The organism is Vibrio sp. M260121 (genome assembly GCF_036533715.1).
Taxonomy (GTDB): Bacteria; Pseudomonadota; Gammaproteobacteria; order Enterobacterales; family Vibrionaceae; genus Vibrio.
The window spans coordinates 1-115343 of the sequence record NZ_JATABF010000009.1 but is presented as its reverse complement, the minus strand read 5'-3'; the positions used below and the strand labels follow the sequence as shown (position 1 = coordinate 115343).

Annotated in this window: 94 protein-coding genes and 2 other annotated features (1 of these 96 running past the window's edge); of the genes, 56 read left to right on the top strand and 38 right to left on the bottom strand. The window is 45.7% G+C overall.

The features are described 5' to 3' along the window. The 3 genes from ftsA to lpxC all read left to right on the top strand — a co-directional run. Positions 1-257: the 3' portion of a cell division protein FtsA gene (gene ftsA, locus QTO06_RS07810; protein ID WP_005528700.1), read on the top strand. It extends 1006 nt beyond the left edge of the window; 257 of the gene's 1263 nt are visible here — the last part of the coding sequence; its start codon lies off the left edge, out of view; the stop codon is at positions 255-257. A gap of 30 nt (positions 258-287) precedes the next feature. Further along, on the top strand, positions 288-1535 hold the full coding sequence (ftsZ, locus tag QTO06_RS07805; protein WP_005528698.1) for a cell division protein FtsZ: 1248 nt from the start codon (positions 288-290) through the stop codon (positions 1533-1535). 101 nt (positions 1536-1636) lie between these two features. Beyond that, entirely contained in the window at positions 1637-2554 is a 918-nt protein-coding gene (gene lpxC, locus QTO06_RS07800; protein ID WP_005436150.1) for a UDP-3-O-acyl-N-acetylglucosamine deacetylase, read from the top strand. A gap of 69 nt (positions 2555-2623) precedes the next feature. Here lpxC and QTO06_RS07795 read toward each other — a convergent pair whose 3' ends face one another. After that, complete coding sequence (locus QTO06_RS07795; protein WP_038888956.1) at positions 2624-3082, bottom strand: DUF721 domain-containing protein; 459 nt, start codon at positions 3080-3082, stop codon at positions 2624-2626. Positions 3083-3502: 420 nt separating this feature from the next. Here QTO06_RS07795 and secA point away from each other — a divergent pair, with 420 nt between their 5' ends. The 5 genes from secA (at position 3503) to carB (ending at position 12498) form a co-directional block, all read left to right on the top strand. After that, entirely contained in the window at positions 3503-6232 is a 2730-nt protein-coding gene (gene secA / locus QTO06_RS07790) for a preprotein translocase subunit SecA (protein WP_010646536.1), read from the top strand. 73 nt (positions 6233-6305) lie between these two features. Next, positions 6306-6704: an 8-oxo-dGTP diphosphatase MutT gene (gene mutT, locus QTO06_RS07785; RefSeq protein WP_331407355.1), complete on the top strand. Its 399-nt coding sequence runs from the start codon at positions 6306-6308 to the stop codon at positions 6702-6704. 113 nt (positions 6705-6817) lie between these two features. Beyond that, positions 6818-7627 carry a 4-hydroxy-tetrahydrodipicolinate reductase gene (gene dapB, locus QTO06_RS07780; protein WP_331407354.1) on the top strand — a complete coding sequence of 270 codons (810 nt, stop codon included), beginning with the start codon at positions 6818-6820 and terminating at the stop codon, positions 7625-7627. Positions 7628-8108: 481 nt separating this feature from the next. Further along, positions 8109-9248 carry a glutamine-hydrolyzing carbamoyl-phosphate synthase small subunit gene (gene carA / locus QTO06_RS07775; protein WP_010445883.1) on the top strand — a complete coding sequence of 380 codons (1140 nt, stop codon included), beginning with the start codon at positions 8109-8111 and terminating at the stop codon, positions 9246-9248. Between the two features lie 16 nt (positions 9249-9264). Next, positions 9265-12498, top strand: coding sequence for a carbamoyl-phosphate synthase large subunit (gene carB / locus QTO06_RS07770; RefSeq protein WP_331407353.1), 3234 nt, complete (start codon positions 9265-9267; stop codon positions 12496-12498). Between the two features lie 81 nt (positions 12499-12579). Here carB and QTO06_RS07765 read toward each other — a convergent pair whose 3' ends face one another. The 3 genes from QTO06_RS07765 to QTO06_RS07755 form a co-directional block, all read right to left on the bottom strand. Beyond that, complete coding sequence (locus QTO06_RS07765) at positions 12580-12972, bottom strand: hypothetical protein (protein ID WP_331407352.1); 393 nt, start codon at positions 12970-12972, stop codon at positions 12580-12582. A gap of 644 nt (positions 12973-13616) precedes the next feature. Then, complete coding sequence (locus QTO06_RS07760) at positions 13617-14045, bottom strand: DUF1240 domain-containing protein (protein WP_331407351.1); 429 nt, start codon at positions 14043-14045, stop codon at positions 13617-13619. After that, positions 14038-14838: a hypothetical protein gene (locus tag QTO06_RS07755; protein ID WP_331407350.1), complete on the bottom strand. Its 801-nt coding sequence runs from the start codon at positions 14836-14838 to the stop codon at positions 14038-14040. Before QTO06_RS07755 ends, QTO06_RS07760 begins: the two co-directional genes overlap by 8 nt. A gap of 250 nt (positions 14839-15088) precedes the next feature. Between QTO06_RS07755 and QTO06_RS07750 the strand changes: the two genes are divergently transcribed. Continuing rightward, the gene (locus QTO06_RS07750; protein ID WP_331407349.1) at positions 15089-15868 is read left to right on the top strand and encodes a TSUP family transporter; all 780 of its coding nucleotides are present in this window, start codon (positions 15089-15091) and stop codon (positions 15866-15868) included. Here QTO06_RS07750 and QTO06_RS07745 read toward each other — a convergent pair. From QTO06_RS07745 to gltB (QTO06_RS07700), 10 genes are all read right to left on the bottom strand, one after another. Next, complete coding sequence (locus tag QTO06_RS07745) at positions 15804-16664, bottom strand: LysR family transcriptional regulator (protein ID WP_331407348.1); 861 nt, start codon at positions 16662-16664, stop codon at positions 15804-15806. The two genes, QTO06_RS07750 and QTO06_RS07745, sit on opposite strands and share 65 nt — an antisense overlap. A 130-nt stretch (positions 16665-16794) precedes the next feature. Next, entirely contained in the window at positions 16795-17415 is a 621-nt protein-coding gene (locus tag QTO06_RS07740; RefSeq protein WP_005436171.1) for a TRIC cation channel family protein, read from the bottom strand. Between the two features lie 77 nt (positions 17416-17492). Continuing rightward, complete coding sequence (gene btuF / locus QTO06_RS07735) at positions 17493-18317, bottom strand: vitamin B12 ABC transporter substrate-binding protein BtuF (protein ID WP_038888964.1); 825 nt, start codon at positions 18315-18317, stop codon at positions 17493-17495. Then, positions 18317-19270, bottom strand: coding sequence for a cobalamin biosynthesis family protein (locus QTO06_RS07730; protein ID WP_331407347.1), 954 nt, complete (start codon positions 19268-19270; stop codon positions 18317-18319). Before QTO06_RS07730 ends, btuF begins: the two co-directional genes overlap by 1 nt. A gap of 14 nt (positions 19271-19284) precedes the next feature. Next, a complete protein-coding gene (gene mtnN / locus QTO06_RS07725; protein WP_005436177.1) occupies positions 19285-19980 on the bottom strand; it encodes a 5'-methylthioadenosine/S-adenosylhomocysteine nucleosidase in 696 nt (231 codons plus the stop codon). A 65-nt stretch (positions 19981-20045) separates the two neighbouring features. Continuing rightward, positions 20046-20474, bottom strand: coding sequence for a DUF1499 domain-containing protein (locus QTO06_RS07720; protein ID WP_038878196.1), 429 nt, complete (start codon positions 20472-20474; stop codon positions 20046-20048). A gap of 91 nt (positions 20475-20565) precedes the next feature. Then, complete coding sequence (locus QTO06_RS07715; protein WP_005436181.1) at positions 20566-21978, bottom strand: FAD-dependent oxidoreductase; 1413 nt, start codon at positions 21976-21978, stop codon at positions 20566-20568. A 20-nt stretch (positions 21979-21998) separates the two neighbouring features. Beyond that, positions 21999-26462: a glutamate synthase large subunit gene (gene gltB / locus QTO06_RS07710; RefSeq protein WP_331407346.1), complete on the bottom strand. Its 4464-nt coding sequence runs from the start codon at positions 26460-26462 to the stop codon at positions 21999-22001. Between the two features lie 452 nt (positions 26463-26914). After that, entirely contained in the window at positions 26915-28384 is a 1470-nt protein-coding gene (locus QTO06_RS07705; RefSeq protein ID WP_331407345.1) for a glutamate synthase subunit beta, read from the bottom strand. After that, the gene (gene gltB / locus QTO06_RS07700) at positions 28384-32922 is read right to left on the bottom strand and encodes a glutamate synthase large subunit (RefSeq protein WP_331407344.1); all 4539 of its coding nucleotides are present in this window, start codon (positions 32920-32922) and stop codon (positions 28384-28386) included. The genes QTO06_RS07705 and gltB (QTO06_RS07700) overlap by 1 nt, the downstream gene beginning before the upstream one ends. Before the next feature lie 554 nt (positions 32923-33476). Here gltB (QTO06_RS07700) and QTO06_RS07695 point away from each other — a divergent pair. The 4 genes from QTO06_RS07695 (at position 33477) to QTO06_RS07680 (ending at position 39252) form a co-directional block, all read left to right on the top strand. Next, positions 33477-34421 (top strand): TIGR01212 family radical SAM protein, encoded by a 945-nt coding sequence (locus tag QTO06_RS07695; protein ID WP_005436190.1) that lies wholly within the window; start codon positions 33477-33479, stop codon positions 34419-34421. A 50-nt stretch (positions 34422-34471) separates the two neighbouring features. Continuing rightward, complete coding sequence (locus tag QTO06_RS07690; protein WP_258492663.1) at positions 34472-36217, top strand: sensor domain-containing diguanylate cyclase; 1746 nt, start codon at positions 34472-34474, stop codon at positions 36215-36217. A gap of 223 nt (positions 36218-36440) precedes the next feature. Beyond that, the gene (gene arcB, locus QTO06_RS07685) at positions 36441-38801 is read left to right on the top strand and encodes an aerobic respiration two-component sensor histidine kinase ArcB (protein ID WP_331407343.1); all 2361 of its coding nucleotides are present in this window, start codon (positions 36441-36443) and stop codon (positions 38799-38801) included. A gap of 1 nt (position 38802) precedes the next feature. Beyond that, positions 38803-39252, top strand: a complete 450-nt coding sequence (locus QTO06_RS07680) for a hypothetical protein (RefSeq protein ID WP_331407342.1) — start codon at positions 38803-38805, stop codon at positions 39250-39252. 105 nt (positions 39253-39357) lie between these two features. Here QTO06_RS07680 and arcA read toward each other — a convergent pair whose 3' ends face one another. Further along, entirely contained in the window at positions 39358-40074 is a 717-nt protein-coding gene (gene arcA, locus QTO06_RS07675) for a two-component system response regulator ArcA (protein WP_005436194.1), read from the bottom strand. A gap of 360 nt (positions 40075-40434) precedes the next feature. Between arcA and QTO06_RS07670 the strand changes: the two genes are divergently transcribed. Both QTO06_RS07670 and QTO06_RS07665 read left to right on the top strand, forming a co-directional pair. Then, positions 40435-40842, top strand: a complete 408-nt coding sequence (locus QTO06_RS07670; protein WP_331407341.1) for a DUF3293 domain-containing protein — start codon at positions 40435-40437, stop codon at positions 40840-40842. A gap of 54 nt (positions 40843-40896) precedes the next feature. Then, on the top strand, positions 40897-41379 hold the full coding sequence (locus tag QTO06_RS07665) for a putative 4-hydroxy-4-methyl-2-oxoglutarate aldolase (RefSeq protein WP_005426466.1): 483 nt from the start codon (positions 40897-40899) through the stop codon (positions 41377-41379). Here QTO06_RS07665 and QTO06_RS07660 read toward each other — a convergent pair. Further along, positions 41376-41846, bottom strand: coding sequence for a hypothetical protein (locus tag QTO06_RS07660; RefSeq protein WP_005426464.1), 471 nt, complete (start codon positions 41844-41846; stop codon positions 41376-41378). The two genes, QTO06_RS07665 and QTO06_RS07660, sit on opposite strands and share 4 nt — an antisense overlap. 442 nt (positions 41847-42288) lie before the next feature. Then, positions 42289-42405, top strand: a sequence feature (Thr leader region). Between the two features lie 53 nt (positions 42406-42458). Here QTO06_RS07660 and thrA point away from each other — a divergent pair. The 4 genes from thrA (at position 42459) to QTO06_RS07640 (ending at position 47971) form a co-directional block, all read left to right on the top strand. Continuing rightward, positions 42459-44918 carry a bifunctional aspartate kinase/homoserine dehydrogenase I gene (gene thrA, locus QTO06_RS07655; protein WP_331407340.1) on the top strand — a complete coding sequence of 820 codons (2460 nt, stop codon included), beginning with the start codon at positions 42459-42461 and terminating at the stop codon, positions 44916-44918. A gap of 20 nt (positions 44919-44938) precedes the next feature. Further along, the gene (gene thrB, locus QTO06_RS07650; RefSeq protein ID WP_005447861.1) at positions 44939-45895 is read left to right on the top strand and encodes a homoserine kinase; all 957 of its coding nucleotides are present in this window, start codon (positions 44939-44941) and stop codon (positions 45893-45895) included. Continuing rightward, positions 45892-47172, top strand: a complete 1281-nt coding sequence (gene thrC, locus QTO06_RS07645) for a threonine synthase (RefSeq protein ID WP_009702444.1) — start codon at positions 45892-45894, stop codon at positions 47170-47172. Before thrB ends, thrC begins: the two co-directional genes overlap by 4 nt. A 139-nt stretch (positions 47173-47311) precedes the next feature. Then, the gene (locus QTO06_RS07640) at positions 47312-47971 is read left to right on the top strand and encodes an NADPH-dependent FMN reductase (RefSeq protein ID WP_331407339.1); all 660 of its coding nucleotides are present in this window, start codon (positions 47312-47314) and stop codon (positions 47969-47971) included. Positions 47972-48082: 111 nt separating this feature from the next. Here QTO06_RS07640 and grcA read toward each other — a convergent pair whose 3' ends face one another. Continuing rightward, entirely contained in the window at positions 48083-48460 is a 378-nt protein-coding gene (gene grcA / locus QTO06_RS07635; RefSeq protein WP_005426458.1) for an autonomous glycyl radical cofactor GrcA, read from the bottom strand. Positions 48461-48786: 326 nt separating this feature from the next. On the opposite strand from grcA, the gene nfo reads away from it, so the two are divergent. The 3 genes from nfo to QTO06_RS07620 all read left to right on the top strand — a co-directional run bounded on the left by nfo (position 48787) and on the right by QTO06_RS07620 (position 51449). Next, complete coding sequence (gene nfo, locus QTO06_RS07630) at positions 48787-49674, top strand: deoxyribonuclease IV (RefSeq protein WP_331407338.1); 888 nt, start codon at positions 48787-48789, stop codon at positions 49672-49674. A gap of 398 nt (positions 49675-50072) precedes the next feature. Further along, a complete protein-coding gene (gene ung, locus QTO06_RS07625) occupies positions 50073-50753 on the top strand; it encodes a uracil-DNA glycosylase (RefSeq protein WP_012127020.1) in 681 nt (226 codons plus the stop codon). Between the two features lie 144 nt (positions 50754-50897). Beyond that, positions 50898-51449, top strand: coding sequence for a hemerythrin domain-containing protein (locus QTO06_RS07620; RefSeq protein WP_043882983.1), 552 nt, complete (start codon positions 50898-50900; stop codon positions 51447-51449). Between the two features lie 230 nt (positions 51450-51679). Here QTO06_RS07620 and QTO06_RS07615 read toward each other — a convergent pair whose 3' ends face one another. Then, positions 51680-51865 (bottom strand): DUF3545 family protein, encoded by a 186-nt coding sequence (locus tag QTO06_RS07615; protein WP_005426455.1) that lies wholly within the window; start codon positions 51863-51865, stop codon positions 51680-51682. 722 nt (positions 51866-52587) lie between these two features. Here QTO06_RS07615 and QTO06_RS07610 point away from each other — a divergent pair. Both QTO06_RS07610 and yaaA read left to right on the top strand, forming a co-directional pair. After that, positions 52588-54024 carry an alanine/glycine:cation symporter family protein gene (locus QTO06_RS07610; RefSeq protein ID WP_038889001.1) on the top strand — a complete coding sequence of 479 codons (1437 nt, stop codon included), beginning with the start codon at positions 52588-52590 and terminating at the stop codon, positions 54022-54024. Between the two features lie 110 nt (positions 54025-54134). Then, complete coding sequence (yaaA, locus tag QTO06_RS07605) at positions 54135-54911, top strand: peroxide stress protein YaaA (RefSeq protein ID WP_331407337.1); 777 nt, start codon at positions 54135-54137, stop codon at positions 54909-54911. A 100-nt stretch (positions 54912-55011) separates the two neighbouring features. On the opposite strand, the gene srmB is transcribed toward yaaA, so the two are convergent. Continuing rightward, positions 55012-56235 carry an ATP-dependent RNA helicase SrmB gene (gene srmB, locus QTO06_RS07600; RefSeq protein WP_331407336.1) on the bottom strand — a complete coding sequence of 408 codons (1224 nt, stop codon included), beginning with the start codon at positions 56233-56235 and terminating at the stop codon, positions 55012-55014. 107 nt (positions 56236-56342) lie between these two features. Further along, positions 56343-57062, bottom strand: coding sequence for a tRNA1(Val) (adenine(37)-N6)-methyltransferase (locus QTO06_RS07595; RefSeq protein ID WP_331407335.1), 720 nt, complete (start codon positions 57060-57062; stop codon positions 56343-56345). 329 nt (positions 57063-57391) lie between these two features. Between QTO06_RS07595 and brnQ the strand changes: the two genes are divergently transcribed. Continuing rightward, positions 57392-58705, top strand: coding sequence for a branched-chain amino acid transport system II carrier protein (gene brnQ / locus QTO06_RS07590; RefSeq protein WP_331407334.1), 1314 nt, complete (start codon positions 57392-57394; stop codon positions 58703-58705). A gap of 81 nt (positions 58706-58786) precedes the next feature. Here brnQ and fldB read toward each other — a convergent pair whose 3' ends face one another. Further along, on the bottom strand, positions 58787-59305 hold the full coding sequence (gene fldB, locus QTO06_RS07585; RefSeq protein ID WP_331407333.1) for a flavodoxin FldB: 519 nt from the start codon (positions 59303-59305) through the stop codon (positions 58787-58789). Between the two features lie 158 nt (positions 59306-59463). On the opposite strand from fldB, the gene xerD reads away from it, so the two are divergent. The 7 genes from xerD (at position 59464) to QTO06_RS07550 (ending at position 68196) form a co-directional block, all read left to right on the top strand. After that, positions 59464-60381: a site-specific tyrosine recombinase XerD gene (gene xerD, locus QTO06_RS07580; protein WP_078607831.1), complete on the top strand. Its 918-nt coding sequence runs from the start codon at positions 59464-59466 to the stop codon at positions 60379-60381. A gap of 61 nt (positions 60382-60442) precedes the next feature. Next, positions 60443-61231, top strand: coding sequence for a bifunctional protein-disulfide isomerase/oxidoreductase DsbC (gene dsbC / locus QTO06_RS07575; RefSeq protein WP_038888982.1), 789 nt, complete (start codon positions 60443-60445; stop codon positions 61229-61231). 46 nt (positions 61232-61277) lie between these two features. Further along, the gene (gene recJ / locus QTO06_RS07570; protein WP_331407332.1) at positions 61278-63017 is read left to right on the top strand and encodes a single-stranded-DNA-specific exonuclease RecJ; all 1740 of its coding nucleotides are present in this window, start codon (positions 61278-61280) and stop codon (positions 63015-63017) included. A 173-nt stretch (positions 63018-63190) separates the two neighbouring features. After that, a protein-coding gene (gene prfB / locus QTO06_RS07565; RefSeq protein ID WP_100208484.1) for a peptide chain release factor 2 occupies positions 63191-64289 on the top strand; the annotation gives its coding sequence in 2 pieces (ribosomal slippage) (positions 63191-63265 and positions 63267-64289; 1098 coding nt in all). Between the two features lie 35 nt (positions 64290-64324). Then, complete coding sequence (lysS, locus tag QTO06_RS07560) at positions 64325-65857, top strand: lysine--tRNA ligase (protein WP_005434906.1); 1533 nt, start codon at positions 64325-64327, stop codon at positions 65855-65857. A 245-nt stretch (positions 65858-66102) separates the two neighbouring features. Beyond that, positions 66103-67437, top strand: coding sequence for a cyclic-di-GMP-binding transcriptional regulator VpsR (gene vpsR, locus QTO06_RS07555; RefSeq protein ID WP_012127033.1), 1335 nt, complete (start codon positions 66103-66105; stop codon positions 67435-67437). 507 nt (positions 67438-67944) lie between these two features. After that, a complete protein-coding gene (locus QTO06_RS07550; protein ID WP_331407331.1) occupies positions 67945-68196 on the top strand; it encodes a DUF1127 domain-containing protein in 252 nt (83 codons plus the stop codon). Positions 68197-68320: 124 nt separating this feature from the next. Here QTO06_RS07550 and QTO06_RS07545 read toward each other — a convergent pair whose 3' ends face one another. Next, the gene (locus tag QTO06_RS07545) at positions 68321-69355 is read right to left on the bottom strand and encodes an NADP(H)-dependent aldo-keto reductase (RefSeq protein WP_331407330.1); all 1035 of its coding nucleotides are present in this window, start codon (positions 69353-69355) and stop codon (positions 68321-68323) included. Between the two features lie 154 nt (positions 69356-69509). Here QTO06_RS07545 and QTO06_RS07540 point away from each other — a divergent pair, with 154 nt between their 5' ends. Continuing rightward, entirely contained in the window at positions 69510-69821 is a 312-nt protein-coding gene (locus QTO06_RS07540) for a DUF6482 family protein (protein WP_005434899.1), read from the top strand. Here the strand turns inward: QTO06_RS07540 and mutH are convergent, their stop codons facing one another. Further along, a complete protein-coding gene (gene mutH, locus QTO06_RS07535) occupies positions 69822-70502 on the bottom strand; it encodes a DNA mismatch repair endonuclease MutH (RefSeq protein WP_331407329.1) in 681 nt (226 codons plus the stop codon). A 618-nt stretch (positions 70503-71120) separates the two neighbouring features. Here mutH and rppH point away from each other — a divergent pair. From rppH to QTO06_RS07510, 5 genes are read left to right on the top strand one after another with little or no spacing between them, the layout of a single operon-like run. Further along, positions 71121-71639, top strand: a complete 519-nt coding sequence (rppH, locus tag QTO06_RS07530; RefSeq protein WP_005434895.1) for an RNA pyrophosphohydrolase — start codon at positions 71121-71123, stop codon at positions 71637-71639. Between the two features lie 9 nt (positions 71640-71648). Next, a complete protein-coding gene (gene ptsP, locus QTO06_RS07525) occupies positions 71649-73895 on the top strand; it encodes a phosphoenolpyruvate--protein phosphotransferase (RefSeq protein WP_331407328.1) in 2247 nt (748 codons plus the stop codon). Between the two features lie 6 nt (positions 73896-73901). Beyond that, complete coding sequence (locus QTO06_RS07520) at positions 73902-74693, top strand: sulfite exporter TauE/SafE family protein (protein ID WP_038888989.1); 792 nt, start codon at positions 73902-73904, stop codon at positions 74691-74693. 39 nt (positions 74694-74732) lie between these two features. Further along, the gene (gene lgt / locus QTO06_RS07515) at positions 74733-75554 is read left to right on the top strand and encodes a prolipoprotein diacylglyceryl transferase (protein WP_005434890.1); all 822 of its coding nucleotides are present in this window, start codon (positions 74733-74735) and stop codon (positions 75552-75554) included. Positions 75555-75563: 9 nt separating this feature from the next. After that, entirely contained in the window at positions 75564-76415 is an 852-nt protein-coding gene (locus QTO06_RS07510; RefSeq protein WP_331407327.1) for a thymidylate synthase, read from the top strand. Positions 76416-76909: 494 nt separating this feature from the next. On the opposite strand, the gene QTO06_RS07505 is transcribed toward QTO06_RS07510, so the two are convergent. Beyond that, positions 76910-78055, bottom strand: a complete 1146-nt coding sequence (locus QTO06_RS07505; RefSeq protein WP_029388715.1) for a Na/Pi symporter — start codon at positions 78053-78055, stop codon at positions 76910-76912. A gap of 386 nt (positions 78056-78441) precedes the next feature. Between QTO06_RS07505 and nhaR the strand changes: the two genes are divergently transcribed. Together nhaR and QTO06_RS07495 are read left to right on the top strand one after the other, a co-directional pair. Then, on the top strand, positions 78442-79332 hold the full coding sequence (gene nhaR / locus QTO06_RS07500; protein ID WP_009707695.1) for a transcriptional activator NhaR: 891 nt from the start codon (positions 78442-78444) through the stop codon (positions 79330-79332). A 126-nt stretch (positions 79333-79458) separates the two neighbouring features. Beyond that, complete coding sequence (locus QTO06_RS07495; RefSeq protein ID WP_038888991.1) at positions 79459-79764, top strand: ArsR/SmtB family transcription factor; 306 nt, start codon at positions 79459-79461, stop codon at positions 79762-79764. Positions 79765-79896: 132 nt separating this feature from the next. Here the strand turns inward: QTO06_RS07495 and rpsT are convergent, their stop codons facing one another. Further along, positions 79897-80157: a 30S ribosomal protein S20 gene (gene rpsT / locus QTO06_RS07490; RefSeq protein ID WP_005447926.1), complete on the bottom strand. Its 261-nt coding sequence runs from the start codon at positions 80155-80157 to the stop codon at positions 79897-79899. Positions 80158-80451: 294 nt separating this feature from the next. On the opposite strand from rpsT, the gene murJ reads away from it, so the two are divergent. The 6 genes from murJ to ispH all read left to right on the top strand — a co-directional run bounded on the left by murJ (position 80452) and on the right by ispH (position 88075). Beyond that, positions 80452-82014 carry a murein biosynthesis integral membrane protein MurJ gene (gene murJ / locus QTO06_RS07485; RefSeq protein ID WP_331407326.1) on the top strand — a complete coding sequence of 521 codons (1563 nt, stop codon included), beginning with the start codon at positions 80452-80454 and terminating at the stop codon, positions 82012-82014. Positions 82015-82084: 70 nt separating this feature from the next. Then, positions 82085-83020, top strand: a complete 936-nt coding sequence (gene ribF, locus QTO06_RS07480) for a bifunctional riboflavin kinase/FAD synthetase (RefSeq protein ID WP_033006234.1) — start codon at positions 82085-82087, stop codon at positions 83018-83020. A 64-nt stretch (positions 83021-83084) separates the two neighbouring features. After that, a complete protein-coding gene (ileS, locus tag QTO06_RS07475; protein WP_009707692.1) occupies positions 83085-85913 on the top strand; it encodes an isoleucine--tRNA ligase in 2829 nt (942 codons plus the stop codon). A 73-nt stretch (positions 85914-85986) separates the two neighbouring features. After that, positions 85987-86493: a signal peptidase II gene (gene lspA, locus QTO06_RS07470; protein WP_005440576.1), complete on the top strand. Its 507-nt coding sequence runs from the start codon at positions 85987-85989 to the stop codon at positions 86491-86493. 160 nt (positions 86494-86653) lie between these two features. Then, the gene (gene fkpB / locus QTO06_RS07465; RefSeq protein ID WP_009707691.1) at positions 86654-87085 is read left to right on the top strand and encodes an FKBP-type peptidyl-prolyl cis-trans isomerase; all 432 of its coding nucleotides are present in this window, start codon (positions 86654-86656) and stop codon (positions 87083-87085) included. 24 nt (positions 87086-87109) lie between these two features. Beyond that, positions 87110-88075, top strand: coding sequence for a 4-hydroxy-3-methylbut-2-enyl diphosphate reductase (gene ispH, locus QTO06_RS07460; protein ID WP_005440578.1), 966 nt, complete (start codon positions 87110-87112; stop codon positions 88073-88075). Positions 88076-88156: 81 nt separating this feature from the next. Here the strand turns inward: ispH and btsR are convergent, their stop codons facing one another. The 3 genes from btsR to QTO06_RS07445 form a co-directional block, all read right to left on the bottom strand. Further along, a complete protein-coding gene (gene btsR, locus QTO06_RS07455) occupies positions 88157-88885 on the bottom strand; it encodes a two-component system response regulator BtsR (protein ID WP_331407325.1) in 729 nt (242 codons plus the stop codon). Between the two features lie 22 nt (positions 88886-88907). Beyond that, complete coding sequence (locus tag QTO06_RS07450) at positions 88908-90587, bottom strand: sensor histidine kinase (protein ID WP_331407324.1); 1680 nt, start codon at positions 90585-90587, stop codon at positions 88908-88910. A gap of 139 nt (positions 90588-90726) precedes the next feature. Beyond that, positions 90727-92211: a carbon starvation CstA family protein gene (locus QTO06_RS07445; RefSeq protein WP_331407323.1), complete on the bottom strand. Its 1485-nt coding sequence runs from the start codon at positions 92209-92211 to the stop codon at positions 90727-90729. A gap of 316 nt (positions 92212-92527) precedes the next feature. Here QTO06_RS07445 and QTO06_RS07440 point away from each other — a divergent pair, with 316 nt between their 5' ends. Continuing rightward, complete coding sequence (locus tag QTO06_RS07440; RefSeq protein ID WP_331407322.1) at positions 92528-92869, top strand: DUF2799 domain-containing protein; 342 nt, start codon at positions 92528-92530, stop codon at positions 92867-92869. Between the two features lie 110 nt (positions 92870-92979). Beyond that, positions 92980-93309 carry a hypothetical protein gene (locus tag QTO06_RS07435; protein WP_012127049.1) on the top strand — a complete coding sequence of 110 codons (330 nt, stop codon included), beginning with the start codon at positions 92980-92982 and terminating at the stop codon, positions 93307-93309. A gap of 69 nt (positions 93310-93378) precedes the next feature. On the opposite strand, the gene murQ is transcribed toward QTO06_RS07435, so the two are convergent. Both murQ and QTO06_RS07425 read right to left on the bottom strand, forming a co-directional pair. After that, positions 93379-94305 carry an N-acetylmuramic acid 6-phosphate etherase gene (murQ, locus tag QTO06_RS07430; protein ID WP_331407321.1) on the bottom strand — a complete coding sequence of 309 codons (927 nt, stop codon included), beginning with the start codon at positions 94303-94305 and terminating at the stop codon, positions 93379-93381. A gap of 61 nt (positions 94306-94366) precedes the next feature. Then, entirely contained in the window at positions 94367-95479 is a 1113-nt protein-coding gene (locus QTO06_RS07425; RefSeq protein WP_331407320.1) for an anhydro-N-acetylmuramic acid kinase, read from the bottom strand. Positions 95480-95579: 100 nt separating this feature from the next. Here QTO06_RS07425 and nagZ point away from each other — a divergent pair, with 100 nt between their 5' ends. The 3 genes from nagZ (at position 95580) to tyrA (ending at position 99029) form a co-directional block, all read left to right on the top strand. After that, on the top strand, positions 95580-96563 hold the full coding sequence (gene nagZ / locus QTO06_RS07420) for a beta-N-acetylhexosaminidase (protein WP_045369924.1): 984 nt from the start codon (positions 95580-95582) through the stop codon (positions 96561-96563). A gap of 239 nt (positions 96564-96802) precedes the next feature. Beyond that, positions 96803-97876, top strand: coding sequence for a 3-deoxy-7-phosphoheptulonate synthase (locus tag QTO06_RS07415; RefSeq protein WP_331407319.1), 1074 nt, complete (start codon positions 96803-96805; stop codon positions 97874-97876). A gap of 25 nt (positions 97877-97901) precedes the next feature. Further along, entirely contained in the window at positions 97902-99029 is a 1128-nt protein-coding gene (gene tyrA / locus QTO06_RS07410) for a bifunctional chorismate mutase/prephenate dehydrogenase (protein ID WP_077261881.1), read from the top strand. A 68-nt stretch (positions 99030-99097) separates the two neighbouring features. Here the strand turns inward: tyrA and QTO06_RS07405 are convergent, their stop codons facing one another. The 3 genes from QTO06_RS07405 to ettA all read right to left on the bottom strand — a co-directional run bounded on the left by QTO06_RS07405 (position 99098) and on the right by ettA (position 102424). After that, the gene (locus QTO06_RS07405; RefSeq protein WP_045379655.1) at positions 99098-100099 is read right to left on the bottom strand and encodes a M23 family metallopeptidase; all 1002 of its coding nucleotides are present in this window, start codon (positions 100097-100099) and stop codon (positions 99098-99100) included. 29 nt (positions 100100-100128) lie between these two features. Next, positions 100129-100497: a PilZ domain-containing protein gene (locus QTO06_RS07400; protein ID WP_331407318.1), complete on the bottom strand. Its 369-nt coding sequence runs from the start codon at positions 100495-100497 to the stop codon at positions 100129-100131. A gap of 259 nt (positions 100498-100756) precedes the next feature. Next, positions 100757-102424: an energy-dependent translational throttle protein EttA gene (gene ettA / locus QTO06_RS07395; protein WP_038888999.1), complete on the bottom strand. Its 1668-nt coding sequence runs from the start codon at positions 102422-102424 to the stop codon at positions 100757-100759. Between the two features lie 374 nt (positions 102425-102798). Between ettA and QTO06_RS07390 the strand changes: the two genes are divergently transcribed. Both QTO06_RS07390 and trpR read left to right on the top strand, forming a co-directional pair. Further along, complete coding sequence (locus QTO06_RS07390) at positions 102799-104745, top strand: transglycosylase SLT domain-containing protein (protein WP_331407317.1); 1947 nt, start codon at positions 102799-102801, stop codon at positions 104743-104745. 13 nt (positions 104746-104758) lie between these two features. Next, entirely contained in the window at positions 104759-105061 is a 303-nt protein-coding gene (trpR, locus tag QTO06_RS07385; RefSeq protein WP_005425333.1) for a trp operon repressor, read from the top strand. A gap of 111 nt (positions 105062-105172) precedes the next feature. On the opposite strand, the gene yjjX is transcribed toward trpR, so the two are convergent. The 5 genes from yjjX to QTO06_RS07360 form a co-directional block, all read right to left on the bottom strand. Next, the gene (gene yjjX, locus QTO06_RS07380) at positions 105173-105706 is read right to left on the bottom strand and encodes an inosine/xanthosine triphosphatase (RefSeq protein ID WP_033000294.1); all 534 of its coding nucleotides are present in this window, start codon (positions 105704-105706) and stop codon (positions 105173-105175) included. A 42-nt stretch (positions 105707-105748) separates the two neighbouring features. Further along, complete coding sequence (pheA, locus tag QTO06_RS07375) at positions 105749-106927, bottom strand: prephenate dehydratase (protein WP_331407316.1); 1179 nt, start codon at positions 106925-106927, stop codon at positions 105749-105751. A gap of 13 nt (positions 106928-106940) precedes the next feature. Then, positions 106941-107062: a sequence feature (Phe leader region), on the bottom strand. A 108-nt stretch (positions 107063-107170) separates the two neighbouring features. Beyond that, on the bottom strand, positions 107171-107497 hold the full coding sequence (gene hpf, locus QTO06_RS07370; protein WP_005447957.1) for a ribosome hibernation-promoting factor, HPF/YfiA family: 327 nt from the start codon (positions 107495-107497) through the stop codon (positions 107171-107173). Between the two features lie 377 nt (positions 107498-107874). After that, a complete protein-coding gene (locus QTO06_RS07365) occupies positions 107875-109344 on the bottom strand; it encodes a lytic transglycosylase F (RefSeq protein ID WP_331407315.1) in 1470 nt (489 codons plus the stop codon). A 142-nt stretch (positions 109345-109486) separates the two neighbouring features. Continuing rightward, on the bottom strand, positions 109487-110215 hold the full coding sequence (locus QTO06_RS07360) for an outer membrane protein assembly factor BamD (protein ID WP_005425318.1): 729 nt from the start codon (positions 110213-110215) through the stop codon (positions 109487-109489). A 136-nt stretch (positions 110216-110351) separates the two neighbouring features. Between QTO06_RS07360 and rluD the strand changes: the two genes are divergently transcribed. The 3 genes from rluD to clpB all read left to right on the top strand — a co-directional run bounded on the left by rluD (position 110352) and on the right by clpB (position 114779). Beyond that, positions 110352-111329 (top strand): 23S rRNA pseudouridine(1911/1915/1917) synthase RluD, encoded by a 978-nt coding sequence (gene rluD / locus QTO06_RS07355; RefSeq protein ID WP_005440614.1) that lies wholly within the window; start codon positions 110352-110354, stop codon positions 111327-111329. 1 nt (position 111330) lies between these two features. Beyond that, positions 111331-112059, top strand: coding sequence for a peptidoglycan editing factor PgeF (gene pgeF / locus QTO06_RS07350; protein WP_078607822.1), 729 nt, complete (start codon positions 111331-111333; stop codon positions 112057-112059). 146 nt (positions 112060-112205) lie between these two features. Then, positions 112206-114779 carry an ATP-dependent chaperone ClpB gene (gene clpB, locus QTO06_RS07345; protein WP_050910935.1) on the top strand — a complete coding sequence of 858 codons (2574 nt, stop codon included), beginning with the start codon at positions 112206-112208 and terminating at the stop codon, positions 114777-114779. The last annotated feature ends 564 nt before the right edge of the window (positions 114780-115343 follow it).

Sequence of the window (115343 nt, the reverse complement as noted above, 5' to 3'; positions counted from 1 at the left end):
GCGGTGCAGCGCAAATCGAGGGAGTGGTAGAATGTGCGGAACGCGTATTCCGCAACCAAGTAAGGGTCGGCAAACCGCTCGAAGTCAGCGGATTAACTGACTATGTAAAAGAGCCGTACCATTCTACGGCAGTTGGATTACTTCATTACGCAAGAGACATGCAGTCTAGCGACGATAGCGATTATAATGAACCTAAGCGCTCATCTGTTACTGGCTTTTTCGGTAAATTGCGTAATTGGATACAAAAAGAGTTTTAACCTGAGTTGCAGGATAAACGGAGACAACACATGTTTGAACCGATGATGGAAATGTCTGACGATGCAGTAATCAAGGTCGTTGGGGTTGGTGGCGGCGGTGGTAACGCTGTTGAACACATGGTGCGTGAATCCATCGAAGGTGTGGAATTCATCAGCGTCAACACTGATGCGCAAGCACTTCGTAAGACAAGCGTTGGCAATGTCATTCAGATTGGTGGTGATATCACTAAAGGTCTGGGTGCAGGTGCGAATCCACAGGTTGGCCGTGAGGCAGCTCTCGAAGACAGAGATAGACTTAAAGATTCCCTAACTGGTGCCGATATGGTGTTTATCGCAGCTGGTATGGGCGGTGGTACTGGTACTGGTGCAGCACCTGTTATCGCTGAAGTAGCAAAAGAGCTGGGTATTCTTACCGTTGCGGTAGTAACAAAACCGTTCAGCTTTGAAGGCAAAAAGCGTTTGGCATTTGCAGAGCAAGGTATCGATGAGCTTTCTAAGCACGTTGACTCTTTGATCACGATTCCAAACGAAAAGCTACTTAAAGTACTTGGCCGTGGTGTAACGCTGCTAGAAGCGTTTGCAAGCGCGAACGACGTTCTTAAGAACGCAGTTCAAGGTATTGCAGAGCTAATCACTCGTCCTGGCATGATCAACGTCGACTTTGCAGACGTACGCACTGTGATGTCTGAAATGGGTCACGCAATGATGGGTAGCGGCATCGCGAAAGGCGAAGATCGTGCAGAAGAAGCAGCAGAGATGGCTATCTCTAGCCCACTTCTAGAAGACATCGATCTAGCGGGTGCTCGTGGTGTTCTTGTTAACATCACTGCTGGTCTGGACATGCGTCTTGATGAGTTTGAGACAGTAGGTAACACAGTGAAAGCATTTGCTTCGGACAATGCGACAGTGGTTATCGGTACTTCTCTAGACCCAGATATGACGGACGAAATCCGCGTAACAGTTGTTGCGACAGGTATCGGCAACGAGAAAAAACCAGACATTACGCTAGTTGCTGGTGGCAAAGCGAAAGTAGCTCCGACGGCTGCACCACAAGCTCAACCACAACAGCAAGCTGTAGCGCCACAAGCTGAAGAGAAACCGGCACAAACTTTGCAGACTACTCCAGTGCAAGAGAAGCCACAGGTAACTCCTCAGCCGACAAACACAGTTTCTTCTTCTCCAGCTTCATCTGCGGGCCAAAGCTCAGCAGCACCAAAGCAAGAGAAAGAAAGCGGTTATTTAGATATTCCGGCATTTTTGCGTCGTCAGGCTGATTAATCTTTAACCCGTAAATTTGACATAGCTCAAAATTATGGTAGCATTCACGGTCGACGTTACAGACGGCCGTGTTTTGTAGCATATTTTAGAGAGGCAAGCAGATGATCAGACAACGTACTCTGAAAGAAATAGTGAAAACAACTGGTGTGGGTCTCCACTCTGGTCGTAAAGTCACACTTACTCTGCGCCCAGCTGCTGCTAATACAGGTATCATTTACCGTCGTACAGATGTAAACCCACCTGTAGATTTTCCAGCTGATCCAGCGTCTGTTCGTGACACTATGCTATGTACAGCACTAGTGAACGATGAAGGCGTGCGTATTTCAACTGTTGAACACTTGAACGCGGCACTTGCTGGTATGGGCATCGACAACATTATTGTTGAAGTTGACGCACCTGAAATTCCAATCATGGATGGTAGCGCTAGCCCATTCGTATACTTGCTACAACAAGCAGGTATCGAAACGCAAAATGCTCCTAAGCGTTTTATCCGTATTAAGAAACCAGTTCGTTTTGAAGATGGCGATAAGTGGGCAGAGTTTGTTCCATTTAACGGCTTCCGTATGGACTTCGAAATTGAATTCAACCACCCTGCGATCGAATCAGACGAGCAACGTCTTCTGTTTGATTTCTCATCTCAAGGCTTCGTTCGCGAGATTTCTCGTGCACGTACATTTGGTTTCATGCGTGATATCGAATATCTACAATCTCAGAACCTAGTTCTTGGTGGTAGCTTTGATAACGCAATCGTACTGGATGATTACCGCATTCTTAACGAAGAAGGCCTACGCTTTGATAACGAGTTTGTTACTCACAAAGTATTGGACGCGATTGGTGACCTTTACATGTGTGGTCACGCAATTATCGGTGAATTCCGTGCGTTCAAATCAGGTCATGGTCTAAACAACCAACTTCTACGTGCTGTTCTTGCTGATCAAGAAGCATGGGAATGGACAACATTCGAAGAAGAAGAAGGTTCACCAGTTGCATTTGCACAACCAAATATGGTTCTAGCGTAAAATACGCAAACGCAAACAAATTAAAAAAGCCAGGCAATGCCTGGCTTTTTAGTATCTGAAGTTTCGTTGCTATTTTTCGCTTTTCTTCTCTGCCATATCGGCAAGGCGCTTCAAGCGTTCTTGGATCTTCGGTGGTGCCATATCAGCAATGATCAACAGCGAGTTTGCCGCGGATTCGGTTAATGGTGGACGCTTTGGTTTGTTCTCTTGTTCGAACCGATTACGGTAAAGGGAAGGGTTGATTCTTACCTCCACACTCATTAATTTTGCGTAGCCCTGAGTTCTCAGTTTATTGAGGATCATCAGGCGATCGTAATCGATCTTCATTTTGATCGCAGCACTCGATACATCAATTAATAAATGACCGTTGCGAACGTTCGCAACACGGCAATGATCGGCCGTTCCTTTTGGCAAGATCTCCTGCAATGCCTGATTCAGCTGCAAGATTTCCCCTGCATGCTCTTGAATCTGCTTAAACTGAGATTCAGCAATAAGGTCGTCTGTTGAGGTAGGGCGATGATCACGCATAGGTAAAATCTAATTTTGTTGAGATATGGGTATTCTAGAGCAGCTTTCTGCTTAGGTATAGTTTACATTATGGCCTTTATCTTCAACTTCACCAGACGATTTGGGTTTAGCAAGTAAAAGCGGATTGTTTTGAAAATGCTGACTTTACGCCGTGAGGCTTGTGTAATACTGGCTAATCCGCCATCAGTTTGTCTAAAAACTTACGAGTGCTTCAAACAAATACGTCTATTTATGGTTGTATCGATGAAAAATCCTTACACTAAGCCACATTGATTCAAAATTTAGCCTTGAAATATGGATGTTTGAACTCAATATCTTTGATAAATGATTTATCTCAGTATTCTTAGTTCCAAACTGGCAGAGACTGAAGGCATTACGAGTAGATCGGGAACGGTCTGATTAAAGAGAGATCCACGAAAAATGATAACTAAGCTACTGACAAAAGTAATTGGCAGTCGCAACGACCGAACACTGCGCCGCCTTAGAAAAATTGTAAAAGAGATTAATAACTACGAACCAACGTTCGAAGCACTTTCTGATGAAGAGCTAAAAGCGAAGACAGTTGAGTTCCGTGAGCGCCTAGAGCAAGGTGAAACGCTTGATAAGCTACTTCCAGAAGCTTTTGCTACGGTTCGTGAAGCATCTAAACGTGTTTACGGCATGCGTCACTTCGACGTTCAGCTTATCGGTGGTATGGTACTGAACGGCGGTCAAATTGCGGAAATGCGTACTGGTGAAGGTAAAACTTTAACTGCAACCCTTCCTGCTTACCTAAACGCACTTCCAGGTAAAGGTGTACACGTAGTCACAGTGAACGACTACCTAGCGACACGTGATGCTGAGACTAACCGTCCACTATTTGAATTCTTAGGTATGACTGTTGGCGTAAACGTGCCAAACATGCCTCCTCAAGCGAAGAAAGAAGCTTACCAAGCTGACATCCTATACGGTACAAACAACGAATTTGGTTTTGACTACCTACGTGACAACATGGCTTTCCGCAATGAAGACCGTGTTCAACGTGAGCGTTTCTTCGCTGTAGTCGATGAGGTGGACTCAATCCTTATCGATGAAGCTCGTACTCCTTTGATCATCTCTGGTCCTGCAGAAGACAGCTCTGATCTATACACTCGTATCAACCTGCTTATTCCACAGCTTCAAAAGCAAGATAAAGAAGATTCTGAAGAATACCGCGGTGACGGTCATTACACAGTAGATGAGAAATCTAAACAGGTTCACCTAACAGAAACGGGCCAAGAATTCGTTGAAGAATTGATGGTGAAAAACGGTCTGATGGAAGAGGGTGACACACTTTACTCTCCAACGAACATCAGCCTACTGCACCACGTAAACGCAGCGCTTCGCGCACACGTGTTGTTCGAACGCAACGTAGATTACATCGTTAACGAAGACGGTGAAGTTGTAATCGTTGATGAGCACACGGGTCGTACAATGCCGGGGCGTCGTTGGTCTGAAGGTCTTCACCAAGCGGTTGAAGCAAAAGAAGGCGTTAAGATTCAAAACGAAAACCAAACGCTGGCTTCGATTACTTTCCAAAACTACTTCCGTCTATACGAAAAACTGTCAGGCATGACAGGTACAGCGGATACAGAAGCATTCGAATTCCAATCGATTTACGGTCTTGAAACGGTTGTTATCCCAACTAACAAGCCAATGATCCGTAACGATATGCCAGACGTGGTTTACCGTACTGAAGCAGAGAAGTTTGCTGCAATCATCGAAGACATCAAAGAGCGTGTAGAGAAAGGTCAACCATCTCTAGTAGGTACGGTTTCTATCGAGAAATCAGAACTGCTATCTAACGCACTTAAGAAAGCGAAGATTAAGCACAACGTACTGAACGCGAAATTCCACGAACGTGAAGCTGAGATTGTTGCAGAAGCAGGTACACCTGGTGCAGTAACAATCGCAACGAACATGGCAGGTCGTGGTACCGATATCGTGTTGGGTGGTAGTTGGCAAGCGAAAGTGGAAGCACTGCAAGATCCGACTAAAGAACAGATCGACGCGATTAAAGCTGAGTGGAAACAAGTTCACGATCAAGTACTAGAGTCTGGTGGTCTACACATCATCGGTACTGAGCGTCACGAATCTCGTCGTATCGATAACCAGCTACGTGGTCGTTCTGGTCGTCAAGGTGATGCGGGTTCATCTCGTTTCTACCTATCGATGGAAGATTCACTGCTGCGTATCTTCACTTCAGACCGTATGGCTAGCCTTATCCAAAGTGGTATGGAAGAAGGTGAAGCGATCGAGTCTAAGATGCTGTCTCGTTCAATTGAAAAAGCACAGCGTAAAGTGGAAGGCCGTAACTTCGATATCCGTAAACAGCTTCTTGAATACGATGACGTGGCGAACGATCAACGTAAAGTGGTTTACGAATTGCGTGATGAGCTAATGAGCGTTGACGACATTAGCGACATGATCGAGCAAAACCGTGAAGATGTAATCACTGCGATCATCGACGAATACATTCCACCACAATCTCTAGAAGACATGTGGGATGTGGAAGGTCTACAAGAGCGCTTGAAGGCAGACTTCGATCTAGACGCGCCAATCAAGCAATGGCTTGAAGAAGACGACAAGCTATACGAAGAAGCGCTACGTGAGAAGATCACTAACCTAGCGGTTGAAGTTTACAAGGCGAAAGAAGAAGTGGTTGGCGCACAAGTGCTACGTAACTTCGAAAAATCAGTAATGCTTCAAACGCTAGATACGCTATGGAAAGAGCACCTAGCGGCGATGGATCACCTACGTCAAGGTATTCACCTACGTGGTTACGCGCAGAAGAACCCGAAACAAGAGTACAAGCGTGAGTCGTTTGAACTGTTTGAAGGTCTACTAGAAGCGCTGAAAACAGACGTAATTACTGTTCTATCTCGTGTTCGTGTTCAACAGCAAGAAGAAGTTGAACGTATGGAAGAGCAACGTCGCGCGCAAGCTGAAGAAGCGGCACGTCGTGCACAAGCTCAACACGCGGCAGCACAAAACCCATTGTCTGAAGGCGAAGAGTCTGAAGAAGGCGCTCACCAACCAATGGTTCGTGAAGAACGCAAAGTGGGCCGTAATGAGCCTTGTCCATGTGGCAGCGGCAAAAAGTACAAACAATGCCACGGTAAAATTGACTAATACAGTCTGAAAACATAAATAAAGAGTCGCTTAGGCGGCTCTTTTTGTATTGATAGATCTAGGAACGAATCTAATGAAAAGAATTCACATTGTTGCGGCGATCATCTTTAACCAAGACAAGTCGCAAATCTTCATCACCAAACGCCCAAGCGACAAACACAAAGGTGGTTTTTGGGAGTTCCCTGGCGGCAAAGTCGAGCAAGGTGAAAGTGTTGAGCAAGCGATGGTTCGTGAGCTTGAGGAAGAGATTGGTATAACCGTCACTGAACAAGCTTTGTTTGAGCACTTGGAATACGACTATCCAGACAAGTCTTTGAAGTTTGATTTTATGACAGTATCTCAATTCGATAACCAACCTTATGGTCGCGAAGGTCAAGAGGGTTGTTGGGTGGATATTGCAGCATTGCCTGATTACACCTTCCCTGAAGCAAATGTGCCGATCCTTGAACGAGTGGTAAAAGAGTTTTCCTAACTCACCGCGAACTGTCTTGTGGTTAACACGGGATATTGTTAGTTTAAAAAGATACAGCGAAACGAGAGAAGGCGAGGTAAGCCTCGTTTATCCAGAGAAGGAGAGAAAGCGCAATGGTTCGTATTGCAATCGCAGGAGCTGCCGGCCGTATGGGTCGTAACCTAGTTAAAGCATCACATATCAATCCAGAAGCATCCGTTACTGCTGGTTCTGAACGTCCAGAATCGTCTCTAGTTGGTGTTGATGTAGGTGAACTGTGTGGTGAAGGTAAGTTTGATGTCTTTCTGACGGATGATTTAGCCAAGGAAGTCGACAACTTTGACGTTGTAATCGATTTTACTGCTCCAGTGAGCACGTTAGCGAATCTAGAGCTGTGCAAACAACATGGTAAGAGCATTGTCATCGGTACTACGGGCTTTAGTGAAGAAGAACGTGACCTGATTGATGAAGCAGCAAAGCAAATTCCTGTTGTTATGGCTCCGAACTACTCTGTAGGTGTGAACCTAGTCTTTAAGCTTCTTGAAAAAGCAGCCAAAGTGATGGGCGATTACTGTGATGTTGAAATCGTCGAAGCGCATCACCGTCATAAAGTTGATGCTCCGTCTGGTACCGCTATTGGTATGGGTGAAGCCATTGCTGGCGCGATGGGTAACAAATTGAGTGACGTTGCGGTATATGCACGTGAAGGTATCACGGGCGAACGTACGAAAGATGAGATCGGTTTTGCGACTATTCGCGCTGGTGATATCGTCGGTGAGCATACTGCAATGTTTGCTGATATCGGTGAGCGTGTCGAAATTACCCACAAAGCAACGGATCGTATGACCTTTGCTAATGGTGCAGTAAAGGCCGCAGTTTGGTTACATTCTAAACCAACTGGCTTCTACACCATGACCGATGTCCTCGGGCTAAATGAGCTTTAAATACATAATTATTCGCCGGCGTAAGCCGGCTTTTTTGTATTTGAAGGAAATTATGTAAATAAAATGAGCATGTCATAGGGAGTTAATATCGACACTTTGCTTGTTGTTTTGGGTGTTTGGTGTGTTTATTTTTTTGTAATGCTCAAAAGTTATGGTTGAATTTGCCGGATGAACGTTTGCGCAAAAATATCGCAAAATTTTGTGATCTGCAATAAGTTCAAATTTGTAAAATTCATAAAAAAGTCATGGTAAGTGGCATGTAGATAGGTAAAACTTACTTTTTTAGGGCTTTTTCTGTTGAAACGCCCTTACTCGCTAGAAAGTAATAATTTATTTTTCAATGTGTGTTGACAGTTTCCAAGTCCGTCTTTAGAATACCGCCAATTTGTCAAAAATACCTGTTTATGTAAATAATCAAGGTAAAGGAAGGCAAATTTGCAGCTTAATTTATTTTTTATGCATTTTTATTCTGGAGGTTGTCTTGGGTAAATTAGCACTGTTAGTCCTAGAAGATGGGACAGTGTTCCGCGGTGTTTCCATTGGAGCAGATGGTATTTCCGTTGGTGAAGTTGTTTTTAATACCTCGATGACGGGGTACCAAGAAATTCTCACTGATCCTTCCTATTCTCAACAAATCGTTACTCTTACTTATCCTCACATTGGCAATACCGGAACCAATTCCGAAGACGAAGAATCTTCTTCAATCCACGCACAAGGCCTTGTGATTCGCGATCTCCCTCTTATCGCTTCTAACTTCCGTAATGAACAATCCCTTTCTGATTACCTCAAGTCGCAAAACATCGTCGGCATTGCAGACATCGACACGCGTAAGCTAACTCGTATCCTGCGTGAAAAAGGTGCTCAAAACGGTTGTATCGTAGCTGGTAACAATCTAGACGAAGCTTTGGCACTAGCGAAAGCAAAAGAATTCCCTGGCTTGAAAGGAATGGATCTTGCGAAAGAGGTTACAACAAAAGAAGCGTATCAATGGAAACAAGGTTCGTGGACGCTTGAGGGTGGACTTCCAGAAGCGAAAGACGACAGCGAATTGCCATATCACGTTGTTGCCTACGACTTCGGCGCAAAACGCAACATCCTGCGCATGTTGGTTGACCGAGGCTGCCGCCTAACGGTTGTTCCTGCTGAAACTTCAGCAGAAGAAGTTCTGGCTCTAAACCCAGATGGTGTTTTCCTATCAAACGGCCCTGGTGACCCAGAACCATGTACTTACGCGATTGAAGCGACAAAAGTATTCCTAGAAAAAGGCCTGCCAATCTTTGGTATCTGTCTAGGCCACCAAATCCTTGCGCTAGCATCGGGTGCACAAACAGTGAAAATGAAGTTTGGTCACCACGGCGCAAACCACCCAGTAAAAGATTTGGAGCGTAATGTTGTGATGATTACGTCGCAGAACCACGGTTTTGCAGCAGACGAAGCAACACTACCTGAAAATCTACGTGCTACTCACGTATCGCTATTTGATGGCTCTCTACAAGGTATTCACCGCACAGACAAGCCAGCATTTAGCTTCCAAGGTCACCCTGAAGCGAGCCCAGGTCCACATGACGCGGCACCGCTATTTGACCACTTTATCGAACTAATCAAAAAACACAGCGCTTAATTCGGAGTAGTAGATAATGCCAAAACGTACTGACATTCAAAGTATTCTTATTCTTGGTGCTGGTCCGATTGTTATCGGTCAGGCATGTGAGTTTGACTACTCTGGCGCACAAGCGTGTAAAGCACTGCGTGAAGAGGGTTACCGAGTTATCCTAGTAAACTCTAACCCTGCAACCATCATGACTGACCCAGACATGGCGGATGCAACTTACATCGAGCCAATCCAATGGGAAGTGGTTCGCAACATCATCGCGAAAGAAAAGCCGGATGCAGTACTACCAACAATGGGTGGTCAAACTGCATTGAACTGTGCACTAGACCTAGAGAAGCACGGTGTTCTTGAAGAGTTCGGCGTTGAGATGATTGGTGCGACTGCTGACGCAATCGACAAAGCGGAAGACCGTTCTCGTTTCGATAAAGCGATGAAGTCTATCGGCCTTGAGTGTCCACGTGCAGATACTGCAAAAACCATGGAAGAAGCTTACGCTGTACTCGATATGGTTGGCTTCCCTTGTATCATCCGTCCATCATTTACTATGGGTGGTACTGGTGGCGGTATCGCATACAACAAAGAAGAGTTCGAAGAAATCTGTCGTCGTGGTTTGGACCTATCTCCAACCAACGAACTTCTTATCGATGAATCTCTTATCGGTTGGAAAGAGTACGAGATGGAAGTGGTTCGTGACAAAGCGGACAACTGTATCATCGTATGTGCGATTGAAAACTTTGACCCAATGGGCATCCACACGGGTGACTCAATCACGGTTGCACCAGCGCAAACCCTAACAGACAAAGAATACCAGCTAATGCGTAACGCATCTCTAGCAGTACTGCGTGAGATTGGCGTTGAAACTGGTGGTTCTAACGTACAGTTTGGTATCAACCCGAAAGATGGCCGTATGGTTATCATCGAGATGAACCCACGTGTATCTCGCTCTTCTGCTCTAGCTTCAAAAGCAACAGGTTTCCCAATCGCTAAGATTGCAGCGAAACTAGCAGTTGGCTTTACGCTAGACGAGCTAATGAACGACATCACTGGCGGCGCTACGCCAGCATCATTCGAACCAACCATCGACTACGTAGTAACAAAGATTCCTCGCTTTAATTTCGAGAAATTTGCTGGTGCTAACGACCGTCTAACGACGCAAATGAAGTCAGTTGGTGAGGTAATGGCAATTGGTCGTAACCAACAAGAGTCACTACAAAAAGCACTTCGCGGTCTAGAAGTAGGCGCTACTGGTTTTGACGAGATGGTTGACCTAGATGCGCCAGACGCACTGACGAAAATCCGTCATGAGCTGAAAGAAGCAGGCGCAGAGCGTATTTGGTACATCGCGGATGCATTCCGTGCAGGTATGTCAGTAGATGGCGTATTCAACCTAACGCAAATCGACCGTTGGTTCCTAGTTCAAATCGAAGACATCGTGAAGCTTGAGCAAGAGCTAAAAGCAAAAGGCTTCGCTGGTCTAAACAAAGAAGAACTTAACAAGCTGAAGCGCAAAGGTTTTGCTGATGCACGTCTATCTAAGATTCTAGGTGTTGCGGAAAGCGAAATCCGTCGTCTACGTGACCAGTACGACATCCACCCAGTGTACAAGCGCGTTGATACGTGTGCGGCTGAGTTCTCTTCTGATACAGCTTACATGTACTCATCTTACGATGACGAGTGTGAAGCGAACCCAACAGACAAAGACAAGATCATGATTCTAGGCGGCGGTCCAAACCGTATCGGCCAAGGTATCGAATTTGACTACTGTTGTGTACACGCATCGCTAGCACTGCGAGAAGATGGCTACGAAACTATCATGGTTAACTGTAACCCTGAGACTGTTTCTACGGACTACGACACGTCTGACCGTCTGTACTTCGAACCAGTAACACTGGAAGACGTACTAGCAATCGCTCGTGTTGAGAAGCCAAAAGGCGTTATCGTTCAGTACGGTGGTCAAACACCACTTAAACTGGCTCGTGCACTTGAAGCGGCTGGCGTGCCTATCATCGGTACTAGCCCAGATGCAATCGACCGTGCAGAAGACCGTGAGCGTTTCCAAGTTGCTGTTGACCGTCTAGGTCTTCTACAGCCAGAAAACGCGACAGTAACGACGATGGAGCAAGCGGTAGAGAAATCTCGTGAAATCGGTTACCCACTAGTTGTACGTCCTTCTTACGTACTTGGTGGTCGTGCGATGGAAATCGTATACGATGAGCAAGACCTACGTCGCTACTTCAACGAAGCAGTAAGCGTATCAAACGAATCTCCAGTTCTACTAGATAGCTTCCTAGACGATGCAGTTGAAGTCGATATCGATGCTATCTGTGACGGTGAGCGTGTGGTTATCGGCGGTATCATGGAGCACATCGAACAAGCGGGTGTTCACTCAGGTGACTCAGCATGTTCTCTTCCTGCATACACGCTAAGCCAAGAAATCCAAGACGTAATGCGTGAGCAAGTTGAAAAGCTAGCGTTCGAGTTGGGTGTTCGTGGTCTGATGAACACGCAGTTCGCGGTTAAGAACAACCAAGTATACCTAATCGAGGTGAACCCTCGTGCAGCGCGTACAGTACCGTTCGTATCTAAAGCAACGGGTGCACCAATCGCTAAGATTGCTGCGCGTGTAATGGCGGGTCAATCGCTTGAAGCTCAAGGCTTTACGAAAGAAATCATCCCACCTTACTACTCAGTGAAAGAAGTTGTACTTCCATTCAACAAGTTCCCTGGTGTTGACCCACTGTTAGGCCCAGAAATGCGCTCTACTGGTGAGGTTATGGGTGTTGGTGCTACGTTTGCAGAAGCTTACGCGAAAGCAGAATTGGGTTGTGGCAACATTTACCCAGAAGGTGGTCGTGCACTACTGTCTGTTCGTTCAGGTGACAAAGAGCGCGTTGTGGACCTAGCGTCTAAGTTGACAAAACTTGGTTACCAGCTAGATGCAACGCACGGTACAGCTGTCATTCTTGGCGAAGCGGGTATTAACCCACGTCTAGTAAACAAAGTACACGAAGGTCGTCCTCACATTCTTGACCGTATCAAGAACAACGAGTACACCTACATCGTGAATACTGCCGCTGGCCGTCAAGCGATTGAAGATTCTAAAGTTCTGCGTCGCGGCGCACTAGCTGAGAAAGTGAACTACACAACAACACTAAACGCTGCATTCGCAACTTGTATGGCACACACTGCAGACGCGAAGAGCACGGTAACTTCGGTTCAAGAGTTACACGCAAAAGTGAAAGCTAGCCTAGAAGCGTAATAGATAAAAATCAGTAAGCCTGAAAAATAGGGCTTATATGACAACCTCATTGCCCGCTCATTTGAACGGGCTTTTTTGTCTTTAAGGTTTCTTAAAATGGAGAGAATTGAAGTGCGCTAAGAAAGCTTGGTAGAGCGGACTTTTGTATAGCATCAAACTGATAACTGAAAGCAACGTCCCTAAAGATGAAGAAATAGTACTGCCATTTGTAATAACAAAATTAGCGCTGCAAGTAACAAGAATAAATGCAATGGTGAGCAAGTTTACTTTCGCTGCGATACTCAAGCCTTTGCTTATAGTCAGAATGTTTGGCACACATATTACTGTTGCAGTTATGGTACCGGAGAGAATGAAATAAGTATCGAGTTCTATTTGTTGAGTGATAGAAAACCACTCATTCCAGATGCTTAGGCTTATTGCTAGACCAATGGTCAAGCATAGATATAAAGCTATAGGGAGAACTATTTTAGTCATGCGACGCTCTTTAATTTTTAAACTGAAATTTGGTATGTGCCCGACATTACAATGTAATTCATAATTAGATCAGTACTCCACATGCTGAGCTCTATAAGTGTGGTAGTTATAAAATAAACTCTACTTACTTATTTATTTATTTTGTATACTCTCTTTTCCAGTAAAATATTGTAAGTCGATTCGTCTTTGCTAAATGTATAGTTATTAGACTTAGCAAATACATCAGCTAAGATAGTTGCAGGGTATAATGATAAAAAAGTAGTTATGGAGAGTGCTAAAAAAATCTTACTTGACTTTTTGAATTGGCTCTTAGTTACAAAGTTATTTGATATAATTGAGATGACAAGTATTCTCAAGCATTCAAAAAGAATGAAACTCGCTCCAAACATATATACATAGACTTGATCAAAAGTTGTTACTTCACTTTTAGTGGTTATATTGTCATAGAAGCCAGTTATGCCTTTTAGTGAGTATATAAATAGAGAGGTTGATGATATGAGTAAGAATATCAAGTAGAATAATGCTTGTTTTCTATCGTAGTTACCATGCGTCATCATCACAGCCCTTTACTCATTTATTAATTTTCTATTTCTATCGAATGTAGAGGGTAATTAATCCAAATAATATTGGATTTCTAAGTTTTATCACTTTATATAAACGTAGTTCTTATCATATAACCAGGACTGGCTTAATTTTTCTGAGTGTTTATATCCATTTTCTAGTGCAATTTTCTCTAAATAGTAGCTAACAGGGTATGGTGATATTATAGATATGAAAGATATTGTAAAAAATATTTTTAACATTACATCATTTGTCTTTTTGGAGAATTTTTTATTTCTAATTAATGCAACTAAAGAGTAGCAGGAGAAAAATACAAATAACATTGACCCAGAAGTTAAGGCTATGGATGAACGTGAAAAATTAACACTACTTTCTTCGCTCTCTATGTTTTTGATAAAATCAATTATTTCAACTATTGATATGTTGATCATCAATACCCCAATTATGGAGAAGATGAACGAAGATAGAAGAATATATTTTTTATTTTCTAATTTTCTTTCGTTATTATTCATCTTTAAATACGCCTCGGTATCCAGAATTTCTCAGGTTTTTAACAATAGTTGACTTTATACTATTAATATCTTCATTGAGGGTTGACTTACTTTTTATCATGTCGTGAATTGCTTTTTGAAGATTGGCCGTGATCTTGTAGTGTTCATCTATCTTATTCAATGCGTAGCCTGATAGTATTCCAACAGATATAGCCAGAATTAAAGGGCCGGCTGTCATTGCTGTGCTTGCGTAAGCTAAACCGGTTGAAGCTTTTACTGCAAGGATCGATAGAGCAGCTGAGATACCTACTTTCAATACATCTGTTGAAACGGAACCAAGAAACTTAGATAAAGTATGTTTGTTTTTTGCAGAGAAAAATAAATCTAATACCCTGAATGAACTAACGAGTATAACGGTAATTAGCCCGCCTTTAAGAACTGAACTTATAGTGTCCTTAGTTCCAATTGCAATGTGGGTTACTATAGGTGGAGAGCTCAGTTTAGTAAAACCAGATAGCCTGGACTTTAATACCGGACTACCTTGCATAGTTAGATGAGGCTGTCCATTTAAATAATCAATACTAATTATGGTGTTTGTGCCATGTATGTAGCTTGTTAGCTTAGCCAACAATACTAAATCATCAGCAGATGCGTAGTAGTTTGAAGAGTTTTCGAATGCCTTTTTGAGATTCTCCCAACGAGTAAGATCTACTTTGTTTTTTAAGTATGCTTTTAGTGTAGTGTCAAAATTTTCGATTGAAAAAATATAGATTTCTTTTTTAGGTGAGTTATCTCGAGAAGTTACTGGATACATGGATTTTAAATTTTATTTATCTGGATTAATAATTATTTTGCATCAATTCATTGATGGGGTAAGCCATAGTTGTTATTTATTGGGCGGAGTTAAAAGTCTTTGTGTAATAATCTATTTTGTTATTTATTGTTTTTTAAGTTAAATGATGAAAACCTGGAATAGGTTGGTGTCTTGAGTTTCCTTTTGTGCGTTTGCGTGGCAGTGCTATCGTTGTTCCATCTTGGTTACAAATATTTACAAGGGCTCACAAGTGGAAGTTACGTTCGAAATCTTAATTGCATTGTTTTTTGTCGCATCCGCTGCGGGATTTATTGATGCGATGGCTGGTGGCGGTGGTCTCTTGACTCTACCTGCTTTGTTGGCAGCGGGGCTAAGTCCGACTCAAGCATTGGCGACCAACAAACTCCAAAGCTCTTTCGGAAGCTTTTCTGCCAGTTGGTACTTTGTGCGTAATGGCATTGTTAGCCTTAAAGAAATGCGCCTAGCGATTCTATGTACCTTTATTGGTTCTGCCATTGGTGCTGAGGCCGTACAGTTTATCGATGCCGGTGTACTCACCAGTCTTATCCCTGTATTGCTTATCGCGATTTCACTCTATTTTTTGCTCTCTTCAACTAATAAAACAGCTGAAGGAGAACCAAAGCTCTCTGAAGCGATGTTTGCTTTATGTGTTGGTGGTGGCGTGGGCTTTTACGATGGCTTTTTTGGTCCAGGTACTGGCTCTATCTTTGCGCTTTGCTTTGTCGCACTTGGTCACTTCTCTTTGGTTGATGCGACCGCTCGTACTAAGATTCTCAACTTCACCTCAAATATCGCGGCTCTGCTGTTCTTTATTCTTGCTGGTTTGCCTGTGTGGGAAATCGGTCTGACCATGGCTGTGGGGGGCTTTATTGGTGCTCAGCTTGGTGCCAAAGTAGTGGTGACCAAAGGCCAAAAGTGGATTCGACCTTTGGTGATTACTATGTCTATGCTGATGGCCGCGAAACTTCTCTGGCAACAACATCACCAATGGTTTCTATCACTGTTTTAACTCTTGGTGACTGGTACACGTTTTGCCTAACGCAGATATGAATCGGTCGAATTAAAGATGTCAGTTGTTCGAACATAAAGCAGTTATGGTCAGGGATCTTTAACGCTCTCACTATCGATAATGGGATTAATGCTGGCGCTGCCCCTCCAAGTGCAAGTTGGGCTGCAGCAGTGTAGGCATCCATTTCCATCAATGGTTTGATGCCGATTTTCTCTAATGCAGGCAGTTGGTAGCTATTGGACGGGTTAGCTAAATCATTTGTGATGACTTTTTTCGGAAGTTCATTCAGTTGTTGATCACTAACGAGGAAAAAAGGTTCATCGCACAGATGAAAAGCCATCAAGCCGTGATGTGGTGGAAGCAAACCAGCGCAAAGCCCAATGGTCGCTTTACCGGATTGAACTCGCTCAACGATTCTAGGGCTGTGGTTGGTGGTTATAGTTAAGTACTGATCTTGCTTGAGGTAATCACCAATGGTTTTTCCAAGATAACCTGCAATAAGAGACTTTGAGCTATCGAGGGTGATTAATGATGTGTCCTCTAGCTCTTGCTGTTCATAAATAAGGCCACGTAACTCGTTAAAAGACGGACCAATATTCTCGATCAAAGCCATGCCATCAGGTGTGAGTTTAATGGTTCTCCCCGAGGGTTCTACTAGCTTCTTTCCCAGTTTTTTCTCTAGGTTCGCGATACGTTTACTCACTGCAGATTGGCTGATATACAGCAAACTCCCAGTGCGACTCATCGTTTTCGCTTTGCTTAAAACTAATAGTGTTTCGATGCCTTCCAGTAACATGTCTATCCATGAATGTTGGGAATAATAGGCCTAATATAGCCAAGCTTGAGACGAGAAGCGACAGGTGATTTTACAAACAAAAAGAGCCGATGTTTCAGTCGGCTCTTTTGTATAAATTGACTGGTATCGATCAGCGATTGATAGCAAAGGTTGGCAGTGACAAGTGCCAGCGAATCGCACCAAGGCGAATAATCAAGGTTGAGATGACACCTGCGAGTAGGGCGACTGAATGGTCGTGCCCCATACTCAATGCCGTGGTATGGAAAATTCCGCCGATGATACATGCGGTCGCATAGACTTCACTTCGCAGTACCATGGGTACCTCGCGAGCCAGCACATCACGGATAATGCCGCCACCGCAGCCAGTGATAACGCCCATGATCACCGCAACCATGCCAGAAGCATTGTAGGCGAGAGCTTTCTCGACACCGATACCGACGAATACCGCCAAACCAATTGCGTCACAGACAGGTAGAACCCACCAAGGCAAGCGCTTAGGGCGACGAATGACAATCATCGTGAGCAAACAAGTGATGAAAATTACCCAAAGATAAGTGGTGTCAGTGATCCAGAAGACCGGGGTTGCCCCGAGCGCCATATCACGAATAGTGCCGCCGCCAATAGCTGTCACACTACCGAGTACGATCACACCGAAAGGATCCATCTTTAATCGGCCTGCGAGTAAAACGCCAGAAACCGCAAAGACAGCAGTACCGAATAAATCGATCATATAAAGCAGCATGGAGTCCATGTTACTTGGTACCTTTTAAACAAATTGTGGGGGAACAGAAATGGGACGGAAATTGTACGGGATTTCCAACGAAAACGTTAGCGTTTTTGCCGAACGGTTTCAAAGTGTTCACACACCTCTGTGATCGCGTTTAAGGTTCTTGGGGTTGGGCGGTTGATCCAATCGGAATTGAGTGACCAAACGTGGTTGTTCTTTAACGCAGGGATGTCGTTTTTCCATTCTGCCCACATGCCATCATTACTCATGGCATGGCGAGAGGTAAACAGGACTTCGGGTTGGCGAGTAATCACTTGCTCGATGCTGACTTGTGGGTAAGGGGCACTGCCTTTAGCAAAGATATTCTCGCCACCACAGAAGGTGAAGACTTCACTTGGCCAGTTCTTGCCCGCAACGGTGATGATCGGTTTCTCACTCAATTGATAGAAGTAACTGACTTTATCCTCGGTATTGTATTTTTCTTTTAATGCTTCTAACTGCGCGCGGAATTCTGCGGCGGCTTTTTGCCCAACTTCTGGCTTCTCACTGTACTGGCTAAGTTGCTCAATGTTCGTAGCGATGTCTTCTAACGTGCCAGTCGTTGAGTAGTAGATAGGAATGCCAAACTGCTTGAGCTTTTCAAGTTCTTTGGCTGGATTACCTGCTGGCCAAGCGATAACCAAATCGGGTTGAAGGGCAATGATGCGCTCTAACTTGATGCCTTGATAGTTTGATACTTTCTCTAAGTCTTTAGCTTGCTCGGGGTAGTCACTCATCTCGCTGACGGCAATCAGTTTGTCACCAAGACCTGCAGCATAGGCGATTTCTGTTGAGTGTGGTGCCAAGCTGATGACGCGTTGAGCTGGTTCATTGGCAAAAGAAGCAGCAGAGAAGATAAGAGGAAGAGCAAAGCAAAGTTTGTTCATCATAGTCCTTGATAAATGAGTCCGAGAATCAGGCTTTGGATAACGATCCAAGCAAAAATACGCCACACAATGAGGGTTTGGATTTGTGCTAGATGAATAGCAGATGGTGCTATACGACCACCAATTTTCGCTCGTTCAGCTCGTTGACCTTGGTACAGCGCTGGACCGCCAAGTGACAATTGAAGCTTGTTACCAATTGAGCACAACAACCAAGCTGGCCCCGGAAGTGGCCAAGACTTCGCTTGTTGAAGCATAGCAGTCGAAACACTCGATAGGTTTTTACCCATGCTAATGAACACGGCAAACAAGCGTAAAGGAACAATCTCCAATGCAGCCGTTAGCTGAATAGCAGGCTTACCAAAAGGTGAATACTGGCGGCGACTTGGGGACCAAGCACGAGCTAGCTCTGCCGTTAGGCGATACATCAACGCGCCAATTCCACCAGTCAATCCATACCAAAACAACACAGACACAACGTTACGTCCGTAGCCCATGATGATGGTCTCTGCGCCTGCTTTACCAATCCCAAGCAGTGATAAGCTCTCGGTATCTCGATTAAGGTAAGGTTTTAGTAGTGCTCGGCACTGTGCTTTGTTCTCATTAGACATCGCAGTAACGAGTTGTTTCGCAAGTGATTCGTTGTTTCGCCAGTCGAGAGCAATAAGCAGTAATGCCAGCTCAAATAAGGGCGCTTGCCAAACTAAAGGTTTCATCGCGAGCAGCAATATCAAGCAGGGTACAAGCATAAGAAGCAGTGCGAGTCCGCCAGAGAGAATGCTTTGTGAGTAGTTGTGGTTGTTATTAACTTTGTTCGCCAGTTGTTCTGCGAATTTATGCCACAAAGTCACAGGATGAGCAGCGTGAGGAATAGGGATTAATAAGTGGAATAGTAATGCGCCCCACATGACGAGGAGCGCACCATTGGCATAGAGCTGTTGAAATATTTCTTCCATGAAATTCTGGGGACTTACTTAGTCAGTTCCAACATTTTGCATACCATTTCTGAAGAGCTTTTCGCTGCTAGCGGTAGGAACTCTTCGAAGCTCATTGGTGATTCTTTGTCTGCTACGTCAGAGATAGCACGAACAACAACAAACGGTGTGTTGAATTGGTGACAAGTTTGGGCGATAGCAGATGCTTCCATCTCTACAGCGATAACTGAAGGGAAGTGTTTACGGATAAACTCTTGACGTTCTGCCGTGCAAACAAACGCATCACCTGTACAGATCAGTCCGCGAACAGCGTGCGTGTTTTCCATTTGAGCCAGTGCTTTTTCAGCAAGGTCCATTAACTTCTCATCCGCTTTGAATGCTGCTGGTTGGCCTGCCATTTGACCCATTTCGTAGCCAAACGCAGTTACGTCTGCATCGTGGTGACGAACTTCTGTTGAGATTACAACGTCGCCTAGGTTTAGGCTTGAATCGAAGCCGCCTGCAGAGCCCGTGTTGATAACAACATCTGGTTGGTACTCGTCTAGCAGAATAGTTGTGCCTACTGCCGCCGCTACTTTACCGATGCCAGATTGAAGCAGTACCACATCAACGTCGTTAATCTGACCAGAGAAAAACGTACAACCTGCTTTGCTTACTGTTTGGCAGTTTGTCATTGCTTCTTTCAGGATGGTGACTTCTTGTTCCATCGCACCGATGATACCAACTTTCATAACACTCTCTTTCGATAAAAATTTAAGTTGGCGAGAGTATACCACTCTGCACCAATATGTGGTCGTTATTTGATTAACTCAGCATTCGCCAACAGTGAACGTAATTGTTCGGCACGCTTACGGTTCACTCCAAAGTCTGAATAGCCAACGCGAGATTCAGAACGAACAATAAGCTGGTCGCCTTCGATCTTAAGCTCTAAATCGTCCACAAAGCGCATGATTTTAGATGTGCATTCGATACGTAGATAATTGCCTTCTTTAACGGCTGTCTTCGCGCCTGGCAGTTCAAGCGCCACTTGCTCAATTGCATCGATGTTCGTGGATTCGGTTAGGGTGAATGGTGTTAGGTTGTATTCTTCACGCGTGTCTTGGGTGGAGACGCAGTTGGGTTTGTCACCACAAGGTGATTGAGAACGATCCGTCATGGTTGTGACTCCTTGGCTACAAGCGGTTAAGCCGAGCAAAGTAATGGAAAGGAGAGCGGCTTTTTTCATTAGTTCTATCCCTTATCTTAGGAATTTAATTATATGTAATAAAAGAAAAAAGGATCCAATAGTAGGATCCTTTTTGAGACGTTAACAGTGATTAAACTTCAAGGTAATCGAGAATACCTTCTGCGGCTTTTCGACCTTCATCAATCGCGGTCACGACCAGATCTGAGCCTCGTACCGCATCGCCACCAGCGAAGATCTTTTTGTTGCTGGTCTGGAATTGGAACTCTTGTTTCGCAGGAGCTTTGATGCGGCCCCATTGGTCCAACTCGACATCAAACGGAGCTAGCCAGTCCATTTTGTGTGGCTGGAAACCAAACGCCATGATAACGACGTCTGCTGGTAGAACGTGCTCGCTGCCTTCTACTGGTTCTGGGCGTCGGCGGCCTGCTTCATCAGGCTCACCAAGGGCAGTTTTCACCACTTTGACCCCTGAAACCTTACCTGACGCATCGACTTCAATTCCTAAAGGCTGAAGGTTGAACATGAACTTCACGCCTTCTTCCTTGGCGTTTTTCACCTCGCGGCGAGAGCCTGGCATATTGGCTTCATCACGACGGTAAGCACATACCACGTTTGACGCGCCTTGGCGGATAGAGGTACGAACACAGTCCATTGCGGTATCACCACCACCGAGTACCACTACGCGTTGCTTTGCCATGTCGATAAATGGTTTATCGTGCTCCAAGCCCATGACCTTGTACGTATTTGAAATCAAGAATGGCAGAGCATCGTAAACGCCCGGCGCACCTTCATTTTCTAGTCCTGCACGCATGTACTTGTAAGTACCAACACCCAAAAAGACGGCATCGTACTCATCAAGTAGCTCTTGCATCTGTACATCTTTACCTACTTCGATGTTCATCTTGAACTCTACGCCCATCTCGGTGAAGACGCGGCGGCGGTTTTCCATCACGCCTTTTTCAAGCTTGAACGAAGGGATACCGAAGGTCAGTAGGCCTCCAATTTCAGGATAGCGGTCAAATACGACAGGTTTCACGCCATTGCGGACTAGAATGTCGGCAGCTGCCAAGCCTGCTGGGCCTGCACCAATGATGGCAACCTTTTTATCGGTCCACTCGACCTTGGACATATCAGGCTTCCAGCCCATTTCGAAGGCTTTGTCGGTAATGTATTTTTCAACGTTACCTATAGTGACGGCGCCAAAGTCCTCATTGAGAGTACAAGATCCCTCACATAGGCGATCTTGTGGACAAACTCGGCCACAAACTTCAGGTAAGCTATTAGTTTGGTGTGACAATTCAACAGCTTCAAGGATACGACCTTCATTGGCTAACTTTAGCCATTGCGGGATGTAGTTGTGGACTGGGCACTTCCATTCACAATATGGGTTACCACAATCCAAGCAGCGATCCGCCTGCGCAGTCGCTTGTTGCTTGGTAAATGGTTCATAGATTTCAACGAATTCGATCTTACGCACTTTGATAGGTTTCTTCGCAGGATCTACGCGTTGAACATCGATAAATTGATAAACGTTCTGACTCATGATTCAAACATCCTCCATGATTACTGGGCTTGAACGCGCAGTTCTGCGGCACTGCGACTCTGGTGGCCAAGTAGCGTGCGTAAGTCTGCCGCTTGTGGTTTCACCAAGTAGAACTTTGGAATCCATTCATCAAAGTTCGCCAAGATATCTTCTGCGTGGCTAGAGCCGGTTTCTTCAAGATGCTCGGCAATTAGACCACGTAAGTGCTCTTGATGGATGTAGAGATCCGACAGAGAAATCGCTTCAACAGACTCGTTGTTCACGCGACCTTGGAAGTCTTGGTTCTCATCCAATACGTAAGCAAAACCGCCAGTCATGCCTGCGCCAAAGTTCACGCCTGTTGCGCCAAGAATGGCAACAATACCGCCGGTCATGTACTCACAAGCGTTATCGCCAGCGCCTTCAATAACGGCAATCGTACCTGAGTTACGTACGCCGAAACGCTCACCGGCTTTACCTGCCGCAAACAGCTTACCGCCGGTCGCGCCGTACAGACAGGTGTTACCAATGATGGTTGCTTCATTACACTTAAATGCAGTGCCAAGGTGAGGTTTGATAACCACCTTACCGCCAGCCATGCCTTTACCTACGTAGTCGTTGGCATCCCCAGTGAGGTAAAGCTCTACGCCACCCGCGTTCCAAACGCCAAATGACTGGCCTGCAGTGCCATCCAAGTGCAGTTTGATTGGCGTCGCCGCCATGCCTTGGTTGCCGTAACGCTGAGCGATTTCACCAGATAGGCGAGCACCCACAGAACGGTCGGTGTTGATCACGTTGTAGAAGAAGCTAGCAGATTGACGTTTTTCAACCGCTTGTAGTGCGTCTTCGATGATCTTGTTGTTTAGCTCTGCTTTATCAAATGGTGTATTTGGTTGTGTCCAGTAAAGAGGGTGTCCTTCTGGAGAGACTGGTGCCTCAAGGATATTCGACAAATCCAGCTTGGTTTGTTTTGCTGTCAGACCTTCAACGGTTTCCAACAAATCGGTACGACCAATCAAGTCAGTAAGTTTTTCAACACCAAGTTCAGCAAGTAATCCACGTACTTCGTCCGCCAGACCAATGAAGTAGTTCATCACCATTTCCGGTAGACCTTTGAAGTACTCTTTGCGTAGAGTCTCGTCTTGAGTCGCAACTCCTGTGGCACAGTTGTTGAGGTGACAAATACGTAGGAACTTACAACCCATTGCCACCATTGGCGCAGTACCAAAACCGAAGCTTTCCGCACCGAGAATCGCTGCTTTCACCACGTCTAGGCCCGTTTTTAGACCACCATCTACTTGCAGACGGATCTTATGGCGTAGACCATTGGCAACCAATGCTTGTTGGGTTTCTGCCAGTCCCAATTCCCATGGGCTACCAGCGTATTTCACTGAAGTTAATGGGCTTGCTGCGGTACCACCGTCGTAACCCGAAATGGTAATGAGATCAGCGTAAGCTTTCGCGACACCTGTTGCGATGGTGCCGACACCAGGCTCAGATACTAATTTCACCGAAACCAGCGCATTTGGATTGACTTGTTTTAGGTCGAAGATCAGCTGGGCTAAATCTTCAATTGAATAAATATCGTGGTGCGGAGGAGGGGAGATCAGAGTCACCCCCTGTACCGAATAACGCAGTTTTGCGATTTCTGCTGTGACTTTATGTCCCGGTAACTGACCACCTTCGCCCGGCTTCGCACCCTGTGCGACCTTGATCTGCAGTACGTCTGCATTGGTGAGGTAGTGAGGCGTAACACCAAACCGACCTGAAGCGATCTGCTTGATGCGCGAGTTACGCTCTGTACCGAAGCGACGTGGATCTTCACCGCCTTCACCGGAGTTGGAGTAACCACCAAGACGGTTCATCGCTGTTGCAAGTGCTTCGTGCGCTTCTGGGCTAAGTGCGCCAATAGACATCGCCGCAGAATCAAAGCGCTTGAAGAGCTCAGTGCTAGGCTCAATTTGCTCTAAAGGTAGCGGTGAGTCTGATTTTTTCAGCGACATTAAGTCTCGTAGCATGGCTACAGGGCGTTGGTTCACCTGCTTAGCAAAGCTCTGATAATCATTACTTTCGCCTGATTTCACCGCAGTTTGCAGTGTACCAACCACGTCTGGGTTGTAGGCGTGATATTCACCACCGTGGACGTATTTCAATAAGCCGCCATGCTCAATGGCTTTGCGTTTCGCCCAAGCTTTACGAGAAAGGTTGTACAAATCTTGTTGGAAGTCGTCGAAGTTCGCGCCTTCAATACGAGTTGTAACACCTTTAAAGCACAAATCGACCACTTCTTGGCTCAAGCCAACCGCTTCAAACAGTTGCGAGCAGCGGTAAGAGGCGATGGTAGAAATCCCCATTTTCGACATGATCTTGTACAGACCTTTGTTGATGCCGTATTGGTAGTTTTGCATCACATCGCGATAGTCTTTTTCTAGCGCTTTATCATCAATCAGCTTACCTAGTGCTTCATAAGCTAGGTATGGGTAAACTGCAGTGGCGCCAAAGCCAAGCAAGACAGCAAATTGGTGTGGGTCACGAGCTGTTGCGGTCTCAACAACAATGTTGGCATCACAACGTAAGTTGGCATCGATCAAGCGAGTTTGAACCGCACCGACTGCCATTGCTGCAGGAATTGGCAGTTTGCCTTTGACTAAAGCGCGATCTGAAAGCACGACTAGAACCGTGCCTTCACGTACGACCTGTTCCGCTTGTTCACACAGATCATCAATGGCTTGTTTGAGATCTTTCTGTTGTGGATCGTAGTTGATATCGAGAATGGTATTACGGTAATGATCGTCACCAAGCTCGAGTAATTGCTGCATGTCTGAGTAAAGTAATACTGGCGAATCGAAGGTCACTCGGTAGGCGTGGCCATCGGTTTCACAGAAGACGTTCATCTCCTGACCAATACTGGTCGCCAGTGACATCACGTGTTTTTCACGCAGTGGATCGATCGGCGGGTTGGTTACCTGCGCGAACTTCTGACGGAAATAGTCAGTCACCAAGCGCTCTTTAGAGGATAAGACGGCCATCGGGGTGTCATCACCCATAGAGCCGACCGCTTCTTGTCCCATATCACCGAGAACGCGCAACACTTGATCGACTTCTTCATTGCTCATGGCGAATTGCTTTTGATAAGTCTTAAGCAAGTCTTCATCAAAGCTGCGTTCGCCAACTTGATCTTCAGGTAACTGAGCAAAAGGTGTGAGTTTGCGAACGTTGTTTTCCATCCACTCGCGGTAAGGGTGACGAGATTTCAGATCGTTATCGATCTCGCTAGACTGCCAAAGCTTACCTTTTCGAGTGTCGATAACCAGTAGTTCACCCGGACCAACACGGCCTTTTTCTGCGACCTCATCCGGAGCGTAATCCCAAATCCCCACCTCAGAAGCTAGAGTGATCAACTTGTCCTTGGTAATCACATAACGTGCAGGACGCAGACCATTTCGATCTAGGTTACAGGCAGCGTAACGACCATCGGACAGTACGATACCAGCCGGGCCATCCCATGGTTCCATGTGTTTGGAGTTGAAGTCGTAAAACGCTCGAAGATCCGGATCCATATCTGGGTGGTTTTGCCATGCTGGTGGCACAAGCATGCGCATGGCGCGGAAGATATCCATACCGCCTGCTAAAAAGAGATCCAACATATTATCTAAGCTGGAAGAATCTGAGCCAGTCTCGTTCACAAATGGTGCCGCAGTTTGTAGGTCTGGCAGCAGTGGTGATGAGAACTTGTAAGCACGAGCACGTGCCCATTGGCGGTTACCTTCAATGGTATTGATCTCACCATTATGAGCAAGGTAACGGAACGGTTGAGCCAGAGGCCACCGAGGCTGAGTATTCGTTGAAAAACGCTGGTGGAACAGGCAGATAGCAGATTCCATGCGTAGATCAGCAAGGTCAAGATAGAAGCGCGGTAAGTCCGCAGGCATGCACAAGCCTTTGTACACCAGAACTTGTGTCGACAAGCTACAGATGTAGAAGTCAGGATCTTCAGTGATTTGTTTTTCGATGCGACGGCGTGCGATGTAGAGGCGACGCTCAATGTCACGCTCGCGCCAACCTGCCGGGGCAGAGATAAAGACTTGTTGAATGTCTGGAAGTGAATCAGCAGCGATTGGGCCGAGTACTTCTGAATTGGTTGGCACTTCACGCCAACCCGCAACAGTTAACGTCTCTTGTGCGAGTTCTTTGTTGACGATGTCCTTGGCGAGTTGAGCTTTCACCGGGTCTTGGTTGAAGAAAATCATCCCAACGGCGTATTGCTTGCCAAGGTTGAAGCCATTTTCTTCGGCGATAAGGCGTAAATAGGAATCGGGCTTTTGTAGAAGAAGACCGCAACCATCACCAGTTTTACCATCGGCGGCGATGCCACCACGGTGGGTCATGCGATCAAGTGCGGAAATTGCTGTACGTACCAGCTTGTGACTTTGCTCGCCTTCCATGTGCGCGATTAAGCCAAATCCACAGTTGTCTTTCTCAAGACTTGGATCATAAAGAGCCATTGCAATTCTCCCTTTGCTTATCTGTCATCCCGACAGATATATCAACACTGCTCAAGTTGATAATGATGACTAACTATGCGTCACTTTCTATGTTTTATGTATATCTATTCAATAAAATTCGTCAAATATCTTAACAAAAATTGTGTGTTTTATTTTCACCAACTTCACAAGCTATAGCTTATTGTAAAAAAGGTCAAGTTATTAGTGAATCATCGCGTGAATATGCGATTTACCATTTAATTGGCTGAAATAATTCAATAAAAACAGTGAGATAGAAAAGTTGTTGTTACAAAAAAGTAACATTTGATTCTGGCGGGCATAAAAAAGACCAGCACAAAATGCTGGTCAAAATAAAAAGGTTGGAAGGAACTGTTTTCTTTCTTCGCTACCAGCCATCGATACTACTGATGGCTGGATTTAATACTTAGAAAGAGGAAGTGAGAACACTCCCTTTACGCAGAAAGCATCAGTGAATCTGCTTTTGCTTCTAGGTTTGTGCCACCCATTAAATAGCCATCGATAGCACGGGCACATTCACGACCTTCGTTGATACAACGAACCACCAGAGATTGTCCTGTTCGCATATCACCAGCAGCAAATACACCTTCTTGGTTGGTAGCAAAACCTTGGGTTGCTACGTTACCGCGATCATCCAGCGCGATATCCAGTTGAGCAAGCACGCCAGTTGGTTCTGGGTGCAGGAAGCCCATCGCTAGGAATGCCATATCACATGGGATCACACGCTCGCTGCCTTCTACTTCTTTGAAGCTTGGGCGCTCGCCTGGTTTCGCATCTTGCCAAACGATATCAGCTAAACGAAGGCCTGTAACTTCACCTTTGTCATTGCCGATGAACTCTTTGGTTAGGATGTTCCAGTGACGATCAACGCCTTCTTCATGAGAGGTCGAAGTACGTAGGATCATCGGGTACTGTGGCCATGGCATATTAGCAGGGCGCTTCTCTGGTGGAATCGGCATGATTTCAACCTGAGTGATGCTTGCTGCACCGTGGCGGTTTGATGTACCTACACAGTCAGAACCCGTATCACCACCACCGATAACGACAACATGTTTACCCGCGGCGTGAAGTTCTTCACCCTTAAGATCCATGTTGTTGGCACGGCGGTTGTTTTGACCTAGGAATTCCATTGCGAAGTGAACGCCTTTTAGCTCACGCCCCGGAACTGGCAAATCACGAGGAACGGTTGAACCACCCGTTAGTAGAACCACATCGAATTCTTGACGAAGTTGCTGGGCATTCACATCAACACCAACGTGTTGGTTAACTTTGAATTCAATACCTGCTTCTGCCATCAAGTTGATCTTACGATCAATCACGTCCATACCCAGTTTGAAATCTGGGATACCAAAACGTAGCAGACCGCCTACTTTCTCGTCTCGCTCGAATACTGTCACAGTATGGCCAGCGCTGTTTAGTTGCTCAGCAGCCGCAAGGCCAGCAGGGCCCGAACCGATGATCGCAACGGTTTTGCCTGTGCGAGAGCGTGGTGTTTTTGGTTTGGCGTATCCTTCACGATACGCCGTTTCCACGATGGTTTTCTCGATATTACAGATGGTGATTGGATCTTGGTTGATGCCAAGTACACAAGCACTTTCACATGGAGCAGGGCAAACTCGACCAGTAAACTCAGGGAAGTTATTCGTCGAGCTTAGAATGTTCCATGCTTCTTCCCAGCTATCACGATAAACCGCGTCGTTAAACTCTGGGATGATGTTACCGATAGGGCAGCCGTTATGACAAAACGGCACACCACAATCCATACAACGAGAAGCTTGAGTATTGATTTTGCTACCAAACTCCTCGTTCAGAACGAACTCTTTGTTGTTCTTGATACGTTCAGCTGGGTCGATCTTCTGTGGAAGTTCACGACCATGCTCTAAAAATCCAGTAGGCTTACCCATTACACTGCCTCCGCTTCAGTTTGTTGCGCTTCAGCTTTACGCTTTTGAAGAACCGCTTTGTAGTCACGCGGCATTACCTTAACCATAGAGGCTAGGCTTGCTTCAAAGTTGTCTAGGAAAGACTGAGCGACTTCACTTCCTGTGAATTGAACATGCTTGGTTAGCATGTCGAGTAATAGATCTTTGTCTTCTTGCTCGATTGGGTCTAGGTCAACCAGTTCTGGGTTCAGTTTCGACTCAAAGTCGCCTGATTTATCCCATACGTAAGCAACACCGCCACTCATACCTGCGGCAAAGTTACGACCTGTTGAACCAAGGATGATGGCAGCACCGCCAGTCATGTATTCACAACCGTGGTCACCGACGCCTTCTACTACTACTTTCGCACCTGAGTTACGAACACAGAAACGTTCGCCAGCCATACCGCGAATGAAAGACTCACCCGAGGTTGCACCGTAGAAACATACGTTACCAACCACGATGTTATCTTCAGCGACAATGCTTGATTTCGCATCAGGGTACAGCACCAAGGTACCGCCAGATAAGCCTTTGCCCCAGTAGTCGTTTGCATCACCTTCCACTTCGAACTTCACGCCCTTAGCTAGGAATGCACCGAATGACTGACCTGCAGAGCCGTTGAACTTCACGTTCATTGGTTGAGGAAGGCCGGCATCTTTGTACACTTTCGAGATTTCGTTCGACAGCATGGTTCCTGCAGAACGGTCCGTGTTAACGATAGGGAATTCGGCTGTCACCGCTTCACCTTTCTCGAGAGCAGGAATGGCAGCTTGAATCAGCTTACGGTCTAGTACTTCTTCTAAGTTGTGGTTCTGCTCTGCTTGGTTGAATACGCCGTCCGCTTCGCGTGGCTGTTCAACGTGTAGAACAGGAGATAGGTCTAGGTTCTTGTATTTCCAGTGAGAAACATCTTGGCGAATTTTCATTTTCTGACCTTGGCCTACCATCTCATCGATAGTGCGGAAGCCAAGTTCAGCCATGATTTCACGTAGACCTTGTGCCATGTATTGGAAGAAGGTTACGACGTCTTCTACGCGACCATCAAAGCGCTCGCGAAGGGTCTTGTTCTGAGTCGCGATACCAACAGGACAGGTGTTCTTATGACACTTACGCATCATGATACAACCTTCAACCACCAATGCTGCGGTTGCCACGCCCCATTCTTCTGCACCAAGTAGTGTTGCAACTGCAAGGTCACGAGGTGTCTTCATCTGACCATCTGCTTGAACCACGATACGGTTACGTAGGCCGTTCTTCAGTAGCGTTTGGTGCGTTTCTGCCAAGCCAAGTTCCCAAGGAAGACCGGTATGACGGATTGAAGACATTGGGGATGCACCAGTACCGCCGTCGAAACCTGCGATAAGTACAACGTCCGCTTTCGCTTTAGCAACACCAGAAGCGATCGTACCTACGCCAGCTTCCGATACCAGTTTCACGTTTACGCGACCCGCGCGGTTCGCGTTCTTCAAGTCGTAGATAAGCTGAGCCAAATCCTCGATTGAGTAGATATCGTGGTGTGGAGGTGGCGAGATAAGACCGACGCCCGGAGTTGAGTGACGTGTAGCACCGATCCAGTCATCCACTTTATCGCCTGGTAGCTGACCACCTTCACCTGGTTTCGCACCTTGAGCCATCTTGATTTGTAGCTCATCAGCGTTGGTTAGGTAGTAAGAGGTTACGCCGAAACGACCTGAAGCCACCTGCTTGATCGCAGAGCGTTCCCAATCGCCGTTGTCTTTGCGTTCGAAACGCATTGGGTCTTCACCACCTTCACCAGAGTTCGATTTCGCGCCAAGGCGGTTCATCGCAACAGCCAGTGTGGAGTGTGCTTCGTAAGAAATAGAACCGAATGACATTGCACCGGTCGCGAAGCGTTTCACGATGCTTTCAATTGGCTCGACTTCGTCGATAGAGATAGAACCTGCTGGGTTCTTAATGAACTCAAGTTGGCTACGCAGGGTTACCGCGTTGTCACCTTGCTTATCTACAGCAGTCGCGTATTGCTTGAACTGATCGTAGTTCTTGTTACGCGTAGACTCTTGCAGTAGAGAAATGGTTTCTGGGTTGAAGAGGTGTTTCTCACCACGCTGTTTCCACTGGTAAACACCGCCAACATCCAACATTTGAATTGGGATTTCGCGTTGTGGGTAACCGATACGGTGACGGATCAGCACTTCTTTGGCGATATCATCAAGGGTTAGACCTTGGATACGAGAAACCGTACCTGTGAAGTACTTGTCGACCACTGATTTGTGGATACCTAAAGCTTCGAAGATTTGCGCGCCGTGGTACGACTGTAGCGTTGAAATACCCATCTTCGAGAAGATCTTCAGAAGACCGCCATTGATCGCTTTACGGTAGTTGTCGAACAGGTCGCGAGGGTTCGCTTCTGGATCCAACTTCTTCGTACGTTGAAGTTCAATGATGGTTTCAATCACTAGGTAAGGGTTAACCGCATTCGCACCGTAACCAAGTAGCGTTGCAAAGTGGTGCGTTTCACGCGCGTCACCAGTTTCAACCACGATGTCACACTTCGCACGTAGACCTTTACGGATCAAGTGGTGGTGTACTGCGCCAACTGCCAGCATTGCTGGGATCGCCGCGTGGTTTGAGTTCACTGCACGGTCAGTGAGTAGGATGATTGAGTAACCATCGATAACCGCGTCTTCTGCGTATTGGCAAATACGTTTTAGTGCGCGCTCAAGCTTGCCTTGATCTTCATTGGCTTGGAATACGATATCCAAAGTCTTCGCTTGTAGGTGTTCGTTATCGATCGCACGCAGTTTTTCAAGCTCAGAGTTCGCCAGAACTGGCGATTCCAATTCGACTTTCTGGCAGTGAAGTGGTGTTTCAGTCAGAAGGTTTTGGTCTTTACCCAAGTAAGTGTTCAGCGACATAACCATACGCTCACGGATCGGGTCGATCGGCGGGTTAGTTACCTGTGCAAACAGCTGCTTGAAGTAGTTTGAAAGATGCTGAGACTGATGAGATAGAACCGCAAGAGGCCAGTCGGCACCCATGGCTGATAATGGCTCTTTCGCATCATTCGCCATTGGAACGATGATTTCGTTCACTTCTTCAGTGCTCACACCGAAAGCTTGTTGACGGTGTAGCAAACGTTCTGGAGAAGGTTGGCTAAACTGGTTGCTCGCATCTGGCAGCTTCTTCAAGCTCAGTAGGTTTTCTTCTACCCACTTCTCGTAAGGCTGCGCTGTTGCAATGGTGTCTTTCACTTCTTCATCAGAGATGATGCGACCTTGCTCTAGGTCTGCAACGAAGATACGACCTGGTTGTAGACGGCCGCGGAACTCTACGTTCTCTGGCTCAATATCCACAACACCAGATTCAGATGCCATCACTAGGAAGTTGTCTTTGGTCACTGTGTAGCGAGAAGGGCGCAGACCGTTACGGTCGAGTGTCGCACCAACTTGAACACCGTCAGTAAAACATACTGAAGCAGGACCATCCCATGGTTCCATGATGTTCGCGTGGTATTGGTAGAACGCGCGACGCTTAGGATCCATGTTTTTGTTTTCTTGCCATGCTTCTGGGATCATCATCATCAATGCGTGTGGCAGGCTGCGACCAGAAAGAACTAGGAGCTCAAGTGCCATGTCAAAGTTAGATGAATCCGAGCTGCCTTCCTGACAGATAGGAAGAAGCATGTCGATTTCAGCCTGAGTAAACAGGTCTGACTCTAGAATTGCTTCACGGGCTTTCATCCAGTTCAAGTTACCGCGAACTGTATTGATTTCACCGTTGTGGGCAATGTAACGGAAAGGCTGTGCAAGACGCCATTTCGGGAAGGTGTTGGTAGAGAAACGAGAGTGTACCAGTGCCAGTGCGGTCACCATGGTCGGATTTTGCAGATCAAGGAAGTACTGAGGTACTTGCTCTGTCGTTAACTGACCTTTGTACACCAATGTCTTGTATGACATTGAGTTAATGTAGAAGTCGTCACCAATGTTTGAAACGCTTTCTAGGCAAACTCGCACTGTGTAGTTACGAAGCACGTACAGTTTGCGCTCGAGCTCTTCAGGTGTGATGCCAGGGCCACCAGAGATAAACACATGCTCAAACTGAGGCTCTGTGCTTAGTGGGTCTGCACCGATCATTGAGTTGTCGGTTGGCAAAACGCGGTAGCCGATAACTTCAAGGTCTAGACGCTGTGCGTTGCGTTCTAGAATGTCACGGCATTGTTCGCGTTTGTATTCGTCTTTCGGGAAAAGAACGACACCAACACCATACTTTTCAAACGAAGGCAGTTTAATGCCTAGCTTAACGGCTTCTTCTAATAGGAATTCATGAGGTTTTTGTAGCAAGATACCCGCGCCATCACCGCTGCATGGATCACAGCCTTGGCCACCACGGTGTTCCATGCGAGCCAGCATATCCAATGCTTGAGTCACTACTTCATGAGATTTACGGTTTTTAAGGTGAGCAACAAAACCGATACCACAAGCGTCATGCTCCAGCTCCGGAGTGTACAGACCCTGTGAATTTTGCTCTCTATCTACCATAGATACATCCTTCCAGTTCAATGTCGACGCAAGAATCTCGGACAGATCTCGACTGCCTTAGGTGCGCTCTTTGCGTCTTGTCCTTTATATTTATGATTCGCCACTGGCCGAGGTTGACCAGTCTTGATTCCTTTCCGTATCTCGCAGGAAAAATTTTGCGAGAAAAACAATCCTTGGTGATATCCCTTTATTTATTGCCACAATTTAGTGACTTATATAGGTGGGAGCGGGGTATCGCCGACAATTCCCGCAGTTGATGTTGTAATAAAAGTCACAAAAACGACGGGGTTGTGTAAGTATCCTACAATTTTGTGACTTGAGAATGCAACGAAAAGTCGCTTTTGTGACCCAATTTTTTCGTTTAAATATTCACTTTTTGTTTAACATTTGCGCAACATTGCAGGTTTTAAGTTGGTTTTATGCAGTTTTATTGATTTCACACCGCTACCTGTTTGTTTGAATTGACTAGAATTATTTGTTTTTTCTTGCAGGGATGTAATTTAGTTACATTAATCGTAGTGAGATTTATTACGGTTTACTATTGGTGAGAATCTATGCAGTTACATGAGTTGGTCAACACATTAGGCCAAGACCTTCAGCGTCGTTACGGCGAAAAAGTCCATAAGCTGACTTTACATGGTGGCTTTAGTTGCCCAAACCGCGACGGCACGATTGGCCGAGGTGGTTGTACATTCTGTAATGTGGCTTCGTTTGCTGACGAAGAAGTACAGATCAAAAGCATCCACGATCAACTGAAAGATCGCGCGGGAGAGATCCATCGAGCGAAGAAGTATCTGGCATATTTTCAGGCGTACACTAGTACCTATGCAGAAGTACAAGTCCTCAAAAACATGTACGAAGAAGCCCTCAAGGCTGCTGATATCGTCGGCCTTTGTGTGGGCACTCGTCCAGATTGCGTTCCTGATGCAGTATTGGATTTACTGTCTGACTATGTAAATCAAGGCTATGAGATTTGGCTAGAGCTTGGTCTTCAAACTGCCAACAATGACACCCTCAAGCGTATCAACCGTGGTCATGATTTTGAGTGCTATGCAGAAATCACCAAACGCGCTCGTGCTTTGGGTATTAAAGTTTGTACCCATCTGATCGTTGGTTTGCCGAAAGAAACTCGCGACGACAACATTGAAACGATGCGTAAAGTACTCGAAGTTGGCACTGATGGCATTAAGCTGCACGGCTTGCACATTGTCGAAGGTAGCACCATGGCAAAAGCATGGCGTGCCGGAAGGTTAGAAGCGCCAGAGTTAGAAACTTACGTCGCAACTGCCAGTGAATTGATCCGCATGACACCAAAAGAGGTGATCTACCACCGTGTTTCTTCTGCTGCGCGTCGTCCAACCTTATTATCGCCATTATGGTGTGAGAACCGCTGGTTGGCGATGACTGAAATTGGTCGTGCATTAGATAAAGATGGCGCACAAGGTAGCTTAACCGGCGATGCTTTCATCTATAGCAAACCAGAATTAAAAGCGGAATGATCGATTAAGAACTGTTATATTTCTTCCGATTTGCTTTAAAGGTCGGAAAAATGGATCAGTTACTCAATTGGCTCTGGGATGGGCAGGGCGACTACGGATTTGTGGTCCTGCTCTCTGTGGTATGCGTAATCGCCGTCACGCTGATCTATATACGCTTCCAGTCCGGCTTGAAACAGCTGGTTACTGACTCTCCTTATCCCGTACTAGTGATCGATGCTAGTCACGGACAGTTATTGCTTTCTAATGACTCAGCCATGCAATTACTTGGCATTCGTTCATTAGGTTCTGGCTTTCTTTATCCTGCTTCCTTTCATACTGAAGAACTGGTAACACTACTTGATAGCTTTTCTAGTCGACACTTCCGTCAACAGTTGTTCGGCTGGCGATTGTCCGAGACAGAGAGCATCAAAGTTGAGTTGTCGGGTCGAAAGAGTTTGCTTCGCGGTCACCGAGTTTGGATTGTGTATGCTCAGCCACATCAAGTCACTCATACTGAACAACAACAAGAGCTTGAGCAGCTTAGTATCGCTCGTTCTGCTATCGACTCTCTGTCTGAATTGATCTGTTTGCAAGATCAACAAGGTAAAGTATTAACGACTAACCGCGCATTTGATCTGTTTTGGGAAGGGCGCAGAGAAGAGGCGTGTACGTCAAAAGCTCGCCCAATCGCGACTCGTAAAAGTGAACGCCGTTGGACAACCGATCCTCAAGGTCGAAGTTGCTTGCTTGAAGTGAACCAAAGCTCGCTGGTTTCGCAAGCCGGTGAGATGATCGGCACGCTATCCATCAGTCATGACGTGACGGAATGGCACAAGATGCAACAAAACCTTCGTGATGAAATGGAGCGTCGTAAAGACACCGAAGTAGCGTTGGCTCAGCGTGATACGATCTTACAAACGATTCTAGACGCGAGTCCTGATTCCATTGGTATCTTCAACGAAAACATGGTTTATCAAGCTTGTAATAAACCATTCGTTAATGCTCTCGGGATTCCTGATGTGAGTGACCTTATTGGTAAGCGCCTACAAGACGTTATCCCTGAAGATATCTACATCCGCTTAGAAGCAAGTGATTTGCAAGCTTTGAAGCAAACTCAGCCTATACGCTACATCGATAAAGTGAGCAGCAGCGATGGCTATTACACGTGGTTTGATGTGGTGAAATCGCCGTTCAAAGATAAAGCGTCCGGCACTAATGGCGTGTTGATCATGGCTCGTGATATCTCTGAGCGTTATCTTGCTGAGCAGAAGCTCGAAGAGGCGAACCTTGAGCTAGAGAAACTGAGCTTCTCTGACAGTCTTACCAAAGTGGCTAACCGTCGTCGTTTTGATGAGCAGCTTCATACCCTTTGGTATCACCACATTCGTGAGAAGTTACCACTGACAATCATGTTGTGTGATATCGATTTCTTCAAAGATTACAACGACTGTTATGGTCACCAACAAGGTGATGAAGCCCTCGTCAAAGTGGCTGCGGTATTCCAACAAGTGGTGAGTCGATCTTCCGATTGTGTGGCTCGATACGGCGGAGAAGAGTTTGCATTTATCCTGCCAAATACAACAACTGAGGGGGCGCATAAAGTCGCCCAGCGTATTCACGAGCAAATCCACGAGTTGGCAATTGAGCATGGTTGTTCGAATGTTTCAAATCGACTGACGGTCAGTATTGGCTTCGTTTCTTATGTCCCTCATCACGGTGATGAACCTGAAATGGGTGTCGCCATGGCTGACAGCGCGCTTTACCAAGCGAAGGCAGATGGTCGAGATCGAACCCATCTTCACCCAAGTTCTTACTAACGCTTTGTGACCGCTTGCTCTAAGTTGAGAGCAGGCGGTTTAAATCACCGTATTAAACACGCTAAACTGCAACTACATAGTATGAGGCGTTGAAGAGCCCTGAAGCATCGCTATTTCATCTGTGTGTATTTCAAACATTTAAACCGTAGAGACACCGTTTCTTTGCGGTTTTACTTTTCCAATCATCAGGGCTCGGTATCTAGCTTGTTCCATGGAGTAGTGAATGAAGCCCATGAAAAATCTCGCCCAGTATTACGTTGACCTTTTGGTTAAGCTGGGGATTGTCCGTTTCTCGATATTACTGGCGCTTGCGCTGGTCGCTTTAGCTGTCGTGGTGCAAGTGGGTATTACCCTCGCGCTCAAAGGCAATGTCGATGACATCGATATCGTTCGTTCGGTGTTCTTTGGTCTTCTCATCACGCCGTGGGCCGTTTACTTCTTATCAGTGGTTGTCGATCAACTAGAAGAATCACGTCAAAGGTTGACGAAACTTGTCTCCAAACTGAAAGACATGCGCTCGCGTGACCAAGAGCTGAACTTTCAACTGCAGCAGAACATTGAAAAGCTCAACCAAGAGATTGAAGAGCGTATTAAAGCGGAAGAGGCTCGCGAAGAAGCGATGCAAGACCTCGAGAATGAAGTTTTTCAACGTGAACGCACTCAGCTTGAGCTTGCCGAGCGTACCGCACTATTACGTTCTTTCATTGATGCCTCTCCAGACTTGATTTACTACCGTAACGCTGATGGTGTTTTCTCTGGCTGTAACCGTGCAATGGAAGAGCTAACTGGCAAGAAAGAGCACCAGTTAGTCGGCTTGAGCCCATGGGATGTCTACAGTAAAGAAGTGGCTGAACATATCGTCGATACCGACCAAAAAGTCTTTGCCGACAATCAAGCGATTACTTACGAGCAATGGCTGGAATACCCAGATGGACGTAAGCATTACTTTGAACTGCGCAAGGTACCGTTTTACAGCAAAGATGGCCGCCACCTTGGTCTAGTGGGCTTTGGTCGTGATATCACTGAGCGTAAACGCCATGAAGAGTCCCTAGAAAAAGCCAGCCGAGATAAAACTACGTTTATTTCTACAATCAGTCATGAGCTTCGTACGCCATTAAACGGCATCGTTGGTCTGAGCCGTATGTTGCTTGATAGCCAACTGACGGACGAGCAGCGCAAGCACATGCAAACCATCAACGTCAGTGCCATTACTTTGGGCAACATCTTCAACGACATCATCGACATGGACAAATTCGACCGTCGTAAATTGGAGCTGTTGCCTGCGCCGTTGAACTTTGAAGACTTCGTCGCTGAAATCGAAAGCATCTCAGCACTGATGGCAGAGCAAAAAGGGCTGCGCTTTGACCTGGAGCGTTTAAGTTCATTGCCTAAAGCGATTGAAGTGGATGCCACACGTCTGCGTCAGGTCATTTGGAACCTCGTTAGTAACGCCATGAAGTTCACTAAAGAAGGTGGCGTAGTGATGACGGTGAGCGCAGATGTAGAAGACGACTACGCGACCATCATTATGGAAGTGGAAGATACTGGCATCGGTATTCCAGATGAAGAGTTGGATAAGATCTTCGCTATGTACTATCAAGTGAAATCTGGCAAAGATAACCTGCATGCGGTAGGTACTGGTATTGGTTTGGCAGTTTCTAAGCAGCTGATCAACATGATGGACGGTGACATTACCGTAGCGAGTGAAGAAGGCTTTGGCAGTACCTTCACCGTGTCCATTCACGTCCCAATTGTTGAGCTCGCAGAGCCCGTTGTTGATGCAAAACGCGATAACGTGCGCCTGAATATCTTTATGGTGGAAGACATTGAGTTGAATGTCACCGTTGCTAAGTCACTACTTGAGAGTTTGGGGCATACCGTGACCGTTGCAATGACAGGCCAAGAGGCGCTAGTGAACTTTGTGCCGGATGAGTATGATTTAGCACTGCTTGATATTCAATTGCCTGACATGACGGGTTTTGATGTCGCCAAGTACTATCGTGAGCACTACGACAATCTGCCGCCGCTGGTGGCACTCACTGCTAATGTGATGAAAGATCGTCGCGAGTATCTAGATAATGGTATGGACGATGCCATCAGCAAACCGCTTGCGGTTCAGGCAATGCAGGCAGTGATTGATAAGTTCTTCGTTAATCGTATTGAAAGCCAAGAAGAAGTCGTTATCGAGCCTGAAGTGGTTGAGGATGTTACACCGACCCCATCACCAGTGCTCAATACGCATTTGCTCGATTTAGATATGCTCGAATCTTACGTGGATATCGTTGGTGTGAAGCCTGTTTACGATAGCATCAAAATGTTTGAAGACATGATGCCAGATTACATTGAAGTGCTTGATTCAAATATGACGGCCAAAGACCAAGATGGCATTGTCTCTGAAGCACACAAAATCAAAGGTGCGGCAGGCTCAATAGGCCTTAAACACATTCAAAGCGTTGCACAGAAAGCGCAGTCTCCAGATATGCCTGCATGGTGGGAGAACATATCAGATTGGGTAGAAGAAATTAAAAACGAGTATCAAAACGATATACAAGTATTAAAAAGTTGGTTGGAACAGAGGAAATAACATGAAGAAATTTGCATCGGCAGCATTGGCAATTGCACTACTGGCAGGTTGTAGCTCTGCTCCTCAAGTGGACTGGCAAGAAGACAGTCAAATCACCATGAACAAGATGAATGTTGAGTTGAAAAGCAACTTATGGGTAAACCTGATGCCAACCATTGGTGAAGTTCAAGAGCAGAATGTGCATGGCGCATTGTACTTGAAGGCCGATAAAGAACTTCCAGCAAACTTGACCGTTGATTCGCTTATCGTTAAGCAGGGTGACTCTGAATGGGAAATCGATGGAGACTTGCTAGAGCTGCGCACGCACAGTGAAAATCAGTGGGAAGTGGCATTCGTATGGCAAATTGAAGCGGATATGGAAAAGCGCATTGATTTAGCACTGCTGCTCGATGATGCAGGAAAGAAAGGCTGGTTAGTCGAAAAAGGCGTCCGAATCGACAAGGTGTACTAATCGCTAGGTTTGTACTAATTACGGTTTTTGTATTATTTGCTCGTTTACAGATAGAAAAAGGGCTTGCTCATGGAGCAAGCCCTTATTGTTTTTTACTGAGGCAGATTAGTCTTCTAGATCGCCACAGAAGCGGTAGCCTTCACCGTGAATTGTCGCGATGATTTCTGGTGTACCTGATACTGATTCAAAGTGCTTACGAATACGACGGATAGTTACGTCTACAGTACGGTCGTGTGGCTTAAGCTCACGGCCAGTCATCTTCTTAAGAAGATCAGCACGAGTTTGAATCTTACCTGGGTTCTCACAGAAGTGCAGTAGAGCACGGAACTCAGAACGAGGCAGTTTGTAGCTATCACCAGCTGGGCTCACTAGCGAGCGGCTGTTGATGTCTAGCACCCAACCGTTGAACTCGTATTTTTCTACCGAGCGTTTCTCTTCCTGTACAGCGTTAGTGCTCATAGAGCGGCTTAGCAGGTTGCGCGCACGGATAGTCAGTTCACGTGGGTTAAATGGTTTAGTGATGTAGTCATCAGCACCAATTTCAAGACCTAGGATCTTGTCTACTTCATTGTCACGACCAGTTAGGAACATCAGAGCGATGTTCGCTTGCTCGCGAAGTTCACGTGCTAGAAGGAGACCATTCTTGCCTGGAAGATTAATGTCCATAATAACCAAGTTGATTGAATTTTCAGACAACACTTGGTGCATCTCTTCACCGTCACTGGCTTCAAAAACAGCGTATCCCTCTGCTTCAAAAATACTCTTAAGAGTGTTACGAGTTACTTGCTCATCTTCAACGATAAGAATCTGCGGGGTTTGCATTGGCGGTACCTAAATTTGTGACAAAATTGTGCTAATAGAATAAATTCTAGGCAAAAATATAACATACAGGTAATGTGATTTTGATAATAAATCAAGTTGATCAAAAAAACACTTCTTTCAGTTATCCGCCCTCCTTGGAATTTTGCCAACTCACCAGTATCCAATGGCGACGTTTATTCTATAGGGCTTGTTTACCTTTCAATTCCAGTATTTATGGGGCCTGAAACGTAAACACCCTAAGATATGGAGCGGATTTTATATTGTTAACAGCATGCTAACAATGCTCAAATGTTAATTCCATTCAGTTTGTTGATTTACATCAATTGATGAAATGTAACTGTTATTAATCGTTTAAGAGTTATGATAGAAAAAAGTAATACGAACATAGACGCATCGTTATGGAATGCTTATTCAAAGTCTTTCTTCCGTTTTCATGCTGAATGGCAGGTTACCAGCTACGCAGTGATAACTGCTTGGAACCCTTACAGTAATTTGCGGTCAAAAGAAGAGAATTGCATAAGTAATCATAAGCTCGAGAAACAATTAAACCACGTAAAGTACGTGCCTGTCACGGTAGGCGATCAGGCATTTGAGTGGTTGGAAGAAAGTTACGCTGCGGAGTTAACCTCACAAGCGGCGGTGGAGTTGGCCAATAAGTTCCAGCAGAACGCGATTTACTACGTTATTGATGACGAACTTTATTTGATTGCTTGTTCCGCTCCTGAGGTGATGCACAAGCTAGGGTCGATAACACAGCGACTCGTATAGAAGGATACTACTCACCTGAGCGTTGGTTCGGATGAGACAATTCACGGAGGAACTATGAGAGACATAACACCAGACATTTGTGACCAATTTGAGGACCAAGTTACCCTGCTGAGCTTGCCATTGCAGAACTTTGGTCAACGCAGTGCCTTTCACGGCGAAATTGTCACTGTGCGCTGCTACCACGATAATTCCAAAGTACGTGAAGTACTGAGTGAAGACGGCACAGGAAAAGTGCTGATCGTGGATGGACACGGCTCTTGTCAAAAAGCTTTGCTTGGCGATCAATTGGCGATTCTTGGTATCGAAAATGGATGGGAAGGGATCATCGTTTACGGTGCGGTTCGTGATGTGGCGCAGATGTCACAGATGGACATCGGTATTCAAGCATTGGGTACATGCCCGTTTAAAACTGAGAAGCGTGGCATGGGAGAAGTCAACGTGACACTGACCATGCAAAACCAGATCGTACAACCTAAGCACTATGTGTATGCGGATTGGAATGGGGTATTAACTTCGAAAGAGGCGTTGGATTTTTAGAAGCGGAAGCCTAGGCCTACTTCAAAGCCTTGTTGCCAGTCTTGATAATCCAGAGTGGCGTGAAGATCCAAGTTCTCGGTGATTTTCACGCGGCTCGATACTTCTGCGGCAAGGCTACTGTCTTCTTCACGTATGCCTTCTGTCGTTTCGCCTTTGTAAGAACGCACCGTACTTTTCACCGTCACGCGATCGTTCAAGTGATAGCTGATACCACTTAAAAAGCCGCTCTGATTCTGAGTTGGAGAGTTATTGACGCGAGCACCCACGTAAAGATCGACAGAGTCAAACAGCTCATACGCGTACCCACCATCGATATTCCAGACATCAAAGCTGTCGGTTTGGTAGTTTTCACTAGAAATGAAAAGTTTGTGTGGAGACGAGGAAGTTTTGCCCGGTAAAGGCGGAAGATCACTGGCGACAGAAATGCCAGGCACAACGAACAGTAACAGAAAAATCCATTTTTTCATGTTGACCACTCCTTGTGTCTAACTTTGTTATTAGTATGTGCGAAAAGCTTCTCACTATTAAAGCATAGAATATGAAAGCTAGCTCACTTATTTTCCTTTTAATTCGATCCTAGGAACATTGATCACAGTTAAGTGTTTGTTAATTAGCATCAGTAAAGATCGACACTTTGATCTTACGCGCAGCGTAGAGGATCAGATGAAAGATGGTTAGAAGACTCGGTTTTAAGTTAGATGAGTTGGTTGTAGAAAAAAGTCATCTTTGGTGTCATCTTGGTAAATCATTGTAATTACATTGAAATATCAATGACATTGCGTAGCATAAATCTCTGTAAGGCCGGAAAATAAACAATTTTTTGTTGACTCTGTTTACGAAACTCGGTAAACGTAGAGTTAAGCAAACACATAATTATCGTTGAATATTTATTTATGACATCTCACAGCCAAGTAGTAATGACCACAACCATTATTATTACCAACACGACCAATGTTGGGGCAGGCTGCTGAGCGAAAGAAATTCACAAAGAAGGCCTGTATCCAACAAGATACAGGCCTTTTTTTATGCTTTTTTATACAGAATTTAGACAGATTTAAGAAGATACATCGGAGGAAGGGATGCGAGTATTAAAGTTTGGCGGCTCATCATTAGCAGATGCAGATCGCTTTTTGAGAGCGGCGGATATCATCGCCAACAACGCACAACAAGAAGAAGTCGCAGTGGTACTTTCTGCACCTGGCAAAACAACTAACAAGCTGGTAGCGGTGATTGAAGGTGCGCTTCGCAATGGTGAAGCTGAACTGCAAATCAATGAGCTGGAAGCTTCTTTCAAAGCTCTGTTTGCAGATATCCAAGCTGTATTACCAAACATCGATGGTGCAGCTTTCGATAACCAAGTTAAAACCTCACTTTCTCAACTTCGCCAGTTCGTTCATGGCATCAATCTTCTTGGCATGTGCCCAAACAACGTCAATGCACGCATCATTAGTAAAGGCGAGCGCGTTTCGATTCAGCTGATGAAGGCAGTGCTTGAAGCTAAAGGCCAACCTGCGCATCTTATCGACCCAGTCGAGTATCTATACGCAAAAGGCGATCACCTAGAAGCCATGGTCGATGTTGAAGTGTCGACTCAGAACTTCCGCCAGAACCCTCTTCCTCAAGGTCACGTAAATATCATGCCTGGTTTTACCGCCGGTAACGAGAAAGGTGAATTAGTTACACTAGGCCGTAATGGTTCAGACTACTCAGCAGCGGTTCTTGCGGCGTGTCTGCGCGCAGATTGCTGTGAGATCTGGACAGACGTTGATGGCGTATACAACTGTGACCCTCGCTTAGTAGAAGATGCTCGCCTGCTTAAATCACTGAGCTACCAAGAAGCGATGGAGCTTTCTTACTTCGGTGCTTCTGTTCTGCACCCGAAAACCATCGCACCAATTGCACAATTTCATATCCCATGTCTGATCAAAAACAGCTTTAACCCACAAGGTGCGGGTACGTTGATTGGTCAAGACACCGGCGAAGATAACCTCGCTATCAAAGGCATCACGACGCTGAACGACCTAACGATGGTTAACGTGTCTGGCCCTGGTATGAAGGGTATGGTTGGCATGGCAAGCCGAGTATTTGGTGCAATGTCATCAGCAGGTGTGTCTATCGTTCTGATCACTCAATCTTCTTCTGAGTACAGCATCAGCTTCTGTATCGAAGCGCAAGACAAAGCAAAAGCACAGCAAGTATTGGCAGATGCGTTTGAACTTGAATTAAAAGACGGTCTGCTTGAGCCAGTTGAGTTTATTGATGATGTGTCTATCGTCACTTTGGTTGGTGATGGTATGCGTACTTCACGCGGTGTTGCATCTCGCTTCTTCTCATCTCTTGCTGAAGTGAACGTAAACATTGTTGCTATTGCCCAAGGCTCATCTGAGCGTGCTATCTCAGCTGTGATTCCTGAAGACAAAATCTCTGAAGCAATCAAAGCGTGTCACGAGAACCTATTCAACTCTAAGCACTTCCTAGACGTCTTCGTGGTTGGTATTGGTGGCGTTGGTGGTGAGCTGGTGGATCAGATCGAGCGTCAACAAGCGAAGCTTGCAGAGAAAGGCATCGTGATCCGCGTGTGTGGATTGGCAAACAGCAAAGGTCTTCTGCTTGATAGTGAAGGTCTGCCTCTAGAGCATTGGCGTGACCGTATGTCGGCTTCAACTGAAGAATTCAGCCTAGCGCGCCTGATTTCACTGGTGCAACGTAATCACATCATTAACCCAGTGTTAGTTGACTGTACTTCAAGTGAGAGCATTGCAAATCAATACGCTGACTTCCTAGCAGCAGGCTTCCACGTCGTAACACCAAACAAGAAAGCAAACACAGCAAGCATGGCTTACTACCATCAACTTCGCGATGTAGCACGCAGCTCTCGTCGTAAGCTGATGTACGAAACAACCGTAGGCGCAGGTCTACCAGTAATCGAAAACCTACAAAACCTAATCTCAGCGGGTGATGAGCTAGAGCGCTTCAGCGGCATTCTTTCTGGTTCTCTGTCATACATCTTCGGTAAGTTAGATGAAGGTATGAGCCTGAGTGAAGCGACAAACATCGCGAAACAAAACGGCTTTACGGAACCGGATCCTCGTGACGATCTATCGGGTATGGATGTGGCGCGTAAGCTTCTGATCCTTGCTCGTGAAGCTGGCATGTCGCTAGAACTAGAAGACGTTGTGGTTGACCAAGCTCTGCCACCAGGTTTTGACGACTCAGGCAGTGTTGAAGAGTTTATGGAGCGCTTACCAGAAGCAGACGCCTACTTTAAAGAGCTGTCAGCTAAAGCGGCAGAAGAAGGCAAAGTACTGCGCTACGTGGGTGAAATTGTCGATGGTAAATGCACAGTAAGCATTGCAGCGGTCGATGAAAACGATCCGATGTTTAAGATCAAAGATGGTGAAAACGCACTGGCTTTCTACAGCCGCTACTACCAACCAATTCCACTAGTACTGCGTGGTTACGGTGCAGGTACTGAGGTCACGGCTGCTGGCGTATTCTCGGATGTGATGCGTACTTTAGGTTGGAAGCTAGGGGTATAACGACAATGAGTTCAAGTGATATGGATGTAGTGGTTTATGCCCCAGCATCAATTGGTAATGTAAGCGTAGGTTTCGACGTTCTGGGGGCGGCGGTGTCTCCAGTCGATGGCACACTATTGGGTGACCGAGTATTGGTTAAGTCTGGGGCTGAGCCGTTCAGCCTAAAGACGGCGGGTGATTTTGTTGAGAAGCTGCCAACCGAGCCGAAAGAGAACATCGTTTACGACTGTTGGGTGGTGTTTGCTCGTGAGCTAGACAAAAAAGGTGTTGAGCTAAAGCCACTTGAAATGACGCTAGAAAAGAACATGCCAATCGGCTCAGGATTAGGCTCAAGTGCATGTTCTATTGTTGCTGCATTAGATGCATTAAACCGATTCCATGGTCAGCCGCTTAACGAGACAGAGTTACTGGCGCTGATGGGAGAAATGGAAGGCAAGATCTCTGGTGGTATTCACTACGATAACGTCGCGCCGTGTTACCTTGGCGGTGTGCAATTGATGCTTGAAGAGCTAGGTATCATTAGCCAAGAAGTGCCTTGCTTTGACGATTGGTTCTGGGTGATGGCGTATCCGGGTATCAAAGTATCAACAGCAGAAGCGCGTGAGATCCTACCATCTCAATACCGCCGACAAGATATCATTGCGCATGGTCGTCACCTTGCGGGCTTTATTCATGCGTGTCATTCTGGTCAGCCAGAACTTGCTGCAAAAATGATCAAAGACGTGATCGCAGAACCGTATCGTGAGAAACTGCTTCCAGGCTTTGCGAATGCACGTCAATACGCAGCGTCTGCGGGTGCATTGGCAACCGGTATTTCTGGCAGTGGTCCGACACTGTTCAGTATTTGCAAAGAGAAAGATGTCGCTGAGCGAGTTGCTCGCTGGTTAGAACAGAACTACGTACAAAACGAAGAAGGATTCGTCCACGTTTGTCGTCTAGATAAACAGGGTTCGAAAGTAACAGGAAGTGAGCTATGAAGCTTTACAATATAAAAGAAAATGATGAACAAGTTTCCTTTGGCCAAGCCGTTCGCCAAGGACTAGGCCGTAACCAAGGTCTATTTTTCCCATCGGAATTACCAAAGTTTGAAGACGTCGATGCGCTGCTGGCAGAAGACTTTGTCTCTCGTAGCACGAAAATCCTATCAGCACTGATTGGCGATGAGTTGGCGGAAGAGCAGGTTAACGCATTGGTTGATGCTGCATTCCAATTCCCTGCGCCTATTAACCAAGTAAAAGACGGTGTTTACGCACTGGAGCTGTTCCATGGTCCAACGCTTGCGTTTAAAGACTTTGGTGGTCGCTTTATGGCGCAATCTCTTGCTGCGGTTTCGGACGGCGGCAAGATTACCATTCTGACGGCAACTTCTGGCGATACTGGCGCAGCCGTTGCGCACGCTTTCTACGGTATGGAAGACATCAACGTTGTGATTCTGTACCCGAAAGGCAAAATCAGCCCATTGCAAGAGAAGCTATTCTGTACGCTTGGTAAGAACATCCATACTGTCGCGATCGATGGAGACTTCGATGCGTGTCAAGCTCTGGTTAAGCAAGCTTTTGATGATTCTGCACTGCGTGAAGAGATCGGTCTTAACTCTGCAAACTCAATCAACATCAGCCGCTTGATGGCACAAATCTGTTACTACTTTGAAGCTGCCGCGCAAATGAGCAAACAAGAGCGTGAAAACCTAGTGGTATCAGTACCAAGCGGTAACTTCGGTAACCTAACTGCTGGCCTACTGGCAAAAGCACTGGGTCTGCCTATTAAGCGCTTCATCGCTGCAACGAATGCTAATGACACGGTACCGCGTTACCTACAAACGGGTAAGTGGGAGCCAAAACCAACGGTTGCAACGACATCGAACGCGATGGACGTGAGTCAACCAAACAACTGGCCTCGTATCGAAGAGTTGTGTCGTGTGAAAGAGTGGGGCTTGGAGACGCTAGGAAAAGGTGCTGTATCTGATGAGCAAAGCGCTCAGTCAGTGAAAGACTTACATGCTTTAGGTTACCTGTGTGAACCGCACGGTGCGATTGCTTACCGTGTTCTTGAAGAGCAACTGCAAGATGGTGAGACCGGTCTGTTCCTATGTACTGCACACCCTGCGAAGTTCAAAGAAGTGGTGGATGACATTCTGCAATCTGACATTGACCTTCCTGCACCGCTAGCGAAGCACGCTGCGATGGAACTGTTATCAGAAGATCTCGACGCAGACTTTGACGCATTGAAACAAGTACTGCGCCGCGTGCAGTAAGCTTCAAAAGCACAGCAAGCACCAAAACAGAAATAGCGAGAGGTGGATGAGTAATCATTCACCTTTTTTATTGCCGATAAGTTTTAACTCTCTTTATGCTTGAGAAACGAACTTAACCGAATGAGATGGAAAGAGAAGCATGCATTTTTTGATTTTTCTTGGCTCAGTGAGAGACAGCACACCACCACGACCAGCCCGTTTAGGGAGGCGAGTCAGTTTAGCGTGTGAAAAACTCATCGTGAGTCAGCATTCGCAACATACTGTCGAAATCATCGACCCATTAAACTATGACTTTGGCGATGTGTTTAAGCCCGAGTTTGCTTATCACCGCTCTAAAGTGCCGCAGCACCTAAGTGAGTTGGCAGACAAAATCAAACAGGCCGATGGGTATGTGATGGTTAGTCCGGAATACAACCATTCGATGAGCCCAGCTTTGGCAAACATGCTTAATCACTTTGGCAGTTCGCTGTTTTCCTATAAGCCAAGTGCTATCGTGACCTACTCTGCCGGGCAATGGGGTGGTGCTCGTGCTGCAGTGTCGATGCGTACTTTCTTATCCGAGTTGGGGTGCTTGCCTGTGTCGGCAATGATCCACATTCCGAAAGCACAAGAGGTATTTGATGAGCACGGTGTGGCTGCGAATGAGTCGGAGCAGGCGCAGTGGGACAGTTATATGAATCGCACCCTGCATCAACTGATTTGGTGGGCAGAAGGGGCGTCACTGCAAAGAGATAGGCTTGATCCAACCTCGTTGGCACAAGCGTTTCAGAAAGATCCTTCGCAAAGAAATGCACCTTGAAGGCGAGTTGCTTTTTACTATCGGAAGGGTTTCGAAGGATCCAGAAACAAAAAAAGCTTGGTCATTGCTGACCAAGCTTTTTAAATTCTAGCAAACTAGTTTACTGAGAGATTATAGAGACTCAGTAAAAGTACGAGCGATTACGTCACGTTGCTGTTCTGGAGTTAGCGAGTTGAAACGTACTGCGTAACCAGAAACACGGATAGTTAGCTGTGGGTAGTTCTCTGGGTGTGCAACTGCATCTTCTAGAGTTTCACGTTTAAGAACGTTCACGTTTAGGTGTTGACCACCTTCGATGCGAGGAGCTGTTTCGATTGCTACTTCGCGGCTTTCGTAGTCACCTAGGTCGCTGATTGCGATAACTTGGTCTGCTTCGTAAGTTGATGCTGCAGCAACACAACGCGCTTCGTTCTTCTCGCTATCTAGTAGCCAGATTGAGTTTAGTAGTTCGTCGTTAGCTGCTTTAGTAATTTGGATACCTTGGATCATCACTATCTCCTAGACCACTTACGTGGTGATTATTGGTGTTAATTTTCGAATTTTTGTCGAGCTAAGTATTATATAGCCAATATCCATTATTTTAATATTGATTTAAGTCAAAAAACAACCAAAAACCTTAATTTTTTGAAGGTGATTTTCTTGAGTTAAATCAATAAAACGTTTGAAAACATACTATTTACAATTTATTTGATAATATAAAAAATATTTAAAAGTTAATTTTGTTGTAAATTTACTACAAAACGAGCTCAAAAATTAACCTTGGTAACGCAACTGCCTGTATTTAGGTAGTCATCCTGAAAGTCTAAAGTGATTAAATGACAAACATGAAAAACAAGTTTGGAAACAAATTTATTGGTGCTCACGTGTCCGCGGCTGGAGGAGTCGATCAAGCGCCTCTTCGTGCTCGTGAGATTGGTGCGAATGCGTTTGCTCTGTTTACTAAGAACCAGCGTCAATGGGTTGCTAAACCACTCGAAGAAAAAACCATTAGTGCATTCAAAGCAAACTGCAAAATGCTTGGCTTCGGCGCCGAACACATTCTTCCCCATGACTCTTATCTGATTAACTTGGGGGCGCCGGAAGAAGAAAAGCTGAATAAATCCCGCGCGGCATTTATTGATGAGATGGAGCGTTGTAATCAACTTGGGTTAACGCTGCTGAATTTCCATCCTGGCAGTCATCTAAAGAAAGTGTCGGAACAAGAGTGCTTAGCGACGATCGCCGAGTCGATCAATCTTGCGCACAAAGCGGTGCCCAATGTGATCGCTGTGATTGAGAACACAGCTGGTCAGGGCACTAACTTAGGTTGGAAGTTTGAGCACCTTGCTGAAATCATCGATCAAGTGGAAAACAAAGAGCGTGTTGGCGTATGTCTCGATACTTGCCACACGTTTACCGCCGGCTACGATCTGCGTACTAAAGAGGATTGTGAGCATACCTTTGCTGAATTCGATCGTATTGTTGGGATGCACTATTTAAGAGCAATGCATCTAAATGATTCAAAAGTTGAATTCGCTAGCAAGGTTGACCGCCATCATTCATTAGGTAAAGGCGAGATCGGTTGGAGTTGTTTTGAGTACATCGCTAAAGATCCGCGCTTTGATGGTATACCTCTGATTTTAGAGACAATTGATCCCGATATTTGGCAGCAAGAAATCAATACTTTGCGCAAATTCCATATCGAAGAGATCGCTAATTCGTAACGAAACAGCGAAGTTGGCATCCTTCTTTCTTAGCTAGATACATGAGCCATTCGCGCTTGTTTTAAATGCCTGAATCCAGAGTGGTATTTAGGCGAAGCTAGTTAGGAGGATGACAGCATGTCTCGACCAGTTTCTTTGAGCCCAGTGACACACACTCGACGAGTATTACGTTTACCAACCCCAAATCGCCATATATCAGGGCAGGGGCACTATCGAACGCCGCAGCGCAATTAGCGGTACTAGTTCTAGTTATCTCAGGCTGTATTAGGTGTCGCACCGGTCAACGCAGACAGTTCGCGTATCCGTTTTTGAGAAGCCGTCTCAAGCTGGTGGTAAGTTTTTGTTTGTTTTGGTTTCGCTCGTTAGAATAGAGGGAAACTTTAGGATAGGAACCTTCCATGAATCAGTTACCCACTTGGCACGATGTAATCGGCGAAGAAAAACAGCAGAGCTACTTTGTCGACACTTTGAATTTTGTTGAAGCAGAGCGAGCGGCGGGCAAAGCTATCTATCCGCCAGCCAAAGACGTGTTTAACGCGTTTCGTTTTACCGAGTTCAATGACGTAAAGGTTGTGATTCTAGGACAAGACCCTTACCACGGCCCTAACCAAGCACATGGTTTGTGCTTCTCTGTATTACCAGGCATCAAAACCCCGCCGTCTTTGGTGAACATGTACAAAGAGCTGGCACAGGACATTGAAGGTTTCCAAATTCCTCAGCATGGCTTTTTGCAAAGTTGGGCAGAGCAAGGGGTGTTGCTACTGAATACTGTATTGACGGTAGAGCAGGGTAAAGCACACTCGCATTCGAAAACTGGCTGGGAAACGTTTACTGACCGCGTTATTGAAGCAATTAACCAGCATCAAGAAGGTGTGGTGTTCTTGTTATGGGGGTCACACGCGCAGAAAAAAGGGCGTTTTATCGACCGTAATAAACATCACGTGTTAACGGCTCCGCACCCGTCACCATTATCTGCTCACCGAGGATTCTTTGGCAGTAAGCCATTCTCACAAGCAAACCAGATTCTTGTTCAGCAAGGGAAAGAAGTGATCAATTGGCATTTGCCAATGACGGTATAAAGCCCACTTTTCCTCTTAATATAAAGAAAGAAAAAATAGTACAGCGATCGTGACACTACGATCGCTGTTTTTTTGAACACCGTCGAGTCAGGTATTGGCTTTCTCATATACACTTATTAAAAGTAGGTGTTAAGGAGAGACGCTATGATGATCGAAAGAATTCGACGCGAACACGGCTATATGGTCCGTCTGTTGGCGATACTTCGCCACAAATTGAATGAGATTAAACAAGAGCACGCTATCAACTATGCGTTGGTGAGTGAAATTGTGGATTACCTCTCTAACCATTCGGAAAAGATTCACCACCCTAAAGAAGACATTCTCTACCACTATTTTCTGGAACACTACGGTCAGCAAAAGACCATGGAAAACTTAGAGCTTGAGCATCAAGAGTTAGCGGAGAAAACTAAAGCGTTTTCGATGTTAATAGAGATGATCCTTCAGGATGCAGTTGTCCCACAAGACATGTTTATTGCACAGTTAGAAGATTTCATTGTGACCCAAAAACGCCACCTTGAGTTAGAAGAGCGCCAAATCTTACCTCTAATTGAAGAGCTCTTTACTTCTGAAGATTGGCAATACGTTGAAAGTTTATGGCATGAGAATGAAGACGACCCAGTATTTGGCAATACGATTGCCGATCGCTACAAGCAGCTCGCCGATCGAGTACGTCAGAGTGACGCTGAGTTTGTCTAAATCATAAAAATGGCGAAGTAAACGATTGCGTAGGCAGAGTTTGTTTCGTCATTTTCTTATCCAGTGGGAATCTCTGGGAAATTGTTTAGCTAATGCTATGAGTAAAAACTGAGTGAAATTCTCAACAGGTAAGAATTGGTGTTATGCCAATATAGTCAGATTCAAAATCCTCCCATTTTTTCGCTATCCATAAAAGACAAAAGGCACCTTCGAGGTGCCTTTTGTACAAATTATAGTTTGATGTCATCCAGAGTGATGTCGTTGCAGACATCGAGTTCACGCAGTTCCTTGAGTAAAGTGCGTCTGTCGTTCATTTCTTCAATTTCTCGCCACTTACGCTTCACTGGTTTCGAACGAGATTTGGTTGTTGAGGTAGTATCCAGACCAAATAGGTCATCGAGTTGAAAGCCTTCCATAAGCCACCTTTACCTTTTTCTATCTAAACTGTTATATCCAGTCCTTGTGGAGTTTTTTAAGTACCACAATAGCCGTGAGGATAACCATGATATATTTCGCATTTGTGTCGGTAACATGACATTTTCGTGCAAAAATACTCACAGAATCACATTTTGCATGCATTTAAAATGAACAAAAAATAAGCGAACGATCTCACGAAAACGATTAAATGAAGAGATTTGGTATGTTAATTCGAAGGGCTTATTTCACTCAATTTTTGAATACTAAGGTTGCATAGCATCGCTTTGATTAAAATGTATCCAATGGTAACAAACCGACACAGGAAATATTTGTCGGATACCTTGTGATTGCTAGCCTCATTAAAAATAAACGATACGTCGTTTTGTTAAGTTTGAGGGGGCTAGTTATGTTGAATTTTGATAAACAAGATGTTGCTGTTTGTGAGCGTTAAGTTTTCCTTTTATGTTAACTTTTGGTGACTTTATAGTGAAAAATAACAAGCTTATTTTACTTGTTGCATATTGATTTTTGCCTTTCGAGGCTGCATTATCCGCCCGTCAAAAAATACGCTGGTACGTAAAATGGATGCATGAAGCGACATTTACGATTCTAGATTGCACAATAAACATTACTCAAAAAGCTAAGCACACTTTGACACTTAGCAGGCAATCTGGTGGATGGCTCGGAAGCAAAGACCGGCGCAACTCACTTTGAGGTACACATGACAGACTTAATCAATTTGATGAACGATCTCCTTTGGGGTTCGATTCTGGTTTATCTTCTTGTTGGTGTAGGAATCTACTTCACCGTTCGATTGGGTTTCATCCAATTCCGTCACTTCGGTCACATGTTCTCTGTTCTTAAGAACAGCCGTAAAGCAGACAAAGCTGGTATTTCTTCTTTCCAAGCGCTTTGTACTAGTCTTGCTGCACGTGTAGGTACCGGTAACATGGCGGGTGTTGCAGTTGCATTGACTGCGGGTGGCCCTGGTGCAATCTTCTGGATGTGGTTGATTGCAATGCTTGGTATGGCGACGTCGTTTGCAGAAAGTACGCTAGCGCAGCTATACAAAACCAAAGATGATGATGGCAACTACCGTGGTGGTCCTGCTTACTACATGGAAAAAGGTTTGGGCATGCGCTGGATGGGCGTGCTGTTCTCGGTTTTCCTAATCATCGCTTTTGGTTTGGTATTCAACGCCGTTCAAGCAAACTCAATTGCAAACGCAATGAGCACTGCATTTGGTTGGGATGATCTTTACGTTGGTATCGCAGTTGTTGCGCTATCAGCAGTGGTTATCTTTGGCGGTATCAAGCGTATTGCGAAAGTAGCAGAGCTGATTGTTCCTGTGATGGCACTTGCTTACCTAGTGCTAGCACTGTTCGTTATGTTCTCTAACCTAGACAAACTTCCTGACGTACTGATGCTTATCTTCAAGAGCGCATTTGGTCTGCAAGAAGCAGCGGCTGGTGGTCTTGGTTACGCCATCGCACAGGCGATGATCAACGGTATCAAACGCGGCCTATTCTCGAACGAAGCGGGTATGGGTTCTGCGCCAAACGCGGCGGCATCAGCAACGCCTTACCCACCACACCCAGCATCTCAAGGTTATGTTCAGATGCTAGGCGTGTTCATGGATACTATTGTTATCTGTTCGGCGACTGTGGCTATCATCCTGATGTCAGGTGAATATGTAGGCCAAGCAACGGAAGTGACAGGTATCGAGCTAACTCAGCGCGCATTGAGCTCGCAAGTCGGCGATTGGGGCGGCATCTTTGTTGCTGTAGCAATCTTCTTCTTCGCGTTTACTTCTATCATTGCAAACTACTCGTACGCAGAAACGAACTTAATCTTCCTAGAGCACAACCACAAAGCGGGTCTAGGTATCTTCCGTATCGTTGTACTAGGTATGGTTATGTTTGGTGCGCTGGCTTCTCTACCAGTGGTTTGGTCATTGGCCGATGTTTCTATGGGTCTGATGGCGATTGTGAACTTGGTGGCGATTATCTTGCTATCAGGCATCGTGATTAAGTTGGCGAAAGACTACAACCGTCAGCTAAGCGAAGGCAAAGTACCAACGTTTGATCCGAATGATTTCCCTGAGCTGAAATCTCAGCTAGAGGAAGGTATCTGGGACAACAACAAGAAAGATAGCTAAGTCATGTCCAATCATCGTTGAAAGCTATCAACACGATTCAAAAAGCCATGCAGACAATGCATGGCTTTTTTTGTACCCTAATGGAAAACAAAATTAGGGAAGTTAAAGTCATGCTTATCGTCGTTTCTCCAGCTAAAACGCTTGATTACGAGTCTCCACTTGCAACCGAGAAGTTTACTCAACCAGACTTGGTTAGCTATTCAAAAGAGCTGATCGAGGTATGCCGTAAATTAACACCTGCCGATGTTTCATCACTGATGAAAGTGAGCGACAAAATCGCTGATTTGAACGTTGGTCGTTTCCAAGAGTGGAGTGAAACCTTCACTACCGATAACGCGCGCCAAGCGATTCTTGCGTTTAAAGGTGATGTGTACACTGGTCTTGAAGCGGAAACTCTTTCAGATGCAGATTTCGATTACGCGCAAGATCATCTACGAATGCTGTCTGGCCTTTACGGTCTGCTTAAGCCGCTTGATTTGATGCAGCCATACCGTCTTGAGATGGGCACTAAGCTAGCGAACGAAAAGGGCACTAACCTTTACCAGTTCTGGGGCAATGTCATTACCGATAAGCTGAATGAAGCGATTGCTGCGCAAGGCGACAACGTACTGATCAACCTAGCATCGAACGAATACTTCAAAGCGGTGAAGCCAAAGAACTTGGATGCACAAGTGATCACACCAATCTTCAAAGATTGTAAGAATGGTCAATACAAGGTGATCAGCTTTTACGCGAAGAAAGCGCGCGGCATGATGGCTCGCTACATCATCGAAAACCGTATCGAAAGCGTTGCTGACCTCACTAAGTTTGATGTTGCGGGTTACTACTTCGTTGAAGAAGAGTCGACACCAACAGACTTAGTCTTTAAACGCGAAGAGCAAAAATAATTTAAGAGCGATTTTTGCTGTTAGCTTCAATCAACAGAAATGAAAAAGGGTTGGCATTGCCAACCCTTTTGCTTTTGTTATGAGAAATTAATTCGTACGATTATTTCTTCTTAGTGGTTTTCTTTTTCGCTACTTTCTTCTTGTCGTCTTTTTTCTTTTTCTTCTTAAACACTGGTTTCTTGTGTTTAGGACGCATCTCTTTCACGAAGCGCTCTTTGATGTCTTCTTTCACGTAACGTGCTACGCGATCCATCATTGGTTGGTCGTGTGCTTCTACGATAGAAATCGCGTTACCTTTCTTACCTGCACGGGCCGTACGACCAATGCGGTGAAGGTATACGTCTGCCGTACGTGGCATATCGTAGTTGATTACGTGTGATACGTCAGGAAGGTCGATACCGCGTGCCGCTACGTCTGTCGCTAGTAGCACGTTTACAGTGCCTTCACGGAAACGAGCAATGGCGTTGTTACGACGATCTTGAGGCATTTCGCCTTGAATCCAAGAACATGGAATCTGTGCGCTTTCTAGTTGAGCACGTAGCTCTGCTAAACGCTCACGAGTCTTCAAGAACACGATAGTGCGTTCTGCTTGCTCTGTGATGATGTGTTTTAGCAGGGCAAGTTTGTGCTCAGCGTCATCAGCACGGTGGTACCACTGTGCAATCTTCTTACGCTCACGTAGTGGGGACTTCGCGTCGATCTCTGCTGGCTCGTTCAGTAGGTCTGCTGTGAAACCTTCTACGCCTTTGCCTTCTAGTGTTGCTGAGAACAGAAGGGTTTGTTTACGCCAGCGACATTCGTTAGACAAGCGGTCAACGGTTGGCGCAAAGCCCATGTCTAGCATGCGGTCTGCTTCATCAAGGATTAGCCATTCAATCGCACGACAGTCAAAACGTTCTGCGTCGATGTATTCACGTAGACGACCTGGTGTTGCTACTACGATGTCTTGTGTGGTTGCTAGGATGTCTGCGTGTTCTTGGTATTGAACGCCACCTGTGATGGTGAAGATGTTTAGCTTGGTGTTTTTCGCTAGTGCACGGGCTTGATCCGCTACCTGCATCGCAAGCTCACGAGTTGGCGTTAGGATCAGAATACGAGCAGGCCCAGGTTTACGACGTGGGAAATCTTGCAGGTATTGCAGTGCTGGCAGGACGAACGCTGCCGTTTTACCCGTACCAGTTGGTGCTGACGCTAGAATGTCACGACCATCTAACGCTTGTGGAATCGCTTCTGCCTGAATTTTAGTTGGGCGTTCATAGCCCATCTCATCAATGGCTTCAAGTAGGTTTTGGTCTAGATCAAGTTCAGCAAAGGTTCTGATCACAATGAGTTCTCCACAAGCAAAGCTTGGTTAATGGTTCGCCACAGCAGCATAGAATATAAAAAGGTCGCACATTATAAAGTGATTGGTGACAAGGATCACATGTTATTTCACATCTTAAGGTAAAATTCGCGAGTTAGCTGGATAAAGTCGTCGCTGTAGCCCTCGTTCGAATGGATGATCAAATGCGTTTCTTGAGTATCACAAGCTTGTTTGGCTAATTCAAACAGTAAACGATGCACGGGCTTTTTCTGTGATGGTTGCACGCGGCACAGACGTGACAAGTGCCACCCCTGTTGCAGCGCCATAGTAATAAATTGCTCGCCTTCGGTAATCGGCAGGACGAAATTGGCTGTCCCTTCCTCAGTCAGCAGTTCATGACATCGGTTGAGTAATGCACTGTGCTGCAAGGTATCTGTGTGCCTGGCGGTTGCGCGCTGGCTTTGTTTCGATTGCTCACCATTGTTGAAGTAGGGTGGGTTACAGATAATGCGTTCAAAACGATGCTCAGGTTCAAACTGCAATACATCGCTGTGGTGAAGGCTGAGTCTGTCTGACCATGGTGATTGAGCGAAGTTTTGTTTTGCCGCTTCGATCGCTGTGATTTCAATATCAAGGGCGGTGATTTGTGCTGAAGGAAATCGCTGCGCGCACATTAAGGCCAGCAAACCTGTACCCGTGCCGACGTCCAAAATTTTATTCTGTGGTGTGCAATTTGCCCAAGCACCAAGCATCACACCATCGGTACTGACAGGCATGCCACTTTCGCCACCGTGAATGGAAAATTGCTTGAACTTGAAGCCTTTAGTCTGAATTCTTTCGCTCTTCATGATTGTTTTATATTTACTCAATAATAGAGAGAAATGCTCTATTGTTTCTTAATTGTGTAGATTGTTATCTTGTTGGTTATTAAATTGTATTCTCAATTGATCGAGACAAAGAACTGGTCATAAAACCTAGAGTAGTGATATTCACTGCTTTTAAGTTGGCGAACTAAATTAATATGGTGTTTTTTTCTTAAAGGTTGCCAAATGATGGGTCTTTCGTCATTATGCGGCGGAAAATTTATAGATTGAACCACAGGTACTCATTTTATTTGGGTATACAAAAAGTGGTCGATGCATACACAACATTCATTAATTCAGAAAAAGGGTTATCTGTGAAGCAGACGTTAAAACTAACAGATATTATCGCAGTAGGCTTTATGCTATTTGCGTTCTTTTTGGGTGCCGGCAACATCATTTTCCCACCACTAGCGGGTCAGCTAGCGGGAGATCATCTGATGCCAGCAATGTTCGGTTTCTTGCTAACAGCGGTAGGTCTACCTCTTATTACTATCGTTGCTATTGCTGTAGCAGGCGGCTCTTGGGATCACTTGACTCAAGATCTTCCTAAGAAAGCAGCAGTGCTGATGGCGGCGTTGATCTTCATCATCATCGGTCCTGCATTTGCTGCGCCTCGTACTGGCCTTGTTGCTTACGAGATGGCAGTGAAACCATTCTTCCTAGATGCCTCTCAAGCGCATCTGACGTCATTCTCAATCTTGTTCTTCGCGGTAGCAATGACTTTCGCTTGGTTCCAAGGTCGTTTGATTGACTTGATTGGTAAAGTGCTAACGCCTGTACTTTTCCTTGGCCTTATCGTTCTAGCAATTGCGGTATTCGTTGACCCGCAAGGCGAGATGATGGGTGCACACGGTGAGTACCTAACTCAGCCGCTGACCAAAGGCTTCCTTGAAGGCTACAACACCATGGATACGTTCGCATCGTTGATGTTCGGTATGCTAATGGTAGACGCACTTCGTAGCAAAGGCATCACTGAGCATGCAGCAACGACAAAATACCTAATCTGCGCAGGTTGTATTGCAGCAGCAGGTCTTGCGTTCGTTTACATCTCATTGTTCTACCTAGGTGCGACGAGTGCAACTATCGCAGCAGGTGCAGACAACGGTGGTGCAGTACTAAGTCAGTACGTTCAAGCGCTATTTGGCCCTTACGGTCAGATCGTACTTTCAATCATCGTATTGCTTGCATGTTTGACGACGGCTATCGGCCTTATCTCTGCATGTTCAGATTTCTTCAGCTCTAAGACGAAACTGACATACAAGCAGTGGGTTATTATCAACGGTGCTGCTTGTGCTCTAATTGCTAACGTTGGTCTAGCTCAACTGATCTCTCTATCAGTGCCAGTGCTATTTGCACTTTACCCTGTAGCGGTTGCATTGGTTGCGCTAACGTTTGTTCGCAGCAAGCTGCCAAACCCACGTGTGGCATACCGCTCTGTACTACTAGTATCTCTACTGTTTGCATTGATTGATGCTGCGAAAGTAGCAGGTCTAGACGTATCTGCATTCGACATGCTGCCACTATTCGAAGTGGGCATGGGTTGGGTTCTACCAACGTTTGCAGCGATTGTTTGCATGTTCTTTGTTGCTAAATCTTCACAACCTGAGTTGACTGAAGAAGCGGCATAATTGCTGACTCGCAAGATTAAAAAAGCCCGGTGAAGCGATTCACCGGGCTTTTTGTTTGTCTGTTGTTTAGCGAGTGCTGGCCTATAGTGTGTCGTGAAACTCCACCAATACTTGCTCACACCATTTCTCGATGCGTTCATCACTGAGTTCGTACTGAGAATCTTCATCCAGTGCTAAGCCTACAAATTGGCTGCCATCTTCTGTTAGTGCTTTTGATGCTTCGAACTCATAGCCTTCGTTTGGCCAGTAACCGATAAACTGCGCGCCTGTTGCTTTGAGCTCATCATGCAGTAGGCCCATCGCATCAAGGTACCACTCGCCATAGCCTTCTTGGTCACCCAAACCGAATAATGCAACGACTTTGCCTTTAAGAGGTGTGGTTGCAATATCTTCCCAGATTGCACTCCAGTCTTCTTGGATTTCACCGAAGTCCCAAGTTGAGATACCAATCAGCAGTAAATCGTAGTCTGCCATCAGTGACAGCGGTGTCTCTTTCACGTTGTGAATGTCGACAAGGTCTTCACCAATGAGATTGCGAATTTTCTCTGCTGCCATTTCTGTGTAGCAGGTTGTTGAGCCGTAAAAGAGTCCGATTTTCATTATATTCGTCGTTTTTTGTGTTGCTGTTGTGGCAGATTCTAACCATAAAACGGGGAAGATTGCAGCGAATATCCCGAGGGAGATGATTTTTTTATGGTATTGGTTGGGCACTTGCCTTACTCTCAATACTGTAAATATAAACAGATAAGGAAGCGTTCATGACAGCACAACAGCCTGTCAATCAACAAGATTTTGGTCTTGTTGAGCAATTCTTAGATGCGATGTGGATGGAGCGTGGTCTATCGGAGAACACGTTAGCTTCCTACCGAAATGATTTAATGAAACTGCTCACGTGGATGGAGCAACACAGCTACCGACTTGATTTCATCAGCCTGTCTGGCTTGCAAGAGTACCAAAGCTACCTAGTCGATTTAGATTACAAGCAGACATCCCGAGCGCGTATGCTGTCGGCGATTCGCCGTTTGTTCCAATACATTCACCGCGAAAAAGTACGCGCGGATGATCCGAGTGCATTGCTGGTAAGCCCAAAGTTGCCACAGCGCCTACCTAAAGACATCAGTGAAGAACAAGTGGACGCACTGCTCGATGCACCAGACCCAAACGATCCAGTCGAACTGCGTGATAAAGCCATGCTTGAATTACTTTACGCGACAGGTCTGCGTGTGACAGAGCTAGTCAGCTTGACAATGGAAAACGTCAGTTTGCGCCAAGGGGTAGTGCGCGTGACGGGTAAAGGTGGTAAAGAACGCCTTGTCCCAATGGGAGAGAACGCGGTCGATTGGATTGAAACTTTTATCCAACAAGGTCGGTCTGCTTTATTGGGGGAGACTACGTCTGATGTGGTTTTCCCGAGTAAACGTGCTAGGCAGATGACTCGCCAAACGTTTTGGCACCGTATCAAGTACTATGCTGTGATAGCGGGTATTGATACTGACCAGTTGTCGCCACACGTACTTCGCCATGCTTTTGCAACACACTTATTGAACTATGGCGCAGATCTCAGGGTCGTACAGATGCTGTTGGGGCATAGTGACTTATCGACCACGCAAATTTATACTCACGTGGCGACTGAGCGATTGAAACAAATCCACAGTCAACACCACCCAAGAGCATAATGATGGTTTGGTTCATCCATTGTCTCATTGGATGAAAGGATTTAATTTTAAGGTGAATTTAATGAGCGTATTACGCCGACTAACTCTGCTGACTTTACCGTTTTTCGTTACCGCTTGTGGTGCTGAAGAAAGTCAGGCAAAAACGGAAACTCCTGCACAACAAGTCGCACCAGCGGCAAAACAGAATTTTGATGAGGCTGCACTAAAAGCCAAGTTCTCTAAGTTGGGGGTATCTATTCTTGATATCCAACCATCAGACGTTGCTGGTTTATTAGAAATTCAAACCAATGGTGGTGTGCTGTTCGCATCAAACGATGGTAATCACTTTATTGCCGGTACGCTTTACGCCATCGATGATAACGGCGGCTACAAAGACGTCGTTGCTGAACGTCAAGCACCATTGAATGCAGCAAAAATCGCGAAGTTCTCTGACAGTGTGATCGAATATAAAGCGGACAACGAGAAATATGTGGTGACGGTATTTACGGATATCACATGTGGTTACTGTGTGCGTCTGCATAGCCAAATGCAAGGTTACAACGACTTAGGCATTACTGTTCGTTACATGGCGTACCCTCGTCAAGGCGCAACAGGCCCAGTCGCTGAGCAGATGGCAACTATTTGGTGTGCAGAGGATCCTCAATCCGCTATGCACAACGCAAAAGTGGAACGTACATTTGATAACCCAGCGAAAGATCTTAAGCAGTGTAAAGAGACTATCCAAGCGCATTACAACCTAGGTCGTGAGCTTGGTATTTCTGGTACACCTGCGATCTTCCTACCAAACGGTGAGCTAGTAGGTGGTTACCTTCCGCCAGCAGATCTGCTAAAACGTTTAGAGCAACAATAATCCTTTAAGGAGCAGAGCCAGCAGTACTCGCTGGCTCTTTTCAAACATGATAGAAATTCAACGACGTCCCGAACCGGATCTTTCTCTTCTTCCTGATTCCATTCCTGCCATTCTAAAGCGCATATACATTAACCGTGGCATCACGGATGTGGCTCAACTAGAAACCTCTGCACGCGGTTTGCATTCGTACCAACAGTTGGGTGGCATTGACCAAGCGGTTGAACTGCTGTTCCAAGCCATTAATGAGCAAAAGCGCATTATTGTCGTAGGCGACTTTGATGCCGATGGTGCAACCAGCTCTGCTTTGTCGGTGCTTGCCTTACGTATGCTGGGCAGTAATAACGTGGATTACTTGGTGCCGAACCGTTTCGAAGATGGCTATGGACTGAGCCCGGAAGTGGTTGATCAAGCTTTAGAGCTTGGCGCAGAAATGATCATGACGGTGGATAACGGGGTCTCGTCGATTGAGGGTGTCCGTTATGCTAAAGAAAACGGCATTACGGTGCTGGTGACTGACCACCACTTACCGGGGCAAGTGCTTCCGGATGTGGATGCGATGGTGAACCCAAACCTAGACAGCTGTGCTTTCCCATCGAAAGCATTGGCTGGGGTAGGCGTGGCTTTCTATCTGATGATGGCGCTGTGTGTGTACATGCGTAAACAGAACTGGTTCGTGCAGCAAGGCATGCAAGAGCCTAAGTTGATGGAACTGATTGACTTAGTGGCACTTGGCACTGTCGCTGATGTTGTGCCGCTGGATGAGAACAACCGAATTCTCGTACACCAAGGCTTGCAGCGGATTCGTGCGGGTAAAGCGCGTCCGGGCATTCAAGCCTTGATTGAAGTCGCGAAGCGCGATGCACGTCGTTTGGTCGCGTCTGATTTTGGTTTTGCTCTGGGACCACGCATTAACGCCGCAGGTCGCTTGGATGACATGTCATTCGGTGTCGAGCTGCTGATGTCTAATAACATCCATGCCGCGCGTCGCATGGCGAGTGAGTTGGACGGTTTGAACCAAACTCGTAAAGAGATTGAAGAAGGCATGAAGCAAGAGGCGATGGCTTTTTGTGAGCGTCTTCAGTTTGGTGAAAATAGTGAACTGCCTTACGGCTTAGCTTTATTCCAACGCGATTGGCACCAAGGTGTGATTGGTATTCTGGCTTCACGCATCAAAGAGAAGTTCCACCGTCCTGTTATTGCTTTTGCTGATGGTGGAGAAGGGACGATCAAAGGTTCTTGTCGTTCGATTCCTGGCTTACACATGCGTGACGCGTTGGACTTTATCGATACGCAAAACCCAGGTTTGATCATCAAATTTGGTGGTCACGCAATGGCGGCAGGTTTAACCATCAAAGAGCAAGACTTTGAGCGTTTCAGCCGTTTGTTCGATGACGTCGTGAAGAAAGAGTTGGATGAAGCAGCGCTAAAAGGCGTGATCATGTCTGACGGTGAGCTTAAGCCTGAAGAGTTTTCAATGCACGTTGCGGAGCAATTGCGCTCTGGTGGTCCTTTTGGTCAAGCGTTCCCAGAACCTATCTTTGATGGCGAATTTAAAGTATTGCACCAAAAGCTGGTGGGTGAGAAGCACCTTAAGCTGATGTTAGAACCGCTTTACAAAGGCCATCCAACCAATGTGATGATTGATGGGATTGCGTTTAACGTTGATTTGCGTCGTTGGCCAGATGCATCGGTCAAAACAGTACGCCTAGCGTATAAGTTGGATGTGAATGAATTTCGTGGCAACCAATCATTGCAACTAATGATTGACCTCATCGAAGCCAAGTAATACCGAGAAAGTCACTTCTTATAGAGTACGGTCGCCTTTTTGTGGGGCAAAAATTTTATGACCGTGCTCTCTCTAATTGCAATCTGATTTCCCACCCGAAATTTTCCTGTATCTCCGTCACATTTTTGAGTAGAATTTCTCGGTTAAATTCTATTCTAAAATGTTGAGCCAACATGTTTGAAATCAATCCAATTAAAAACCGTCTGCAGGACGTGTCTGAGCGCACGAATGTCCTGAGGGGGTATCTTTGACTATGACGCTAAGAAAGAGCGTCTAGAAGAGGTCAACGCAGAACTTGAACAACCGGATGTATGGAACGAGCCAGAACGTGCACAAGCACTAGGTAAAGAGCGTGCATCTCTTGAAGCGGTTGTAGAGACGATCGATCAACTGGAACAAGGTGTAGAGGACGTTGAAGGTCTTCTAGAACTTGCGGTTGAAGAAGAAGATCAAGAAACGTTTGACGAAATCGAACCAGAACTTGCTGAGTTGGAAGAGAAGCTAGAACAGCTTGAATTCCGTCGTATGTTCTCTGGCGACCACGACAGCTCTGATTGCTACATCGATTTGCAAGCAGGCTCAGGTGGTACAGAAGCACAAGACTGGACCAACATGATGCTACGTATGTACCTACGTTGGGCTGAAGCGAAAGGCTTTAAGTCTGAGGTGATCGAAGTATCGGAAGGCGAAGTTGCGGGTCTTAAGGGCGCAACTGTGAAGATCTCTGGTGAGTACGCTTACGGCTGGCTACGTACAGAAACAGGCGTTCACCGTCTTGTTCGTAAATCGCCATTCGATTCAGGCGGCCGTCGTCATACCTCATTTGCTTCTGCGTTTATCTACCCAGAGATTGATGAAAACATTGATATCGACATTAACCCGTCTGACCTACGTATCGACGTTTACCGTGCGTCAGGTGCAGGTGGTCAGCACGTTAACACAACTGAATCTGCGGTACGTATCACGCACGTTCCAACGAACACAGTAGTGCAATGTCAGAACGACCGTTCTCAGCATAAGAACAAAGATCAGGCAATGAAACAGCTTCGAGCGAAGCTATTTGAGCTTGAATTGCAAAAGCAAAACGCGGAAAAACAAGCTAATGAAGACGCTAAGTCTGACATTGGCTGGGGTAGCCAGATCCGTTCTTACGTATTGGATGACTCGCGCATTAAAGACCTCCGTACGGGCGTTGAAAACCGTAATACTCAAGCGGTTCTTGATGGCGATCTGGACAAATTTATTGAAGCTAGCCTGAAATCAGGTCTATAAAGCTTTTCACCGACAAAAAACAGGATACATCGAAAATGACTGATGCTGTTCAAAACGAAACTGTACAAGAAGCCTCTGCACAAGAAGAGAACAAGCTAATTGCTGAACGCCGCGCTAAACTGGATGCAATCCGAAAGAGCTGCAAAGCGAACGGCCATCCAAACGACTTCCGTCGTGACGCACTAGCGGGCGACCTTCAGAAAGAGTTCGGTGAAAAGACGAAGGAAGAGCTAGAAGAGCTTAACCACGTGGTAGCAATCGCTGGCCGTATCATGGCTAAACGTGGTCCATTCTTGGTAATCCAAGAAACTTCTGGCCGTATCCAAGCTTACGCTGACAAAGCGGTACAAAAAGTACTGAAAGACCAATACCAAGGCCTAGATATCGGTGACATCATCGGTGTGAAAGGTGCACTTCACAAGTCTGGTAAAGGCGACCTATACGTGAACATGGAAGAGTACGAGTTGCTAACTAAAGCACTACGTCCACTTCCAGAGAAATTCCACGGTCTAACTGACCAAGAGATGCGTTACCGTCAACGTTACGTTGACCTAATCGTTAACGAAGATTCTCGTCAAGCGTTCGTAGTACGTTCTAAAGTAATGTCTGCAATCCGTAATTTCATGATCTCTAAGCAGTTCATGGAAGTTGAAACGCCAATGATGCACGTTATCCCTGGCGGTGCGAGTGCGCGTCCATTCATCACGCACCACAACGCACTAGACATGCCAATGTACCTACGTATTGCGCCAGAGCTATACCTGAAGCGTCTAGTTGTTGGTGGTTTTGATCGCGTATTCGAAATCAACCGTAACTTCCGTAATGAAGGTCTTTCTCCACGTCATAACCCAGAATTCACAATGATGGAATTCTACATGGCGTACGCAGACTACAAAGATCTGATGGACCTAACTGAAGAGCTACTAAGCTCAGTTGCTCTAGAAGTTCTAGGTTCAACGTCAATGCCTTACGGTGAAGACACGGTTGAGTTTGGTGGCACTTACACTCGTATGAGCATGTTCGAAGCAATCAAGCACTACAACCCAGACCACGCGCAAATCCAAGCGCTAACAGAAGAAGACATTCAAAACCGTGACCTAATGGTTTCTATCGCGAAATCTGTTCACGTTGAAGTAGAACCATTCTGGACATGTGGTCAGCTTCTTGAAGAGATCTTTGGTGAAACAGCAGAACCTAAGCTAATGCAGCCAACGTTCATCACTGGCTACCCAGCAGATATCTCTCCATTGGCTCGTCGTAGCGATGACAACCCGTTCTTCACTGACCGCTTTGAATTCTTCATCGGTGGCCGTGAAGTAGCGAACGGCTTCTCTGAGCTTAACGACGCTGAAGACCAAGACGCGCGCTTTAAAGCACAGGTTGAAGCGAAAGAGTCTGGTGATGACGAAGCAATGTTCTACGATGCAGACTACATCACTGCACTAGAGCACGGCCTACCGCCAACAGCAGGCCAAGGTATCGGTATCGACCGCCTAGTTATGCTGCTGACTAACACACACACTATCCGTGACGTGATCCTATTCCCAGCGATGCGCCCACAAGCGTAATCTCCTCGCTGAGTTATAAAAAACCACCTTCGGGTGGTTTTTTTGTAACTTTAATTTGAGCTAATTCAACTATTTGCATTTAAGTCCGGATGGTATAGTCAAATAACCATTCGCCAAATCTCAATCTGTTGCATAGTCTTAATATTGAGACAGACTTCATCAGGCACAGTCTCGATAATGTTACCCGTTCGCAAAGATGGGTTTGTGGAGCGAAATTTCTATCAACAATCAATAAGGGTTAAAGAATGGCTGGGCAGTTTAAGATGGATTCCATTCCGGGATCGCTAGTCGTAGTTGGCGGTACTTACGAACCTTGGTTATCAGTACTAGAACAAGTGGGATGGAAGTGTCACCAAGTGGGTGACTTACGTAAAGCCAACACATTGTTAGAAGATATTGGACCATGCATTGGTATAGTTGACCTCAGCCATGATGAGTTCAGTCTTAACGGTTTAGCAAACTTAGTGAGTTCTCATAAGCACGTGCGTTGGTTGGCGTTCATCCGCGAATCTCAACTTGGAACTGATACCATCTGTCAGTTCATCGTGAACTTCTGTATCGACTTCTTCACTGCGCCAATCCCAGATGCGCAGCTGCTAAGCACCATTGGCCACCAATTGGGCATGCTAAAACTAGAGAAGAAAGTCTGGCCAAGCTTTGGTAATAGCCTAGACATGGGGTTGATTGGTGAATCTATCCCAATGAAGCGTCTGCGTGATCAAGTGAAACGTATTGGTCCAACGGATGTGAGTATTCTTATCTACGGCGAAAGCGGTACTGGTAAAGAGGCCGTTGCGCGTGCGATTCATAAAGTCTCTTCACGCTCTCACAAGCCATTTTTGTCAATCAACTGTCGTGCACTCAACGAGCAACGTTTCCAAGCGGAAGTGTTTGGTATTGATGCCGATGAAGAGATGGGGCCAAGCCTACTTGAGCAAGCTGATGGCGGTACCGTTCTTTTCAATGACATCTTAACGATTTCGAAAGAGCAGCAGATGAATCTCTTGCGCTTCTTGCAAGAAGGTACGATTGAGACTCGTGATGGCGCGAAAAACGTTAATGTGCGTGTTCTGGCTGCGAACTCATCCGACGTTGAGAAAGCGCTAATCGATGGTGACTTCAATGAAGAGCTTTACCATTATATCAACGTACTGCGCATCAACGTACCGAGCTTGAAAGAGCGAGCAAGTGACATCGCTTTGTTGGCGCGTTTCTACCTGCAGGAGTTCTCAAAAGAGTACAACTCACAGGCAAAGAGCTTCTCGGAAGACACTTTGAAAGCGCTGACCCGTTACTTCTGGCCAGGTAACGTCCGTGAGTTGATGAACCAAGTTAAACGCGCAGTTCTGATGTCTGATAGCGTCATGATTGAAGAGCATCACTTAGACTTGCCTCAACGTAATGACTCAAAACGCAGTCTGAAGTCGATTCGTGAGAAGAGCGAACGAGATGCATTGCTGGTGGTGTTGGAGTCGCACTCCGGTCAGGTATCGAATGCCGCAAAAGAGCTTGGTGTATCGCGTGCTACCATGTATCGATTACTGAACAAACACAACTTGATTTCAGAGCAGACGGTATAAACCGTCTATCTAGCAGCAAGATGAAAGGAGCGGAATGTCGCTCCTTTTTTGTGCGTAAATGTTGGGTATTTATAAAACTCGAGTTTTTATATATTCCTTAGTTGAATATGTTATTCAAAAAACTATATGAAACCTAATTTTAGCCTATTGGTTTGTTTTTAATCGAAAGGACAAAAATGGTTTGATAAATATCCTCTGTTGCTTACAATTCAACCGTAACTCAATGAGTTATACCACATCAATCACGGATTAATTTTTAGCTAGGAGGCGCAAGATGAAACATTACGTTGTTAACACCACTGCTTGCGCTGATCGTATGTCTGATGCTCGCTCAACCTTTGATGCGACCAAACCAGATTTTACTGGCTCATTAGATTAAATTAATCCGTAACCTTTCTATTTTACTAGGCTGCGGAAAAGTAGCGGCTTAGTCTCAACAGAATCTCTCTGTTTAATTATCCCACTATTTTTCCCAGTCGATTATCTATCGCTATTTGGAGAAAAATTATGCGTCACTCTATCTATCTAAAACTGGCCACGGTGCTTTTGAAAGCCGATCTGAAACGTGAAGAAAAGCAATGGCAACGTATGGTTCGTCGTAGTTCTCATGATATTCCATGGATTAACGAGCACTTACTAAAAGACATTGGCCTGGATAAAGATGGCCGTTCAACACAAGCTAGCGTACCTGACGCGGTAAAAGTTGAACGTCGAGTTCGTCACCTTCGTCGTGTGTTAACTTCGCGAATACTGACGTAATCGAAAGCCCAAGTTGAAACTCCCACACACATTCGATTCAATTTGGGCTAAGAAAAAAGGCTGACCATCATGGTCAGCCTTTTTCGTTATTACGTTTGGTGTTGTATTGTTTGCTCGGCGCTCACTATGGGCAAGGGTTCGAGTAAGTCGTACCAATCGCTTGGATGTCATTAAGCAATTCTTCACTTAGATGAATATTGATGCTGTCGATATTGGACTTCAGTTGCTCTAGGTTAGTCGCACCAATGATGTTAGAACCAACAAATGGACGCTGATTCACGAAGGCAAGCGCCATTTGCGAAGGGTCTAAACCGTGGTCACGAGCTAGGTTGACGTATGCTTCTGTCGCTTTAACGCCTTGTGGTGTGAAGTAGCGAGCAAAGCGTTCCCAAATTGTGCAACGCGCACCTTCTGGTTTGGCTCCGTTGAGGTATTTACCACTTAAGCAGCCAAACGCCAGCGGTGAGTATGCGAGTAGCTGAACGCCTTCGTAATGGCTGATTTCAGATAAGCCGACTTCGAAGCTGCGGTTCAATAAGTTATACGGGTTCTGAATCGAGACGATTCTCGGTAAATCATGTTTTTCTGCTAAACGTAGCAGTGACATCACGCCCCATGGCGTTTCGTTTGAGACACCGATGTAACGCACTTTACCTGCGTTGACTAACTCCGTGAGAGCTTCAAGGGTCTCGATCAGCGTGACCTCTTCTTGCTTATCTGGGTAAGGGTAGTTGAGCTGACCAAAGCAGTTGGTCTGACGCTGTGGCCAATGCAATTGGTATAGATCGACATAATCGGTTTGCAGGCGTTTTAAGCTATCGTCGATCGCAGTGTGAATATGGCGACGGTTAAGGCTCATGTTTTCACGAATGTATGGGACGTTGCGCGGACCAGCGACTTTCGTTGCTAAAACCACTTTCTCGCGTTTACCGCTTTTCGCTAACCAATTGCCAATGTACTGCTCGGTGAGTCCTTGTGCTTCTGCTTTCGGTGGTACGGGATACATCTCGGCAGTATCGATGAAGTTCACCCCATGATCGAGGGCAAAGTCGAGCTGTTGAAAAGCTTCTTGTTCGGTATTTTGCTCACCAAACGTCATAGTGCCAAGGCAGATCTTACTGATCTCGAGTGATGAGTGCGGTAGTTTTGTATATTGCATTTCACATCCTTGAAGAGTTACCGACTGAATAAGTCATTCCAATATAGGAGATTTTTAGTTGCTGTCGCAAATGATTTAAGTTTCGCTTTGTAGTTAACTCGAAACTTATCAATACGGTAACTAGACTTAAAGGATCTTGTGAAGGAGGTGCATTATGCAGAAGCATCAACTCGACATGTGGTTGCATGGCCACCACAAAGACTCCTATAAAACTCCGAAGGTCTTTGTGATAGGTTGTTCTGATGTCTCTGACTATCTGTTAGCAGTGGAGTACAAACACCAACTAGAGCCAATCAAAGACGGCGAAGATCCGATTCATTTTGGATCGTTAGATTTGGTGAAAGAAGAGCTGCTGAGGTTGGGGATTGATAAAGCGTATTTGAGACTGCACAACGCATACGATGAGTTCGGTAGCGAGGGTACAGCCTCTTACTGCGATATTGAATTGTCACTCGTAACGCATTGATCACTCTGATTGAGCGTTGATGTAGTGCTTCAATAGTATCTGTTCGGTGAATTGTGTCCTGAGGTAGAAACCGCGGGGCAGGGTTTTTATCGGCTTACCATTTGAACTGTAAGCTTCCGTCAGTGCTTTTGCGTTCGCGGCTTTAGGGCGCAGATGAAGCGCTTCTCCGTGTCTGGCGGAAATTTGATCAAACTTACCCAAAACGATCAATTCCATCAATTCTTCCCAGTCGTTTTTCAGAATTAACTCTTCTTCTTGATCCGGTGACCAAATCAAAGGGCTACCGACGCGGCGTTCAGCTAACGGAATCTCACGTTCTCCTTCCACTGGAACCCAAAGCACACGAGATAGCTTGTTACGCACGTGACTGGTTTCCCATGTTAAGCCTTGTACTCCTGTCAGTGGCGCAACAGAGACGAAGGTTGTTTCTAATGGTTTGCCAGAATAACTGATCGGAATGCTTTTTAGCTCGATCCCAAGCTTAGCGAAATCTTGTTGCGGTTTACTGCCAGCTGGTGCACCTAAGTGCCATTCCAGTAATTGCCCAACCCAGCCTTTATCGCGTTTTAAGTTTTCAGGAACTGTCATGCCTGCCTCTTTGGCAAGCTCTGTAAAGCTTAAGCCCGCAATGTCGTGCGCGCGTTCCATCAGTTCTGCTTCAGATTGTGGTTCTGGTTTCATAATGACAAGGTGGTGTTGGAAAACATCTAGTCTAACAAATTTGAATAAAATCCTCTGTCGAAGATTTCATCGAGCTGGGTTAAGAATGATCAATCCATAACTTATCCACAGATTAGGAAGTGACCAATAGGATCTCTAGCTGGGCTGGATGAATAAACAGGGGTTTGGTACGTGATTGAGACTTGATTTTATTAAGATATCATGAAGTCTTACCTGTCTAATGTGGATAAATAACCGATTGTGCGATCTTTGACCGATCTGTATTTGATGAAAAGATCATCAGGAAAAATAAGATCAATAAATCATCAGTTTTAAATTTAAATCTTTATTAATCATATTCTTATGTGTTTTGGTTTAAACCTTTATAAATGTTGCCAATAATGGTTTTGAACAAAATTCTTTGTTGATAGCGTTTTCTTCACAAAGTTATTCACAGAAAAGGTGAATAAATGTGGGCTATGTCTCAGTCTTGTGTTGATAAAATAATATTTGTTCAAAAGATATCCAAAATTGGCCAAAAGCTAATAAATCTTGCTCATATCACATCAGTAAGTTTGCTAGTAATGGGGATATGTGGAAAAATCACGGTAATAAAAAATTATTCATAGAGGTTAGCCAGTGATAGATGGCGATGGTTACCGACTCAATGTTGGTATTGTGATATGTAATAACCATGGTCAGGTCTTCTGGGCTAAACGATACGGGCAACACTCATGGCAATTTCCACAAGGTGGGATTGACGAAGGTGAAACACCTGAACAAGCCATGTTCAGGGAGTTATATGAAGAAGTCGGTCTGACGAAAAAAGACGTTAAGATCATCGCAACAAGTCGTCATTGGTTAAGATATAAGCTACCAAAGCGATTGGTGCGTTGGGACTCCAAGCCTGTTTGTATCGGCCAAAAACAGAAATGGTTTCTGCTGCGATTAGAATGCGATGAATCCCGCATTAATATGCAGCGTGGGAAATCCCCTGAATTTGATGGTTGGCGCTGGGTAAGCTACTGGTATCCAGTTAGGCAAGTTGTTTCTTTCAAGCGTGACGTATACCGTCGCGCAATGAAAGAGTTTGCATCTTTAGCCATGCCTTTTCGAGAGCGCAAGACGAAAGGGAAAAGAAAAAAGCAACGTAGATAGAGGATTAACATGCTCAGTCAGCTAAGGGAAATAGTTGAAAAAGTCTCCAGAGTCGATGACGTGCATCTGGCACTCGACATATTAGTAAAAGAGACTTGCGCAGCCCTATGCACTGAATGTTGTACTATCTATCTTGCTAACGACGAAATGCAGCGCCTTGAGTTAATGGCAACTCAAGGCCTGATTTTTGAAGGCGATAGCATTCATATCAACTTCAATGAAGGCTTAGTCGGTTTGGTGAAGCGCAGTGCAGAGCCATTAAACCTTGCTGAGGCTTCTACTCACCCTGATTTTAAATTCTTCCCTCAGTTGGGTGAGCAGGTGTACCACTCCTTCCTAGGCACACCGATCATTCATCGTAAGCAAGTATTAGGTGTGTTGGTTATCCAGCAGAAAACGCCGCGTTTGTTCAGTGAGATGGAAGAGTCTTTCCTTGTTACCTTGTCTGCTCAGATTGCAATACTGATTGCCCATGCGCAAAATCTCGGTCATTGGCAACTTGCCTCTAAACCAAAGGTGATTAAAGGGCTACCAGCTTCAACGGGGGTCGCGATAGGTGAGTTCTGGTTTGACAATACCCAGCCTAATTTGAGCGATGTTTTCCCTGCCTCTGCCTTAGATAAAGAACGAGAGCATGAACTGCTTGCGGTCGCGGTGGAAAGGGCGCTGAGCGATTTTCGTCGTATGCGCAAGAAGTTCGACAGTGAAATCAATAAAGACGCCTTGGCGATCTTCGACCTTTTTACTCACTTACTCAACGATCCAATGCTGCGTGGCGATCTCAAGAAGCAGATTGAAAAAGGCGATCGTGCTGACTGGGCATTGCGCCAAGTTGTTGAAACCTACTCGAACCGCTTTGCGCGTATGTCAGACGTGTACCTGCGTGAGCGCGCGCAAGATATTCGAGAGTTGGGACAACGTCTGCTGTATTTCTTGCACAACAGTGAGCAAGAGCATGCCTCGATTGATCGTCCGGTGATCTTGGTTGCCAATGAACTTACGGCGACTTTACTCGCATCAATTCCAAAGCAACATCTGTTGGCTGTGGTGTCACTAGAAGGTGCTGCAAACTCCCACGCTGCGATTCTCTCACGTGCATTGGGTGTTCCTGCCATCATGGGCGCGAACATCAACACCAGCGTCGTAAATGGTAAGAACGGCATTGTTGATGGGTACACTGGTGAGATTTATTTAGAACCGAACAGGCAGCTTTTGCGTGAGTATCGTAGCCTTGTTAGTGAAGAGTCTGAATTGTTCGCCATGGTGAACAAAGACTTAGCACTGCCTGCGATCACGCAAGATGGTTGCCATGTTGAAGTAATGCTCAACGCGGGTTTGAGTGCCGATAGCAATATCGCGATCAACTCCGGTGTTGATGGCGTTGGTTTGTATCGAACGGAAATCGCTTTTTTACTTCAGCATCACTTTCCGTCTGAAGATGAGCAGTATCATCAGTACCAAGCGATTCTGAACAGTTACCCGAATCAACGCGTTGTAATGCGCACCCTAGATATCGGTGGTGATAAACCATTGCCGTATTTGCCTATTGATGAAGACAACCCATTTTTAGGCTGGCGTGGTATTCGTTTTACCTTGGATCACCCAGACATCTTTTTGATCCAATTGAGAGCGATGCTAAGGGCGAGTGCGGAAAGTGGTAACTTGAGCATTTTATTGCCAATGGTGTCAGGCATTAAAGAGTTCGACGACGCCGTCGCACTGATTAATCAAGCCTACAGCGAGGTGGTGTTGTTGGATGAGCGAATTCAAGCTCCGAAGGTTGGGGTGATGATCGAAGTGCCTTCAATGGTGTACTTGCTGCCGGCTATCGCTCACCGTGTTGACTTCGTTTCCGTCGGTACCAACGACTTAACGCAATATTTGTTGGCTGTCGATCGGAACAATTCCCGTGTTGCGGATGTCTATGAATCCATGCATCCAGCGGTATTGTTAGCGTTAAAACAGATTCACGATGTTTGCCACCAATATCAAGTGCCTGTGTGTATTTGTGGTGAGCTAGCTGGTGATCCATTTGGTGCGTTGCTCCTGTTGGGCTTAGGCTACAACAGTTTGAGTATGAACACCTCGAACGTGGCTAAGGTGAAATATTTGATTCGTCATAGCCAGAAAAAAGAATTAGAAAAACTCGTCGAAAAGGCCATGTCATGCTCTTACGGGCAAGAAATCCATCAAATGATGCACGATTTCTTTATTCAACAAGGTTTTGCCGGCTTTATTCGTGCAGGTAAGAAGTAGGTAATTGTGACCATCTCTTTATTCATATTATTGCTCGCGCTGGGCGCTTTTGTAGGCGTGATGGCTGGGCTTCTTGGTATCGGAGGCGGGCTAATTGTTGTACCTGCACTACTTTATCTTCTTCCTCTTGCTGGTATCTCTCCAGAGATGAGCATGCACATGGCGTTAGCAACGTCATTAGCGAGCATCATCGTCACTTCGGGGTCATCGGCGCTTAATCACCTTAAGCTTGGCAACGTCGATATGTTCGTCGTCAAATGGCTGATGCCTGGCGTGGTGATTGGCGGTTTTGTTGGTGCCAATATCGCCGAGTGGATCCCAACGCATTACTTACCGAAAGTCTTTGGGGTGATTGTGCTGTGTCTAGCTGTGCAGATGTTTCGCTCAATTAAGACGAAAAGCGAGAAGCCAATGCCGAGTAGTCCGGTCACTATGATGTACGGAACGGGAATTGGTGTGGTTTCAAGTCTTGCTGGTATTGGCGGTGGTTCGCTGTCGGTGCCTTTTTTAAACAAGCATGGTATTGAAATGCGTAAAGCGGTTGGCTCCTCGTCGGTGTGCGGCTGCGTGATTGCCATTTCAGGCATGATTGGATTCATATTACATGGCTACAAGGTAGAAGGGTTACCTGACTACAGTGTGGGTTATGTTTACCTGCCAGCTTTAGCGGCGATTGCAATGACGTCGATGCTCACGACGAAAGTCGGCGCGAAGATGGCAACCAACCTTCCAACAGCAGTCTTGAAGAAGATTTTTGCTGTGTTCTTGATGTTCGTTGCAGCGACTATGCTGCTGTAAAGTCCACCTGTTTTATTAGTAATAAGAAGAGAATGATTTATGTCTCAGGGATACTTTGAATTTCCCAATATTGATCCGGTTTTAGTCTCTATTGGTCCTGTTTCTGTTCGTTGGTACGGTTTGATGTACCTAGTCGGCTTCATGTTCGCACTATGGTTGGCAAATCGTCGTGCAGATAAGCCGGGTAGTGGTTGGACGCGTGAGCAAGTTTCTGACTTGTTGTTTGCGGGTTTCCTTGGGGTAGTGATTGGTGGCCGTGTTGGCTATGTGATTTTCTACAACTTTGATTTGTTCTTAGCAGACCCGTTATACCTATTCAAAGTTTGGACGGGTGGTATGTCATTCCACGGCGGTCTGTTAGGTGTTATCACGGCCATGTTCTGGTACGCACATAAGAATGGTCGCACTTTCTTTGGTGTAGCAGACTTTGTAGCCCCATTGGTTCCATTTGGCCTTGGCATGGGCCGTATGGGTAACTTCATGAACAGCGAACTTTGGGGACGCGTAACAGACGTACCATGGGCGATCATCTTCCCGAATGGCGGTCCATTGCCTCGTCACCCATCCCAGCTTTATGAGATGTTCCTAGAGGGCATTGTGCTGTTCTTCATTCTGAACTGGTTCATCAAAAAGCCTCGTCCTTTAGGTGCGGTATCAGGGCTATTTTTAGCTGGATATGGTACATTCCGTTTCCTAGTTGAGTTTGTCCGCGAACCGGATGCACAGCTTGGTCTATTTGGTGGTTACATTTCGATGGGACAAATCCTATCGTCACCGATGATCATTCTGGGTGTTCTAATGATGGTTTGGGCGTACAAACGTGGTCTGTACCAAGACAAAGTCCAAGCAGAAACGAAGTAAGGAATTGGTGTGAAACAGTATTTAGATTTGTGTCAGCGTATCGTTGACCAAGGCACTTGGGTTGAAAACGAACGCACAGGCAAACGCTGCCTAACGGTGATCAACGCAGACTTGACCTACGATGTTGCTAACAACCAATTCCCATTAGTAACGACACGTAAGAGCTTTTGGAAAGCGGCAGTTGCTGAGCTACTTGGTTATATCCGTGGCTACGACAACGCTGAAGATTTCCGTAAGCTAGGTACGAAAACATGGGATGCGAACGCAAACCTAAATGAAGCATGGTTGAACAACCCATTCCGTAAGGGTGAAGACGACATGGGACGCGTATACGGCGTTCAAGGTCGTTCATGGGCGAAGCCAGATGGCGGTCATATCGACCAGCTGCGTAAGATTGTGGATGATTTGACGCGCGGTGTTGATGACCGTGGTGAAATCCTAAACTTCTACAACCCTGGCGAATTCCACATGGGCTGTTTGCGTCCATGTATGTACAGCCACCACTTCTCACTGTTAGGTGGCACGTTGTACCTAAACAGCACACAGCGCTCTTGTGACGTTCCGCTGGGTCTGAACTTCAATATGGTTCAAGTGTATGTGTTCTTGGCAATCATGGCGCAAATCACAGGTAAGAAACCTGGTCAGGCTTACCATAAGATTGTTAACGCACACATCTACGAAGATCAGCTTGCGCCAATGCGTGACATCCAGTTGAAGCGTGACCCACTAAAAGCCGCAACTTTCCACATCAACCCAGAAATCAAATCGTTAGAAGATTTGGAAACATGGGTAACCTTAGATGACTTCTGGGTAGAAGGTTACGAGCATCACGACCCAATTCAGTACCCGTTCTCAGTTTAACGAGTATATTGAGTTTCTAAGCCGCCTTTATGGGCGGCTTTTTTACGCCCGAAGGGCGGGGGGAAGGAACGGGCTTTGCCCTGAGGAACGCTTCGCTCCGAGATGTGAGAGGGAATAAAAGCTCCCCAACTCGCGCGTGCCTCGCTCTTGAGGATGACGTTCAATCACTCTGAAATCAAATGGTGTCATTCCCGAAAGCGACGAAGGAGCGTCGTCGGGAGTCTCTTTTACCACAGTTTACTGCGTGATTAAGAAATGAAAGCACTTTGCTGTAGGTAGCGAGAGTGTGGCGCTGGAAGCTCAGTGAAGGTTAGAGAGTATTGACAGAACTTACCGTCCTAGGTGGATATAATCGAGTCTTATCCCTTATCCCTTATCCCTTATCCCTTATCCCGAAGCGTAGCGTTCCATAGGGCGAGCCCGTTTTCGCTTCCCCAAAACGAAAAAAGGCCCCACCGAAGTGGAGCCTAAAATAAGCGATGGTAATCTTATTATTATGCTGTCAGAGCAAGGATAGAGCCTGGTAGCACGATGAATACTGCCAGTAGGTAACCTGCTACAACCGCTTTATTCTTAATAGCTAGTTCTGAAATCACTTCTGCACATTTCACTGGAATCTCACGTAGGAACGGGATACCGAAGATGAACAATGTCGCCAGAATGTTGAACGTTAGGTGTACTAGTGCAATTTGCAGTGCGAATACTGCGAACTCGCCAGATACCGCTGTTGCTGCTAGTAGAGCCGTGATACATGTACCGATGTTTGCACCTAGAGTGAATGGGTAGATGTCACGTACTTTTAGAACACCTGAGCCTACTAGTGGAACCATTAGACTTGTTGTCGTAGAAGAAGACTGAACAAGAACAGTAACTACAGAGCCCGATACGATACCGTGGATAGGACCACGACCGATTGCGTTCTTAAGGATGTCACGTGCACGACCAACCATTAGGCTCTTCATTAGTTTACCCATAACCGTGATAGCTACGAAGATAGTACCGATACCTAGAGCGATTAGCGCTACGCCACCCATAGTGTCGCCAAATGTTGCTAGTGGCTCTTTGATTGCACTTACTACTGGTTTAGTGATTGGCTTGATGAAATCAAAGCCTTTCATGCTCATATCACCTGTATTTAGCAATGGCGATACCAACCAGTGAGAGATTTTCTCTAGGATGCCGAACATCATTTCCAATGGTAGGAAGATCAGTACTGCAAGTAGGTTAAAGAAGTCGTGGATTGTTGCACTTGCGAATGCACGTTTGAATTCGTCTTTACAACGAACGTGACCAAGCGAAACAAGTGTATTTGTTACGGTTGTACCGATGTTAGCACCCATTACCATAGGGATAGCGGTTTCTACAGGTAGACCACCTGCAACCAAGCCCACAATAATAGAAGTTACGGTACTTGAAGACTGGATCAGTGCCGTAGCTACCAAACCGATCATTAGACCTGCGACTGGGTGAGACGCAAATTCAAAGAGTACTTTAGCTTGATCGCCAGTTGCCCATTTGAAGCCGCTACCAACCATAGATACTGCTAGAAGAAGCAGATACAACATGAATGCCAAGTTAGCCCAGCGTAACCAGCGAGTCGTGCTCGAGATTGGTGCTGCTGTAGAAGTAGCTTGGTTCATCATAATTTTCTCCGTGGACCTTTCAGTTCGTTTATTTGGTCTGTTGTTGAAACTGAGGGCGATGTTAGAGATGAAATATTTCAGTAATATGACAGTTCAGTTTCTATGGAGAATTTTTATTATTCTTTTTGATAGTTATCTGTGAAGAAAAATTCACATGAAAATAAGTTATTGATTTTATATGATTTAATTTCACTTTTGTTTTATTGATAAGTTTTAAGAGCAGATTAAAAAAGTGCGTTTTGCTTCAAGTTTTATGACAGTATGAATATGATATTTTCGGTAAAACTATTGTTTTCTTATGTTTGTGTAGGTTTTGTCGAAGTTATTGTTTGTCGTTGTCACATTTGATATAAAAAGTGTCATCTTCTTTCTAGGGAATGGCTATGTCGCACTTAAACTATAACCACCTTTATTACTTCTGGATGGTGTGTAAACAAGGCTCGGTAACAAAAGCTGCCGATGCATTGTTCCTGACGCCACAAACTGTGACAGGACAGATTAAAGCACTTGAAGACCGTATGAAGGGGAAGTTGACCAAGCGGAACGGGCGAACGGTTGAGCCAACAGAGCTTGGACAATTGGTATTTAAATATGCGGATCGTATGTTTGGTTTGAGCTACGAGATGCTTGATATCGTCAACTATAGCCAGCACTCCAATATCCTATTTGAAGTCGGTGTCGCCGATGCATTGTCAAAGCGACTCGTTAGCAAAGTATTAATGACGACAGTTCCGGAAGATAACAGCATTCACTTACGCTGTTACGAGTCGACGCACGAGCTACTACTAGAACGTTTGTCGCAACATAAGCTCGACATGATACTTTCCGATTGCCCGGTAGATTCGACACAAAGTCCTGGCTTGTACAGTAAAAAGCTTGGCGAAAGCAGTATGAGCTTTTTTGCCTCCTCTGAAATCGCCGATGTGAAGTTCCCTGAAATCCTTGAAAAGAAAAAACTGCTCATTCCTGCTAGCCGAACCGCAATGGGACGTAAAGTTCTTCAGTGGTTTGATCGTCAAGGATTGCAACCAGATGTATTGGGTGAATTTGATGATGTGGCGTTAATGAAGGCCTTTGCTCGATATCGCGATGATGTCATTTTCTTAGCACCGACGGTTTATATGTCGGAGATTGAAGATGACCGTAATTTGCAGCTGATCGGTCATGTAGACGACCTTAAAGAAGAGTATTACGTCATCTTTGCCGAGCGAATGATACAACATCCAGCAGTAAAGAACGTTTGTGATGCAGATTTTAGCCAAATGTTTGAATGAACAAGTTTCGTTGCGCAAATAAATAGATTACTATCGACAAAATTATAACTCGAAATTATAAAATCTTTGTAACACAACAAACTGGCCAGGGTTGGGGAAAGTAAGTTGTAGCTAGAGGTACAGCACATGAATCTACAAGAAATGGAGAAAAACTCCGCCAAAGCTGTCGTGTTGCTTAAAGCGATGGCAAATGAAAGACGCTTACAAATCCTTTGCATGCTGCATAATCAAGAGCTTTCGGTCGGGGAGCTTTGCGCAAAACTAGAGTTGAGTCAATCGGCACTGTCTCAGCACTTAGCGTGGCTTCGACGCGATGAGTTGGTTGCAACGCGAAAAGAAGCGCAAACGGTCTACTACACATTAAAGAGTGATGAAGTGAAAGAGCTTATTCAAACACTTCATGGCCTCTATTGTGCAGAAGCTACCGTGTGATGACAGGTCACAAATGAGAAAAAGCTGGCATTGCCAGCTTTTTTTTATGCTTTCAATTTAGTAACACTAAATTTTAGATATAAAAAAACCGGCGTGAGCCGGTTTTTTCTTCACTGTGGAATCAATTCTCTATTAAAGAGCTTTGATTTGTGCAGTGAAACGAGACTTATGACGAGCTGCTTTATTCTTGTGAATAAGGCCTTTAGTCGCCATACGGTCTAGGATAGGTGTAACTGCAGCGAATGCAGCAGTTGCAGCTTCTTTGTCGCCTGCTTCGATAGCAGCAACAGTTTTCTTCATGTAAGTACGCATCATTGAGCGACGGCTAGCATTGTGCTGACGACGTTTCTCAGCTTGGATAGCGCGCTTCTTAGCAGATTTACTATTTGCCAAGGGTCTAACTCCCAAAAACTTATTTCTATGACAATTTAAGGGCGAGGACTATCCCTCATTTGCGCCTAAATGTCAAATGATTTGTGCAAAAACCAATCGAAACCAAAACAAATTTTGGTAACAAAGGTCATCGCGGTTAAGATGGCGGGGATTCTAACAGCATTTTTAGACCATTGCTAATAATTATCCGCCTAGATCTGACAATAAACGGATATATTTTTAACGCCCATTTGTAGCTTTCAAAGGCTTAGAGGAATAGGGTTGGCTATCTTTTGGTGATATTCCGAGGTTACAGTGAGTAAACGACTGCTCAAGTCTGGCATGATCGTCAGTGCCATGACATTAATTTCGCGCGTCCTAGGTTTAGTTCGTGATGTAGTAGTAGCAAACTTGATGGGGGCCGGCGCGAGTGCCGACGTCTTCTTCTTTGCCAATAAAATCCCTAATTTCTTACGTCGTCTGTTTGCTGAAGGCGCGTTTTCTCAGGCTTTTGTACCAGTACTAACCGAAAGCCACGCCCAAGGGGATATGGACAAAACCCGAGAATTGATTGCCCGTGCTGCTGGTACGTTAGGTGTGATTGTCTCTATTGTTACCATTCTCGGGGTTTTAGGCTCTGGTGTCGTAACGGCACTTTTTGGCTTTGGTTGGTTTTTGGACTGGATGCATGGTGGTCCGGCGGCTGAGAAGTTCGAACTTGCCAGCGTGATGCTCAAGATTACCTTTCCTTATTTATGGTTCATCACTTTTGTAGCGCTTTCGGGGGCTATCCTCAATACGTTAGGTAAGTTTGCGGTTTCTTCTTTTACCCCTGTCTTCCTTAATGTGATGATCATTTTGGCTGCATGGTTTATCTCGCCGCAGATATCGCAGCCAGAAATCGGTCTTGCCATCGGTGTTCTTCTGGGGGGCTTGGTGCAGTTCTTATTCCAAATTCCTTTCCTTATTAAAGCGGGTGTGATGGTTAAGCCAAAATGGGGCTGGCGCGATCCGGGCGTGGTGAAGATCCGCACCCTTATGATTCCTGCTCTATTTGGTGTGTCGGTAAGCCAAATTAACTTACTGTTTGATACCTTTATTGCCAGTTTCCTACAAACCGGTTCGATCAGTTGGTTGTACTATTCCGATCGCTTATTGGAATTCCCACTAGGTCTGTTTGGTATCGCGATTGCCACGGTGATTCTTCCTTCACTATCGCGTAAACATGTAGACGCACACAGTGAAGGTTTTGCACACACCATGGATTGGGGCGTACGCATGGTTACCTTATTAGGTATTCCTGCAATGCTTGGTTTGATGGTACTAGCGAAGCCAATGTTGATGGTGCTATTCATGCGCGGTGAGTTTTCTCCGCAAGACGTACATCAAGCCTCTCTCTCTTTATTAGCGTATGCTTCTGGTCTGCTTAACTTCATGCTGATTAAAGTGCTTGCGCCAGGTTACTACTCGCGTCAAGACACCAAAACCCCAGTGAAGTACGGCATCATTGCAATGGTGACGAATATGGTCTTCAACGCGATCTTTGCATACTTCTACGGTTACGTTGGTCTTGCTATTGCGACGGCGCTTTCTGCTTTTGTAAACATGGCGCTGCTATACCGCGGCTTGCACATTGCCGGTGTGTACCAAATCACTAAGCGAACTGTCTTCTTTATTATACGTTTGATGATAGCTGGTGCAGCGATGGTTGCGGCTATCTTATGGCAACTTGAAGACATGTCTGTGTGGTTGGATTGGAGCTTTGCTCACCGTAGTGGCGTGCTAGGAATGTTGATTGGACTTGGTGCTGTCGTTTACCTAGCCGTTGTGTTTTTACTCGGCGTACGTTTAAAAGACCTAAAAGCTGGGACAGAATAAGGTTGATTGGTATATAATCCGTCAGTTTCACACAGTGCAAAGTAAAAACAGAGGCATAAAGCAGTATCCAATGGAACTGATCAGAGGCATTCACAATATCAAGTCGCGCCATCATGGTTGCGTGCTGACTATTGGCAACTTCGATGGCGTACATAGAGGCCATCAACAAGTATTGCAGCAAGTGTCTGAGCAAGCGGAGAAACTTTCGTTGCCTTCGGTTGTGATGACCTTTGAACCTCAGCCGATGGAGCTGTTTGCTCGAGATAAGGCACCTGCGAGGTTAACGCGACTGCGTGATAAATTTGTTCAGTTGAGTAAGCTCGACATTGATCGCTTGCTTTGCGTTAACTTCAATCGTCATTTTGCTGACCTAACGGCGGAAGAGTTTATCCGTGACTTGTTGGTTGGTCGATTGGGTGTTAAGTTTCTTGTCATTGGTGATGATTTCTGTTTTGGCAAAGGTCGAACAGGTAATTTTGCGATGTTACAAGAAGCAGGGGAAAAGTACGGCTTTGAAGTCGTAAGTACCCAAAGCTTTTGTTTACAGCAATTACGAGTGAGTAGCACTGCGATTCGCAAAGCGCTGGCTCGTGATGATTTGCATTCCGCGCAGGAGATGCTGGGAAGAGATTACAGCATCAGCGGTCGTGTTTCACACGGAAGAAAGCTAGGTCGAACCATTGGGTTCCCAACGGCAAATATTCCGTTGAAGCGCTGTGTTTCTCCGGTTTCCGGAGTCTATGTTGTTCAAGCGCTTGGCTTAGGAGATAAGCCGATTGGTGGCGTCGCTAACATTGGTCAACGACCAACAGTAAATGGTGTTCGCCAACAGTTAGAAGTACACTTATTCGACTTTCACGCTGATTTATATGGTAAACAGCTAGAAGTGAAACTTTTGCATAAACTTAGAGACGAGCAAAAGTTTGAGTCGTTTGAAGCACTTAAACAACAAATCGTATTGGATGCTGAAGCAGCAAGGGTGTGGCTGCGTCAGCTTAAGCGTTGAGCGGTTTATTCCACCGTTCAACATAATGTCTAATTTTCGCCCAATATAACGGAATTAAGAATCGATGAGTGAGTATAAAGATACCCTGAACTTACCTGAAACAGGGTTTCCAATGCGCGGCAACCTGGCTAATCGTGAGCCAGAAATGCTTAAGCGTTGGTACAAAGAAGATCTTTACGGTGAAATCCGTAAAGCTAAAAAAGGCAAAAAGTCATTTGTATTGCACGATGGCCCTCCTTATGCGAACGGTGACATTCACATTGGTCACGCACTAAACAAGATTCTTAAAGACATTATTATTAAATCCAAAACACTTTCAGGTTTTGACGCACCTTACATCCCAGGCTGGGACTGCCACGGTCTACCAATCGAATTGATGGTAGAGAAGAAAGTCGGCAAACCAGGTCAAAAAGTGACAGCAGCTGAGTTCCGCGAGAAATGTCGTGAGTACGCTGCAGGTCAGGTTGAAGGTCAAAAAGAGAGCTTCAAGCGTCTTGGCATCATGGGTGAGTGGGACAAGCCATACCGCACTATGGATTTCGCAACTGAAGCGAACATCATCCGTGCTCTTGGTAAGATCGCAAGCAAAGGTCACCTACTGAAAGGTTTTAAACCAGTTCACTGGTGTACAGACTGTGGTTCAGCTCTTGCTGAAGCAGAAGTTGAGTACAAAGATAAAGTATCGCCATCTATCGACGTTCGCTTCAAAGCGGCTGACGAAGCGGCACTATTGTCTAAGTTTGAACTAACAGAAGGTCATGAAGGTCACGGTGACGTATCTATCGTTATCTGGACAACAACACCTTGGACACTGCCAGCAAACCGCGCAGTATGTCTACGTGATGATCTAGAGTACGTACTTATCCAAACAGAAGGCGACAACGCTGAGCGTATCATCGTTGCTGCTGAGCTGGCGAAAGACGTAATGGACCGTGCAGGTATCGAGCACTTCCACAACCTTGGCTTTGCTAAAGGTGCGGATCTTGAACTTTCTCAATTCCAACACCCATTCTACGATTTCACTGTACCGGCGATCCTTGGTGATCACGTTACGACTGATTCAGGTACTGGTGTTGTTCACACTGCACCTGGTCATGGTCAAGAAGACTTCGCGGTTGGTAACAAGTACAACCTAGAAGTAGCAAACCCAGTTGGTTCAAACGGCGTTTACCTACCAGATACAGAGCTATTTGCTGGTCAGCACGTATTTAAAGCGAACGATGCGGTAGTAGAAGTACTGAAAGAAAAAGGTGCACTACTACACCACCACGCTTACGAGCACAGCTACCCACACTGTTGGCGTCATAAGACTCCAATCATCTTCCGTGCTACGCCTCAATGGTTCGTTTCTATGGACCAAGCTGGCCTACGTGCTAAAGCACTAGAGTCAATCAAGAACGTAGAGTGGATGCCTGAGTGGGGTCAAAGCCGCATTGAAGGTATGATCGAAGGTCGCCCTGAATGGTGTATCTCTCGTCAACGTACTTGGGGTGTGCCAATTGCTCTGTTTGTTCATAAAGAAACAGCAGAACTTCATCCAAACACGCTAGAGCTGATCGAGAAAGTCGCTAAGCTGGTTGAAGAAAAAGGCATCCAAGCATGGTGGGATGTCGATGCAGCTGAACTACTAGGTGCTGACGCTGACCAATACGAAAAAGTACTAGATACGTTAGACGTATGGTTCGATTCAGGTGTAACTCACTTCTCAGTTGTTGATGCTCGTGAGGAGTACAACGGCAACAGTGCAGACCTATACCTAGAAGGTTCTGACCAACACCGCGGTTGGTTCCAGTCTTCTCTAATTTCATCTATCGCGATGAAAGATGAAGCGCCTTACAAACAAGTACTGACACACGGTTTCGTGGTTGATGGTCACGGTCGTAAGATGTCTAAATCTATCGGTAACGTGGTTGCGCCAAAAGACGTAACTAACAAGCTAGGTGCTGACATTCTTCGTCTATGGGTTGCTTCAACAGACTACACTGGTGAAGTTGCGGTTTCTGATGAAATCCTAAAACGTAGTGCAGATGCTTACCGTCGTATCCGTAACACAGCGCGTTTCTTCCTTGCTAACCTAAGCGGCTTCAACCCTGAAACAGACATCGTTCCTGTTGAAGAGATGGTTGCGCTAGATCGCTGGGCGGTTGGTCGTGCACTAGCAGCACAAGAAGAGATCGTTAAAGCATACGAAGAGTACAACACACACGGTGTAACTCAGCGTCTAATGCAATTCTGTTCAATCGAAATGGGCTCTTTCTACCTAGACGTAATTAAAGACCGTCAGTACACAGCAAAACGTGGCGGCAACGCTCAACGTAGCTGTCAGACAGCACTTTACTACATCGTAGAAGCGCTAGTTCGTTGGATGGCACCAATCATGTCGTTCACAGCAGATGAAATCTGGAACGAAATGCCAGGTCAACGCGACAAGTTCGTATTCACTGGTGAGTGGTTCGACGGCCTATTCGGTCTTGCTGAAGGTGAAGAGCTGAACAACGAATTCTGGACTGAGATCCAAGCGGTTCGTGGTGCAGTAAACAAACTTCTAGAAGATGCGCGTAAAGAGAAAACCATCGGTGGTGCACTACAAGCTGAAGTGACTCTATTTGCTGATGACGCACTAGCGGCGAAGATCAACAAACTTGAAGATGAACTGCGCTTTGTTCTACTAACATCTGCTGCGAAAGTTAAGCCTCTAGGTGAGAAGACGGATGCAGCACAAGCGACAGATATCGAAGGCTTGTTTGTTGAAGTAGCAGCAGCTGAAGGCGAGAAGTGTGACCGTTGTTGGCACCACACGCCAGACGTAGGCACAATCGAAGGTCACGAGAAGATCTGTGGTCGTTGTGTGTCTAACGTAGACGGCGAAGGTGAAGTACGTAAATTCGCGTAATCACCTAGAACGACTGAACTTTTTTTAAAATTAACAGCCCCAGTATTTACTGGGGCTGTTTGTAGGTAAAGTAATGAGTGAAAAAGCACTGACGTTAAAGCAATCTGGAGTTCGCTGGCTGTGGTTAGCAATTCTGGTATTTATTGCAGATATTGGCATCAAATTGGTGGTGATGGACAACATGGGCTACGGATGGGCAAACCGAATTGAGGTGCTGCCATTCTTCAACCTACTTTATGTTCATAACTACGGTGCAGCATTCAGCTTCTTGAGCGATCAAGCGGGTTGGCAACGCTGGTTGTTCACAGGTATTGCGTTTGTTGTGACAGGTCTTTTGACCTACTGGATGAGCAAGCTTCCAGCCAAAGAAAAGTGGAACAACATCGCTTACGCACTGATTATTGGTGGTGCAGTGGGCAACGTGTTTGACCGTGTTGTTCACGGCTTTGTTGTTGATTACCTAGACTTCTTCTGGGGTAACTACCACTGGCCAGCATTCAACCTTGCAGATACAACTATCTGTATTGGTGCGGCAATGATCATTCTTGATGGCTTCCGCAAAAAGGACGCTGACAAGTAATCTTTTGCGATATATCGAATAACCCTAAGCGTCGTCCGTTGATTCGGACGACGCTTTTTATTATGTTGGAGCCCAATCCGCGCATCTTCGTACAATAAAAAGCAATCACAGTACGTGATCAGATAGAGCGCAGGAAACCCAAGAACAAGGAAGCAGTAACGTGACAACAATAAATCAAGATTCAGCAGTAACGCTGCACTTCACCATCAAAATGCAAGATGGCTCTGTAGCGGACAGCACACATAATATGGGCAAGCCTGCTAAGTTCATTATGGGCGACGGCAGCTTGAGTGAGAACTTTGAGCAATGCCTACTAGGCTTACAAGTAGGCGAACAAAAGGCAATTGAACTAAAAGCGGCAGACGCTTTTGGCATGCCGAACCCAGACCATATCCACCATATGGACCGCACTAAATTTGTTGGCGAAGCGGAAGTTGAAGTCGGCACGATCATGGCATTTAGCGGTCCTGATGGAATGGAAATCCCGGGCATCATTACTGAGATTGCTGGCGACTCAGTAACTGTGGACTTCAACCATCCACTCGCGGGACAAGACGTGACTTTCGAAGTCGAAATTTTGTCAGTAGAATAGCGAACCAAATAAAAGATAACTTCCATGAGCAATGAAATGAAAATCCTGTTAGCTAACCCACGTGGTTTCTGTGCTGGTGTTGACCGCGCGATTAGCATCGTAGAGCGTGCGCTAGAGATGTATCAGCCACCTATCTATGTTCGACATGAAGTGGTGCATAACCGTTTTGTGGTTGAAGGTCTAAAACAGCGTGGTGCTATCTTCGTTGAAGAATTGCACGAAGTGCCAGACAACAACATTGTGATTTTCTCCGCTCATGGTGTATCTCAAGCCGTTCGTCAAGAAGCGAAGTCTCGTGACCTAACAGTATTCGATGCAACCTGTCCGCTGGTAACCAAAGTACATATGGAAGTGGCACGTGCAAGCCGTCGCAATATGGAAGTGGTACTGATTGGTCACGCTGGTCACCCAGAAGTGGAAGGCACGATGGGTCAGTATTCAAGTGATACAGGTGGCATGTACCTTGTGGAAACGCCAGCCGATGTTGAGAAGCTAAAAGCGATCGTGAAAGATCCATCGGATCTGCACTACGTGAGCCAAACGACACTGTCTGTTGATGAAACCGCTGACGTAATTGAAGAGCTACGCCGCGTATTCCCAGACATTCAAGGTCCTCGTAAAGATGACATCTGTTACGCGACGCAAAACCGCCAAGATGCGGTGCGTGAGCTTTCTGCTGATGTTGATGTGATGGTTGTCGTGGGTTCTAAAAACTCATCGAACTCAACTCGTTTAAAAGAACTGGCTGAAAAGCTAGGCACACCAGGTTACCTAACAGACTGCCCAGAAGACATTATGCCTGAGTGGTTTGAGGGTAAAGTAAAAGTTGGCGTGACGGCGGGGGCATCTGCACCAGAAGAGTTGGTCAATCAAATCTTGGATCGCATTAAAGAGTTGGTTGGCGCAGAAGCAGTTGATGAAGTGCTTGGTCGTGAGGAGAACATGTTCTTCGAAGTACCAAAAGAACTGCAAATCAAGCAAGTCGATTAAGACCAATCAAACACCAAAAAGGCGACCACAAGGTCGCCTTTTTCATTGGGAATTTCTACACGATTTCGCCAGAATTTGCGCTTAGTGACTGATACCCAAAAGCTCTTTGAGCACCTTTAGGTAACGACGGCTCACCGGGATCTCAAAACCTGTTTTGGTAATGATTTCGGCCAATCCGTTTTCTAACAGCTTAATCTCGCTGATGGCTTTGATGCTAACCAGATACTGTCGATGACAACGTACCAATGGGGTTTTCTCTTCCAAGGTTTTTAGCGTGAGCTGTGTGCTGGCTGTTTGGCTGGTGGAACGTACATGTACTCCACTGATGTCACTGTAAGCACACTCAACCGTTTCGGTTGCCATGATCACAATGCGGTTGTGTCCAATGCAAGGTATCTGGTCTAGGCTCTCGGGCGCGATGGCTGATAGTTGCTGAGTGAGCGCGGATTGACTCATTACTTTGTTCAGGCGCTTGACGGTTTTTGTCAAACGGCATGGGTCAACGGGCTTGAGTAAGTAGTCGAACGCGTTGTCTTCAAAGGCTTGGATAGCGTATTGATCGTAGGCGGTCACAAACACCACGTAAGGCATGGTCTCTGGGTCTAACATGCCCAACAGCTCTATGCCCGTCACCTGTGGCATTTGGATGTCGAGAAACACCACATCAGGTTTGAGCTCATTGATCTTCTTTAGCCCCTTGATGGCGTTTGACGCGTCGCCAATCACCTCAATCTGGCCTGTTTCATCCAATAGCTCTGCTAACTCTTCACGAGCAAATTGTTCATCATCAATGACGAGTGCGGTTAACATCCAAGACTACCTTTGTGCGTTTTCACTGTACTAATCGCGAGTGGGGAATGATAAAACTCATTTTAGTAAATTGGTGCTGCTGAGAGGTAATTTTTAGCGCTGAATCACGCCCAAATTGATTCGATAAGCGCTTATCGACAATTTCCATCCCCAAACCAGAATGATTCTCTTTTGGTGGCTCATAGCTTCCTGCGTTGTCCTCTACGGTAATCAGTGCACCTTGTGGGTGAGCTTGGCTGTAAATCTTCACTTTGCCGCCTTCTAACATATTGGAAATACCATGTTTGATGGCGTTCTCAACGAGCGGTTGAAGAGTAAAGCTCGGCAGCTTGATATCCAAAAGTTCTGGTTCAATATCAATTTCAACTTCTAAGCGATCAGTAAAGCGTGCCTTTTCTATAGATAAGTAGGAATTCACGTGTGCCAACTCTTCCTTTAGCGTCACGGTGTTGATGTTCTGCTTTAAGTTACTGCGGAAGAAGTGCGATAGGTTTTGGATCAGTTCTCGCGCCTTATCTGGATCTCGACGAGTAATGGCGCTGATGGTGTTTAGCGCATTAAACAAGAAGTGTGGGTTCACCTGTGCGTGCAGCAGTTTGATTTCTGCCTGAGCCAGCAGGGTTTGTTGTTGCTGATAATCACCATATAAGATCTGACTGGAAAGAAGCTGAGCGATGCCTTCCGCCATTGACATGTTGGCTGTTGAAAACAGTTTGCGTTTTGGCTCATAGAGTTTAATGGTTCCCACTACCTCTTTACCTGCACGCAAAGGAATGATCAACGCAGAGCCCAACTTACAATCTTTCGCTAATGAGCATTGATAAGGGCGTTCACTGCCATCAAGGTAGATGATGTCATTCTTCTCCATTGAATCGAGTGTGCTTTGCGATGAAATAGGAGTATTTGGCCTATGATGATCATCACCGATACCAACGAAAGCCAGAATCTTCTCTTGGTCGGTAATAGCGACCGCGCCGACCTTTGTTTCTTCATAAATAATACGGGCGATCTTATCGGCGTTTTCGCTGTTAAAGCCAGTACTCAGAATACCGACCGAGCGATCGGCAATGCTCAATGCACGGCGGGAAAAGGTTGCTGAGTACTTTTCAAAAATGGTTTTACGATCTTGCAAAATACTCATAAACAGAGCGGCACCAACGGAGTTAGCAATGATCATCGGAGCCGCAATCGCTGAAACCAGCTCATAGGCTTGGTCGAAGGGCTTGGCAACGGCGAGCAACAGAATCATCTGTACGATTTCCGCTACAAAAGTCACGCTGAATACCACGCTTGGATTAAACAGCATCGCACCTTTGTTGCGCTTGATGAGGTAAACATGCAGCAAGCCACCAATCAAGCCTTCTGCTGTAGTCGAAATAGCGCAGGCTAAATCCGTAAAACCACCAAGGGTGTAACGGTGAATACCGCCCGTTAGTCCCACCGCGAAACCAACGACAGGGCCACCAAACAGGCCACCCATTACTGCTCCGATAGCACGTGTATTAGCGATGGCGTCGTTAATCTGTAATCCGAAGTAGGTGCCAAGAATACAAAAGCCAGAGAAGAGCACATAACAAATGAGCCGATGGCTGAGGCGAGAGGAGATGCTCAGTAGAGGCAAAATGATCGGCGTTTTACTCAGCATGTAAGCCAGCACTAAGTAAACACACATTTGTTGTAAAAGGGAGATGACCAGTTCCATAACGAACCTAACCTAAAAATGATGTTTTTATTGTAAGTGAATTAAATCTTCGAAGAGAAAAAAAAAAGAGCCTGCGTTCGGCAGGCTCTTGGTTTATCCAGACATTGATAATGAATCGGTTAGCAAGCGAAGGTATTCATTATGCAGTTTCTGAGGCTGTTTGCGGTTTCTCTTCGTCAGCCAGTTCTGTCTCGCCTTTGCCTTTAGAAATCTTGATAACGTAACCTGCTGCCGCTAGTGCGAATAGAACGCCCGCGATAGTCGAGATTTGCATTGGCAGACCGAAACCTAGTGTGCTGTTGTTTAGAATGAAAGTCACACATACGGTTGTCATGAATACGGCTGGTACTGTCGTAATCCAGTGCAGCTTGTTGTGGCGTAGTAGGTAAGCCGACGCAGTCCAAAGCATCATTACTGCTGTTGTTTGGTTTGCGAAGCCGAAGTAGCGCCAGATGATACCGAAGTCTACTTGAGTCAGGATGCCGCCGATAACGAATAGTGGTACAGCCATTAGAAGACGGTTACGCATTGTTTTCTGTTCCATACCGAAGTATTCAGCAAGAATCAGACGGCTTGAGCGGAATGCTGTGTCACCTGATGTGATTGGCAGAATAACAACACCAAGGAAAGCAATCACACCACCGAATACACCTAGCAGACCAAATGATGCGCTGTATACCACGTTACCAGGACCACCGTTTTTCACAGCTTCTGCAAGACCGTCAAGTGTACCGAAGAAAGACAGAGCAATAGCACACCAGATAAGTGCGATAACGCCTTCACCAATCATTGCACCGTAGAATACGAAGCGACCGTTCTTCTCGTTTTCCATACAACGTGCCATCAGTGGCGACTGAGTTGCGTGGAAGCCAGAGATAGCACCACATGCGATAGTGATAAATAGTGCAGGCCATAGAGGCATATCGTTCGGGTTCAAGTTAGTGAACATATCGCTTACTTGGAAGTCGCCCATTACCGTGTGCTCGCTAGAGAACGCAACTGCAGTCATTAGACCCACAGACATGAAGATCAGTAGTGCGCCGAACAATGGGTAGAAACGACCGATGATTTTATCTACAGGAACAATTGTCGCGATGATGTAGTAAGCGAAAATCAACACAACCATGGTTGTCATGCTTACGCTAAAGCTGGTTTGGTCGTTGATTAGGTTTGTGATCATACCTGCTGGTGCTGATACGAATACCACACCAACGAGAAGCAATAGGACAATGGCAAAGATGTTCATAAAGTGTTTTGCGCCATTACCTAGGTAGCGACCCGTAATTGTTGGTACGGATGCACCACCGTTACGAACAGAAAGCATGCCTGAGAAGTAATCGTGTACCGCACCTGCGAAGATACAACCTACAACAATCCACAGCATTGCCGCTGGGCCATATAGCGCCCCCATGATTGGACCGAAGATAGGGCCAACACCAGCGATGTTAAGTAGCTGAACAAGGTAAACACGTTTGGTTGACATTGGAACGTAGTCAACACCGTCCGTTTTAGTATGGGCAGGCGTTTGGCGATTCTCATTGATACCGAAAACTTTCTCAACGAAAGCGCCGTAGATGAAGTATCCGCCGATGAGGGCTGCGACACAGGTTAGAAACCACATCATAGCAATTGTCCTTGGTTTAATAGGTAGGGTAATTTTTTAAGCTCAGGATGTATCTTATTCGTCCCTTTTGTTAAGCGCATTCGCTCTGTGGATGAGTGGTCGAATAGAGAAGCGAGTGGTCGATATAAGGATTAAGTGGTTTTATCGTTTGCTCAGTGGTCGGAATATCCGTTAAGCGGTGAAATTCGGTACTCAGTGGTCGTTATGTACCGTGAGTGGTTGTAGGAGAAACTCGCAGGCAAAATTGACACAGCAGCGGCAAAGCACAGGCTTTAGTGATAAGCTTGTTGGGAAAACAACTAGTTAAGGAAGAATCATGAAAAAGGCAACGTTAGGCTTGGCGCTGGCTTTACTCGCTGGATGTGCGGCAACCACGGAAGAATTGGCGCAATCTGGTGATTGGTATCAGATCGGTTATCAAGATGGTATTGCAGGGCATACCTCTCGTACGGTGAAAGAGCTCAATCAGCTCGGTAATGCTAAGCAAGGTGACTACGACCAAGGCTACCTAGAAGGTGTAACAGAATACTGTAATCCAGATTTCGCTTACCAAATGGGTCTGTCTGGCCAGTATTATGAAGGTGTATGTGAGGGAACGCCTGGGGCACAAAAATTCCGTATGGAATGGCAACGTGGCTGGAACGAATACAGCAACTAGATCTGTTTCATAATCAAGACTGTGGTTTTGCTTGTTGATCTTCTGACATTTGAATTTTATTGCTTTGCTGTACTGGTGATATCAGATTCAATCAGAAGTGAAATAGAAACATGAAAAAGATCTTTTTGGTCGCATTGGCGCTCTTTCCCCTAACGGTTGGTGCGACTAATGTATTGAAAGAGTCGATAAAGATGAAGCGTAAGTACGATCATGACAAGCATCGTATTACCAACACCATCAATCACACTAAGCGCAATATCAAAGAGATCACCGATGGCACTTATGTGGAGAATCAGGTCAAGCGTGAAGTAAACCAAACCACGCGTAAGTACACCAATAAAGTGGATAACGTTAAGAACATAACGAACCCCGATCACATCAAACGTAAAGCAAATGACAAGCTTAACCAAGAGTTTGATGAATGGTTATATGAAGACTAAATCTTGATATCAGAATAAGAAAGGAGACCTTGAGGTCTCCTTTTTGTTTGCTTGGACTCTATCATTCCACTATTTAGGCTGATGGCTTTCCACCGCTTTACGTAAGAAACCGTCTTGGTGATGGAGATGCGCGCGAGCAGATTCAATATCAAGATCGGTCAGGATCATTAAGATCGCCAACTTCACTTCATAATCCGTTTGTTTTAGTACTTCGGTTGCTTGTTCTTTGCTGCAATCGGTCGCTTGCATCACGATACGAGCGGCGCGTGCAACGAGTTTATTGTTGGTTGCTTTCACATCAACCATCAGGTTTTGGTAACTCTTACCCAAACGGATCATACTGGCAGTAGTCAGCATGTTCAGAACCAGTTTCTGCGCGGTACCTGATTTCAAACGTGTTGAGCCTGTCAATGCTTCAGGGCCAACAACAGGGCTAATTGCGACGTCGGCAATGTCGGCGATTGAAGAATCTGGATTACAAGATAGCGCTATTGTGGTTGCACCGATCTCGTTTGCGTATTCCAAACCACCAATGACATAAGGCGTTCGGCCACTTGCAGCGATGCCTACGACAACATCCAGATTTGTGAATTCGATATCTTTTAGGTCTTGCTCACCTAAAACTGGCGAGTCTTCCGCACCTTCTTTCGCTTTTAAAATCGCCTCTGGACCACCCGCAATCAGACCAACCACCATCTTGTCAGATACGCCAAATGTTGGTGGACATTCCGATGCATCAAGCACACCTAAACGACCGCTGGTGCCTGCGCCCATATAAACCAGACGACCGCCGACTTTAAACGCGTCGGTGATCTTATCTACCGCGAGTGCGATTTCTGGTAGTACTTTCTCCACCGCAAGCGGTACGAGTTTATCTTGCTGATTCAGTCTCTGAACAATGTCCAGAGAGGGCAATAAATCGATATCCATCGTATCTGGGTTGCGCCCCTCTGATACAAGATGGGCAAGAGCAGCAATAAGCGCGTCATTTGTCATAGTGGTTTAAGCCTTTGAATACTGATTTCGATTTTTTGTCGCTGTCTCTGGCACAACGAATTTAGTTTTTAGGATAGAGCACACCCAGTGAAGCAAGACGGCTCGCACCAGTCACTTCAGGTAAGTTACTCGGCAGTCCATCGATATGTCGCTGAGCAAGCCAAGCAAACGCCATGGCTTCCATATAGTCACCATCAACACCTTTATCATCCGTTGTTGCGACTTGCCACTGCGGCAGAAGTTCCGCTAAACGCTGCATCAGTAGGGGATTTCTCGCACCACCTCCACACACCAACAGCTGTGGCTGCTGGCCATACGTGAATTTCTCTACTTCGCTTGCAATGGTTTTCGCCGAGTATTCACACAGCGTGCGTTGTACATCTTGTGTTGAGGTATTGTGGTCAGCTAACTGATGATGCAGCCAATCGATGTTGAACAGCTCTCGTCCTGTGCTCTTGGGCGCCGACATGGTGAGGTAAGGCTCTGCTAAGAGTTGAGTGAGCAGTGCGGCATCGGTATTACCTTGCAGAGCAAATTGCGCGTCTTTGTCGAAGCTTTGTCCGGTATGCTGCTCACACCATGCATCCATCAACATGTTGCCCGGGCCGGTATCGTAGCCGATCACTGCTTGCTCAGGATGCAGTACCGAGATATTGGCAATTCCACCGATGTTAAGTACCACAGTGGTGGAATTTTGCATGGCAAAAATACTTTTATGGAAAGCTGGGACGAGTGGTGCGCCTTGACCGCCTAACGCCATGTCTTTACGACGAAAATCTGCCACGGTATCAATGCCTGTTTTAACTGCAATGATGTTGGCATCACCCAGTTGGGTGGTGAAGGACAGATCGCCTGTTGGCTGGTGGAACACGGTTTGACCATGATTGCCGATGGCTCGGATTTGCTCAGCGGAATAGCCGGATTTATCCAGTAGCTGTAAAACCGCATCGGCAAACAGATGGCCAAGTTGATGGTCGAGTTCACCAATGGCTTTAAGGTTCGTGTCTTGCCCAGTGCAAACCGACAGTAGCGTCTGCTTAATATGAGCGGGCATTGGGTAATCATCGTGTGCGATCAAGCGAACACGGTTATCTTCAATTTCAACCAGTGCGGTATCGACACCGTCCATACTGGTTCCAGACATCACACCGATATACAGTTTGTTAAGATTCACAGCCAATTCCGTCAATTCTTCGATTCACTTATTGTAAAGCAATTCTGAAGCGAATAACCTCATCGAATACGAGATATTCAGCCGATTTTGAGGAGAAAAAATGGGACCGTTATGGGTTGATGTTGCAGGCTATGAACTGACTGCAGAAGACAGAGAAATTTTGGAGCATCCAACGGTTGGTGGTTTGATTTTATTTACGCGTAACTACCACGACAGTGAGCAGCTTCAAGCTCTTACCCAATCTATCCGCAAAGCGGCGAAACGTCCGATTTTGATTGGTGTTGACCAAGAAGGCGGGCGTGTTCAGCGTTTTCGTGAAGGCTTTTCACTGATTCCTGCGGCAGATGAATACGCCAAACACCAAAACAGTGAAGAGCTGGCACGCATGGGCGGTTGGTTGATGGCAGCAGAGCTTATTGCTCATGATATCGATCTAAGCTTCGCGCCGGTATTGGATAAAGGTCACCAGTGTAAAGCGATTGGCAGCCGTGCCTTTGGTGAGGATCTGGACACCATTTTACGTCACAGCACCGCGTATATGCAGGGCATGAAGAGTGTCGGTATGGCGACGACGGGCAAACATTTCCCGGGCCATGGTGGCGTGATTGCTGATTCACACCTAGAGACACCATACGATGAGCGTAGCGATATCTTTGAGCAAGATATGGCTATCTTCAAAGCGCAAATCGATGCTGGCATCTTAGACGCGATGATGCCTGCTCATGTCATTTTCCCAAATTATGATGACCAACCAGCAAGTGGATCTGAGTATTGGCTAAAACAAATCCTGCGCCAGCAGCTTGGTTTTAAAGGTTTGATCTTCTCTGATGATTTGACCATGGAGGGCGCTGCGATCATGGGTGGCCCTGCTCAGCGTGGCGCACAAGCATTAAACGCTGGCTGCGATATGCTGCTGGTTTGCAACAAGCGCGATGCGCAAGTTGAGGTGCTGGATAATCTACCAATCACTTCTGTTCCTCGAGCAGATGCCTTGTTGAAGAAGCAAAGCTTTTCTCTAAGCGAGCTAAAACTTTCGCAAGAGTGGAAAGATGCGTCTGAAGCGATGAGGCGATTGGTTGGCTAGCTATCTCACCCCTGAATAATGGTTTGTTCAGGGTGAGACGTAAACTTTCAAAAACATCCATTTAAGGCCGAAGTGCTCCGCACTTCGGCTTTTTCTTTTAGTGTAAATTAAAGTTTACACTAAATGTTTTTTATTGTGTACGGTTGTAATTCTTTTTTAGCCTGTTATCTTGTCGATAAAGCTTAGTTGTCTCACCAAGGAATTGGTTGGGTGTAAACAAAAATATACAGGTCAAAGTTATGCAAAGAAGTGAATTGAGCAACATCAACATCAGCGAAGAACAAGTACTGGTCACGCCAGAGGAGCTAAAAGTGAAGCTTCCTCTAAGTGAAAAAGCGCGTCGTTTTATTCAAGAGTCTCGTCAAACCATCGCTGACATCATTCACAAAAAAGATCATCGTCTACTCGTTGTATGTGGACCATGTTCTATCCATGACGTAGAAGCAGCGAAGGATTACGCTAAGCGTCTAAAAGCTCTTTCTGAACAACTAAGCGACCAACTGTATATTGTAATGCGTGTTTACTTTGAGAAGCCTCGAACCACGGTTGGTTGGAAAGGCCTGATCAATGACCCACACCTAGATGGCAGCTTCGACATTGAACATGGTCTGCATGTTGGTCGTGAGCTGCTGGTTGAATTGGCTGAGATGGAAATCCCACTAGCAACAGAAGCCCTTGACCCAATCAGCCCGCAATACCTTGCGGATACCTTTAGCTGGGCTGCGATCGGTGCTCGTACGACTGAGTCACAAACACACCGTGAGATGGCAAGCGGCCTTTCTATGCCGATTGGCTTCAAGAATGGTACGGATGGTAGCCTAGCAACCGCTGTTAACGCGATGCAAGCGGCCTCTTCTAGCCACCGTTTCATGGGTATTAACCGTGAGGGCCAAGTAGCGCTACTAACTACGCAAGGTAACCCGAATGGTCACGTGATTCTGCGCGGCGGCAAGCAAACTAACTACGATTCAGTATCGGTTAACGAGTGTGAGCAAGAGATGGCGAAGTCTGGCCTTGATGCTTCATTGATGGTGGATTGTAGCCATGCAAACTCTCGCAAAGATTACCGTCGTCAGCCATTGGTTGCCGAAGACGTGATTCACCAAATCCGTGAAGGTAACAAGTCAATCATCGGCTTGATGATTGAAAGTCATATCAATGAAGGTAACCAATCTTCAGACCTAGCACTTGAAGAGATGAAATACGGCGTATCGATCACTGACGCATGTATCAATTGGGATTCAACTGAGGCACTATTACGTCACGCACACGAAGAGCTGGTGCCTTTCTTAGAGAATCGCCTTAAAGGCTAAAACGGAACTTATTTAAGGAACATCAATGGCAGTTGAACTTAACGCATTACGCGATCAAATTGATGCAGTCGACAAGCAAATGTTGGAGCTACTGGCACAACGTTTAGCACTAGTAGAGAAAGTGGGTGAAGTAAAAAGCGAACACGGTTTGCCAATTTACGCCCCAGATCGTGAGGCTGCCATGCTGGCGTCACGACGAGCTGAAGCTGAAAAAATGGGGATTCCTCCACAGCTGATTGAAGACATTCTTCGTCGAACCATGCGTGAGTCTTATGCCAGCGAGAAAGATTCCGGTTTTAAGTGTTTGAACCCAGAATTGCGCTCAGTGGTTATTATTGGTGGTAATGGCCAGTTAGGTGGTCTGTTTGGCCGAATGTTCAAACTCTCTGGTTACCAAGTAAAGGTGCTGGGCAGCAAAGATTGGGATCACGCGGATGACATCCTTAAAGATGCGGGCCTGGTTGTGGTTACTGTGCCGATTCACCTAACAGAAGGTGTGATTGAAAAACTTGGTAACCTGCCAAAAGACTGCATTCTGTGTGACCTGACTTCTATCAAGTCTAAGCCGCTGCAAGCAATGTTGAATGTGCACCAAGGTCCGGTTGTTGGTTTGCACCCAATGTTTGGCCCAGATGTACCGAGCCTAGCGAAGCAGGTGATTGTCTACTGTGACGGTCGTGGTAGCGATCAATACCAATGGCTATTGCAACAATTTGGAATTTGGGGCGCAAGCTTGTGCCAAATCGATGCGCAAGAGCACGACCATGGCATGACCTTGATTCAGGCGCTGCGCCACTTCACTTCTTTCGCTTACGGTATGCACTTAAGCAAAGAGAATCCAAACATCGATCAACTGCTAAAACTGAGCTCACCAATTTACCGCTTGGAATTGGCGATGGTAGGTCGTCTGTTTGGTCAGGATCCAAATCTTTACGGTGATATCATTCTTTCATCACAAGAAAACATCGACATGATTAAGCGATTCCATCAACGCTTCGGTGAGGCGTTAAGCATCCTGGATAGCAAAGATAAAGCCGAGTTTGTTGAAAGCTTTGAACAAGTGAGCGATTGGTTTGGTGAGTACTCACAGCAATTTATGAATGAGAGTCAGAACCTACTCAAACAAGCGAACGACAATATCCACCGTGGATAAGTACCAGTTCTAAATACAAAAAGAGCAGCTCACGGGCTGCTCTTTTCTATTTCGAAGGCTTTTAAAAATCAGTTGGTCGATGTGCCACTGTTGTCTTCACTCGATACTGTGCTGATGCTGGTATCACGGTATGGCGAGTTGGTTAGATTGATTTGCAGGCGAACGACATTGTCGATCAACTGAACCAGTGGGCCCCATTTCACCATCTTCTCTTTTTCAAACACGGAGTTGAAGTTCTCCGGTGTCCAGTCCATTAGATAACGTGGGTTTAATGTGCGACCTAGGAAGCGTACTTCGTAATGCAGGTGCGGGCCGGTTGAGTTACCCGAGTTACCACATTTCGCAATCACATCGCCTTTGCTGACAAACTCACCGCTTTTTACACTGAACTTATTGAGGTGGGCAAATGAGCTTGAGAAACCAAACGAGTGGCGTAACGTTAGGTAGTTGCCGTAACCGCGATTACTTGGACGTACGGTCTCTACAACACCATCCGCTGGCGCAAGAATCTCTTCGCCACGCTTACAGGTTAAGTCGATGCCAGTGTGCACATGACGTTTACCCGAAATTGGATTAATTCGGCTGCCATATGGCGATGAGATGCGCTGATAAGTCATCGGGCTATCGTTGGGAATCAAACGGAACATGGTGGCTCGAACGGCCGAGTCAATAGCGGCAGCATCGATACGTTCCTCTAACGCGAGGTTATTCTCTTCACCCACTAACTCTTCATCAGCAAGACCCAATACAGATTCCACGTCGAATACACGCTTGCCTAGCAGTTGAATCTGGTTGTTTTTGTCCGTCAGAGATTGAGACAGTGAGTGGTTGGTATCCAATTGTTCTTCGTAAAGCGCAGTGATCTCTGCTTTTTCACTTTCAAGCTTAGCGATGGTCTGACTAAGGGTTTGCGTATCATGAACTTGCTTTTGGTTCAGATACCATGCGCCGCCGACGACAGCGGGCAATGCAACAACGGATGCACAGATGGTTAGGATCGAAAGGCGACCCAAATGAAACTGCTGATTCCCGTCTTTTGTCGGGATCTGCATGATGATTTTTTTAGACATGGTTATTGTTACTAAAGTAGGCGCTCAATTTATTTTTCTCCTAAATCGGAAAAATGCTCTAACTCTCGACTCAGAAGCTCGTTATTGCCTACGTTCAATTCTATAAATCGTTTTAGTTGGCTAATACTTTCGATGTCTATGTTACTTATCTTTAGCCGAATCTCATTGCCTGCAATCGAAATGATACCAGCACTAAACTGCATCATCTGTTCTGATTGGATAAATGAGAACCCCACTTCTACCGGAAGTAATGAATCCAACGGTTTTGCATCTTCAACTTTTAATAACAAGCCATGCAATGAAAGGTCTTGAATCGTAGCTTGCATTGCCAAGTTTCCTTGCTCAATTAGAGCAGGTACTTGGTAGATGATGCGTGAAAAGCGTCGTCTCTCCGTCATAGAGCTTTCTCGTAAAGTATTCAAACAAGTGAAAGACTATATCAAATAGTACAAAATTTGTTCGATTTTTGTTCTTAAAATGTCGAGATAGCTACAGAGTTGGGTTGGCTAATGGTCATGCTCTTGACCTACTTGAGAGGTACTTCGAGCTATTTATGCAACACATACAACAAAGGCCGCTATGATAGCGACCTTTGTACGAATTACAAGCAGAGGTGAGCGTAAGGTGATATACCGCACACTCGCCTTATAACCGAAATTACTTCGATACGCGCTTGTATTTGATGCGGTGTGGTTCAGCTGCTTCAGGACCAAGGGTCTTCTTCAGCCATTCCATATACTCGTTGTAGTTACCTTCGTAGAAGTTTACTTGGCCTTCATCGCGGTAGTCGATGATGTGCGTAGCAATACGGTCTAGGAACCAACGGTCGTGCGAGATAACCATGGCACAGCCTGGGAACTCTAGTAACGCTTCTTCTAGAGCACGTAGTGTTTCAACGTCAAGGTCGTTGGTTGGTTCATCGAGTAGCAGTACGTTACCGCCAGCTTTAAGCAGCTTAGCAAGGTGTACACGGTTACGCTCACCACCAGAAAGCTCGCCGATAACTTTCTGTTGGTCTGAACCTTTAAAGTTAAAGCGTGAACAGTATGCACGAGCTGGGATTTCGAAGTTGTTGATCTTGATGATGTCAGCGCCTTCAGAAATCTCTTGGAATACGGTGTTCTTGTCGTTCATTGAGTCACGGAACTGCTCAACAGACGCCAATTTCACTGTTTCACCTAGCTCAATCGTACCTGAGTCTGGTTGCTCAGTGCCGCTCAGCATCTTGAATAGAGTCGATTTACCTGCACCGTTGGCACCGATGATACCCACGATTGCACCCTTAGGCATGCTGAACGATAGGTCATCGATAAGAACACGACCGTCGAATGACTTAGTCAGGTTGTTCACTTCGATTACCTTATCACCTAGACGCTCACCTGGCGGGATGAACAGTTCGTTGGTTTCGTTACGTTTTTGGTGGTCAGTGTTTTGTAGCTCTTCAAAACGCGCCATACGTGCTTTAGATTTCGCCTGACGACCTTTAGGGTTTTGACGAACCCATTCAAGTTCTTTCTCGATGGTCTTTTGACGAGCTTTTTCTTGCGACGCTTCTTGTTGTAGACGCGCATCTTTTTGCTCTAGCCATGAGGTGTAGTTACCTTCCCATGGAATACCTTCACCACGGTCAAGTTCTAGGATCCAACCCGCTGCGTTATCTAGGAAGTAACGGTCGTGGGTAATCGCAACTACAGTACCACTGTAATCAACTAGGAAACGTTCTAGCCATGCAACAGATTCCGCATCCAAGTGGTTGGTTGGTTCGTCTAGTAGTAGCATGTCTGGCTTTTCAAGAAGAAGACGACAGATAGCCACACGGCGACGCTCACCACCTGATAGGTGTTGGATCTTTTGATCCCATTCAGGAAGGCGAAGTGCATCAGCAGCACGCTCTAGCGCGTTATCTAGGTTGTGACCGTCTTTCGCTTGGATTAGCGCTTCTAGTTCACCCTGTTCTTTTGCTAGTGCGTCGAAGTCCGCATCTGGTTCTGCATACGCAGCGTATACCGCATCCAAGCGCTTAAGTGCGCCAGCAACATCTGCAACGGCTTCTTCAACGATTTCACGAACCGTTTTTGACTCGTCTAGTACTGGCTCCTGAGGTAGGTAACCTACGTTTAGGCCAGGTTGTGGACGCGCTTCACCATCGATATCAGTATCGATACCCGCCATGATACGTAGCAGAGTTGATTTACCCGCACCGTTCAGACCTAGAACACCGATTTTTGCACCTGGGAAGAAGCTTAGAGAGATGTCTTTAAGAATTTGACGCTTAGGTGGCACGATTTTGCTCACCCGCGACATGGTATATACGTATTCAGCCATTGCCGATCGTTCCTAAATTAACTGTCATTCAAAGCGTCTATTTTATACCAACTCCTTGAGTTTTGTTACCGGATTGCAAGAAATTAGCATCTCGTGTGATTTCTTCTTCATTGCTGACCGGAAACTCACAACTTTAGGGTATACACTTTTCTTGTTCACCTTAAATGCAAACACTGACAATTCATCAGGATGGATGAATTGTCTGGAATCTATTTGCCTTAAAGGGTTCTAAAGTTTTACGAGTACAACATTTATTACATCAAGTCGCTTTACAATAAGAACTTAATACGGTGTAAATAGATGCATATGCTTTATGACTTACCACGCCTGTATTCAGCAGTGGTGAGAAATGAAGTGAGAAACGTCTGGGGAAAATGACGCACATGAGATTCAACGTATCGGAATTGGCTAAAAGAGTATGCTACGCAGCCGCTTTATGTGCGGTAAGTGTGTCAGCAAACGCTGCGCTGAGCCTAGAAAAACAGCGCCAAGTTTATGAACAAGCTCAAGATTTATTAGACAAGAATGACATCGATGGCTATTTGTCTATCCGTTCTAAAATTGCCAGCTATCCACTCACCCCTTATGTGGATTATCGGGTGTTTCTGAGGCAATTATCGAGTAAGTCTCCACAACAGGTAGACGAATTTATTAGTGACCACGAGGCTTTTCCATTCTCACGTCGAATTCGCGCCCCTTACTTAGATAACCTTTATCGTCAGAAAGATTGGAAAACCATTACCGAGTTCCAGAAAGTGGAGCCAAGTGGCGAGCGTTACCAATGTATTTTCTACGTTGCTCAATTAAAACAAGGTAAGCAAGTCGCCGCATTTAAAGGCGCTGAGCATATGTGGTTGCGTGGAAAGAGTATCGCTGACGAGTGTGATCCGTTGTTCTCCGCTTGGGACAAAGCGGGGGAGCGTACCGATGAGTTGATTCTGCAACGCATGTTGTTGGCGTTTGATGCGCGCAATGGTGGCTTGATTAGCTACCTGCAGAAACTGCCAGAATCAGCCAAAGCGAAGCAGCAAGCTAAAGCAATGAAAGCGCTGTTTGATAAACCAGAAACGGTCGCTGCATTTGCTAAGAAACAACCGGCTAATGACTTCAATCGCGCTCAGAGTGAATATGCGTTAGAGAAATTGGCTCGTAAAAATACTAAGCAAGCGCAAGATGCGTATGCTGCGGTTGTGAAAGGTCAAAAGTTCTCCCCTGAGAAAGCGCAAGCTCTGGCTGACTACATTGCGATCCGTTTGATTCGTACTGAGTCGGACTCATTAGCAAATTGGCGTGATGATAAAACGAAGTCGAGTAAGAATTTACCCTTGATTGAAAGCCGCATTCGTTTGTCGATTCAAAACGGCGATTGGAAAGGCGTACAGAAGTGGATTGCGGTTTTAAATGATAAGGAACAGGCAACGCTTCGGTGGCAATACTGGCTAGGTCGTAGTGAAATCGCTTTGGGTGATGCAACTGCGGGTAAGCAACGTTTGTCGAAATTGGTCGGCCAGCGTAACTTTTACAGTGTTGCTGCGGCTAATGCGATTGGTCAGTCAATTAAGTACCCATCAAGTTCGGTTAAGTTAGACAAGAAAGCAGTTCAGCCATACCAGAAATCTTTGGCACGTATTGAAGAACTAATCGCGACCGACAAAATTGCTGCAGCGAAGAGTGAATGGACCCATTTGCTTCGTCGTGTGAGTAAACAAGAGAAAACGCAACTTGCCGCTTATGCTGCTTCTAAGCGTTGGCACAACCTCACCGTGATTGCGAGTATTCAGGCGGAAATGTGGGATAACATCCCATTGCGTTTCCCGGTGGCGCATCGCTGGTGGTTTAACTTCTACGCTGAGAAACACAACATCGACCCGATTACGATGATGTCACTCGCTCGACAAGAAAGTGCGTTGGATTCGGAGGCGCGTTCGCCTGTAGGTGCTCGTGGCTTAATGCAAATTATGCCTGCGACGGCTAAGTACACGGCGAACAAGTACAAGCTCAAATATCAAGGTACGCAAGACCTGTACAACGTGGGTAAGAACATCGAGATTGGTAGCCACTACTTACAAGGTTTGATGGAGGATTACGATAATAATCGTATTTTCGCGCTCGCTGCTTATAATGCAGGACCTAACCGAGTAAAAATGTGGCGAGATCGAACACAAGGAAAAGTCGACGCTTATTCCTTTATTGAAGCGATTTCATTTAAAGAGACGCGTGGTTATGTGCAGAACATTTTGATGTTTGAAACTTACTACCGCGACCTTTTAGGTGTAGATGGTTCGTTCTTGACCCCAAATGAGATCAATACCAAGTATTGAGTGAGGTAACTTGATGTCACACGAACCAGAGTACAAAGACTGGCAACAGATTGTCGAACTGATCCGTTCTAGCGTGGATAACCAGCAACACGAGATGTTGTTGACTATGTTAATGACGCCGGATGAAAGAGAATCGCTCACCGCACGCGTCAACATTCTGAATGAGTTGCTCAAAGGTGAGCTGTCTCAGCGTCAAATCAGTCAAATGCTTGGAGTGGGTATTGCCACCATCACTCGTGGTTCGAATGAGTTAAAGTCGAAATCTGATACGGACAAAGACAAACTCAAGACATTGCTAGAGCAGGGGGCTCAATAACCTTTGAGTTGAACTCTCTTCGTAGTCAGCAAAAAGGGCGGAATCTCCGCCCTTTTTCATATGTGCAATTCGCTGCTATGAGCTTTATAGCTCGTGATAAGCTCCTCGCAGTTATAGATTCGCTGGGAAATGTTCAGGGTTGGTAAAAGGAATCAACGCCAGAATCAAAGCTTGATGGTAGACCGAACTGCGCGTCAGTTGGTTTTGAGTCAGTAGACCAATGGCACCACCTTTCTGTTTGATGTTGTCGGTACCAAATACTGCATCCATCACGTCCCCAAGCTCATTGGCATGTTCCAGCTTTTGTAATACCTCAGGTGGCAACATAAGGCTTGCAGAGCGTGATTCCCCACGATGTGTGTCGGACTCAATCACCATCCAAGCAAAAGTGACTTTTCCTTCAATCCCTGCTTCTAAACCTACGTAGAAATCCGCCTTCGGCATTTCTGTTTTTGCGTTACGGACTCGGTTCAATGCGCCGAGATGAGTTTCTTCATTCGACATCGGTTGATCTGCGACTTCACTTGGAACGCTGACACCAACAAACTCAAAACTTTGCTCTGAGAAAGCACTTTGAAAAGCGCTCTCTACCGCTTTGATTTTTGCCGGGTTTAAGGAAGCGATTACGACCTTTTGGGTTGCCATGATCTTTTTACCTACCATGTTCTTTTTACTTACAATAGTCCGTTAGCTTAGTTTTACTTGAGTCGGCTTTACGTTCTCACTTGGATAGCAACCCAGTACTTTCAAGTGCTTAGTGATCTTTGTTAGCTCATCAATCGCTTGTTGCATCTCGTTAGAACCAAGGTGGGATTCTAGATCAACGTAGAACATTTCTTCCCATGGGTTCCCCATGATTGGACGCGACTCTAACTTGGTCATATTGATGCCGTAACGCTGAATAACCAATAGTGTTTGAACCAGTGAGCCTGCTTCTTGTGACGTCGACATGATCAGGGTTGTCTTAGCTGGGATCTGCGTGGATACCTCAACCGGTTTACGAGCAACGACGATAAAACGAGTATGGTTTTCAGTTTGGTTTGCAATGTTGCCTTGAATCGCTTGCAAGCCGTAAAGCTTACCGCTTGAAGCATTGCCGATTGCTGCTACGTCATCACGATTAAGCTCTTGTACCTTTTGCATCGCATCTGCAGTACTTGCACAAGACTCTAACTTCACACCTTTCATACGGCTTAAAAACTCGCTGCATTGCTGGTGTGGCTGCGGATGTGAGTAAAGTGTTTTGATGTTCTCGAGACGAATGTCTTTAGTCGCCACTAGGCAATGCTCAATCGGTTGAGTCAATTCACCAACGATGTACAGCGTCGTGTGTTGCAGTAGGTCGTAGACCTCATTGATAGAGCCTGAACTGGTGTTTTCAATTGGCAGAACACCATAATCAGCATGACCAGATTCGACGGTCTGAGTTACTTCTTTGAAGTGTTCACAGTTAAGTTCAATTAGCTCTGTGTTCTTGCGGCTGAAGTATTCGCGGCTAGCAAGGTGTGAATAAGAGCCCTTGGCACCAAGGAAAGCAACGCGAGCAAGAGGCTTGCAACTTTGCTGCGGATTAACCAAGTTCTGCAAGTAGCTTTGCTGAAGAAGAACAGAATCTTCAATGATGGTATGGAAAAGTTTGGTGATGTACTGAGCGTCGAGTTCGTATTTATCACGGCCGTTGGTGATCAGTTTTACTAGAAGTTGTTGTTCACGGACTGCATCACGAACAGGTTTCGACGTTTGAACTTTGCTTTTAGCGACTTCAATACTGAGCTTGCGGCGTTCTGACAACAGGCTTAGCAGCTCGTCATCCAGCTCATTCAAACGTAAACGAATTTCTTCTAGGGAAATAGGTTGGTCAGTCATCAATTCTTTCCTTATAAAAAAAGCCCCCCGATTTGGGAGGCTTTCTGTTTGTTTTTGACTTTTCTTTCACAAACGAGTTAGCCCCTCCAACTATGGAAGGAAAAAGAAGTCAAAAAGAAACAGGTTTGTTGAATGCATAAATAGTGCTTAATTTGTGAGTGTTTAAACACAATAAGCAAGCAGGCGGGGAGCGTCAAGCAAAAAAATAGCGCCTTTCGGCGCTACTTCCTCAATCTGGACGGTTTACTCTTCTTCTTCCACTAGCTCAGGCTTATTCGCACGTCGAGCTTCAGGTTTGTGGGTCAGCTTATTCAGTTGTCGTTCTAGTTTTTGCTCCACTTCATTGATAGCTGCGTAAAGATCTTCGTGAGTTGCTGAGGCGATTAGCTGGCCTTTAGGAACTTTAATAACGGCTTCGAATTTCTTCTGTTTGTTTGGTTCCTCACTGAAAGTTGCTTGGCATCCAATGATGTCTACTTGCCATTTCTCCAGCTTTTTAAATTTGCTCTCAATATGAGCACGGATTGCAGAGGTGATTTCGATGTTTTTACCAGTGATGTTCATTGTCATAAATGTTTTTCCTCTGTTTCATCCCTCATGGGTTGAATTCAGATTACCGCTTTGAGGATAAAAGAATGTGATCTAGATCGCTATTTTGAGCGGCTTTTTGGAGATGGAAAATGAATGTGATCTCACTCAAGAACTGCTGAGATTTATGTGAAAATTGCTTGTTATCGGATTCGAAATCATTAGATTGGATAGAGTACTGAGCTGAAAACTAACCCGTTTTTAGGGGAGTTATACGGCCTGTAATTCTAGTTAGTTAAAAATTAACCAGAACAAAGATGTGAATCAGATCACTCTTAAAGTGCACAGTAAGTTAGATTCAAAAACGCCGCTTAATTCGTTGAGCGGCGTTTTTGGTTTTCTATTAAGAGTTTCTCTGATTATGGGGTTTGACTGACTCTTCTCAGCGGCGTCATAAAAACGGGATCGTCTGGAACAAGTAAAACGTTATCCAGCGTTTTCGCGAGATCAAGGCTCTCTAGCTGCTTGTAGATCACGTAGTAGCGATTCACATTGGTCACATATCTTACGGTTTCCCCCAAGCTCCTACGCGTCACCACCTCAACGTTGTTAAACCAAACATTGGGATCGTAGCCTTGCTGAGCCGCGCGCTTACGCATTCTTTCAACGTTTCCTGGCCCGGCATTGTATGCCGCAAGTGTTAAGTAGAGTTTGTTCTCTTTGCTGATTGCCTCATCACTGAAGTAGTAGCGGCGCAGGAACGCCATGTATTTCACGCCTGCATGAACATTGTTTTCCAAGTTACGAATGTTTTTTATGTTTACGTTCGGGTCACTCGCAGTGCTTGGTAAGATTTGCATGATACCGACAGCGCCACGGCTAGACGCTAAGTTGTTATCGAACCCCGACTCTTGATAAGCCACTGCAGCGATCAGCAGATAATCAAAGTCGTATTTCTCCCCATATTTAGAAAACAGAGCAGAGAGCTTTTCAAGCTGAGCAATCTTTTTCGGGTTCAATGCCTTGTTCAACCAATTGGTGTTGTCGATGTATTTACCGTAAATAACGTTACCAAGTAAGGTGCCAGATTTGGCTGTGCGAATGAATTTGTTCACCACTTTCATTAGCTCAGGGCTGTCGTGACGCATTGCCCAAGCGATTTCACCGCCTTTGCGGATTGGGATTTTGGTATGAGCACGGATATCGTCCATAAAGCTCATCCACAACTTGGCTTTGTGGCTATCAAGAACGATGGCTTTGACATAACCATTGTTGAGCATTCCTACCAGTTCGTAGTCTTGTAGTGTTTCTTCTACGAAATGGACAACAACAGGTGGTAAGCCTTTCTTATTAAGTTGCTTGTTTAATGCCTGAATGCTCTCGAAGTAACTTGAACTGGCACGTACCCATATTTCTTTGCCGCTTAGCTGATCAAGCTTGGTCATCACAGGTGTTTTTTTATTGGTGATTACCCATTCTTCAATTCCCGTAATGGCAGGATCACTAAAATCAACCAACTTCTTACGTGCGTCGGTAATGGTGAGATTCGCAACAACCAAATCTCCTAATCCTTGTTCAAGGGAGGGAAGCAGCTCATCACGAGATACAGGAATGATTTGAATATTGATTTTAGGTTTGAGTTTACGAAGATCTTTTTCGAAATGAGCCAGTAACTCTGCACCAATGCCTTTTGGCTCCCCACCTTCGATGTAATAGAAACCAAGATCGGCAGACACCAAAACTCGTAGAACATTTTTCTCTTTAATAATGTCGAGATCGCCGGTGTAAGGTGGTTGTCTGAGAGGGGACAGTTCGAGCGCAAAACTCGAAGTGGAGAGTAGGATCAACAGTCCCGCCCATAGCTTTGATAGGGTCACGTTCACATCCATGTTAATGGTGGAGGAGAACTTTAAGCATATGTGTTGCTTAAAAAACCATCAAGTAAGTGAATGTGGTAACGAGAAAGGATAAGACAAAATTGATGAGGGTTGAAAACAAAACCGCCACAGTTTGGGCTGTGGCGGTTTAGGATTAGTTTGCTGGGTTAAGCTTGATAAGCTCTTCCGTTCTTGCAACGGCGTCATCCAGTTTCAATTGCTTGTAGGCTTCTAACTGAATCTCAAGTGATTTGCGCGCTGCTTCTGTATCAGGGAACGCTTTTTGAAGCTCTTGAGAACGGTTGATCGCTGCAATCCAAGCTTCACGACGCAAGTAGAAGTCTGCCGTCGCTAGATCGTAGTTTGCAAGACGGTTCTTTAGCGCCACCATACGTTTCTGTGAATCTTCCGCATATGGACTGTTTGGGTAACGCTCTAGCAGTTTTTTGAAGTCATCAAATGCTTTCTTCACTGGCTCCGGATCACGGTCACTACGATCAACATTGAACAAGTCATGCATGAAGTTACGGTCTTGCGCCATGTGGCTCAAACCACGCATGTACAAAACCCAGTCCATTTTTTCGTGAGTTGGGTTCAAACGCATAAAGCGAGAGATCGTTGCCAGACCTAATGCTAGGTCATCGTTTTTGTAGTACGCGTAGATAAGGTCAAGTTGTACCTGCTCAGAGTAGGCACCAAACGGGTAACGCGAATCCAAAGCTTCTAATTTCTCGATGGCAGAAAGCCAGTTACCGCTTTGCAGAGAAGTTTGAGCGTCTGCATACAGTTCAGAAGGTGGCACATCAGGAACGATTTCTTCTTTGCTTGCACAGCCAAACAGAAGGGATACCGCTAAAAGGCCTGTTAAAGTCTGATGTTTCATATCAGGAGTCTGTTCCTTGAATCTAAATATTTCTTAAGCTGCCGTTACTTTCTTTCCAGTAACAGATACAATGACGTAATAGTCTATTTTTCCACAGTCGTGAGCATTAGTCTCACAGTTTTTAAAAAAGTTCGATATGGCTCAGCAGATTGTTTTAACCAACACCGTAAAAGATAGCCAATTAGGTCAACGTTTAGACCAAGCTATCGCCGAATTATTCGCGGACTTCTCTCGCTCTCGCTTGAAAGAGTGGTTGCTTGCAGGGAAAGTACAAGTGAATGGTGAAGTTGTCACTAAACCTCGCACCAAAGTAATGGGTGGCGAGGAAATTACCTTGCAAGCCGAGCTGGAAGATGAAGAACGCTGGGAAGCACAAGATATCCCGCTAGATATCGTCTACGAAGATGAAGACATCATCGTAATCAACAAGCCTCGTGATTTTGTAGTACACCCTGGCGCGGGTACGCCAGACGGCACAGTACTAAACGCATTGCTGCATCACTACCCAGATATCGCAGAAGTACCTCGTGCAGGTATCGTGCACCGTCTGGATAAGGACACTACAGGTCTAATGGTGGTCGCGAAAACTGTTCCGGCACAAACTCGTCTAGTACGCGCGCTGCAAAAACGTAACATCACTCGTGAGTACGAAGCGATTGCAATCGGTCGTATGACGGCGGGCGGTAAAGTAGATAAACCAATTGGTCGTCACTCTACTAAACGTACGCTAATGGCGGTTGCCCCAATGGGTAAACATGCTGTTACTCACTACCGTGTGGCAGAACATTTCCGTGAGCATACACGTATTCGTTTGCGTCTAGAAACGGGCCGTACACACCAAATCCGTGTACACATGTCTTACCTACAGCATCCACTATTAGGTGATACTGCTTACGGTGGTCGTGCTCGTATCCCAACTGGCGCATCACAAGAGTTAACGGAAATGATCCGTGGCTTTGACCGCCAAGCTCTGCACGCGGTAATGCTTCGTTTTGAACACCCTGTTACTGGTGAAGAGCTAGAATTCCACGCTCCAGTGCCTGACGACATGGTAGAAATGACAGAAGCGCTGCGTAAAGATACAGAAGAGTTCGGTCTACCTGACGAGTTCTAATATGAAGACAATTATTCCTAACTGGCCAGCACCAAAAAACGTAAAAGCCTTCGCCTCTACCAGAGTCGGTGGCTTTTCGACGGCGCCTTATCAAGGGCTAAATTTGGGTGCGCATGTAGGGGATGACTTGTCCATCGTAGAAAAGAACCGTGACTGGTTGGCGCAACAAGCAAAGATGCCTAGTGCGCCAATCTGGTTGAACCAAACCCATTCTACAGTGGTAGCTCAAGCAAGCGCTCCTACAAAGCAAGTACTGAATGCGGATGGTGTGTTTACCTCTTCAAGTCAGGTTGTTTGTTCGGCCATGACGGCGGATTGTTTGCCTGTTCTATTAACCAATACGCAAGGTACCCAAGTAGCGGCTGTTCATGCTGGTTGGCGCGGCTTAGCAAATGGCATTGTTGAAAATGCATTAGAGTTGTTTTCTGGAGAGGTAATGGCGTGGCTTGGTCCAGCAATTGGCCCTCAAGCATTTGAAGTCGGTGAAGATGTTCTGCAAGCCTTTGTGGATTTTGATTCACAAGCTCATCAAGCCTTTACACCTCGTGATATTGAAGGGAAGTGGCTGGCGGATATGTCTAAGCTTGCAACTCAACGTCTCAACAAACTTGGTGTCACTCAAGTATTTGACTCTGGCCTGTGTACTTTCCAAGACAAAAATGACTTTTATTCCTACCGCCGTGATGGTGTGACAGGTCGACAAGCCACTTTTATTTGGATTGAGGACTGATCACTACAACGCAAAAGTGTTGAGATGCATAGCTTCATTTTTGCAAAGCTATCTTTATTAATTCACTCCCTTGAAATTCCCGCTCTGCGTATCCATCTTTCTAACTGTCAAAAGAATTTTCTTAAGTTGAGGTTAGGAAGAAAGATATGCGTCTTGATAGATTCACAAGTAAGTTTCAAATCGCTATCTCTGATGCTCAGTCACTAGCGTTAGGGCGCGATCATCAATATATCGAACCTGTGCACCTAATGGTGGCATTGCTTGATCAGAACGGTAGCCCAATTCGTCCACTGCTAACCATGTTAGATGTTGACGTGACTCATCTACGCTCTAAATTGAGCGAAATGTTAGACCGGCTGCCTAAAGTAAGTGGCATCGGCGGTGATGTTCAGCTGTCTAGCTCTATGGGGACAGTTTTCAATTTGTGCGACAAAGTGGCTCAAAAGCGTCAGGACTCCTACATCTCTTCCGAAGTCTTTTTGCTTGCAGCATTAGAAGACCGTGGCCCACTTGGTCAGCTATTAAAAGAGATGGGCTTGACCGAGCAGAAAGTTAGCCAAGCGATCGAAAAGATCAGAGGTGGTCAAAAGGTCAATGACCCGAACGCGGAAGAACTACGCCAAGCATTGGAAAAGTTCACCATAGACCTAACAGAACGCGCAGAGCAGGGTAAGTTAGATCCTGTTATCGGCCGTGATGATGAAATTCGCCGTACCATCCAAGTATTGCAGCGCCGTACTAAAAACAACCCTGTGATCATTGGTGAACCCGGTGTGGGTAAAACCGCTATCGTTGAAGGTTTGGCTCAACGCATCATTAATAATGAAGTACCAGAGGGGCTACGTGGCCGCCGCGTACTTTCGTTAGATATGGGCGCACTTGTTGCAGGTGCAAAATACCGTGGTGAATTTGAAGAGCGTTTGAAGTCGGTATTGAATGAGCTAGCCAAAGAAGAAGGCAACGTCATTCTGTTTATTGATGAGCTTCATACCATGGTTGGCGCGGGTAAGGGTGAAGGCTCAATGGATGCCGGTAACATGCTAAAACCAGCATTGGCTCGTGGTGAGCTCCACTGTGTTGGCGCAACTACATTGGATGAATACCGCCAATATATAGAGAAAGATGCGGCACTTGAGCGTCGTTTCCAAAAAGTGCTGGTGGATGAACCAACGGTTGAAGACACGATTGCCATTCTTCGTGGTTTGAAAGAGCGTTATGAGCTTCACCATCATGTAGAGATTACCGACCCAGCGATCGTGGCAGCGGCAAGTTTGTCGCATCGCTATGTTTCGGATCGTCAGTTGCCTGATAAAGCGATCGACCTTATTGATGAAGCCGCTTCTAGTATTCGTCTACAGATCGACTCTAAACCAGAATCGCTCGATAAACTCGAACGTAAAATCATTCAGCTTAAGATCGAACAGCAAGCACTGAGTAACGAGCATGATGAAGCAAGTGAAAAACGCTTGGACGTACTTAACGACGAGTTGAACGAGAAAGAACGTGAATATGCAGAGCTAGAAGAAGTGTGGAATGCAGAAAAAGCAGCACTATCTGGCACTCAACATATTAAAAGTGAGTTAGAGCAAGCCCGAATGGATATGGACTTTGCACGCCGAGCTGGTGATCTAAACCGCATGTCGGAACTGCAATATGGCCGTATTCCTGAGCTTGAAAAACAGCTCGATCTTGCTACTCAAGCTGAAATGCAAGAGATGACGCTGCTGCGTAACAAGGTGACGGACAATGAGATTGCAGAGGTACTCTCTAAGCAAACGGGTATCCCCGTTTCTAAAATGCTCGAAGCAGAAAAAGAAAAACTGCTCCGCATGGAAGAGGTTCTGCACAAACGCGTGATTGGTCAGGCAGAAGCGGTTGAAGTGGTGTCTAACGCAATTCGTCGTAGTCGAGCTGGCTTATCCGATCCAAACAAACCGATTGGTTCCTTCTTATTCTTAGGTCCAACAGGTGTGGGTAAAACAGAACTATGTAAGACACTCGCGAGCTTCATGTTTGATAGTGAAGACGCCATGGTACGTATCGATATGTCCGAGTTCATGGAGAAACACTCTGTGGCGAGATTGGTTGGTGCGCCTCCGGGTTATGTTGGCTATGAAGAAGGTGGCTATTTAACAGAAGCAGTTCGCCGTAAACCTTATTCTGTCATCCTATTAGATGAAGTAGAGAAGGCACACCCAGATGTGTTCAATATTCTGCTGCAAGTATTGGATGATGGTCGGCTAACTGATGGTCAGGGTAGAACGGTGGATTTCCGTAACACTGTAGTGATCATGACTTCGAACTTGGGTTCTGCTCGTATCCAGGAGAACTTTGCGACGTTGGATTACCAAGGTATTAAGAATGAAGTAATGGATGTGGTTAGCAAGCACTTCCGCCCAGAGTTTTTAAACCGTGTTGATGAAAGCGTGGTCTTCCATCCTCTTGGCCAAGAGCACATTAAGTCGATTGCTTCTATTCAGCTAGAGCGTCTAGCGAAACGCTTAGAAGAAAAAGGTTATCAATTAGAGGTATCCGAGAAAGCCCTCGATTTGATTGCTCAAGTTGGTTTCGATCCTGTCTATGGTGCGCGACCTTTAAAACGTGCAATTCAACAGAATGTTGAGAACCCATTAGCGAAATCAATCTTGGCTGGTCAAATATTACCAGATAAGAAAGTACAGCTGATTGTGAACAACGACCAAATTATCGCTCACCAGTAATTTCACTAATGCAGTGAAAAGTGAGACGAAGTTCAAGGTTTAGGGGGCGGTAGCCCCCTTTTTGATGCACTTTTATCGAGTTTTGATTGTTTTCTATACGAACAAACTAAAAAGATAAGTTTTTTTGAAAAATAGGGTTGTGTTCCTAAACGAACTCCCTATAATGCGCCTCCGTTGTCACGGGAAAGCAAACAAAGCGAAGCCGAGATAACAAGGTCAGTGAGTTAGGAAGTAACTCACAGAGAAATAACTTAAAAAAGTGTTTGACACGATAAGTTATCTCGCTAAAATGGCCGTCCACTTTGAAGAGAACTTCAGAGTGTGCTCTTTAAAAACAAGAACCTATCAATCTGTGTGGGCACTCGTTGATGATAATCCAATTAGATACTTCGGTATCAAATTAGGTTTCAATGATACGAAGTGACCATTGAATCGAAAGATTCAGCACAGTCAATTCAAACATTACTTATGTAATGTTCAGTATTCATTGAGCCGAACAAAATCTTAAATTGAAGAGTTTGATCATGGCTCAGATTGAACGCTGGCGGCAGGCCTAACACATGC

What these genes read in the sequence shown, in the direction of transcription:
- yjjX (WP_033000294.1), bottom strand. Translation starts at nt 105,706, where the DNA reads ATGGCAACCCAAAAGGTCGTAATCGCTTCCTTAAACCCGGCAAAAATC.
- QTO06_RS07760 (WP_331407351.1), bottom strand. Translation starts at nt 14,045, where the DNA reads ATGAATAATAACGAAAGAAAATTAGAAAATAAAAAATATATTCTTCTA.
- QTO06_RS07765 (WP_331407352.1), bottom strand. Translation starts at nt 12,972, where the DNA reads ATGACTAAAATAGTTCTCCCTATAGCTTTATATCTATGCTTGACCATT.
- secA (WP_010646536.1), top strand. Translation starts at nt 3,503, where the DNA reads ATGATAACTAAGCTACTGACAAAAGTAATTGGCAGTCGCAACGACCGA.
- arcB (WP_331407343.1), top strand. Translation starts at nt 36,441, where the DNA reads ATGAAGCCCATGAAAAATCTCGCCCAGTATTACGTTGACCTTTTGGTT.
- QTO06_RS07390 (WP_331407317.1), top strand. Translation starts at nt 102,799, where the DNA reads ATGACGCACATGAGATTCAACGTATCGGAATTGGCTAAAAGAGTATGC.
- QTO06_RS07740 (WP_005436171.1), bottom strand. Translation starts at nt 17,415, where the DNA reads ATGGACTCCATGCTGCTTTATATGATCGATTTATTCGGTACTGCTGTC.
- QTO06_RS07550 (WP_331407331.1), top strand. Translation starts at nt 67,945, where the DNA reads ATGCGTCACTCTATCTATCTAAAACTGGCCACGGTGCTTTTGAAAGCC.
- ribF (WP_033006234.1), top strand. Translation starts at nt 82,085, where the DNA reads ATGGAACTGATCAGAGGCATTCACAATATCAAGTCGCGCCATCATGGT.
- QTO06_RS07440 (WP_331407322.1), top strand. Translation starts at nt 92,528, where the DNA reads ATGAAAAAGGCAACGTTAGGCTTGGCGCTGGCTTTACTCGCTGGATGT.
- QTO06_RS07755 (WP_331407350.1), bottom strand. Translation starts at nt 14,838, where the DNA reads ATGTATCCAGTAACTTCTCGAGATAACTCACCTAAAAAAGAAATCTAT.
- gltB (WP_331407344.1), bottom strand. Translation starts at nt 32,922, where the DNA reads ATGGTAGATAGAGAGCAAAATTCACAGGGTCTGTACACTCCGGAGCTG.
- yaaA (WP_331407337.1), top strand. Translation starts at nt 54,135, where the DNA reads ATGCTTATCGTCGTTTCTCCAGCTAAAACGCTTGATTACGAGTCTCCA.
- lgt (WP_005434890.1), top strand. Translation starts at nt 74,733, where the DNA reads ATGTCTCAGGGATACTTTGAATTTCCCAATATTGATCCGGTTTTAGTC.
- QTO06_RS07715 (WP_005436181.1), bottom strand. Translation starts at nt 21,978, where the DNA reads ATGAGTCAGAACGTTTATCAATTTATCGATGTTCAACGCGTAGATCCT.
- QTO06_RS07795 (WP_038888956.1), bottom strand. Translation starts at nt 3,082, where the DNA reads ATGCGTGATCATCGCCCTACCTCAACAGACGACCTTATTGCTGAATCT.
- lspA (WP_005440576.1), top strand. Translation starts at nt 85,987, where the DNA reads ATGAGTGAAAAAGCACTGACGTTAAAGCAATCTGGAGTTCGCTGGCTG.
- mutH (WP_331407329.1), bottom strand. Translation starts at nt 70,502, where the DNA reads ATGAAACCAGAACCACAATCTGAAGCAGAACTGATGGAACGCGCGCAC.
- nfo (WP_331407338.1), top strand. Translation starts at nt 48,787, where the DNA reads ATGACAAACATGAAAAACAAGTTTGGAAACAAATTTATTGGTGCTCAC.
- arcA (WP_005436194.1), bottom strand. Translation starts at nt 40,074, where the DNA reads ATGCAAACCCCGCAGATTCTTATCGTTGAAGATGAGCAAGTAACTCGT.
- pheA (WP_331407316.1), bottom strand. Translation starts at nt 106,927, where the DNA reads ATGACTGACCAACCTATTTCCCTAGAAGAAATTCGTTTACGTTTGAAT.
- btuF (WP_038888964.1), bottom strand. Translation starts at nt 18,317, where the DNA reads ATGAACAAACTTTGCTTTGCTCTTCCTCTTATCTTCTCTGCTGCTTCT.
- nagZ (WP_045369924.1), top strand. Translation starts at nt 95,580, where the DNA reads ATGGGACCGTTATGGGTTGATGTTGCAGGCTATGAACTGACTGCAGAA.
- tyrA (WP_077261881.1), top strand. Translation starts at nt 97,902, where the DNA reads ATGGCAGTTGAACTTAACGCATTACGCGATCAAATTGATGCAGTCGAC.
- QTO06_RS07720 (WP_038878196.1), bottom strand. Translation starts at nt 20,474, where the DNA reads ATGAAAAAAGCCGCTCTCCTTTCCATTACTTTGCTCGGCTTAACCGCT.
- btsR (WP_331407325.1), bottom strand. Translation starts at nt 88,885, where the DNA reads ATGTTAACCGCACTCGTCATTGATGATGAACAATTTGCTCGTGAAGAG.
- QTO06_RS07640 (WP_331407339.1), top strand. Translation starts at nt 47,312, where the DNA reads ATGCATTTTTTGATTTTTCTTGGCTCAGTGAGAGACAGCACACCACCA.
- ettA (WP_038888999.1), bottom strand. Translation starts at nt 102,424, where the DNA reads ATGGCTGAATACGTATATACCATGTCGCGGGTGAGCAAAATCGTGCCA.
- thrA (WP_331407340.1), top strand. Translation starts at nt 42,459, where the DNA reads ATGCGAGTATTAAAGTTTGGCGGCTCATCATTAGCAGATGCAGATCGC.
- QTO06_RS07680 (WP_331407342.1), top strand. Translation starts at nt 38,803, where the DNA reads ATGAAGAAATTTGCATCGGCAGCATTGGCAATTGCACTACTGGCAGGT.
- QTO06_RS07365 (WP_331407315.1), bottom strand. Translation starts at nt 109,344, where the DNA reads ATGGATGTGAACGTGACCCTATCAAAGCTATGGGCGGGACTGTTGATC.
- grcA (WP_005426458.1), bottom strand. Translation starts at nt 48,460, where the DNA reads ATGATCCAAGGTATCCAAATTACTAAAGCAGCTAACGACGAACTACTA.
- gltB (WP_331407346.1), bottom strand. Translation starts at nt 26,462, where the DNA reads ATGGCTCTTTATGATCCAAGTCTTGAGAAAGACAACTGTGGATTTGGC.
- lysS (WP_005434906.1), top strand. Translation starts at nt 64,325, where the DNA reads ATGACTGATGCTGTTCAAAACGAAACTGTACAAGAAGCCTCTGCACAA.
- mtnN (WP_005436177.1), bottom strand. Translation starts at nt 19,980, where the DNA reads ATGAAAGTTGGTATCATCGGTGCGATGGAACAAGAAGTCACCATCCTG.
- QTO06_RS07690 (WP_258492663.1), top strand. Translation starts at nt 34,472, where the DNA reads ATGGATCAGTTACTCAATTGGCTCTGGGATGGGCAGGGCGACTACGGA.
- trpR (WP_005425333.1), top strand. Translation starts at nt 104,759, where the DNA reads ATGTCACACGAACCAGAGTACAAAGACTGGCAACAGATTGTCGAACTG.
- ung (WP_012127020.1), top strand. Translation starts at nt 50,073, where the DNA reads ATGAATCAGTTACCCACTTGGCACGATGTAATCGGCGAAGAAAAACAG.
- QTO06_RS07595 (WP_331407335.1), bottom strand. Translation starts at nt 57,062, where the DNA reads ATGAAGAGCGAAAGAATTCAGACTAAAGGCTTCAAGTTCAAGCAATTT.
- lpxC (WP_005436150.1), top strand. Translation starts at nt 1,637, where the DNA reads ATGATCAGACAACGTACTCTGAAAGAAATAGTGAAAACAACTGGTGTG.
- hpf (WP_005447957.1), bottom strand. Translation starts at nt 107,497, where the DNA reads ATGACAATGAACATCACTGGTAAAAACATCGAAATCACCTCTGCAATC.
- thrB (WP_005447861.1), top strand. Translation starts at nt 44,939, where the DNA reads ATGGATGTAGTGGTTTATGCCCCAGCATCAATTGGTAATGTAAGCGTA.
- fldB (WP_331407333.1), bottom strand. Translation starts at nt 59,305, where the DNA reads ATGAAAATCGGACTCTTTTACGGCTCAACAACCTGCTACACAGAAATG.
- QTO06_RS07695 (WP_005436190.1), top strand. Translation starts at nt 33,477, where the DNA reads ATGCAGTTACATGAGTTGGTCAACACATTAGGCCAAGACCTTCAGCGT.
- ileS (WP_009707692.1), top strand. Translation starts at nt 83,085, where the DNA reads ATGAGTGAGTATAAAGATACCCTGAACTTACCTGAAACAGGGTTTCCA.
- QTO06_RS07660 (WP_005426464.1), bottom strand. Translation starts at nt 41,846, where the DNA reads ATGAAAAAATGGATTTTTCTGTTACTGTTCGTTGTGCCTGGCATTTCT.
- QTO06_RS07540 (WP_005434899.1), top strand. Translation starts at nt 69,510, where the DNA reads ATGCAGAAGCATCAACTCGACATGTGGTTGCATGGCCACCACAAAGAC.
- dsbC (WP_038888982.1), top strand. Translation starts at nt 60,443, where the DNA reads ATGAGCGTATTACGCCGACTAACTCTGCTGACTTTACCGTTTTTCGTT.
- xerD (WP_078607831.1), top strand. Translation starts at nt 59,464, where the DNA reads ATGACAGCACAACAGCCTGTCAATCAACAAGATTTTGGTCTTGTTGAG.
- nhaR (WP_009707695.1), top strand. Translation starts at nt 78,442, where the DNA reads ATGTCGCACTTAAACTATAACCACCTTTATTACTTCTGGATGGTGTGT.
- murQ (WP_331407321.1), bottom strand. Translation starts at nt 94,305, where the DNA reads ATGACAAATGACGCGCTTATTGCTGCTCTTGCCCATCTTGTATCAGAG.
- QTO06_RS07400 (WP_331407318.1), bottom strand. Translation starts at nt 100,497, where the DNA reads ATGACGGAGAGACGACGCTTTTCACGCATCATCTACCAAGTACCTGCT.
- QTO06_RS07615 (WP_005426455.1), bottom strand. Translation starts at nt 51,865, where the DNA reads ATGGAAGGCTTTCAACTCGATGACCTATTTGGTCTGGATACTACCTCA.
- QTO06_RS07670 (WP_331407341.1), top strand. Translation starts at nt 40,435, where the DNA reads ATGATAGAAAAAAGTAATACGAACATAGACGCATCGTTATGGAATGCT.
- vpsR (WP_012127033.1), top strand. Translation starts at nt 66,103, where the DNA reads ATGGCTGGGCAGTTTAAGATGGATTCCATTCCGGGATCGCTAGTCGTA.
- QTO06_RS07405 (WP_045379655.1), bottom strand. Translation starts at nt 100,099, where the DNA reads ATGTCTAAAAAAATCATCATGCAGATCCCGACAAAAGACGGGAATCAG.
- carB (WP_331407353.1), top strand. Translation starts at nt 9,265, where the DNA reads ATGCCAAAACGTACTGACATTCAAAGTATTCTTATTCTTGGTGCTGGT.
- QTO06_RS07665 (WP_005426466.1), top strand. Translation starts at nt 40,897, where the DNA reads ATGAGAGACATAACACCAGACATTTGTGACCAATTTGAGGACCAAGTT.
- QTO06_RS07730 (WP_331407347.1), bottom strand. Translation starts at nt 19,270, where the DNA reads ATGGAAGAAATATTTCAACAGCTCTATGCCAATGGTGCGCTCCTCGTC.
- ptsP (WP_331407328.1), top strand. Translation starts at nt 71,649, where the DNA reads ATGCTCAGTCAGCTAAGGGAAATAGTTGAAAAAGTCTCCAGAGTCGAT.
- QTO06_RS07450 (WP_331407324.1), bottom strand. Translation starts at nt 90,587, where the DNA reads ATGGAACTGGTCATCTCCCTTTTACAACAAATGTGTGTTTACTTAGTG.
- QTO06_RS07495 (WP_038888991.1), top strand. Translation starts at nt 79,459, where the DNA reads ATGAATCTACAAGAAATGGAGAAAAACTCCGCCAAAGCTGTCGTGTTG.
- mutT (WP_331407355.1), top strand. Translation starts at nt 6,306, where the DNA reads ATGAAAAGAATTCACATTGTTGCGGCGATCATCTTTAACCAAGACAAG.
- QTO06_RS07415 (WP_331407319.1), top strand. Translation starts at nt 96,803, where the DNA reads ATGCAAAGAAGTGAATTGAGCAACATCAACATCAGCGAAGAACAAGTA.
- QTO06_RS07745 (WP_331407348.1), bottom strand. Translation starts at nt 16,664, where the DNA reads ATGTTACTGGAAGGCATCGAAACACTATTAGTTTTAAGCAAAGCGAAA.
- recJ (WP_331407332.1), top strand. Translation starts at nt 61,278, where the DNA reads ATGATAGAAATTCAACGACGTCCCGAACCGGATCTTTCTCTTCTTCCT.
- QTO06_RS07705 (WP_331407345.1), bottom strand. Translation starts at nt 28,384, where the DNA reads ATGGGTAAGCCTACTGGATTTTTAGAGCATGGTCGTGAACTTCCACAG.
- rluD (WP_005440614.1), top strand. Translation starts at nt 110,352, where the DNA reads ATGGCTCAGCAGATTGTTTTAACCAACACCGTAAAAGATAGCCAATTA.
- QTO06_RS07620 (WP_043882983.1), top strand. Translation starts at nt 50,898, where the DNA reads ATGATGATCGAAAGAATTCGACGCGAACACGGCTATATGGTCCGTCTG.
- QTO06_RS07545 (WP_331407330.1), bottom strand. Translation starts at nt 69,355, where the DNA reads ATGCAATATACAAAACTACCGCACTCATCACTCGAGATCAGTAAGATC.
- QTO06_RS07435 (WP_012127049.1), top strand. Translation starts at nt 92,980, where the DNA reads ATGAAAAAGATCTTTTTGGTCGCATTGGCGCTCTTTCCCCTAACGGTT.
- QTO06_RS07360 (WP_005425318.1), bottom strand. Translation starts at nt 110,215, where the DNA reads ATGAAACATCAGACTTTAACAGGCCTTTTAGCGGTATCCCTTCTGTTT.
- pgeF (WP_078607822.1), top strand. Translation starts at nt 111,331, where the DNA reads ATGAAGACAATTATTCCTAACTGGCCAGCACCAAAAAACGTAAAAGCC.
- QTO06_RS07505 (WP_029388715.1), bottom strand. Translation starts at nt 78,055, where the DNA reads ATGAACCAAGCTACTTCTACAGCAGCACCAATCTCGAGCACGACTCGC.
- ispH (WP_005440578.1), top strand. Translation starts at nt 87,110, where the DNA reads ATGAGCAATGAAATGAAAATCCTGTTAGCTAACCCACGTGGTTTCTGT.
- QTO06_RS07445 (WP_331407323.1), bottom strand. Translation starts at nt 92,211, where the DNA reads ATGATGTGGTTTCTAACCTGTGTCGCAGCCCTCATCGGCGGATACTTC.
- QTO06_RS07610 (WP_038889001.1), top strand. Translation starts at nt 52,588, where the DNA reads ATGACAGACTTAATCAATTTGATGAACGATCTCCTTTGGGGTTCGATT.
- ftsZ (WP_005528698.1), top strand. Translation starts at nt 288, where the DNA reads ATGTTTGAACCGATGATGGAAATGTCTGACGATGCAGTAATCAAGGTC.
- thrC (WP_009702444.1), top strand. Translation starts at nt 45,892, where the DNA reads ATGAAGCTTTACAATATAAAAGAAAATGATGAACAAGTTTCCTTTGGC.
- clpB (WP_050910935.1), top strand. Translation starts at nt 112,206, where the DNA reads ATGCGTCTTGATAGATTCACAAGTAAGTTTCAAATCGCTATCTCTGAT.
- dapB (WP_331407354.1), top strand. Translation starts at nt 6,818, where the DNA reads ATGGTTCGTATTGCAATCGCAGGAGCTGCCGGCCGTATGGGTCGTAAC.